We start from the raw sequence: 113,332 nt of genomic DNA, 5'->3' as shown, positions 1-113,332 counted from the left end.
GTTCGCGCAGCAGCCGGCGGTCGGCGAGGCGGTCGAGCGCGTCATGGCGATGCGAGCGGGCGAAATGCGCGGACATGGTCGAGGCCTCCCGGTGCGGTCTGATGCCGGGAGACTATCCATCGTGGGCAGACAGAGAGGCTGTTTGGACAGCTCTATGGAGAGAGGTTGTCTCTATTAGCCTGCGGGCGCAGACGATCTCTCTGGCTAACCAGCGGACTGCTGCTCCCAAACCGTGATAGTTGGCCGAAGCTTCCCCAACGTCGTCATCCACGGGCGGAGCAGGAGCGTAGCTCCGTCGCGGAGACCCGAGGATCCATGCCGGGACGCTGACGTAGAGTGCAGCGGAGCAGAATTCTGCACCGTTGTGGCGCTTTCGAGGTCGCGGCATGGATCCTGGGGTCTGCGCTGCGTCGCTTCGCTCCTTGCTCCGCCCCAGGATGACGAAGTGATGGACGTTTCAGCCATCTCCTGGATGCGCGGTGATAAGGGAGATCGAGCTCACTGCGACACCGGCAACAGGTCGGCTATGGGCAGCGCAATATCGTCCTTCACCGTCTTGATGACGATGTAGGTGAAGTAGCGGTCGATGCCGATCTCGCGCTCCAGCAGGCTATCGACCAGCCGCTGGTAGGCATCGATGTCGCGCGCCATCACCTTCAGCACATAGTCGACGCCGCCGCCCACCGACCAGCAGGCGACGATCTCAGGAATGTCGCGGATGACGCGCTCGAAGCGGTCGAAATCCGCCTGGCGATGGCTGGCCAGCGTCACCTCCATCAGCACGGTGGCGACCGGCGCCACGGCGCGCATGGCGATGCGGGCGTGATAGCCAGAGACGATGCCGGCCTTCTCCAGCTTGTGCAGCCGCATCCAGCAAGGCGTCGGCGACAGCCCAACTTGCTCGGCCAGCGCCAGCTTGGTGATGCGCCCGTCGCGCTGGATGGCGTCGAGGATTTTGAGGTCGATCGGGTCGAGTTTCGCAGCAGTCATCAGCGCCCACTTTTTCGTCCACAGTACCATGATGGCGCATTATTTCGATTGTCAATTGCACTGATTTCGATCTCTAATAAGTCATGACATTGTGGCAACCCGATCCCGCGCTCATAAGGCGGCCTGCCTATCAATCGCTGGCCGACCAGTTCGCGCGCGCCATCCATGACGGCCGCCTCGCCAATGGTGCGCGGCTGCCGACGCATCGCCGGCTGGCCGACGATCTCAAGCTGTCAGTGCAGACGGTCAGCCGCGCCTATGAGGAATTGATTCGGCGGGGCCTGATCTCCGGCGAGATCGGCCGTGGCAGCTTCGTCCAGACGCAGCGCCGCGAGCCGGAGCCGCCCTATCTGCCGGAGCGCCTCGGCGAGGTCATCGATCTCTCCATCCTGAAGCCGGTTTGCGAGCCGATGCATCTGGAGCGGCTGAAGCAGGCGTTGGGCTGGCTGGCCGAGAATCTTCCCTCGAGTTCGGCGCTATCCTTCCGGCCCAACATGGTGTTCCCGCGCCACCGGACGGTCGCTGTCGAATGGCTGAAACTGTGCGGACTCGACATCTCCGCGCAGAACATCAGCCTGACCAATGGCGCCACCGCCGGCATGACGGTGGCGCTGATGAGCGTGGCGCCGCCGGGCTCCACCGTCGCCACCGAGGCGATCGGCCACCACACGCTGGTGCCGCTGGCGCGCTATCTCGGCTTCAACCTCGAAGGCCTGCCGATCGACGATAACGGCGTAATCCCCGAGGCGCTGGACGAGGCCTGCCGGCTGTCCGACATCCGCGCGGTGTTCGTGCAGCCCTCGGTGATCAATCCGACGGCAACCCTGATGGATGCACGGCGGCGCGAAGAAATCGCGGCGGTTGCGCGCAAGCACGACATAGCCATCATCGAGAACGATGTGCTGGGCCCGCTGGTCGAGGACCGGCCGCCGCCGGTCGCCGCCTTCGCCCCGGAGCGCACGCTCTACGTCACCTCCTTCACCAAGATCACCGTGCCCGGCCTGCGCATCGGCTATCTCGCCGCGCCCGACCGCTATGTCGCCGCGGTCGCCAACCGGCACCTGGTTTCGAACTGGATGGCGACGCCGCTGGTGGCCGAGATCGCCACCAAATGGGTGATCGACGGCACGGCGATGGAACTCGTCCGCTGGCAGCGCACCGCACTGCGGCGGCGGCAGGACATCGCTGCCGAAGTGCTTGCCGGGATCGACTATCGCGCGTTGCGCGACGGGCTGCATATCTGGCTGCAACTGCCCAACGACCGCGCCGAGGAGGGCTTTGTCGCCCAGGCCCGGCTGCAGGGCGTCGCGATCGCGCCGGGCACCTCCTTCCGCATTTCGGACGCGCCATGGCATCCAGCGGTGCGCATCTCGCTGGGCTCGACCACCGAAGGGGAACTGCGCGCCGGCCTTGGCGTTGTCACCAAGCTCTTGCTTGGCGATCCAGAGCATTTGCTGCTTGCCATTTAGGAGTGCGCCCCTATTCGGGTGATGCCGGCCTGCAAAAGGCAGCCTCCTGCGCTTCCGGTACTCCGGTACGAAAAGTACGCTCCGTTCCGGTTCTCGGAGGCTCCCATTCTCGGCTCGGCCTGACCCGAATCCCGGCACACTCCTTGGCCCCGCTTGCTCAAGAATTGTGCGGAATGGGAAATATTGTCATGATATTATTTTCCCAATTGACATGATTTGGTGCGTTCCGCATCGTTAAGGGCACAGGCTTCTCCAGCACGGGGAAATTCATTTGTCCGCAACCGCCACTCCAATCATCAAGATCGACGGCATCTCGAAGAGCTTCGGCAGCTTCAAGGTGCTGGACGGCCTGTCGATGCAGGTCATGCCGCGCGAGAAGCTGGCGCTGATCGGCCCGTCCGGTTCGGGCAAGACGACGATCCTGCGCATCCTGATGACGCTGGAGCGCATCGATGGCGGCCACATCCAGATCGAGGGCGACCAACTCTACCACATCGAGCGCAATGGCCAGCTGCTGCCGGCCGACGAACGGCATCTGGCCAGGATGCGGCAGAAGATCGGCATGGTCTTCCAGCTGTTCAACCTGTTTCCGCACAAGAGCGTCATCGACAATGTGACGCTGGCGCCGATGCTGACCAAGGGCATGCCGCGCGCCGCCGCTGAGAAGCGGGCGATGGAACTGCTTGACATGGTCGGCATGGCCGACAAGGCCAAGGCGATGCCGGCGCAGCTGTCGGGCGGCCAGAAACAGCGTGTGGCGATCGCCAGGGCGCTCGCCTTGCAGCCGAAGATCATGCTGTTCGACGAGGTGACGTCGGCGCTCGATCCGGAACTGGTCGAGGAGGTGCTCAATGTTCTGTGGCGGCTCTGCGCCGAGACCGACATGACCATGCTGCTGGTCACGCACGAGATGGGGTTTGCCCATGACTTCGCCGACCGGGTGCTGTTCTTCGATCGTGGCAGGATCGTCGAGGAAGGCAAGCCCGACGAGATATTCCGCAATCCCAAGCAGGAGCGCACGCAAGGCTTCCTGAAGAAGATCATCGCGGCCGGACATCGGGTCTGACCGCCGTGGAAAAGGGTGGCGGAAGGCTGCCCTTTAACAACACCAGAATCAACAAAACCAAGACAAGAAACAAGGAGTTGGGAACAATGAAGAAACTTGGCATTCTGGCCGGCGTCGCCGGCCTGGCACTGACGGCGGTTCTGGCCGCCTCGATTCCGGGGTCGGCCGACGACGGCAAGCTCGATCAGTTGAAAGCACAGGGCTTCGCCCGCGTCGCCATCGCCAACGAGCCGCCCTATACGGCTGTCGCCGCCGACGGCAAGGTTTCGGGCGCCGCACCCGACGTGGCGCGCGAGATCTTCAAACGGCTTGGCGTTGCCGACATCGTCGCCTCGATCTCCGAATATGGCGCGATGATCCCCGGCCTGAAGGCCGGTCGTTTCGACGTCGTCACTGCCGGCCTGTTCATGAAGCCGGAGCGTTGCGCGGCGGTTGCCTATTCCGAGCCGGTGCTGTGCGACGCCGAGGCGATGCTGGTGAAGAAGGGTAATCCGAAAGGTTTCAAAAGCTACGAGGATGTCGCCAAGGACACGACAGCCACGATCGGCGCGCCGGGTGGTGGCACCGAGGAGAAGCTGGCCCTCAATGCCGGCGTGCCGCGCGAACGTGTCATCGTCGTGCCGGATGGCCAGAGCGGCCTGAAGATGGTGCAGGACGGCCGCATCGACGCCTATTCGCTGCCGGTCCTGTCGATCAACGATCTGATGAAGAAGGCCAATGATCCGACCCTCGAAGTCATCGCGCCGGTGCAGGGCGCGCCAGTCTATTGCGACGGCGCCGCCTTCAAGAAGGGCGACGAGGCGCTACGCGATGCCTTCGACGTCGAGCTGGCCAAGATGAAGAAGTCGGGCGAGTTCGCCAAGATCATCGAGCCCTATGGTTTCTCGGCGGCTGCCGCGATGTCGACGACACGCGACAAGCTCTGCTCGGCGAAGTAGGGCGCACTTTTTCCTTCTCCCCGTTCACGGGAGAAGGTGTCACGAAGTGACGGATGAGGGGCGACGCCATGCTCTGCTCAGTTTGCGCCGCCCCCTCATCTTTCAGAATCAAACGTTGGAACCTCGAACTTCATGACCCAGTGGTCCGGCTATCTCGGCCTGATATTCCAGGGAGCGCTTGTCACCATCGAGCTGACGCTGATGGGGTCGGTGCTTGCCCTGATCATGGCCTTTCTCGCCGGCATGGGGCGGCTGTCGCGCTTCTTTGCGCTGCGGGCGCTCGCCACCGCCTACATCGAATTCTTCCGCGGCACATCGATCTTCGTGCAGCTGTTCTTCGCCTATTTCGTGCTGCCGCTGATTGGCCTTGAGCTCACCCCGCTGCAGGCCGGCGTGCTGGCGCTGGGCTTGAATGTCGGCGCCTATGCCGCCGAGGTGGTGCGCGGCGCCGTGCAATCGATCGGCCGGGAGCAGCATGAGGCCTGCATCGCGCTCAATCTCGGCCGCTGGCAAGGCATGCGCCACGTCATCCTGCCGCAAGCATTTCTGGTGATGCTGCCGACCTTCGGCAACAACGCCATCGAACTGCTGAAAGCCACATCTGTCGTCTCGCTGATCTCGCTCGCCGACCTCACTTTCCAGGCCCAGGTGGTACGCGCCCAGACCGGCAACACCATGGTGCCGTTCACCACCATCCTGGTCATCTATTTCATCCTGGCGCTGCTCATCTCATGGGGTGTGCGCTCGCTGGAACGCCGTTTGGCGCGCGGCCTCGATGGGGTGCGCGTCTGATGGCCAATGCCCTTCTGATAAATTGGGTCTGCTGATGGAATGGGATTGGGATTTTGTCCGGCAGATCATGCCGACGCTGATCCAGGGGGTGAAGATCACTATCCTGGCGACGCTGCTCGGCTCGGTGCTGGCGGCGATTGTCGGGCTTGGCATTGCACTGGCGCGCCGCTCGCCCAACAAGGCCTTGTCGCGCACTGTCGGCTGGGCGGCCGAATTCATCCGCGGCACACCGCTTCTGGTGCAGCTCTATTTCATCTTCTACGTGCTGCCCGACATCGGCATTCTGCTGCCGCCGCTCGTCGCCGGTGTCATCGGGCTCGGTCTGCACTACGGCACCTACACGGCCGAGGTCTACCGCGCCGGCATCGACAATGTGCCGCGTGGCCAGTGGGAGGCCGCCAAGGCGTGCAATCTCAGCGCCACGCAGACCTGGACGCACATTATCATTCCGCAAGCCATCCCGCCGATGATCCCGGCACTGGCCAACTATTTCATCGCCATGTTCAAGGAGACGCCGCTGCTCTCGGCGATCACCGTGCTGGAGCTGATGAACCAGGCGAAGAGCGTCGCCAACACCTATTATCGTTACATCGAGCCGATCACGCTGGTCGGCGCATTCTTCCTCGCCATCAGTCTCTGTTCGGTCGTGCTGCTGCGCTGGCTGGAACGCCGCTACGGCAAGATCGAGAGGTAGTTCGTGAAACCCTTGCCCGACATCAAAGTCCACCCGAAACGGCCATCGCTTGATGATCGCCCGCTCGAGCGGCGCGTCGGCCTGATCATCCTTGCCACGGATCACACCAGCGAGCCGGATTTCCGCCGCATGGTGGCGAGCGAGCGCATCGGCGTCTATGTCGCGCGCATTCCCTATGCCAACCCGACGACGCCGGAAAATCTGCGCAAGATGCAGCCGGCGCTGACCGCGGGCGCGGCGCTGATCCTGCCCGACGAGCCACTCGATGCGATCTGCTACTCCTGCACCTCGGCCTCGGTGGTGATCGGCGATGCCGAGATCGAAGCGGCGATCCAGGCCGCCAAGCCCGGGGTTCCCGTCGTCACGCCGCCAATGGCCGGCGTGCGCGGATTGAAGGCGCTGGGGGCGAAAAAGATCAGCATCCTCACCCCCTATACGGTCGAAACCTCCAGGCCGATGGCAGCCTATTTCGCGGCGCGTGGTTTCGAGATCGCCAGCTTCACCTGTCTGAATTTCGAGGATGATCGCGAGATGGCGCGCATCGCGCCGGCGACGCTTGTCGATCTGGCGCGCGAGGCAACACACGCGCAGGCTGACGCATTGTTCGTGTCCTGCACGGCGCTGCGCGGTGCGCTTGCGGCCACCGGCATGGAAGAAGCGATCGGCCGCCCGGTGGTCACCAGCAACCAGGCCAGCGCCTGGAATTGTTTGCGGCTTTGCGGCGACGAGACGGCTCATCGCGAATTCGGGCGGCTGATGACGCTGCCGCTGGTTCAGTAAGACGATGTCCCACATTCACGAGCGACCCCCTCTGGCCTGCCGGCCAGCTCCCCCTCCAGGGGGAGAACAGCTGCGGCTCGACTTTCGCCAATCACTGACGTTGCAGGAGGTGCGCTGGCGCCGAAGCTGCCAATCTCCCCCTCGAGGGGGAGATGGCCGGCAGGCCAGAAGGGGTCGCCCGATGACGAGCGCCGTCGCCCTTCAGGACATCCGTATCGCTCGTGACCGTATCGCCAACAAGATCGAGCGGACCCCAACCGTATTGTCTCATAGCCTCTCGGAACGCGTTGGCGTCCCCGTCCATCTCAAGCTCGAACACCGCCAGACCACCGGCAGCTTCAAACTGCGTGGCGCCTCGAATGCCATCGCTTCGCTGAGCGCGAAAGAAAAGGCACGCGGCGTGGTCGCGGCGTCGACCGGCAATCATGGCCGGGCACTGGCGCATGCGTCAAAGCTCGAAGGCATGCGCGCGGTGATCTGCATGTCGCGTCTGGTGCCGAGCAACAAGCTCGACGAAATCCGCCGGCTCGGAGCCGAGGTTCGCATCGTCGGCAACAGCCAGGACGACGCGCAGCAGGAGGTCGGGCGGCTGGTGGCGCAGGAAGGGTTGGTGATGCTGCCGCCCTTCGACCATCCCGCCATCATCGCCGGGCAAGGCACGCTCGGGCTGGAGATGATCGAGCAGGTTCCCGACGCTGCTCTCGTCCTGGTGCAGCTTTCCGGTGGCGGCTTGGCCTCCGGCGTGGCGGCGGCCATCAAGGGCGTTAGCCCGGGGACAAAAATCATCGGCGTCTCGATGGCGCGTGGCGCGGCGATGAAGGCCAGCCTCGATGCCGGCCGGCCTGTCCTGGTGGAAGAACTGCCAACACTGGCGGATTCGCTCGGCGGCGGCATCGGCCTTGACAACAGGCTGACCTTCGCCATGTGCCGCGATCTGCTCGACGACGTCATTCTGCTGAGCGAGGACGAGATCGCCGCCGGCATCCGCCATGCCTATGTGCAGGAGCGCGAGATCGTCGAAGGCGCCGGCGCGGTCGGCATCGCCGCGCTGCTCGCCGGCAAGGTCAAGGCGAACGGGCCGGTGGTGGTTTTGCTCTCCGGCCGCAACATCGACATGAATACGCACCGCAAGATCGTTTGCGGCGAGGCGATCACGGAGCGCGCTGCATGAGCCGGATGACGATCCTCACCGAAGCTGAACTGCGCAAGATCGTGACACTCGATCTCGACGCCGTCGCCTGTGTCGAGAATGCTTTTCGCGCACTTGCCACTCTGCCGGTGGCGATGCCGCCAATCCTGCGGCTCGATATCCCGGAGCATCGCGGCGAAGTCGATGTGAAGTCCGCTTACGTACCCGGTATCGACGGCTTCGCCGTCAAGATCAGCTCCGGCTTCTTCGACAATCCAAAACTCGGCCTGCCGAGCGGTGGCGGCATGATGGTGCTGCTTTCGGCAAAGACCGGTGTGGTCGAGGCGCTGCTGCTCGACAATGGCTATCTGACCGATGTCCGCACTGCCGCGGCAGGTGCGGTCGCGGCAAAGCACTTGTCCCGCGAAGACTCCACCGTAGCAGCGATCTTCGGCGCCGGATTGCAGGCAGGCCTGCAATTGGAAGCACTGCGCCTTGTCAGGCCGATCGAGGAAGCACGCATCTGGGCGCGTGACGCCGCCAAGGCCGAAGCCACTGCTGCCCGCTTGCGCGAGAAGCTTGGCATCGTAGTGCGCGCCGAGCCCGACGCAGCGAATGCGGTTGCCGGCGCCGACATCATCGTCACCACGACGCCGTCGACCGGGCCGCTGATCAAGGCCGGCTTCGTTTCTGCCGGCCAGCACATCACTGCCATGGGCTCGGATGCCGAGCACAAGAACGAGATCGCGCCGGCGATCCTACGCATGGCCGATCTCTATGTCGCCGACAGCGCCCGCCAGACACGGCGTCTGGGCGAACTGCATCATGCCATCGCCGCAGGCGTGATGGCCGCAGATGCAGAGGTGACCGAACTCGGCCAGATCATCGCCGGCGCAAAACACGGCCGGCGCTCGGCCAGCGACATAACCATCGCCGACCTGACAGGCACCGGCGTGCAGGACACGGCGATCGCCACGCTCGCCCGTGACCGCGCGCGGTCGGCCAATGCAGGAACCATTTTCGAAAGCTGATGCTGGCCAAAGCGTGATCCGGAAAAGTGGGAACCGGTTTTCCGAAAAGATCACGCTCAAACAAGAAACAGACGACGAGCCGGATTCAACGAAGTTGAAACAGGCTCCAGGCCCAAAACGAGGACCAACAAAATGCAGCCAAATTTGAAATTCTCGCGCGGCGAATTTGCGGAACGCCTCGCCAAGACGCGGCAAGCCATGGCGGCGAAGGGCGTCGATCTCCTCATCGTCAGCGACCCCTCCAACATGGCTTGGCTGACCGGGTACGATGGCTGGTCGTTCTACGTGCATCAGGCGGTCATCGTGCCGCCTTCGGGCGAGCCGGTCTGGTACGGCCGTGGCCAGGACGCCAACGGCGCCAAGCGCACCGCCTATCTCGCGCATGACAACATCGTCGGCTACGCCGACCATTACGTGCAGTCGACCGAACGCCATCCAATGGACTTCTTGTCCAGCGTGCTGGCCGATCGCGGCTGGGGCAAGCTGACCATCGGCGTCGAGATGGACAGTTACTGGTTCTCCGCCGCTGCGTTCGCATCCCTGCAGAAGCATCTGCCCAATGCCCGCTTTGTCGATGCCACGGCGCTGGTCAACTGGCAGCGCGCGGTGAAGAGTGCGACCGAGATCGACTACATGCGCAAGGCCGCCCGCATCGTCGAAGCCATGCACCAGCGCATCGTCGACAAGATAGAAGTCGGCATGCGCAAATGCGATCTCGTCGCCGAAATCTACGATGCCGGCACGCGTGGTGTTGATGGCATTGGCGGCGACTACCCTGCGATCGTGCCGCTGCTGCCGTCGGGCGTCGACGCCTCGGCGCCGCATCTGACCTGGGACGACCAGCCGATGAAGCGGGGCGAGGGCACCTTCTTCGAGATCGCCGGCTGCTATAACAGGTACCATTGCCCGCTGTCGCGCACCGTCTTCCTCGGCAAGCCGACGCAGGAGTTCCTCGATGCCGAGAAGGCGACGCTGGAAGGCATGGAGGCTGGGCTTGCGGCGGCGAAACCCGGCAACGCCTGCGAGGACATCGCCAATGCCTTTTTCGCCGTCCTGAAGAAATACGGCATCGTCAAGGACAACCGCACCGGCTATTCGATCGGCCTGTCCTATCCGCCGGATTGGGGCGAGCGCACCATGAGCCTGCGCCCCGGCGACCGCACCGAACTCAAGCCGGGCATGACCTTCCACTTCATGACCGGCCTGTGGCTGGAGACGATGGGATTGGAAATCACCGAATCCATCCTGATCACCGAAACCGGTGTAGAGTGCCTGGCCAATGTGCCGCGCAAACTGGTGGTGAAGAATTGAGCCCGATGTCCAGCCTCCGCCCGTCGCCGATCGCGCCGACCGTCGATTTTGAGCGCGACGGCGTCCAGCATGGTTTCCTGCGCCTGCCCTACAGCCGCGACGATTCGGCCTGGGGCTCGGTGATGATCCCGATCTGCGTCATCCGCAACGGCAACGGGCCGACGGCTCTGCTCTCCGGCGGCAACCATGGCGACGAGTATGAGGGGCCGCTGGCGCTCTACGATCTCGCCCGCACGCTCGATCCGAAGGACGTCAGCGGCAGCGTGATCATCGTGCCGGCGATGAACTATCCGGCCTTCCGCGCCGGCACGCGCACGTCGCCGATCGACAAGGGCAACATGAACCGCAGCTTTCCCGGCCGGCCGGACGGAACGGTGACCGAGAAGATCGCCGACTATTTCCAGCGCGAATTGCTGCCCCGCGCCGACATCGTCTTCGACTTTCACTCCGGGGGAAAGACACTCGACTTCGTGCCCTTCTGCGCCGCCCACACTTTGCCCGACAAGGCACTGGAGCAGAAAGCTTTCGACGCGGTCGCGGCATTCTCCGCACCGTTCTCGATGCGCATGATCGAGATCGACTCGGTCGGCATGTACGACACGGCGGCCGAGGAGATGGGCAAGGTCTTCGTCAGCACCGAACTTGGCGGCGGCGGCACCTCGCGCGCACAAACCGTGCGCGTCGCGCGTCGCGGCATTCTCAATGTGCTGCGCCACGCCGGCATTGTCGCTGGTGCGGTCGAGAAGGGCAGAACCCAATGGCTCGACATGCCCTCGGGCGATTGCTTTTCCTTCGCCGAGGACGACGGGATGATCGAAACCATGGTCGATCTCGGTGAGCCCGTGGAGCAGGGCGCGGTGCTGGCCCGCATCCATTCCACCGGCCGCACCGGCATCGCCCCGCAGGAAATCCGGGCAAAAATGTCGGGCATGCTGGCGGCGCGCCATTTCCCCGGCTTGGTCAAGGCCGGCGATTGTGCCGCGGTGGTCGCCGTCGAAGTCGATTGAGGAAGCGGTTTCGGGTCGAGGCTAGTCTCGTACACGAGGATACTCATATCCAGTCCGGTGGTTTTCCACTACGCTGGCTCCGCGTGACAGTGGAGCATCGATTGCGCGGATTTGCGGAGAGCCTGATCGAGAGACCGCAGACGGTGGCGGAGCAGGTCGCCAACGTCCTGCGCGAGGCCATTGCCAGCGGCACCCTGAAGGCCGGCACCGCGCTCCGCCAGGACGAACTGGCCGAGCAGTTCGGCTTCAGCCGCATGCCGATCCGTGACGCGCTTCGCCAATTGGAAGCCGAGGGCATCGTTTCCATCCACCCAACCAAGGGCGCGCATGTCGCTCGGATGGACGGCGCCGAAATCAGCGAAATCTACGCCGTGCGCGAACTGCTCGAATGCGAAGCGCTACGGCTGTCCGTGACCACCCTGTCCGGCGGCAAGCTCGACGAGGCTGAACAGGCGCTCGACCAGATCGACGCCGAGCGCAATGTCGGCCGCTGGGGCGCGCTGAACCGCGCCTTTCACCTGTCGCTCTACGCTGCCTGCGGCAACCAGCGTCTGCTCAGTCTGATCGAGGCGCATCACAACGCCGCCGATCGGTATGTCCGCATCCTCTTGTCGAACCTCGACTATCGCACCCGCTCGCAAAGCGAGCATCGCGACCTGCTGGCCGCTTGCCGCCAGCGCGACGGCAAGAAGGCCGTGAGCGTTCTGCGGCAGCATCTTCGCGAGGGCAGCAAGACGCTCGTCGATGCGATAGAGGGCGGCGGCCTGTCGCGGAAGCCCTAAGCCTGGCCGAACGCGCGGTTGCGTACGCAGGTTCGCTGCCACATATTGCAACATCAATGCTCGACTCGAGGATCGCCATGTCTCCCGTCAGTCGCTTGCCGGCACGCGCGCTTGCACCGCGCCGCCACGACGAGATACTGAGGCGGCTGAGCGCCCAGGGTTCAGTCAGTGTCGCCGAGCTGGCCGAGTTCTTCGATATTTCGCGCGAAACCATCCGTCGCGACCTGAAGCTGCTTTCGGACCAGGGCAGGCTGGGCATCGTGCATGGCGGTGCCGCTCGCTTCGAACCGAGCGAACCGGCGATGAGCCTGCGCAGCCAGGAAAATGCCGGTGGCAAGGCGGCGATCGGCAAGGCGGCCGCCGGCCTAGTCAGGGATGGAATGGTGGTCTTTCTCGATTCCGGTACCACCACCTTGGCCGTCGCCCAGGCCATGGCCGGGCTGCGCGATCTCACCATCTGCACTGCCAGCCTGAAGATTGCGCTGCATCTTTGCCATGTCCCCGGCATGCGCGTGCACATGCTGGGCGGCGAAATCGATCCGAGCGAGGAGGCGGCTTCCGGCATCGACACGCTCGATGCCATGGACCGCTTTCGCGTCGACATCGCCTTTCTCGGTGGCGGCGCCCTGTCCCCCGACGGCGAGGTCACGGACTTCACCCGCGCCGGCGCCGAGCAGCGCGGCCGCATGATCGCGCTCGCGGGGAAGGCCTATTTCGTGCTCGACAGCAGCAAGTTCGGCAAGCTGACGCCGCTCAGGGTTCCGAATTTCGAACGCGCTGCCGGCGTGATCGTCGACGCCAGTCCCGAACCCGCCCTTGCCGAGGCGCTTTCGCAAAAGGGGCCTGAACTCATCGTTGCGAGTTTGATGTGATATTTTGTGACTTTTTGAGTTGATATTTGGTTTTTCTGTGCTAGTGTCCGCCATCCCTTTAAATGGCGGAACGCTCATGGCACATGAATTTCCCACCCAGGCTCGAATTGTCATTGTCGGCGGCGGCATCATCGGCTGCTCTGTCGCCTATCACCTGACCAAGCTAGGCTGGACCGATGTCGTCTTGCTCGAGCAGGGCCAGCTCAGTGGCGGCACCACCTGGCATGCCGCCGGTCTTGTCGGGCAGTTGCGCAGCCATTCCAATATGACCAGCCTGATCCGATATTCGACGCAGCTCTACGGTGAGTTGGAGGCCGAGACGGGGCTCGCCACCGGCTGGAAGAATTGCGGCTCGCTGTCGGTGGCGCGAACGGCCGATCGAATGACCGTGCTGAAGCGCACGGCCGCGTCGGCGCGCGCCCAAGGGGTGGAGATCGACGTGATTTCGGCGAAGGAAGCCGGCGATCTCTGGCCTGTCATGGCGACGGACGATCTGGTCGGCGCTGTCTGGTTGCCGGGCGACGGCAAGGCCAATCCAACCGACCTGACGCAATCGCTGGCGAAGGGCGCGCGCAATGGCGGTGCGAAAATTTTCGAGCGGGTCAAGGTCACCGGCATCAGCGTCAAGAATGGCGTCGCCTGCGGCGTCGAGACGGATCGTGGAAACATCGCCGTCGAGATCGTCGTCAACTGCGCCGGCCAATGGGCGCGCAAGGTTGGGCTGATGTGCGGCGTGTCGGTGCCGCTGCACTCGGCCGAACACATGTACATCGTCACCGGCAGGATCGAGGGCGTGCATCCGGACCTGCCCGTGATGCGCGACCCCGACGGCTTCATCTACTTCAAGGAAGAGGTCGGTGGCCTGGTCATGGGCGGCTTCGAGCCGCATGCCAAGCCATGGGGCATGAACGGCATTCCCGACAATTTCGAGTTCGCGCTGCTGCCGGACGATTGGGACCAGTTCGAGATCCTGATGGAAAACGCATTGATCCGTGTGCCGCAACTGGCCGAAGCCGAGGTCAAGAAATTCTACAACGGTCCCGAAAGCTTCACGCCGGACAATAATTTCATCCTCGGTGAGGCGCCGGAGCTCAAGAATTTCTATGTCGGCGCCGGCTTCAACTCGATGGGCATCGCCAGCGCCGGCGGCGCCGGCAGGGCGCTGGCCGAATGGATCGTCAACAGCGCGCCGACCATGGATCTGTGGCCAGTCGACATCAGGCGTTTCGCCTCGTTCAACAACAATCCGCGCTGGCTGCATGACCGGGTCAAGGAGACGCTCGGCCTGCACTACGCCATGCCGTGGCCGAACCGCGAACTGGATACTGCGCGGCCTTTCCGCCGCTCGCCGCTCTATGACCGGCTCTCGGCAAAAGGCGCCTGCTTCGGTTCCAAAATGGGCTGGGAGCGCGCCAACTGGTTCGCCGCACCGGGCGAGAAGGCCGAGAACGACTACGCCTTCGGCCGCCAGAACTGGCACGAGGCAGTCAGGCGCGAGATGAAGGCGACGCGTGAGGCGGTCGCCATCTTCGACCAGACCTCCTTCGCCAAACTGCTCGTCCAGGGCCGCGATGCCTGTGCGGTGCTCAACCGGATCTGCGCCGGCAATGTCGACGTGCCGGTCGGTACTTCGGTTTACACGGGCGTGCTCAACGCGCGCGGCGGCTATGAAAGCGATCTCACCGTGATGCGGCTCGGTGCCGAGAAATTCCTCATCGTCACCGGCTCAGCGCAAGCGGTTCACGATGCCGACTGGATCGTCAAGAATATTCCGTCCGATGCCCATGCGGTCCTGACCGACGTCACCTCTTCCTATGCGGTGCTGGCTGTGATGGGACCCCGCTCGCGCGATCTCCTGAGCAAACTGTCCTCGGCGGATCTCTCCAATGCCGGCTTCCCCTTCGCCACCATTCGCGAGATCGATATCGGCTACGCCACCGCCTATGCCAACCGCATGACCTATGTTGGCGAGCTCGGCTGGGAATTGATCGTGCCGACCGAATTCGCCGTCGGCGTCTACGAGGCGCTGCATGAGGCCGGCCGTGAATTCGGCTTGGCTGACGCCGGCTACTACGCACTCGACGCATTGCGCATCGAAAAGGGTTTTCGCGCCTGGGGCAGGGAATTGACGCCCGATATCGACCCCTGCCAGGCCGGGCTCGGCTTCGCGGTCGCAATGGACAAGCCGAGCGGTTTCATCGGCCGTGACGCACTCGTCGAGGCAAAGCCTTCGGCGGCACCGGCAAAGCGCGTGGTGCTGCTCACGCTCGACGATGCCGAGCCGATGCTGTGGGGCGGCGAACTGATCTTGCGCGACGGCAAACCGGTCGGCGAAGTCAGCTCGGCAGCTTTCGGCCACACGCTCGGCCGCTCGGTGGCGCTCGGGCTGATCGAGAATGAAGCCGGCGTCGACGCGGCGTTTCTCACCGGCGGCCGTTTCGAGATCGACCTTGCCGGCATACGCCATGCCGCGACAGCGCATCTGCGCAGTCCTTACGACCCAAAGTCCGAGCGGGTGAAGGCGGATGTGCTGGAGGTGAGAGCGGTGGCGGCTTAATCCACCGACATCGAACGCGCCATGTCGAGAAAGGCGCGCACGAGTTTGCCGCTGCTGCGTTCGCGCAAGCAGATCAGCGCTTCGTCCATCAGCGTCTCCGGAGCGTCGATGGTGATCGGCACCAGCCGCGAATCCTGGCCGAACTCGGCGGCCGAGACAAAGCCGATGCCGGCGCCCGAGGCGACGATCTCGCGGACCGCTTCGCGGCCTTCGGCTTCGATCACGGGCCTCAATTCGATCTTCGAAGCCGCAGCGAGGTCTTCGAGTTTCTGGCGCGTCTTCGAGCCGCGCTCGCGCATAACAAGCGATTCCTGCGAAAGCTGCTTGAGCGTCAGCGATTTCTTGCCCGCCAGGGGATGATCGATGGAGGCGAAAGCGATGATCGGCGTCGAGTTCAGTTTCAGCACCTCGAAATCGCGCCCCGTCGGTATTTCGCCCAGGACGCCGATGTCGGCATCGTAGCTGTAGAGGCTGCTGATCACCGTCTCGGTGTTGCCGGCGCGCACCGAAACCTGGACGCCGGGATAGCGGGCCCGAAAGCTGCCGAGGATGTGCAGCAGGTGATGCGCGGCATCGGCAACGATACGCAGCGTGCCTGAGCGCAGCGCGCGCGACTCCGTCAGCAGTTCGAGCGCCTGCTGTTCGGTGTCGAACATGCGGTGGGTTATCTCGAGCAGCTTCTGGCCCGAATGGGTCAGCGTGACCTGCTTCTTGTTGCGGTTGAACAGCAGCACATCATACTCTTCCTCGAGCTTGCGCACTTGGTCCGATATGGCCGGCTGGGTCAGGAACAGCGCTTCGGCCGCCCGTGAAAAACCGCCTGAGATGGCCACCTGATGAAAGGCCCGAAGCTGAACGTAGCGCATCGTCTGTGCCTCCGAGACGCTGAAATCGACCACAGTCTACCATAAGGCGTGCTAACTAAAAGATAGAAACGAACGATTTGACTTATGTTTAGCCGACCATCAACCTGAGCGTGGGTCGACGTCTCTGCCGGCCGTTGGAGGCGCCGCCATGCAATTTTCCATCATCCTGCTGCACCTGGCGGGTGCCGTCATGCTGCTGCTCTGGGCCGTGCGCATGGTGCGCACGGGTGTCGAGCGCGCCTGCGGCCCGGCATTGCGCGATGCGCTGAGACAAGCCCGGAGCGCTCGGGTTCGGTCGGCTTGCGTCGGCACGGTGCTTGCCGTGTTGCTGCAGAGTTCAACTGCCGTCGCCATCCTGGCGGCCGGCTTTGCCGCCAGCGGCATGGTTTCAGTGTCGGCCGGGCTGGCGATCCTGCTTGGCGCCGACCTTGGTTCTGCCTTGGTCGTACAGGTGCTGTCATTCGATCTCAGCTGGCTGGTGCCGGCGCTGATCCTGGTCGGCGGCGCGATGTTCCTGAAGTTCGAGGCGCGCGGCATCAAACAAGGTGGGCGCATCCTGATGGGCATCGCCTTCGTGCTGTTGTCGCTGCACATGATCGGTGAGGCGACCGCGCCGATGCGGCAGAGCAATTTGCTGCCCCTGGTGATTTCCTATCTGCGTGCTGACTATTTCACGGCGTTTGCTGCTGCCGCGCTGTTCACATGGCTGATCCACTCCAGCGTGGCGGCGATCCTGCTGTTCGTCACGCTTGCGGCGCAAGGCGTCCTGCCCGTCGAAGTCGGCCTGTTCTTCATCCTCGGCGCCAATGGCGGCGGTGCGCTGATCGCCGTGTGGCTGACGCGCGGCGAGGCCGTCGAGGCGCGCCGGGTTCCGCTTGGCAATCTGATCTTTCGTGGCACGGCTGCGCTCGGTGCCCTGTTCGCGCTTCAAGCTGTGGCGTTCCCCACAAATGTGTTCGGCGCAACCGAGGGCCGGCAACTGGTCAATCTGCACCTCGCCTTCAATCTGGTACTGGTCGTCTGCTGCCTGCCTTTCACCGGCATGATGGAAAGGCTGGTCACCTTGCTGATCGCCGACAAGCCGCCGGCAAAGGCGGAGGAGGGGACGGACCTCATGTCGCGTCGCAGCAGCGCACTTGATCGCACCGTCATGCGCACGCCTGGTCTTGCGCTGGCCAGTGCGACGCGCGAGTTGCTGCGCATGGGCGAGGTCGTCGAGGTGATGCTTCGCCCGGTGATGGATTTCTTCGACGCCGGCACCGCCGACCGAATCCGCCAGGCACAGAAGCTCGATGAAGAGGTCAACCGCGCCCATACCGACATCAAGCTCTACATCGCCGAGGTCAATCGCGGCAGCATGACCGCGACCGAGGCCCAGCGCGGCATCGAACTCACCGATTTCGCGATCAATCTCGAACGCGCCGGTGACATCGTCGCCAAGAACCTGCTCGTGCTTACCCAGGAATTGCGCGACAAGAACCTGCGCTTTTCACGCGATGGCTGGAGCGAACTGGCCGAGCTTCACAATCGTGTCATGGCTAACATGCAGCTTGCGCTCAACGTGCTGGTGTCAAGCGATCTCGAGTCGGCGCGGCAACTCGTCGTCGAGAAGGAGCGGATGCGCAAGCTGGAACGCATGAGCCATGACCGTCACCTCAAGCGCCTGCAATCGGGAATGCCGCAAAGCATCGACACCAGCGACATTCACCTGGAGGCGGTGCGGGCGCTGAAGGAAATCAACTCGCTGATGGCCTCGGTCGCCTATCCCTTGCTGACGCAGAGTGGTGATCTGCTCGAAAGCCGGCTGGCGAAGGGCGGCGGGGTCGCGGACGAAATGGCTTCCGCAGTGGCATGACAGGGCGGAACTGCTCGATGGAAGCCGGCAAACTCTACCATCGCCTAAATCGATACTTCGATACAAAATAACGATTTTACAAATATGTCGTTCAAGCCGAGACTAAGGCCATATCAAAAAGCAGCGATCTGTCGGAGGACACCATGCTCGCCGAGACCAAATTTGCCGCGGAGCCGCTGGCCAGTCCGGCACTGGGCGAGCCCTATCTCCTGACCCCGGGTCCGCTCACCACGGCCTATTCGGTCAAGCAGGCGATGCTGCGCGACTGGGGATCGTGGGACGGTGATTTTCGCGGCATGACTGCTGACATGCGCCGCCGCCTGCTGGCACTGACCGGCGACGCGAACGGTGAATTCGACTGCGTGCCGATGCAGGGCAGCGGCTCCTTCTGCGTCGAGGCGATGCTCGGCTCATTCGTCCCCAAGGACGGTAAGGTGCTGGTGCTGGCCAACGGCGCCTACGGCCTGCGCGCCGCGCAGACCATGCAATATCTTGGCCGCGCTTACACGCTGATCGACAAGGGCGACTATCTGCCGCCGCGCGGCGACGAGGTGGCGGCAGCCCTTGAGGCCGACCCCGCCATCACCCATGTCATCGCCATCCATTGCGAGACCAGCTCCGGCATTTTGAACCCGGTCGCCGAGATTGCCGAGGCGGTTCATGCCAAGGGCCGCAAGCTGCTGGTCGACTCCATGAGCGCCTTCGGCGCTGTCGCGCTCGACGTCAATGAAATCCGCTACGAGGCGATGGTCTCCTCCGCCAACAAATGCATCGAGGGCGTGCCGGGCTTCGGCTTCATCATCGCCCGCAAGAGCGAATTGGAGGCCGCCAAGGGACGCTGCCATTCGCTGTCGCTCGATGTCCATGCGCAATGGGCGCACATGAACAAGACCGGCCAGTGGCGCTACACGCCGCCGACGCATGTCGTCGCTGCCTTTCTCGAAGCGCTGCGCCAGCATGAGGCCGAGGGCGGCGTCACTGGGCGTGGCGCCCGCTACACCAGGAACCGCGACGTGATGGTGGCCGGTATGCGCGACCTCGGCTTCGAGACCTTGCTTGGAGATCGCTGGCTGTCGCCGATCATCGTCACCTTCTTCAACCCGGCCCACGCCAACTTCGCCTTCGACCGCTTCTACGAGCTGATGAAGGACAAGGGCTTCATCATCTATCCGGGCAAGCTGACCGCCGTGGATAGCTTCCGCGTCGGTTGCATCGGCCAGATGGACGAACATGTGATGCGCCGCGTCGTCGAGGCGGCGGCTTTCTCGCTTCATGAAATGGGCGTCGACACCGCCGCTCCACCCGCAGCCGCACTCGCCGAGCGCGCCAAACTCGCCGCCTGAAGCGGCCGATCTCGAGGATTTTTCGATGAACCAGATGTCTCCCATCAACGTCGCCGTCAACGGCCGCACCTACGCCTGGCCGCGTGTGCCGGCCATCGCCATCTGCCTTGACGGCTGCGAACCCGCTTACCTCGATGAAGCGATCAAGGCCGGGCTGATGCCGGCTTTGGTCAGGATCAAAGAGAAGGGCACGGTGCGCTTTGCCCACTCGGTCATCCCGAGCTTCACCAACCCCAACAATCTGTCGATCGCCACCGGCCGTCCGCCGTCCGTGCATGGCATTTGCGGCAACTATCTCTACGAGCGCGAGACCGGCAAGGAAGTGATGATGAACGACCCGCGCTTCCTGCGCGCGCCGACCGTCTTCCAGGCCTTCTACGATGCCGGCGCAAAGGTCGCGGTGGTCACCGCCAAGGACAAACTGCGTGCTTTGCTCGGCAAGGGTCTGGCCTTCGACGAAGGCCGTGCGCTGTGCTTCTCGGCCGAAAAGTCGGACACCACGACTGTCGCAGAACACGGCATCGACAATGCCTCCAAGCAATTCGGCCTGCCAGTGCCCGAGGTCTATTCGGCCGAGCTGTCGGAATTCGTCTTCGCTGCTGGCGTCCAGTTGCTGAAGGAGTTCCGCCCCGACATCATGTACCTGACGACGACAGACTATGTGCAGCACAAATACGCACCGGGCGTGCCGCAGGCCAACGCCTTCTACGAAATGTTCGACAAGTACCTGACCGAGCTCGATGCGCTGGGCGCGGCGATCGTCGTCACCGCCGACCACGGCATGAAGCCCAAGCACAAGGCAGACGGTTCGCCCGACGTCGTCTATGTCCAGGACCTGCTCGACGAGTGGCTGGGCAAGGACGCCGCCAGGGTCATCCTGCCGATCACCGACCCCTATGTCGTGCATCACGGCGCGCTCGGCTCGTTTGCCACCGCCTATCTTCCTGATGGCGCCGACCAGGCCGGCATCATGGCGCGGCTGGCGGAGATTGACGGCATCATGCTGGTCGTCGACAGCCCGACGGCTTGCGAGCGCTTCGAACTGCCGGCCGACCGCATCGGCGACATCGTGCTGATGTCGACCGAGAACAAGACGATCGGCACCAGCGAACACCGACATGATCTGGCAGCGCTCAACGAACCGCTGCGCTCGCATGGCGGGCTGACCGAGCAGGAGGTGCCGTTCATCGTCAACCGCGTGCTGCCGGACCTGCCGAATGAGCCGACGCTGCGCAATTTCGACGCCTTCTACTACGCGACGATGGCGGCGGCGCTGGCGTGATGTCGAGCGTGATTGTCGACCCCCACTCCGCCGAGCTTCGCTCGGCACCTCTCCCCCGATCGACGGGGAGAGGAAAGGCGCCAGGGCTAGCCACGGCTTAGCCTGGAAACGTGAGGGCGCCGACTTCGCCTGATTTCCTCTCCCCCGTCGATCGGGGGAGAGGTGGCCCGAAGGGCCGGAGTGGGGGTCGATCCCCGACCACGACGTACCCAAGAATCTGCTGGAGCAGAGCCGATGACCAAGCTTGACCCTGCCATCAAAGTTCGCCACGAGCCGATGCGTATCGCCGGCAAAAAGGTCGATGCCGATGATGTCGTCGAGGTACGCTACCCCTGGAACGACACCGTTATCGGCACCGTACCGGCCGGCCGCGCCGAGCATGCGCGAAAAGCCTTCGAAATCGCCGCTGGCTACAAGTCGAAGCTGACGCGCTACGAGCGCCAGCAGATCCTGTTTCGCACCGCCGAAGCGCTGGCGTCGCGCCGCGAAGAAATATCCGATCTCATCACGCTTGAGCTTGGCATCTCCAAGACGGATTCGCTGTACGAGGTCGGCCGGGCCTACGACGTGTTCACGCTGTCGGCGCAGATGTGCATCCAGGATGATGGCCAGATCTTCTCCTGCGACCTGACCCCGCACGGCAAGGCGCGCAAGATTTTTACCACGCGTGAGCCGCTGAAGGCGATCTCGGCGATCACGCCGTTCAATCATCCGCTCAACATGGTCTCGCACAAGGTGGCGCCGGCGATCGCCACCAACAATTGCGTGGTGGTCAAGCCGACCGAACTGACGCCGATGACGGCGCTGCTTTTGGCCGACATTCTCTACGAAGCCGGCCTGCCGCCGGAAATGCTGTCGGTGGTGACCGGCTGGCCGGCCGACATCGGCAACGAGATGATCACCAACGACAACATCGACCTGATCACCTTCACCGGCGGCGTGCCGGTCGGCAAGATGATCGCCCGCACCGCCGGCTACAAGCGGCAGGTGCTCGAACTCGGCGGCAACGACCCGCTGATCATCCTCAACGATTTGTCGGATGAGGATCTCGCTAAGGCGGCGGACCTGGCGGTGGCCGGAGCGACGAAAAACTCCGGCCAACGCTGCACCGCCGTCAAGCGCATCCTCGTCCAGGAAAGCGTCGCCGATCGTTTCGTGCCGCTGGTGCTGGAGCGGGCGAAGAAGGTCCACTTTGGCGACCCGATGGACCGCTCGACCGACCTCGGCACTGTCGTGCATGAGAAGGCAGCGGCGTTGTTCGAAGCGCGCGTTCACATGGCCGCTGAGCAAGGTGCCGACATCCTTTACAATCCCGGTCGCCAGGGCGCGCTGCTGCCGCCGATCGTCGTCGATCGCGTGCCGCACACATCCGAACTGGTGATGGAGGAAACGTTCGGGCCGATCATCCCGATCGTGCGCGCCCCGGACGATGACGAGGCGCTGATCGCGCTCTCCAACTCGACCGCCTTCGGCCTGTCGTCGGGCGTCTGCACCAACTCTTTTCCCCGCATGCAGAAATACATCGCCGGCCTGCAGGTCGGCACGGTCAACATCTGGGAAGTGCCGGGCTACCGCATCGAGATGTCTCCCTTCGGCGGCATCAAGGATTCGGGCAATGGCTACAAGGAAGGCGTCATCGAGGCGATGAAGAGCTACACCAATGTGAAGACCTTCTCGCTGCCCTGGTCGTGACCGGGCAGCCCGATTGGCAGTACACGAGGGGGCGTTCCACGCTCCCTCATTCGCGTTTTCGGAGAGGGTGATGGCCGCGATCAAAGAACTTGTGCACACCGAGGGCGATTCCAACACGACCGCGGCACGCGGCCGCTGGGATGCCGGCCAGGACGATCCCCGCATTCGCGGCCTGCTTGATCGCGACGCCTCAGCGTTCATGCACCAGAGCCTGTCCAGCCCCTGCCTGTCGACGATCGCCAGGGCGGAAGGCATATGGATCGAGGACACCGCCGGGCGCCGCTTGATGGATTTCCACGGCAACAGCGTGCATCACCTCGGCTACGGTCATCCGAGATTGGTGGCGGCGATCAAGAAGCAGCTTGATGACCTCTGCTTCGCGCCGCGCCGCTTCGCCTGCGAGCCTGCCGTCGAACTGGCGGAGAAGCTGGCGGCACTGGCACCCGGCAATCTCGGCAAGGTGCTGTTCACGACGGGCGGTTCGGACGCCGTTGAGGTGGCGCTGAAGATCGCGCGCGCCGCGACTGGCCGCTTCAAGACGGTGTCGTTCTGGGATGCGTTTCACGGCGCCGGCTTCGGTGCCGCAAGCGTTGGCGGCGAGGCGACCTTCCGCTCGCACATATCAGGCCCGATGATGACCGGCACCGAGCATGTCGCGCCGTGGGACGGCTATCGCTGTCCCTACGGCCACGAGTCCCTCGAAGCATCGGGTCTCGCCTGCGCCAACATGATCACCTACGTGCTGGGCCGCGAGCAGGATGTGGCGGCGGTCGTCGCCGAGCCGATGCGGGCGACACCCAACCCGCCACCGCCCGGCTTCTGGAAGCGGGTGCGCGAGGCCTGCGACCGACACGGCACGCTGCTGATCTTCGACGAGATCCCGACTGGCCTCGGCAAAACAGGAAAATTCTTCGCCCATGAGCATGATGGCGTGACGCCCGACATCGTCGTGCTCGGCAAGTCACTGGGCGGTGGCATCCTGCCGATCGCCGCCGTCATCGCCCGCCGTGACCTCGACGTCACCGGCGGCTTCGCCATCGGTCACTATACCCACGAAAAAAACCCGGTGACGACGCGCGCCGCCCTGACCACTATCGACATCATCTTGGAGGAAGGGCTGGTCGAACGGTCGGCCGAGCTTGGCCAACATATGCTGGGACGCATGCAGGACCTGATGAACCGCTCGCCCCATGTCGGCGACGTCAGGGGCAGGGGGCTGATGGTCGGCGTCGAACTGGTCGAGGACCGCGCCACCCGCCAGCCGGCGCGGGAGCTTGCCGAACGGGTTTTCTATACGTGCCTGGAGCAGGGCCTGAGTTTCAAGGTCAGCCAGGGCAATGTGCTGACGCTGTCGCCGCCGCTGGTCATTTCGAAGAGTGATCTCGACCGTGCCCTCGACATCGTCGAGGCCGCCGTGCTGGTGGCTTGATTGTGAAGGCTATCCGCACCGATCGGGAACTCGAATGTCCAGGCATTGATGCCGGCTTGCGGGCGCGGGGCGTCGAGCTGATGACGCTGCCTGACGGCATTGCCGAGGCCGATCTCGTTAGCGCTGTCGCTGACGCCGATCTTCTGCTGATGTGCTACACGCCGATCACGGCGCGGGTGATCGACGCAGCGCCGAAATTGAAGGGCATCGTCAAATACGGCGTCGGCATCGATGCCATCGACATCCCTACCGCGATACGGCACGGCATTCCTGTCGTCAATGTGCCGGAATATGCCGAGGAAACCGTCGCCGAAGGCGCCTTCGCCCTGATGATCGCGCTCGCCAAGCGGCTGCCGGCGATCACGGCGGCGGTATCGCGCGACGGTTGGGTCTGGCCCGAGCAGCGCTGGCTCGGGCGCGACATTTCCGGCGCCACGCTTGGCCTCGTTGGCTGCGGCAAGATCGGCCGCAGCATGGCGCGCATGGCTGGCCAGGGATTTCATGCCCGGGTCCTCGGCTTCGATCCCGGTGTCGATGCCGCGACCATGCATGCCGCCGGCATCGACAAGGTCGACGACCTGCAAGCCATGCTGCGCGCCTGCGATTTTGTCTCGATCCATTGTGTGTTGAACGACAAGACGCGCGGCCTGATCGGCAAGGCGGAACTCGCCTGCCTGAAGCCTTCCGCCATCATCGTCAACGTCTCGCGCGGTGCGCTCATCGATGAGGCGGCGCTTGTCGAAGCTGTTGTCGCCGGGCGCATCGGCGGTGCCGGGCTCGATGTCTATTCGGTCGAACCGTTGGCCAGATCAGGCCATCCGATGAGCGCCCTGTTCGATCGCGACAACGTGATCTTGTTTCCGCATCTCACTTTCTTCACGCATGGGGCAATGCGCCGCCTCGAGGACGACACGCTCGCGCGCTGTTTCGAGATCCTCGATGGCCGGCCGGTGACCATCCGCTCGCATGACCCGCGTTTGCTGGCGCAGACATCAGGCGTTCAGTTCAGCTGATAAGGCATATCTTTCAATGGGATAGATGCCTTTCGCGTGGCTGCGATCGCGTCCGCTATAGCGATGCGACAGTTCCATGACAAATATCAGTAGAAATTTGCCTGTCATAAAATAAATAGATTTTACTTATCGATCGCCGATCCCCAAAGTTGTCACAACGACGACATCCAATCGGCTCCACGTCCGCCAGAGACAAGAAGTCGATCGGTCCTAGTGCATCGCAGAATGTGCCATCAATCACAGGGGAACTGATCCATGAAATCGCGAAACGCAACCATCGCAATGGCCTTCGCCGCGTCGCTCTTGGCGTCGTCGGCTCTCGTCGCACCGGCATTCGCCGATGGCGTCGTCACCATCTACTCCGCCGACGGCCTGCATGACGGCAATGGCAGCTGGTACGAGACCGAATTCGCAGCCTTCACCAAGGCCACCGGCATCACCGTGCAATATATCGAGGCAGGCTCCGGCGGTGTCGTCGAGCGCGTTGCCAAGGAAAAGTCGAACCCGCAGGCAGATGTGCTGGTGACCTTGCCGCCCTTCGTCCAGCGCGCCGCCGCCGATGGCCTGCTGCAGGACTACAAGCCGGCAGGCGCCGACCAGATCGACGGCGGCACCGACAAGTACCGGCCTGTCGTCAACAACTATATGAACTTCATCTACAACAGCGCCGTGCTGTCGGAAGCGCCGAAGAGCTACAACGACCTGCTCGATCCCAAGTTCAAGGGCAAGATCCAGTATTCGACGCCCGGCCAGGCTGGCGACGGCACCGCTGTGATGCTGCAGGTCATCCATGCCTTCGGCGGCGAGGATGCCGGCTTTGAATTCATGAAGAAGCTGCAGGACAACAATGTCGGTCCGTCCGCTTCGACCGGCAAGCTGACCGCGCTGGTCAACAAGGGCGAACTGCATGTCGCCAATGGCGATCTGCAGATGAACATGTCGCAAATGGCCGACAACCCGAACATCAAGGTGTTCTGGCCTGCCGGTCCCGACGGCGTGCGCTCTACCTTCGCGCTGCCCTATGAAATCGGCCTGGTCACCGGTGCGCCGAATGGCGACAACGGCAAGAAGCTGATCGATTTCCTGCTCGCCAAGGAAGTCCAGTCGACCATAAGCTCGGTCGCGCTCGGCATGCCCGCCCGCAAGGACGTGAAGCCGGACGACGCCAACTTCGCCAAGGCGCAGGAAGCGATGAAGGGCGTCACCATCTGGTCGCCGAACTGGGACGAGGCGCTGAGCAAGCTTCCCGACTACGTCAAGAAGTGGAACGAGGCGACCGGAAGCTAACACCCGAGGGCAGAAATCCGGAGGACCAAGCCATGTCGGCCGTCGCCTTTACTGGTACCAGTGTCATGGACATCGACGCCGCGAAAATTCGCGGCGCCGGTTCCAATGTCCACTTCGACAAGGTCAGCGTCGCCTATGGCGCGCATGTCGTCCTGCATCCGCTGACCCTGGATATCGCGCCGGGTGAGATCCTGGCGATGATCGGCCCGTCCGGCTCCGGCAAGACCACCGCTCTGCGTGCGGTCGCCGGCTTCGTGCGGCCGGCGAGCGGCCGCATCCGCATCGGCGCCACCGATGTCACCGATCTGCCGCCTTATGAACGCGGTCTCGGCATGGTGGTGCAGAACTACGCGCTGTTTCCGCATATGCGGGTCGAGGACAATGTTGCCTTCGGCCTCAGGGCACAAGGCGCCGACAAGGCGCTGATCGGCGAAAGGGTGAAAGATGCGCTCGCCACTGTCGGCATGGCGACTTTCGCACGGCGTTATCCCCGCGAGCTTTCGGGCGGCCAGCAGCAGCGTGTCGCGATTGCCCGCGCGCTTGCCGTGCGGCCCCGCGTGCTCCTGCTCGACGAGCCGCTGTCGGCGCTCGACGCGCAGATCCGCCGCAACATGGTCGAGGAGATCGCCCGCCTGCACCGCAGCCTGCCGGGCCTCACCATCCTCTATGTCACCCACGACCAGACCGAAGCGCTAACGCTTGCCGACAAGATCGCCATCATGCGCGACGGCAGGGTCTGCTCACATGGGCCGACGACGGAACTCTACCGCCGCCCGCCAAACCGGTTTACCGCAGAATTCCTTGGCCGTGCCAACCTTCTGCCGGTGACCGTTGCCGAATCCGTTGGCTCGAAGGGCTTTGCCACGGCAAGGCATGGCGACGCTGTGCTCACAAGCGCCGGCCGTGACGAGAAGGCCGGCGACAAGAGCCTGCTCTGCATCAGGCCACAGCACCTGAGCCTGACGGCCGACAGCGAGCACACCAACCGCATCGTCGGCACGCTGAGGGAAGTCCACTGGCAGGGCGAACTCACCCATCTCGTGCTCGATGTCGACGGCACGCCGGTGCGCGTCTCGGCAACCAAACTGCCGATCGCCTTGCCCGAACCCGGCGCCAAGGTGCCGCTGTTCTTCGCACCCGCCGACACCTCGCTGCTTCCGGAAGACGCCGGTGTCTGACGCCATCGCACTTCGCGCGCCGGCGATCAGGAGAGAGCCCGGCAAGTTCTGGATCGTGCCGCCGGCGGCTCTGCTGGCGCTGCTGTTCTTCTATCCGCTGGCGCTGATTGCCCGGCAGGCCTTCCTAGACGACAGCGGTGTCGTCAATGCCGCCGAGATTTTTCGCGTGCTGCATTCGCGCTTCTTCCTCAACGCGCTGATCAACACCGTGACGATCTCGGTCACGGCGACGGCCGGATGCCTCATCGTCGGCCTCGTGCTGGCGCTGATCCTCGCCTTCGTGCCGTTTCCCGGCAGCGGTTTCATCGCTCGGTTGATCGACACCTTCATCGCGCTCCCGACCTTCCTGGTGACGCTGGCCTTCACCTTCCTCTACGGCTCCGCCGGCATGCTCAACACCGGGCTGATGGAGACCTTCTCGCTGCCACTGCCCCCTGTCGATTTCCTCTACTCGACCTGGGGCGTCGTGCTCGCCGAAGTCACCGTCTACACGCCCTTCATCCTGCGCCCGTTGCTCGCCGCCTTTTCACTCGTAGACCGTGGCCAGATCGAAGCCGCGAGCGTGCTGGGCGCGAGGCCCTTCCGCATCGTACGCCAGGTCATCCTGCCGGCCGCGATCCCCGCGCTCATCGCCGGCGGCAGCCTCTGCTTGCTGTTGACCGTCAATGAATTCGGCATCGTGCTGTTCATCGGCGCCAAGGGTGTCATCACGCTGCCGCTGCTGATCTATGGCAAGGCGATCCAGGAATCGGCCTATCAGGTCGCCTGCATCATCGCCGTGGTCAACATCGCGCTGTCGCTTGGCCTGTTCGGTCTCTACCGCTTCGCTGCCGGCCGGTTGGGAGTCTAGCCATGCTGGTCTGGTCGCGCCCTGGTCGCATCGTGTTGTGGGTGCTGTTCGCGCTGATCTTCGGCGTGCTCTTTTTGGCACCGCTGGCGGTCATTCTCCTGTCCAGTCTCGCCGACCAGTGGAACGGCGTGCTGCCCAATGGCCTGACGACGGAGCACTACACCGATGTCATCAGGGGCTCGGCGTGGAATTCGGTCAAGGCCAGCCTGATCACCGGCTTCCTGGCCAGCGCGCTGGCGTTGGTCAGCGGCACCTGGGCGGCACTGTCGCTGCGCCTGCAGGGGCCTTCCTTGAAGCGGCTGCTCGGCCTGCTGTTCTTCATTCCGAGCGCGGTGCCTTCGGTGTCCGTTGGCCTCGGCCTGCTGGTTGCGTTCAGCCATCCGCCGCTGTTGCTCAACGGTACCATCGCCATCGTCATGATCGCGCATTTCGTGCTGATCTCGGCTTTCACCTTCGGCAATGTCTCGGCCGGCCTGGCAAGGCTTTCGCCAGACTTCGAACAGGTCGCATCGAGCCTCGGCGCGCGGCCGGCCTACCGGCTCTGGCACGTCACGCTGCCGCTGCTGGCGCCCTATCTGGTCGCCGCCTTTGGCTTGAGCTTCGCGCTGTCGATGGGTGAGCTTGGCGCCACCGTCATGGTCTACCCGCCGGGCTGGGTGACGCTGCCGGTGTCGATCTTCAGCCTCACCGACCGTGGCGACATTTTTGCCGGTGCCGCGCTCACCATGATCCTGGTGGCGGCAACGCTGGTCCTGCTGCTCGGCTTGGAGCGCGTTGCGAAGCGCGCCACCGGCGCATAGCGCGGACTTCGTCAGGCCGGTTTGCGTTCGACGATATAGATGTGGTCGGCCGCCAGCACGACCTCGCCGCGCTGGTTGATCACTTCGCAGCGCTCGATTACCCGTCCGGAGCCCGGCCGCTTCGGGTCGTCCTCCTTGGCCGTGATGGTGGTGCGCGTGCGGATCGTGTCGCCGATGAACACCGGCTTGATGAAACGCAACCGGTCGTAGCCGTAGGAGAAGGCGACGGGGTTGACGATGCTTGCCGTCAGCCCGATGCCGACCGAGAACACCAGCGTGCCATGCGCGATGCGCTGGCCGAACGGCGTCGTCTTCATGTACTCGGCATCCATGTGATGCGGGAAGAAGTCGCCGGTGTGGCCGGCATGTACGATGAAGTCGGTCTCGGTGATGGTGCGACCGCTGGTCAGCCGCGACGAGCCGATTTCGTAGTCTTCGAAATAGGTGATCTGTTCCATCAGGGCCTTTCCGCGATCGGCGTCGCCGGCGCCGCGCTCGATTTATAGGCGGCTTCCACCAGCGCCATGGTGTTCCAGGCGTCCTCGACCGAACTGACCAACGCGTCGTCCTCGCCCGTGGCAAAACGCTGGACATTGGCCATGCGGCCGACAAAGGCGTCAGGGAACCATTCGCCGGCGAGTGGTACGGCGACCCAGTCCGTCCCGCCCTTGGGATAGATCTCCAGAATGTCCGGTTCACCCCGGGGATAGTCGAGGTTGAGGCCGAGCTTGAGGTGGGCGGCACCCTCGGTGCCGCAGATGCGAAATTCGCAGGCCTGATGCCGGCGGCCGAATTTGTGATCGTGGTTGATCGACAGCGCGCAGCGCACGGTGTCGCCATAGTCCAGAATGGCGCTGGTGCGCGTCTGCGCCACCTTGTGGTTGGGGTGACCGAGCGTCTTGGCGTGGACGCCCTTGGGGTCGCCCAGCAATTGCCTGATGAGGTCGAGATAATGGATCGAGTGCATGGCGATCTCGACGCGCGGCGCCTTGAGCAGAAATTCCCACAACTCCCATGGTGTCGCCAGCGCCAGCCAGGCATCGAAGTCGACGACCTCGCCCAGCCAACCCTTGCCGATGGCATCCTTGAGCGCCAGCATCATCGGTGCGAAGCGCAGCTGGAAGTTCACCGCCGCCTTGAGCTCCTTGGCGCGGCAGATTTCGAGGATTTCGGTCGCCTCGCCGAGATAGTTGCCCATCGGTTTCTGGATCAGTGCGACCGCCCCGTCGGGCAAAGCCTTCAGGATCTCGGCGTGCCGTCCCGGTGGCGTCGCCAGATCGCAGATCGCATCCTTGACATCAGCGGCTTCATCGACCGAGCGGAATGCCGTCACACCCCATTTTTCGGCCAGGGCCTGAGCCTTGGCCTGGTCCGGATCATAGAGGCCGGCAATTGGGAAGCCTGCTTTGCGATAGGCGGGAAAATGCGCGTCGCCGACGATCGATCCGGCGCCGAAAGTGACGATCGGTCGGGGCTTTGAGGGCTTTGGCCAGGACTGGGTGAGCGAGGCAGGGTCGAAACCGCCCTCAATCATGATGGAAGACCTCGTCCATGGAGGCCCACCACTCGCCCTCCTTGCGGGTTGCCAGCGGCTCCTGGCATGGCATGCAGACGGCCCACCATTCCTGCGTCCTGGGGTCGGCTGCCATCTTGGCCATGTCGGCTGCATAGTCGGTGCCGTGGTATTCGAAAGTGGAAAACAGCAGATTCTCCGGCCGCTTCAGATAGATCGAGTAGTTCCTGATGTTGCAGGCCGAGATCATGGTCAGCACGTCGGGCCAGACGGCGGCATGGAGGCGGACATACTCCTCGACCTTTTCCGGCTTCAGCCCCAACACCATCCCCATCCGCTGCATGTCCGTTCCCCTATTTCGTGATCGCCGTGGTGAATTCGGCGATGCTCATGGCCTTGACCGCGTCCCAGTCCCAGTCGATGCCGATGCCGGGCTCGTCGGGCGCCAGCGCATGGCCATCCTCGATGCGCATATGCTTGCCGGTCAACTCATCGAGTTGCGGAATGTACTCGACATATCGGCCGTTCTGAACAGCGCAGGTCAGGCTGACATGCAGTTCCATCAGGAAATGCGGACAGACCGGAATGTCGAAGGCCTCCGCCGCATGGGCGATCTTGAGCCAGGGCGTGATACCGCCGATACGGCCGACATCGACCTGCACGATCGAGCAGGCGCCTTTTTGCATGTATTCGCGAAAATGCCGGATGGAATAGAGCGACTCGCCGATGGCGATCGGCGTCGGTGTCGAGTTCGACAGCCTGATATGCCCGTCGATGTCGTCGGCCGGCAGCGGCTCCTCGATCCAGGCGAGGTCGAGTTCGCGCAGCCTGGCCGCGCGCCGGATCGCCTCGTCGACGGAAAAACCCTGGTTGGCGTCGGTCATGATCTCGTAGCCGTCGCCGACCGCCTTGCGCACGGCCGACAGCCGCGCGAGATCCTCCGACCCGTGCGGTCTGCCGATCTTAACCTTCGAGCCGCGAAATCCCTTGGCCTTGGCCGCCAGCGCATCGTCGACAAGTGCTGCCGTCTCGATATGCAGCCAGCCGCCCTCGGTGGTGTAGAGCGGGCAGCGGTCCTTGGCGCCGCCGGCCAGTTTCCACAGCGGCAGGTTATGCTTCTTCGCCCTGAGATCCCAAAGTGCCGTGTCGATCGCCGCGATGGCGATGGCGGTGATCGCGCCGATGGTGGTGGCGTGCGTCGCGAATTCGAGATCGTGCCAGATCGCCTCGATCATGTCGGGGTCGCGACCGATCAGGCGCGGCACCAGATGGTCTGACAAGAGCCGCATCACCGATGAGCCGCCGGTGCCGATCGTATAGCTGTAGCCGGTGCCGACCGCGCCGTCGGAATCGGTGATGGTGACGATCGGCGTTTCCTGGCTGACGAAACTCTGGATGGCGTCAGTGCGCTTGACCTTGGGCACAAGGTCCACCATCCGCAGTTCGACTTTCTCGATTCTGGCCATGTCCCTCAGCTCCGCAATGTCTTTCCGGTGTCGGTGGCAAACAGATGCGCCTGCGACATGTCGAGGCTCATGGCCACCCGCTCGCCCGGCCTAAGCGGCCTCGGGTTCAGCATGCGCGACACCCAGTCGGTGCCGTTGAACTCGACAAACACCAGCGTCTCGTTGCCGAGCGGTTCGGTGACCGTGACCGGCAGTTCGATCTGGTGGACGTCGGCCGCACCGCCCGAACTGATGCCATGGCCAGCCGGATAGATGTCGTCGGGACGCAGCCCGAACACGACCTTGTCGCCGGTCGCGACATTGGCCTTGAACTGGCCGGGCAGGGGCAGCTTCTCGCCGCTGGAAAAAACCATCTGGCCGTCATCGATCGTTGCCTCATGCAAATTCATCGGCGGCGAGCCGATGAAGCCGGCAACGAAGCGCGTCGCCGGCCGCCGGAACACCTCGTCGGGCGTGCCGACCTGTTCGATGTGGCCGTCGCGCATGATGACGATGCGGTCGGCCAGCGTCATCGCCTCGACCTGGTCGTGCGTGACGTAGATCACAGTCGACTGCACCTTGGCATGCAGCTTCTTGATCTCGGTGCGCATCTGCGTCCTGAGCTTGGCGTCGAGATTGGAAAGCGGCTCGTCGAAGAGGAACACATCGGGATCGCGCACGATGGCGCGGCCCATGGCGACACGCTGGCGCTGGCCGCCGGACAGTTGCGACGGACGGCGATCGAGCAGCGTATCGAGGCCGAGGATGGCCGAGGCTTCGGCAACGCGGCGCTCCATGTCTTCCTTGGCGGCACCGGCGATCTTCAGCGAGAAGCCGAGATTCTCCCGCACCGTCATGTGCGGATAGAGCGCGTAGGACTGGAACACCATCGAGATGTTGCGCGAGCGCGGCGGCAGATCGTTGACGACGCGTCCGCCGATTTCGATCGAGCCGGCGCTGATTTCTTCCAGTCCGGCGATCATGCGCAACGTCGTCGACTTGCCGCAGCCGGACGGGCCGACCAGCGCGATGAATTCACGGTCGGTGATATCGAGATCGATGCCATGCACGATCCCGATATTGCCGTAGCGCTTGGTCAGTTTTTTGAGGGAAACCGTTGCCATGGGATCAGCCTTTCACCGCGCCGGAGGTCAGGCCGCCGACAAGGTGTTTCTGGACGATGTAGGTGAGGGTGAGCGCCGGAATGATCATCACCACGGCGAGCGCGCACATGCCGCGCCAGTCGATGGTGAACTCGGCCGTATAGTCGAGCAGGCCGACCGGCAGCGTCTTGGCGCTGACCGAACGAGTCAATTGCGAAGCCAGCGCAAACTCGTTCCAGCAGGTCAGGAAGGCGAAGATAGCGGCCGAAGCGATGCCTGGGCCGGCGAGTGGAAACTCGACCTGCCAGAACGCCTGCCAGCGCGTGCAACCGTCGATCTGCGCTGCCTCCGCCAAATCCTTTGGCACCTGGCGGAAGAAGCCGTCGATCAGCCAGATCGTGAACGGCACGTTGAGCGCGACATAGGCGAGGATCAGCCCGAAATGCGTGTCGATGATGCCGAGCCGCACATAGAGGAAGAACAGCGGCAGCGACAGCGCGATGCCCGGCACCGTGCGTGTCAGCATCAGGCCGAGGAAGACGCTGGACTTACCGCGGAAACGATAACGCGCGAAGGCGTAGCCGCCGGCCATGCCGATGGCCACCGCAATGATCGTCGACGTCACCGAGATGATCAGCGAGTTGCGGAAATATTCGATGACCGGGATGCCGCCCTTGCCGATGCCGCTGAACATCGAAACATAAGCGTCGAACGAGAGCTCTTGCGGGATCCACACCGGCGGCTTGGCCATGATCTCGACGGTCGGCCGCAGCGACGAGATGACGATCCAGAGGCCGGGCAGGCAGATGGTCAGCATCGCCAGGAACAGGCCGATGCGGTACACGATGCCGAGCAGCCGGCGCTTCAGGCGGGCGGAAGAATTCTCGTCCATCACCACTCCGCACCGATCTGCGTGCGCGCCGCAGCGAGCTTGTTGAAAAAATAGACGGTGAAGGCGATCGACAGCAGGATCGAGAAATAGGCCATGGCGTTGGCCATGCCCATGCGCCCGTCGCTGTAGGCGGTGCGCGCCACCAGGGTCCACAACAGTTCGGTACGGCCCGCCGGTCCGCCATCGGTCATGATCTTGACGATGTCATAAGCGCGCGCAACGTCGAGCGAGCGGATGGTCATGGCGATGTAGGCAAAAGGCATCACAAACGGCCATGTCACATAGCGGAATGTCTGCCACGGCGTGCAGCCGTCGACGCGCGCAGCCTCGATAGGCTCCTTGGGCATGGCGAGCAGGCCGGCGAGGATCAGGATGGCGAAGATCGCCGTCGACGACCAGATCTCGGCGATCGAAATGGCGATGAAGGCGAGATGGCCTTCGATCAGCCATGGGATGGCGTCCTGCGTGATGCCGAGCGACTGCAGGGCGTTGTTCACCAGGCCGATATTGTCGTTGAACATGAACTTGAACTGGAAGCCGACGAGGATCGGCGAGAACATCATCGGAAACATCATCAGCGTGCGCAGGATCCGCTGGCCGTGCGTCGCCTTCTCGACCAGCATGGCGAGGCCGAGGCCAAGCAGCATTTCGAGATTTAGCGCGATCGTCAGCAGCAGCACCGTGCGGCCGAACGCCCACCAGAAATCGGTGTTGGCCAGGATCGACAGATAATTCCGGAAGCCGATGAAGACATAGAATGTCTCGGGCTTGGTCAGGCGGAAAGGCGTGAAGCTGGAATAGAGCGACAACAGCAGCGGCACGACGACGACCGCCGCCAGCACGATGAAGGCCGGAAGCAGCAACAGGAATGGCGCGGATGGCTTGAAGCCCTTCATCAGAATTCCTGCAATGTTGCATTGGACTGGCGTCGAAGCGGACGCGACGAAAGGGCCATGTATCGCCGAGCATACGCCAGGACGCGATCGCCTCCCCCATCACGATGGGGGAGGCAGCCTTGGGAGCACTGATTAGAGCTTGCCGGCGTCCTGGAGGATCTGCGTCGCCTTGGCGGCCGCTTCATCCAGAGCCTGCTTGGAGGTCTTGTCGCCCAGGATCGCCGCCTGCAGTTCGGGGTAGACGGCGTTCGAGATTTCGATCCATTCAGGCGTCTGCGGCACGGCGAAGGCGTGCTTGGCTTCTTCCTGGAAGGCGGAGAGAACCTCCTTCTTGTAAGGATCGTTTTCGGCCTGCTTCAGGTCCCAGTCCCAGACAGCGGTGCGGGTCGGCAGCGGGCCTGCGGCAGCCTCGAGCTTCTGGCTGTCCTCGTTGGTCAGCCACCAGACCAGGGAAGCCGCGGCCTCTTTGTTCGGGCAGTTCTCGGTCACCGAGAAACCATGGAAACCCGACCAGCCGGTGCGCTTACCGGAAGAACCCTTCGGCGCGACTTTCACGCCGACATTGCCCGCGACCTTCGACGACTTCGGATCGTTGAAGAAACCGGCCCAGCCAGGCCAGTCGAGGTTGATGGCGACGGTGCCCGAAGCAAAGCCCTGGCCGAGATCGTCCCAGAGGTAGTTGGTGGTTCCGGCCGGTACGGCCTTGGCCTTGTAGAGGTTGACGAACCAGTCGAGCGCCCGGATGCCGGCCTCGGAGTTGAAGACCGGCTTGCCGTCCTTGTCCAGATATTCGCCGCCCTCGGCGACCACCATCTCGTAGAAGCGGCCATTGATCGCCTCTTCCTTGCCGGCAAATTGCGTGCCGTAGAAATTGGGCGGGTTGGCGAAGAACTCGGCCTGGTCGGTGACTTCCTTCCAGGTGTCCGGCGGCACCAGGTCGTAGCCGTATTTCGCCTTGAACTTGGTCTTGTTGTCGGCGTTGTCGTAGAGGCTCTTCTGGTAGTAGAGCGCCGAAACGTCGAACTGCGCGCGCGGCAGCATTTCCAGCTTGCCGTCGATGGTCGCCGACTTGATCGTCGACGGCACGAAGGCATCGATCTCCGACTTGGGCAGCAATTTGCTGAGGTCGGTATAGAGGCCCGTATATTGCGGCGCGAAGGACGAGTGGTTCCAGCCGACGCACCAGTTGGTGCTGCCTGAGGCGATGTCGGACTTCAGCTCCTTGTCGATGTCGAAGCCGTTCTTCTTGGTCAGGATGTTGACCTTGGCGCCGGTCGCCTTCTCCCATTCGGGGATGCGCTCGTAGAGCTTTTCATATTGCTGGCCGCCGATCAGTTTCACGTCGACGGTCACGCCTTCGAACTTGCCGGGCAGGTCGCCGGCAAGGGCCGTGCCTGCACCGAATGCAAGCAACAATGCGCCGGCGGACACGCGGGAAAGCAGTCTGTTCATTGGTATCCTCCCTTGGTGCGCCTTGGCAGGCGACCGCAACTCGTCTGATGACAACAAGTGCTACATTCATATACAAACAAAACATTCATGGATACGTCAAGGCGAAATTTGTTTCCGCCGGCTGCGTTCCTGCGTATATGAAGGGAACAATTCACTGGAGAGATGACCCATGGACGACAGCGAAGACGAGCGCTACCGCGCGCCGGCGCTCGACAAGGGGCTCGACATCCTTGAGTTGCTGGCTGGCGTCGACGGTGGCCTGACCCAGGCCGAAATCGCCAAGAAGCTCGACCGCAGCCCCAACGAGTTCTACCGCATGCTCGACCGACTGGTGCGGCGCGGCTATGTCACGAGGCTCGACGGCGACCGTTATTCGCTGACGCTGAAACTGTTCGGCCTGGCGCAACTGCACGCTCCGGTGCGGCGGCTGGTCTCCTACGCCACGCCGCTGATGCGCGAGCTGGCCGAGACGTCGCAGCAGGCCAATCAACTCGTTGTTTTTGATCGTGGTTCCGCCGTCGTCATCGCCCAGCAGGAGGCCCCGGATTACTGGGGCATCTCAATCCGGGTCGGGTCCCACATCAGCCTGTTCGACACCGGTTCGGGCCATGTGCTGCTCGCCTTCCGCTCGCAGGAAGAGCGGCAGATGATGATTTCCGAATACGTCCGCAGCACCGACAAGACACCGCAATCGGCGGAGTTCTTCACCCGGCTCGACCAGATCCGCGACCGCGGCTACGAGATGATGGCCTCGATGCAGACGGCAGGCGTCTTCAATCTCTCGGCACCGGTGCGCAGTTCCGACGGCAGGGCGATCGCCGCGCTGTCGATTCCCTACATCACTGTCATCAACACGCCTGCGGCACCTGACATCACCCGGACCATCGAGCTCTTGCTTGCAACGTGTGAGAAGCTGTCGCACCTGGCAGGCTCGACTGTCGGCTCGTCGGCGTAAATTCTTATTTGAATGAAGAATTCCTCCGTGAGATGATTTGAACAACGCCGGAGGAGGAGCCTCGCCATGATCATCGACACCCATCTGCATCTCATCGATCGCTCGGCGCTGCGTTATCCCTGGCTTGCCGGCGTGCCGGCGCTCAACCGCGATTTCTCTTACGAGGAGTACGCCGCGCAGGCGCAGCGTGTCGGCGTCGAGCGCGTGCTGCATATGGAGGTCGATGTCGATCCGGCTGACATCGAAGCCGAGACCGCACGGGTCGAAGGTCTGTCGCGGCAGGCGGGCAGCATGCTCACCGGGGTAATCGCATCGTGCCGGCCGGAAGAGGCTGACTTTGCCACCTATCTCGAACGCCAGCAGACAAATCCTTTCGTCAAAGGGTTTCGCCGGGTTCTCCATGTCGTGCCCGACGATCTCTCGGAAGGCGCGCTGTTCCGGGAAAACATCAAGCGGCTTGGCGGCACCGGCCTGACTTTCGACCTCGTCGTGCTGCCGCACCAGATCCCCAAGGCGATTGCGCTGGCCGACTTGGCGCCGGATGTCCAGTTCGTCCTCGACCATTGCGGCGTCCCCGATATCAACGGCAACGCCGAGCATCCCTGGCGCGAGCATATGAGCGAGATCGCGAAGCGTCCGAATGTCATGGCCAAGATTTCCGGCGTCGTTGCCTATGCCGGTCCTGCCTGGACGGTGGAGACGCTGCGGCCCTATGTCGAGCACACCATCGCTGCGTTCGGCTGGGACCGTGTCGTCTGGGGCAGCGACTGGCCGGTCTGCACGCTCGGCGGTGGTCTCTCGACCTGGGTGGCGGCGACCCATGCGCTGGTTTCCGGTTGCAGCGCTTCCGAGCGCGACAGATTGTTGTCGGGCAATGCCCGCAAGCTGTGGCGGTTGAAGTAACCGCCGTCAGATCGTCGTCGAGACGTGCCGCTCGCGGCCGTAGAGCGAGACCAGCAGCACGATGATCAAGCCCAGTGCCGCCTGCACCGCTGAGGGCTGGAAGCCGAGGCCGATCAGCAGCGTGTTGATCTCGGTCAGCACCAGCACGCCGGCGATGGTGCCGAGATAGCTGCCGCGGCCACCGACCAAAGCCGCGCCGCCGACGACCACGGCTGCAATCGTCTGGAACAGATAGGGCTGGCCGACATCGCCATAGGCCGAGCCGGTGAAGCCAAGCAGCAGCACGCCCGCGACGGCAGCGAAGAAGGCGCTCGCGGCATAGGTGATGACCCACATGCGAACCGGGTCGATCAGCGCCAGCGGTGCTGCCCCTGGATTGCTGCCCAGCGCATAGAGCCGGCGGCCATAAGGCGTCCGCTCCAGCACCAGCACGACGAGTGCCGCCAGCACGACGAGGCTCGGCACCAACCACGGCACCGGCAGCGGTCCCGCCAATCCACCGATCGACACGAAGCTGGAAACCGCCTGCGGCGCGGAGCCTGAGGGGAAGCCTGCCGTCCACAACAGCACCAGCCCTTGCACGACCATGCCGATGCCGAGCGTGACGATCAGCGGCTGGATATCGAGGCTGCGCGCGATCAGCCCGTTCAGCCCGCCGATGATGATCGCCAACACCGCGACAAGGCCGCAGACCAGGACAAAATTCCAGCCATCGCCGTAGAGCTGCGCGGCCACGACATTGGCGAAGCCGATGACGAAGGGAATAGACAGGTCGATGCCGCCCATGATGACGACCAGCGTCTGTCCGATCGAGGCGACGGCCAGCAGCGAAGCAAGCACCAGCATGGCGCGTATCGCAAACGGCGCGGAGTAGCCGGGAATGAGGATCGTGCCGGCCAGATGCAGAAGGGCGGCGACGCAGAAAGCGCTGACGACGCGGGCATTGGTTGTCGCAAACAGGTTTCGCCCAGTCATGTCAGCGCCCCCTCGTGGCAAGACGTTCCTGCAGCGCGGTCAGCATCACCGCCAGCACCAATATGGCGCCATAGGCGATCTGCAGGACGAAGGTCGAGACGTTGAACGTCGTCAGCACGCTCTGCAGCAGGAAGATGTCGATGGCGCCGATGGCAGCACCGGCGACACCGCCACGCCCGCCGGCCAGGCTGACGCCGCCAAGCGCTACGGCGGCAATCGCGATCAGCGTGTAGGTTGGCCCGATATTGGGATCCGCCGAACCGATCAGCGCCGTCAGCATCAGCCCCGCGCATCCGCCAAGGATGCCGGTCATGACATAGGCGATGAAGCGTACGCGTGTGACATCGACGCCGGCGGTGTAGGCGGCGCGGTCGTCGCTGCCGACCGCCATCAACTGGTCATAATAGGGAAGGCGCTGCACCAGCCACCAGGCAAGGAACATCAACAGCAGCGGCAGCATCGACCAAGGACCAGCCAAGGCCTTGAGCCAGGCTGGCGCCGGGCCGATCGGCGCCGGCAGGATCGTCAGCGTGACGCCGGTGAGGATCAGATAGGTGCCGAGCGTGGCAACGATCGGCTGGATGCGCACGATCGTCGCCAGAAAGCCGTTCGCCGCGCCGACCAGCGCGCCGACGAGCAGGGCTGCAGGAACGAGCAGCAGCGGCGAGGAGATGCCGGCCCTGAGGAACAGCACCTGGATCACCATGGCGTTGACGAAGCCCATCAGCGGCCCGACCGAGATGTCGATGCAGCCACGGCCGGCGAGGATCACCGGCGTCGAGGCGATGGCAGCGCCGATCAAAGGCGCGGCCAGTCCGACCAGGGCCCCCCATGATCCCGGCTGGAATCGTCCCGGGCTGAGAATGAGATTGACCGCAAGCAGGACGACCAGCAGCACGACGGCGAAACCGACGCTTCGTCCAAGCGATAGGAGGCGCGTGAGAGGGCTCATGCCGCGCGTCCGAACATGGCAGAGATCACGCTGTCGGTGGTCATCGCTTCACCGGAGATTTCCGCAGCGACCTCGTTTTCCCGGAACACCAGCACGCGATGGCATAGCAGAAGAATCTCCTCGATCTCGCTGGACAGGATGACCAGCCCCATGCCGTCGGCGGCCAACCCGCGAAAGACGTCGTAGAGAACATGCCGCGTCGCCACGTCGACGCCGCGCGTCGGGTCGTTGAGCAGCAGGATGGCGGGCTCCAGCGCCAGTGCCCGCGCCAGCAAGACTTTCTGCTGATTGCCGCCGGACAAGGTGGTGATCGGCGCATCCGGCTGGGGCGCCACGATCGACAGTTTCTCGCGATAGATGTCGTAGCGGGCCTTGCGTGCCGCCGGGCTGATCAGGCCGAGACGGGTGTCGCGCGATAAGGTCGAAATGGCGAAATTGTCGAGCACCGACTGCGTCGGGAAAATGCCGTTCGCACGCCGGTCGCGCGGCAAATAGGCGATGCCGCTGGCGACGGCTTTGCGGAACCCGGTGATCTTGCGGGATGCGCCCGGCGTACCGAGCTCGATCGAGCCGCCAAGCGGCGGCGCCAGGCCGGCGAGCATCTTGAGGAACAGTTCCTGGCCGTGGCCATCAAGGCCGGCAAGGCCAACGATCTCGCCGGGAGCGATCGCTTGCGTGATTGCGCTGGCGCCGTGCGCGATGACGATATCGCGAATGGCGAGGCCGCGAAAATCGGGGGTGTTGTGATCAGCCATGCGCCAGCTCCGCTGCAGTGCGTGGCGCCATGGCCTTGAGAAGTTCCGCCGGTGTCGAGGCGCCGCGCTCCTCGGTGCGCAGCACGCTGCCGCCACGCAGGATCGAGATGCGATCCGACAGCGACATCACTTCGTCCATGCGATGCGTGATGAACAGGATGAGGCAACCTTCGCCGGCCAGCGCGCGCATCAGCGAAAAGACGGATTCGCGATCGGCGAAGTCGAGCGCAGCGGTGACCTCGTCGAGGATCAGGATTTTTGGGTTGCGCACGACCGCACGAGCGAGAACCACCAGTTGCTGCGCGGCCAGAGGCAACAGGCCGGCGGGCGTGTCGAGCGGAACGTTAGTCACGGCGAAGCGCTTCAGTGCGGCTGCCGCCCAGTCGCGGCGCTCGTTGCGCGGAACGGCACGCCGGAGCAGCCCATCGAGACCGAGCAGGATGTTGTCCGTCACGCTACGGTCCGGTGCGATCAGCACTTCCTGGAACACCGTGGCGAAACCTTGCGCCTGGAAAGTCGAAGGATTGGTCCCCGAAAACGGCTTGCCCTGCAGCAGGATCGCACCACTGTCCGGCTGGACGATGCCGGACAAGAGCTTGACCATCGTGCTCTTGCCCGAACCGTTTTCACCCAGGATGGTGTGGATGGTTCCGGCCCGGAACGCGATCGAAGCGTCCGCGAGCGCGACGGTCTCGCCATAGCGTTTGGATATGTTTCTGATTTCAAGCATGCCGTGTTTCGAAGCTGGCAAGCCGGCTCCGCGAAAGGAGCCGGCTTTCTGGGTCTGTCGATGGTGTCACTTCGCGCAGGCGTCTGGCACTTTGGAATAATCCCAGCCCTTGGTCGGCGCCGGGTTCGAGAAATAGGCGTCGAGCCATTCCTCCGGCATCGGATCTTTTGGTGGGATCGGGAAGATCGAGACGGCATCCGTCGTCATGCAGTCCTTGTACCATTGGCCGAGATCGGCACTGTGCACAGGCGGGATCGGGATCAGCAGCGTGTTCAGCTTCGGCTTCTGGCCGTCGAGCATGCGCTCGCCGACACGAAACAGCGTCTCGGCGGTCCAGTGCGGCAACACGGCATGGCCTTCGAAACGGTACTTGTCGGGGTTTGCCTTCCAATAGCCGAGCGCGTCGCCGGTGATCGAACCAGTGATCAGCGGCGCCGGACGGCCGGCTTCGGCGAAGGCTTCGGCAACGACGCGGCTTTCGCTGCCGGTCGTCCAAACCGCATCGATCGGCGCCGGATTGGTGGCGATCGCCTGCAGCACGACGGTCTTGGTGACGTTTGCCGTCCAGTTGCCGTTGACGTTGCGCGAGATCTTCAGCTTGGGATTCTCGGCCAACGCTTTGTCGGCACCCTGGCGTTCCTGCACCACGATCGGATGGCCGGCAATGCCTTCGACCAGCAGGATGCTGGCGCCGTCCGGCTGCGCCTTGCCGATTGCCGTCATCATGTCATAGCCCCAGCGCGCATAGTTGGAATCGACATTGATCGCGTTCGGGCTGGTCACCGAACCGGCGGCGGTGATGAACGGAATGCCGGCTTTGGCAGCGGCATCGATGGCATCGTCGAGCGCCGTCGCCGAGCCCGGGATCGAGGTGATGATCGAGCACTTCTTGTCGATGAAGGCGCGGATCTGGTTGATCTGCTGGCTGGCGTCGTTGTTGGAGTCGGAGACTTCGAAGCTGGACACCGTGCCGTCGGCGATCAGCCCGTCGACCAGACGCTTCAACTCCTTGGTGACCGTCACGCGCCAGGGGTTACCCTGGTAGGATTCCGAGTGGCACCATTTCCACGGCTTCGGAGGCGGGGTGAAATTGTCCCAGGCAGAAGGCAACACCTTCTGCGGCGCGCCGTCATACTGCGCCTTGAGTTCGGTCGGCAGTCCGCCGATGACGCCTTGCACGTCCTGGGCATAGGCAATTGTTGTGATGGATACAAAGGCGGTTGCGGCCAAAAGGCCGCGCATCACGTTTTTCATTGTCTCTCCTCCGTTCGGTTTCGTTCAGGCTCCTCCACCGGCAGCGCCGGACACCTGTGCAGGGGCACTCTCCCGGAACAGGCGATTGAGATCGGCAACGACCTGGGCGGCTCTGTGCCGGGAGGTCATGCCGGAAAGGATGCGCTCGGACGCCACCTGCTGGAACGCCATGTAGCCGTCATAGCGCGGCCGCACCCATGCGCCCTCCAGCGTCGTGCGCGTATCGCGATAGAAATTGCCGGTCGCGGCGTTGACCGTCTGATCCTCCCAGGCCGCCGCATGGCCAGGCTGTCCGCCGGCAGCGGCATAGGCGCCGCGCTGCACGTCGACGCTGGCGACCCAATAGGCAAAGTCGATCGCGGCATCTTTTGCCTGCGAAAAAGCCGACACCGCTATGCCTGTGCCGCCGAGCGCCGAGCCGATTGGGCCGCTGGAGCCGACGGCCGGGATGTCGGCGAAGGCCAGCCGGTGCGCGCGAAACCCTGATATCGCATAGGAGACGTAGCCATAGATCAGCGGTGCGCAGATAATCTTGGAATCAGCCGCCGCCATCCGTTCCGAAACGGCGATCGGATCCATCTCGAAACAGGCCGGCTCGACCAGGGCGGCGATCTCGCGCATCGCTTCGAAGACCTGGCTGCCGGTCTCGATATCGATGAGATCACGGGACGGATCGGTGGCGCAGGGATGACCAAGATTGCCGGCCAGCGTGTAGAACACCATCAGCACATGAGGCGGCCGCAGCGGCAGCAGCACGCGGCCTTGCCGGGCGAGATCGAGCACGTCGCTCCAGCGCGCCGGCGGCGCATCGAGCACGTCCGGCCGCCAGGCCTGGACCTGGCTGGCCGCATCGATCGGGAAGCCCCATTGCCGTCCCTGCCAGTTGTAGCTCGGATAGGACTGGCCGACACTGCCTGTGGCAAGTGCAGCGCGTTCCACCTCGCGGCCAGGGACATCCAGCGGCGCGAGGCAACGCTCCGCCGTGATCTGGCCGACATGCGGATGGTCGATGACGATGAGGTCATAGGCGCGCGCCAGCTCCTCGACCGGGAAGGACTCAAAATCCTGCAGCGATCGCTTGTCCCATTCGATGGCGACGCCGGTTTTTTGCTCCCACAGCGCCGAACAGGCGACCATCGGATCGTAGCCGCGCGGATGGCTCCAGGTCATGCCTTTGAGCGTGGTCACAGGCCGAACTCCGCGCGGATTGCGGCACTGTGCTCGCCGATGCGCGGTGCCGCGCGATCGACCTTGGCCCTGATGCCATCGACCCGAAGCGGCGAACTTGTGGTGAGGATCGAGACATCATCCTCGCGCGTCACCGTCTGCAGCATGTCGAGCGACTGAAAACCTTCGCTGGCCAGCATTTCCGGCCAGGTCAGCACCTTGGCGCACCAGATGTCGGCGGGCTCCAGTATGGCCAGCCACTCGTCGATGGTTTTGGTGGCGATCCTCTGCGCGATGATCGCCTTGATGTCGTCGCGCGCGGTGAACCAGGATGCCGGTTTGTCGCGATAGGGCGCCAGCTCGCTCAGCGACAGCAGGTCGGCGAGTTTCGGGATCGGTGTCATGGCAATGGCGAGATAGCCGTCCTTGGCCGGATAGACGCCATAGGGCGCCGACAGATAGGCATGCGCGCTGCGGAAATTGGAGCGCTTGGGCAAGCGGCGGCCATCATTGAGATGCGTCGTCAGCACCTCGAACTGGAAATCGACCAGCGCTTCCAGCAGGCTGGTCTCGATATGGCTGCCCTGACCGGTGATGCCGCGCCGGACGAGCGCCGCCAGGATGCCTTGCGCGCAGGCCGCGCCCGCCAGCATGTCGCCAATGGCAAGCCCGAACGGCACCGGCCCCTGGTCCTCATCGCCATTCAGCCACATCACGCCGGAGCGTGACTGCGCCAGCAGGTCCTGGCCGGGCCGTTTGACCCACGGGCCTTCTTCGCCATAACCGCTGATCGAGGCATAGACGAGCCGCGGGTTGATTTTGCGCACGGCCTCGTAGTCCAAGCCGAGCCGCTCGATGACGCCTGGGCGGAAATTCTGAATCAGCACGTCAGCCTTGACCAGCAAGCCGCGCAGCGCCTTGAGATCGGCCTCGTTCTTGAGGTCGATGGCAAAACTTTCCTTGGCGCGGTTGATGGCGTGGAAGATGGTGGAATCGCCGCCGATCTCCGTGTCGCTGAGATAGAGCCGACGCGACAGGTCGCCGCCATCCGGGCGCTCGATCTTGATGACACGGGCGCCGAGATCGAGCAGCCGGAGCGAGCAGTAAGGCCCGGACAGGAACTGGCTCATGTCGACGACGACAAGACCGGCAAGCGGCAATTCGGCTGGCGCCGGCATCTCTATTTCTCCGTCTTGCCGACGAAATCGGCCGGGTTGCGGTACTTCACCGTCTGCAGATGCTCGCAATAGAGGACGAGCTCGCCTTCGCCCTTGAACACTTCGTAGCTGGCGCGGATCAGCCCCATTTCCTTGTAGCGGGGCTTCTTGTCGAGGTTGGAGCGGATCGAATAGATCGTGTCGCCAATGAAGACAGGTTTTATGAAGCGGAGCTTGTCGTAGCCATAGGAAAAGGCGTTGACGCAGTTGGTGGCGACCAGCCCCAAACCCGCCGAAAAGACGAAAGCGCCGGCGATCAGCCGCTTGCCGAAAATGCCTTCGCTCTCGGCAAACATCTGGTCCTGCACGTAAGGGTGGATGTCGAGCACCAGCGTGTTGAACAGGTGGCTGTCGCCTTCCGCCATTGTGCGCCGCAACGAGCGGATTTTCTGGCCGACCGGCCAGTCCTCATAGAACCAGTTCTCGGCATTCCACACCGGCAGCGCGGCGTGATCGGCTGGCATGTTCTTGGGATACGTCGAAGCAATGCCGACAGTGGGGGCGAAGTCGTTCATGGCTGGCTCTGTCGCTCTCGCGGAAGGGTCCGGGCAGCCGTTAGAACGCGCGTCAAGGCGCCTGATTGCACGACGTCTCCTCCCGTCAATCTTCTTTTGTAAATAGTATTTTCACATATGGGGTTGCGTTGCAAGCGAGGACAGGCGAAATTTTGGCCAATCCGCAGCCCTTGGGCGCAGGCGGGCAGGGGAGGAAAAGATGAGCAGGGATAGTCTGGTGTTTGTCGGCAGCCTGAACCGGGAGGCGCCTTATTTTCAGGGCGCGCGCGGCGTTGGTCTCAGCATCTACAGCTTTGACGAGGAAACGCTGGAAACCCGAAAACTGGCCGAGACAAATGACGTCGACAACCCGACCTTCCTGTCGGTGACACCGGACGGTTCGCGCATCTATGCCAATTCGGAAGTCTTCACTTGGCGCGAGGGCACAGTCTCGGCCTACGGCTTCGATCGGGGCTCCGGCACGCTTACTTATTTGAACAAGCAGCCATCACTTGGCAGCATCACCGCCCACAACACCATCACCCGCGACGGCACGAAACTGCTGGTCGCCAATTACGGCATGGGCGAGGGCGGCCCGGACCGCGCCGTCGCGGTCTATGGCTTCGACAGGGATGGCGCCTTGACGGCGCCGCTGGCCAGTGTTTCGCACAAGGGCAGCGGCCCGAATGCGGCGCGGCAGGAACGCTCGCATGCGCACAGCGTCACCGAAACCATTGCCGGCGGAACGGCCATCGTCGCCGATCTCGGCATCGACCGGCTGGCGTCCTACCGTATCGAGCGGGATGGCAAACTGACGAAGCTTGCCGAGTCCGCACTGACGCCGGGCGCGGGTCCGCGCCATCTCGCGCTGCATCCGAACGGGCGCTTCGTCTTTGTCATGAACGAGCTGGATTCGACCGTCGTGTCATTGGCACTGGACGAGACCTCAGGCAAGCTGTCGATCATCGACGCCAAGCCGGCGGTGCCGGCCGAGGCGCGCGACAGCAATCATTGCGCCGACATCCAGATCTCGTCGGATGGCCGTTTCATCTACGGCTCCAACCGCGGCCATGACAGCGTCGTCATCATGACCGTCGACCAGCAGACCGGCTCGCTGGGCCTCGTTGGCTATGTCCCATGCGGCGGTGCGACGCCGCGCAATCTGGCGCTGACGCCGTCGGGCGGTCATCTGTTTTCCGCCAACCAGAATGCCGACCGCATCTCGATCTTCGCGCGCGAAGCCGACAACGGCATGCTAACGGACACCGGAAACACCATCGAGATCGGCACGCCGATGTGCGTCAGGATCGTGCGCTGAACGCCGGGGCTCAGGCCTGTTGTATGGCCGAGAGCCTCCAGTTGGAGCCGTTCTCACGCATGAATGTCCACAGCTCGGTCGTCTCCGTCGGGTGATCCTCGTCGCCTTCGACGACCTTGTTGGTGGCCCGTTCGCGCATCACGTCACGAGATTCGTAGCGCAATGCGGCCGTGGCGTAGTCGCGGTCATCCTCGCGCCAGCTTTCCGCGACGTCGGCCTGCAGCAAGCTGATATCGGACACCTCGTTCCTGAGACCCTTCTGGGCGTTGTCGGCCAGCTCTTCTGAGAGATAGGACACCATTTCGGGCGTCGTCGCGCGGCGGAGCGCGGCATGGTCTTCGCGCCCGAATGCTTCCTGGACATCGGTCAACAACTGCTGGAACGCATCGAGATCGGTCTGGGCCAACGTGATCTCCTCGGAACCGGTGGCCGGCGAGCCTCCGCCCGAACCGCCGCCAAAACCGGGAATTGCAAAGGAGCCAGCGGTCTGCTGCGGTGCCGCAGCGCGGTTCTCAAATATCGACGCCTGGGCATTGCCGGCACCAGCGAGCGCAGGCGCAGGGCCTCGCGCCGATTGCGAACGGAAGAAGCGGATGGCCAGCATGATCGCGCCACCGATGAGCAGGGCCTGAAGCAGGAAACCAAACATGCCGGCCAGGCCGCCAAAGCCTTGGCCCAGCAGCAGGCCGATCAGGCCACCGATCAGCAGGCCGCGCATCATCGTTCCACCAAAGCCGCTCATGAAGCCGGGCCTCTGCACCTGCGGCTGCCGGGCGGCAGAGTTCACGCCGGTGTTGGGCGTCATCGAACGCTCGACCGGAGCGGTTGGCGCCGGCGCGGTCCGGGTCGGCGGCGCCGACTGGAACGTGCGCGTGCCGCGACTGCCGAAGCTGCCGCCGCGCCGAGCCTCGGCATGATCGATCGCGACCATGGAGAACGCGAGAAACAGTCCTGCAAAGAGGGTGGCAAATCGGCTGGTGCGAGACATCATCGGAGATGAACCTTTATCGATGTGGTTTTAGAATTTTCAGCAAACGTCGACCCGCGACCGGGCGGCGTCATGCGGTCAATCGAACAATTCTTCGAAGAACGATTTCTTCCGCTTCGGATAGCGGTGGCCCTGCGAGTGGGAATAATCGTCATCGCGGCGCTGGCCGTGCTGCGGCTGAGAGAAGGCTGCTGGCTGCGGCTGCGGCGCGGGCGAAGCCTCCCTGCCGGAACGCTCGATGATCTTGTCGAGTTCGCCTCGATCAAGCCAGACGCCGCGGCACTGCGGACAGTAATCGATCTCGATACCCTGGCGTTCGCTCATTGTGAGCGCGACGCGGCAGGAGGGGCAAACCAGGCCAAGGAGGGAAGTCGTCATACGGGGCTCCAAACCGAAAGGAATGAGCCCGCTTGACCGAAAAGGATGGAAACGGGCCCGTTAAAGCGGTCCGACATCACAATCACAGAAGCGATCGTCAGAGGGGCCCGGCCCGCACCAGACAGTTAGGAATGCGGAGCCGCGCCTTCAAGAGCGATAGTGCCGGCAAGGATGATTTGTTCGCCGTTGCTCAGATCGTCACCACGATCTCAGATCGTCACCACGATCTTGCCGAACTGCTCGTTCGATTCGAGATAGCGGTGCGCCTCGACGATCTGGTCGAAGGCAAAACTCCGGTCGATGATTGGCCTCAACGTGCCCGTCTCCAGGCCTTCGAGGATGAACGCCTTGGCGGCCTCCAGCTTCGCCGGATCGCCGGTGATCTCGTGGACGAGGTAGCCACGCAGCGTCAGCGTCTTGCCCAACACAGCAGGCAAGGGGAACGGCGTCGGCTCGCTGCTGAGGCCGCCATATTCGATCAGAATGCCGCCTCGGGACATCGCGGCCGTCAGCGGCTCGAAGATCGGACCGCCGACGGCATCGAGCACGACTCGCGCACCTTGCGATCCGGCGATCTCGTTCAGCCGCGCCGCCAGATCCTCTTCGGCTGAGGCCACGACATGTGCCGCTCCGGCGTCGAGCAGGGCCTGCTTCTTCGCCGCTGTCCGCGTCACCGCGATCGCTGTCGCGCCGATGCTGTTGGCGATCTGGATCGCCGCAAGCCCGACGCTGCTTGAGGCCGCCGTGATGACGACGGCATCTCCACTTCTCAGTTTGGCGATGTCGATCAGCGCGCCGTAGGCGGTGAGATATTGCATCCAGATGGCTGCCGCCGTCTGCCAGTCGAGCGATGGCGGATGCTTGACGATGAGCCCGGCGGGATAGGTGACCAATTCGCCGTAAGCCGGCCAGCGAACCATAGGATGCGGCGGGATGATACTGACGGCATCGCCCGGTGCGAAATCCTTCACGCCGTCGCCCACCGCCTCGACAACGCCCGCCGCCTCCAGGCCAAGCCCGGAGGGCAGGGTGGGTATCTCGATATAGGTGCCGGCGCGCAGCAGCGCCTCGGCGCGATTGAGGCCGAGCGCCTTGACGCGGATCTGAACCTGGCCCGAACCCGGTGGGGGAAGGTCGGCATCCTCGATGCGCAGAACCTCGGGACCACCATGCTGGTGGAAGCGGACAATACGGGTCATTCGGGATACTCCAAATCATTTGAACCGAATGACCTATGCAGCCGAGGATATCAGGGATAAATGGCTGTTCAGATAAAGCAGTAGAAACCATGAGTTCCGAATATGGATCGGCTCGAGAGCATGGCGGTGTTCATCAGGGCGGTCGACCTGGGCTCGTTCGCCGCCGCGGCGGTCGGCTCGATCTCTCCGGACCGATGGTTGGAAAACATGTCCGCTTTCTCGAGGAGCGGCTCGGCGTGCGCCTCATCAACCGCACCACGCGCCGCCAGAGCCTGACCGATTTCCGCCGCGCCTATTATGAACGCTGCCGCGTCGTGCTGGCCGAGGCCGAAGCCGCCGATGCGCTCGCCGCCGACCAGTTTTCCGAACCGCGCGGCAAACTGCGCGTCACCATGCCGGCGCATTTTGGCCGCCACTGCGTCACCCCCGTGCTGCTGCAACTGGCGCGGCAAAATCCGATGCTGGAACTCGATTTGTCGCTCAGCGACCGCTTCGCCGATCTCGCCGAGGATGGCTTTGACCTCGCCATCCGGACCGGCGCTCTCATCGACAAGGCCGGCGTGATCGCGCGCCGCGTTGCGCGCCAGGACATGGTTGTCTGTGCCGCGCCCTCCTATCTCAGAATTCATGGCGAACCGCGGCGGATCGAAGACCTCGCCGATCACCAGTGCAATCGTCTATCGCCGGCTCGGTCAGGTGGTTCAGCCGTGGCTCTTCCCGCGCGAAGGACAACCCACACAGGAGATCATGCCCAGCGGCCGGCTGCGGCTCGACGATCTCGATGCCATCGCCGACGCGGCGGTCGACGGCATGGGGCTGGCGTGGCTGCCCTGGTGGCTGGTTCGCGAGCGCATTCGAGCCGGCGCGCTGGTGACGCTGTTGCCGGATCAGCCGCGCTATCCCTACGACTGCCACACCCTTTGGCTGCAAACGCCGCATCTGCCGCTCAAGGTGCGGCTTGCCGTCGATGCGCTGGCGGCCGCCTTGCCGAAATTGATGGCGTGATCACTGCACGCGCGGCGCCCACCAGCCAATGGTCCGGGCCGGCACAGCCTTTGCCTCGCCCAAGGCAGCGGATTGCAACACGCGCCTTTGACCCGCGGTCGAAGACAACCTCTTTGCGGCGTGGCCTTCCCTGCCATATGAAGGTGGCTGACGGAATGTGCGTATTGCAGGAGAGGCGGTTCATGACCAAAGGTTCGGATCTGTTCGTCGCGGCCCTCGAGAACGAAGGGGTCGAGCGGATTTTCGGCATTCCGGGCGAGGAAAATCTCGACATCGTCGAATCGATCCGCCGCTCGTCGATCCAGCTGATCTTGACCCGCCATGAACAGGCGGCGGCCTTCATGGCCGCCACCTATGGCCGGCTCACCGGCAAGGCAGGTGTGTGCATCACCACGCTTGGCCCCGGCGCGCTCAATCTGACGACCGGCTCGGCCTATGCGCTGCTCGGCGCGATGCCGATGATCATGATCACCGGTCAGAAAGGCATCCTGTCGTCGCGGCAGGCGCGCTTCCAGATCGTCGACATCGTCGCGGCGATGAAGCCACTGACCAAGCTGTCGCGCCAGATCGTCTCGCCGACGATGATCCCCTCGCTGGTGCGTGAAGCGTTTCGCGTCGCCCAGGAAGAGCGTCCCGGCCCCGTGCATCTGGAACTGCCGGAAGACATTGCTGCGGCGGAGTGCGAGCCGATCGCACTGGTGCCGACGCACCCGGTCGAACTGCCGCTGGCGAGCCCGGGCGCGCTCGATCGCGCCGCCCGTATGCTCATGGAAGCCAAACGTCCGCTGTTGATGTTCGGCGCGGCGGCGTCACGGCCGCGCGTGACCCCCGATGTCGCCCAGTTCGTGCTGCGCACGCAAATTCCCTATTTCACCACGCAGATGGGCAAGGGCACTGTGCCCGGCGGCACCGAGCTCTATATGGGAACGGCAGCCCTTTCGGAGCGCGACTATGTGCACGAGGCCATCGAGCAGGCCGACCTGATCATCACCATCGGTCACGACACAGTCGAGAAGCCGCCCTTCATCATGGGGGCGAGGGGGCCGAAGGTTATTCACGTCGGCTATCAAACGGCCGATGTCGAGCAGGTCTATTTCCCGCAAGCCGAAATCGTCGGCGACCTCGGCCCTTCGCTGGCGCTACTGGCCGACCGCATCGAGGGCAAGATTCCCAATGCGCAGGCCCTGCTGCCGCTCAGGGAAGGCATTTTGAGTCGGATCGCAGCGCGCGCCACCGAAGACCGTTTCACGCCGCAGCGCATCGTGCATGACGTGCGCGCCGTGATGCCGGCGGACGGCATCCTCGCCCTCGACAACGGCATGTACAAGATCTGGTTCGCGCGCAACTATCGCACGCGCATGGCAAACACACTGCTGCTCGACAATGCGCTGGCCACCATGGGCGCCGGCCTGCCATCGGCGATGATGGCGGCACTGCTCTATCCCCAGCGCCGTGTCATGGCCATTTGCGGCGATGGCGGCTTCATGATGAACAGCCAGGAACTGGAAACCGCCGTCAGGCTCAAGCTCAACCTCGTCGTCCTGCTGCTCGAAGACCACGCTTATGGCATGATCCGTTGGAAGCAGGCGGTCGATGAGTTCCCGGATTTCGGCATGACCTTCGGCAACCCCGACTTCGTCAAATACGCCGAAGCCTATGGCGCCAAGGGGACCAGGGTTGCAGAGATCGCCGACTTGCGTCCGGCGCTGGAACAGGCTTTTGCCGGTGGCGGCGTGCATCTCGTCGTCGTGCCCATCGACTATTCCGAAAACACCAGGGTGCTTGTCGACGAACTGCGCGAGCGATTGCCGGCGCCGCAGACGCCCTGACGGCAGCGGCAAAGCCGCCGTCAGGATCGCTTGGGTGTAAGACCCTATACCTTGCAGTAAGGCGTGACCGGCGCGATGGTGCCGAAATCCTTGACGATCTCATAGCCGATGCCGTCTGCCGCCGCCTTGCCGACATAGGAATGGCAGAGCGTGTGGTTGTTTGAGGCATCGACGCGGATCTTGCCTTGCGGCGCGTCGAACTCGATCGTCGGCAACGCCTTGAGCACATCGTCATCTTTCAGCGATCCGGCCTTCTCGGCGGCCAGCGCGTAGAGATGCAGGCCGTTATAGCCGGCCTCGCCGATGCCGTTGACCATCTTTTCCTGGCCGAATTTCTCGCGGAAGCTCGCGATGAACTTCTTGTTGACCGGATTGTCGAGCGCCATCCAATAAGGCTGCGGCGCGTAAGTGCCGGCGGCCACGCCGGGCGGCAGCGCGTCCTTGTTGAAGACCTCGTCAAGCGGCGCGATCAGCGGCTGCTTGATGTCGAAGCTGCGATACTGCTTGAGCTGGGTAACGGCGTCGTTGCCGACCACCATCGACCAGACGACATCGGGTTTCAGCGACTTGATCTTCTGGAAGGCCGGACCGAAATCCGTGGTGCCGAACGGATAGTAGTCGGCGCCGATGATCTTGCCGCCGGCCTTTTCGTAGGCGGCCGTGATCGCCTCGGTCATCTTCTGCGGCCAGGCATAATCCGAGGCCATGACATAGATCGTCTTGCCGAGATTTTCCGCCACCCACGGCATCATCGGGTCGACCTGCTGCATCGGGATAGGGCCGGTGGCGACGAAGTAGCGGTTGCATTCGCCGCCCTCGAAATTGGTCGGATAGAAGAACAGCTTCTTGGCCTTCGAGGTCACCGACAGCGTGGCGCTGCGCTCGGGCGAAATGATCGTGCCCATGACCACGTCGACCTTGTCTTCGTTGAGGAGTTTTCGCGCCTTGTCGATGGCGCCCTTGGTCGTGGTCTGGTTGTCCTCGATGAACAGCTCCACCTGGCGGCCGCCAATGCCGTTGGCGGCGTTGAGCTCGGCAGCGGCGAGCTTGTAGCAATTGAGCAGCGTCTCGCCGAGGATCGCCTGCAACCCGGTGATCGGGATCGACAAGCCGACCTTGACGGTATCGGCGGCGCGCAGGATCGACGGCGCGCCGACCATGGCGAAGGCGGCGGCAGCGCCGCCGGATTTGAGGATCGTTCTTCTGCTTATCATTGTTATGTTCCCTTCCAGTCCAGGCGCGCCCCATGCACGCCTTACAAAGCCAAGAGGTCCCAGGCGCGCTTCAGACGCGCTCTATAGGGCCAACAAATCCTTCAGCAGGCTCTCGTCGGCGAACGCCTCCGGCGTGCCTTCGTGCACGATCCTGCCCTTCTCCATCACCAGGCAGCGGTCCGCCGCCTTGAGAACGAGATCGAGATTCTGTTCGACCAGAACGATCGCGATGCCGCGCTCGCGGGCGATGCGCGGCACCAGCTCGGCGATCGACTGCACGATGTTCGGCTGGATGCCTTCCGAGGGCTCGTCGAGCAGCAGTACCGACGGCAAGCCGCAGAGCGCGCGACCGATAGCCAGCATCTGCTGCTGGCCGCCCGAAAGCGTGCCGGCGACTTGCGCTTCGCGTTCGCGCAGGATCGGGAAATAGCCGAAGATGTCAGCCGGAATGCCGCCGTCGCTGCGATCCCTTGCGGCACGGGTGCCGACTTCCAGGTTCTGCTTCACGGTGAGCTGGTTGAAGATGCCACGCCCCTGCGGCACGTGCGCGATGCCAGCTCGCGCCCGCCGGAAGGCCGGCGCATTGGTGAGGTCCTGATCGCCGAGAACGACCGCACCACCGCTCACCTTCAAGCCACCGGCGATGACGCGCAGCAGCGTCGTCTTGCCGGCGCCGTTGCGGCCGAGCAGGCCGACGACTTCACCCGGTGCCACGCTGAGGTCGATGCCGTTCAGCACCGGGAGCAGGCCGTAGCCGGCCGAGATCGCGAGTGTCCGCAGCATGGTCAGCGCCTCCCCAGATAGACATCGCGGACCATCTCGTCGGTCTCGATGTCATGGAAAGGACCACTGCGCAGCCGGCGCCCCTGATGCAGCACCAGCGTCTCGCAGTTCAGCGCCCGCACGAAACGGATGTCGTGTTCGACGGCGACGATCGAGAACTCGCCCTTGAGCTGCAGCAGCATCTCGGCGGTCGCCAGCGTCTCCTGCGGCGTCATGCCGGCGGTCGGCTCGTCGAGCAGCAGCAGCCGAGGTTCGATCGCCAGGGCCATGCCGATCTCCAGCCATTGCTTCTGGCCGTGCGCGAGTTCCCCGGCTAACGTCTCGGCACGATTGCCGAGCGCGACCAGTTCCAGCAACTCGCCGACAGGGCGCGCCGGCGAGGGCGCACCCCATCGTGCGACCTTCAGATTGTCCTCGACCGAGAGACTGGGGAAGACCGACGGAATCTGGAATTTGCGGGCAATGCCAAGCCGGGCGATGCGGTGCAGCGGCAGGCCGGCAATGTCATGGCCGAGGAAGCGCACGCTGCCGCTGGTCGGGCGCAGCGTGCCGGTTAATACGTTGAGGAAAGTGCTCTTGCCGGCGCCGTTCGGCCCAATGATGCAGCAGAGCTCCTTGTCGCGCACAGTCAGGTTCAAGCCTTCCAGCGCCTGCAGCCCGCCAAAGCGGATGCCGACATTCTCGGCCTGGAGCAGGACGTCGCTCATTGTGCGCGCCTCCTGCCTTTGAGCAGGCTCTTCAGCCGCGCGTAGATCGACAGAATGCCATCGGGCAGAACGAAGACGATGATGACGAAGACACAGCCGAGCAGCAGCGGCCACAGGCTCGGGTTGAAGCTGCTGATCGTCTGCTGCGCACGCTGGATGAAGATGGCGCCCAGCACCGGACCGAGCAGCGTGCCGCGCCCGCCGACCGCCACCCAGACGATGACCTCCGTCGACAGCAGCAGTCCGGAGAGGTCGGGCGCCACCAGCCCGGCCATGCAGACATAGAGCGCGCCAGCGAGCCCGGCGATCGCGGCGGACAGGATGAAGGTGACGAGCAGCCGCAGCGGCGCGTTGTGGCCGAGCGCGGCCGCCCGGACCTCATTGTCCTGGATGGCGGTCAGCACCGTGCCCCAGCGGCCACGGCTGATCGACCACAGCGCCAGCACGACCACCGCGACGATGGCCGCGACGAAGATGTAGGAGGGCAGATCCTGGCTGAGATCGACATGCGTGCCGCCGAGATCGAATTCGATCGGCGGGATGCCGATCAGGCCGCTGTCGCCGCCGGTGACCGAACTCCAGGAGACGGCGGCCTGCTGGCAGATGACGCCCGTGGCGAGCGTCACAATAGTGAAATAGCTGCCGCGGATGCCGCCGAAGAACAGGAAGTAACCGATGATGGCGGCGACGAAGGCAGCTCCTGCCACCGCGCCCATGATGCCGAGCAGACTGCCGAAGGGAATGGCATCGTTGAGCGTGACCAGCGCCATGATGTAGCCGCCAATGCCGAAGAAGGCGGCGTGGCCGAAACACAATATGCCGGTGCGGCCCCAGAAGAAGTCGAGGCTCGCCGCGAACAGGCCGAAGATCAGCGCGTCGCGGATCACCGTCAACTGGTAGCCGTCGGCGAGGAGCGGATAGAGCACCGCGAGCACCACGCAGACGGCGAAGATCAGCAGCCAGTTGCGGTCACGGGCGATCATCGCGACGCTCCGTTGAACAGGCCGTTGGGTCGCAGCCGCACGGCGACGATCGCCGCGAGCAGCACGATCGCCTGCGCCAGGGAAGGCGAGATCTGGTAGTTGAGCACGCTGGTCAGCCCGCCGACGAAGACACTACCGGCGACGAGACCGCCGATCGAGCCGACGCCACCGACGATGACGACGAAGAAGGCGTTGGCGAGGTAATTCACCCCCATCTGCGGCAGCACGATCGCCAGCGGCGCGACCAGCCCGCCGGCAAGCCCGGCGATGGCTGCGCCGAAGGTGAAGGCGATGGCGTAAGTGCGCCGCGTGTTGATCCCGACGCCTTCAGCCATTTCGCGGTTCTGGATGACGGTGCGGATATCGAGCCCGAACGACGTCCGGCTGATCAGCAGGATGACGCCGAGCAGGGTCAGCATGGCAATCGCGATCAGGATCAGCCGGTAGGCCGGATAGACGGTGAAGAACAGGTCGAGCGTGCCCTCGATCGGTGGCGTCACCGGCTTGGCGCCGAGCCCGAAGGTCAGCTCCAGCCCTTGCTGCAGGATCAGGCTGACGCCCCAGGTGGCAAGCACCGTCGAGACCGGCCGCGAATAGAGGTGGCGGATGACGGCGAATTCCAGGATGCAGCCGACCACCGCGCCGGCGATGGGTGCAGCGGCCAACCCCAGCCAGAACGAGCCTCCGATGCTCTGGACGAAATAGACCGCGAAGGCGCCGACGGTGACGAACTCGCCATGCGCCAGATTGGTCACGTTCATCAGGCCGAAGCTGATCGCCAGCCCGAGCCCGACCAGCATCAGGATACTGATCAGCGTCAGCGCATTGAGGAGCGTGGTGATCAGAAAATCCATCGCGTCAGGCAGCACTTGCGAGGCGTTGGCGTAGGCCGGCGAGCACGCCCTCGGCGGCGTCGATCACCGCTGCCTGATGCGGCTGCAAGTCCTGCCCGGCCCACTCGTCGATATGGTCCGACAGCGGGTCGACCACTTCGGTGCGATGGTTGGCCAGCGTCTCGATGACGGCATGGCCGCAGAACGGCACATAGCCCTCGGAGTAGCCGCCTTCATGGCTCATCATCAGGCGGCCGCTCGACGTCTCGGCAGCCAGCGCCACCATGCGCGCGGCAAGCCGCCGGAAGCATTCGCTGTTCAGCATCATGCGGCCGAGCGGGTCGAAGCCCGAGGCATCGAAACCGGAAGCGACAATGACGAGATCCGGCTTGAAGGCGCGCAACGCCGGGGCGACGACGCGGTCGAAGGTCGCTTCATAAGCGCCGGTGCCGCTGCCCGCCGGCAGCGGGATGTTGATGTTGTAGCCTTCGCCTTCGCCCTTGCCATTGTCAGCCAGCGCGCCGCGCCCGGTTGGATAGAGATTGTCCTGATGCAGGGAAATGGTCAGCACCGACGGGTCGGAATAAAACACCGTCTCGGTGCCGTTGCCGTGATGCACGTCCCAGTCGACGATCGCGGCGCGGCCGAGCAGGCCTTCATGCTGCAGCCGGCGCACGGCGACGCCGATGTTGGAGAACAGGCAGTTGCCCATCGCCTGGTCGGGCTCGGCATGATGCCCCGGCGGGCGGGCCAACGCATAGGCGTTGTCGACACGGCCGGTCAGCACCGCGCGCATCGCCGCATAGGTGGTGCCGGCGGACAACAGCGCGATGTCGAAACTGTTGAGCCCGATCGGCGCCTGCGGCCCGGCGAAACCGGAACCGCGTTCGCTGAGCATCCTGATATCGTCGACATGGCGCTGCGTGTGTACACGCAGCAGGTCCGCGACCGTCACCGGCTCGGCGACGATCGGCACCAGATGGCGAGCCAGGCCGCTGACCTGGATCAGATTGTTCAGCCGGCGCTTTGACCCCGGTGATTCCAGGTGCCGGCCCGGTTCCACGAAACGGCCGGGAGGCATCATGTCGGCGCTGGAGCCGGTGTCATGCCACATCAGCTGTTCGTGAAAAACGTAACCTGTCGCCATAAGCAGCGTCCTCTGCAATCCAGAGGAGGCTAGCAGGCTAACGATCCCATGGCCCGACCCGAAAGAGGGGGTTGTGCCAGATGCCTATGCCCCTCCTTTCGGAGGGGAACGGAGGTTCGCGGCGGCCTGCGCGGCGCGCACGGCCTGGACGCGGTTCGATACCGAGAGCTTGCCGAAAATGTTCTTCAAATGCCATTTCACCGTCGTTTCGCTGACCGACAGCGCCACCGCGATATCCCTGTTGGATAGGCCTTCCGACAGACAGCGCAGCAGTTCGGTCTCGCGCTGGGTCAACTGTTCCTTCTCGGCTGGTGCGGCGGGCTTGCGCGTCGCGACAGGCATGGTATGCGCGGCATCGATGATGCGCGTCGCATAGGCCGATAGGGTGGGGTCGATCTTTGCCTGCGCCGCGCGCAGCCGCATCAGCCCTTCGACAACAGGTCTGCCCTCGTCGACGAAGGAGCGGATGAAGCCGGAGGGCTGGGCAAGGCGCAGCGCTTCGAGAAGATGGCGATCGGCCTCGCGCTGGTCATGGCCGGCATTCTTTGCGCGCAGGATCAACGCCAGTATGTGGCGGCGCATGCGCCCGCTGCTCTTCGTTCGCTCCAGCAGCGTGTCGAAAAGCGAGGCGGCGGCGGCGTAGGATTTCTCCGCCGTCAACAGCCGGCCTTCGGCGAAGAACTCGAATTCGTTGGCGACAGTGGGGGCGGCTTCAGCGCTTTCGCGGCGATGCTCGCTCAGCAATGCGCGTGCCTCGGCGACGCGGTTCTGGTCGATGAGCAGCCGGATGCGATCATGCACCAGCACCGAAGCGAGGCGCCGGTAGACGGAGCCGCGCACACGCTGGTAGACGCGCTCCAGCATGTCGAGTGCGGCGTCGCCGCGACCGGTCAGCTGCAGCACGCGGGCATAGGTCGGCACGCTGGCCAGGGGATAGACGATGACCGCGGCGCCCTCGATCAGCGGCCCGAGATTCTCGACCAGCGTCAGCGCCTCGCCGGATGCGTTGGTTTCGTAGGCGAGTTCGGCCAGCAGCGTTCCGGCGAGTGCCTCGGCATAGGAATTCGCCCCGATCCGCGTCCTGGCCTCGATGATGGTGTTGCGCAGCAGCTTTTCGGCGGCGGGCAGGCGGCCGGCCGATCGCTCGATGACGGCCATGTAGCAATTGGCGATGGTGACGCCGAGCAGGCTGCCGCTTCGCTCATGCGCCTTGCGCGCCGCGTCCACCGCCGCCCAGGCGCCCTCGAGGTCGCCCAGCGCGTAGAGATTGTAACCGATGACATTGGCGGTCGCGCCTTCCATGAACCAGGCATCGGGCGCGATAACGCGCAGGGCAGACAGTGCGGTATCGCGCGCGTCCTCGAACTGCTCCAGCGTGCTGTGCACGGCGGCATCGAGGACAGCGATTTCGGCCTCGATCGTCGTGCCGGTCAGCGTGCCCGGATCCTTGCCGTCGGCCGGCCCGGCCTCGACCAGCTCGCGCGCATTGGCGAGCGTCTGCTGGGCGATCTCGGGCTGGCTTGAGTGCACCGCCAGCCACAGCACGACCAGTTGCAGCCGGATGCGCTGGTCGACCAGTTTCCGGGGCAGCAGTGCCAGCAACTGGCGCACATAAAGCAGCTGGCACTGGGCGATGAGTTCGAGCGCGTTGTTCTCGACGAACACCGCCGCGCGGGCCTGGTCGCCGGCGGCGAGCGCATGCCCGATCGCCTCGGTCAGCATCTTGCGTTCGCCGAACCATTCGGCTGCTGCCAGATGCAGCGGTGCGATCATCTCCGGTTCGCGCCGTTCCATTTCGCGGCTGAGGAAGTCGTGGAACAGATGATGATAGCGGAACCAGCGCCGCTCCTCGTCGAGCGGCACGAGGAACAGATTGCGGGTCTCGATCTCGGTGATATCAGCCTCTGCGTCCGCGGCGCGCATCACCGCCCGGCTCGCCTCGGCGCTGAAGCGCTCGAAGATCGAACTGTGGAGCAGGAATTTCGCCAGCGTCGGCGGCAGCCCCAGGAAGACTTCGCCCATCAGGAAGTCGGCGACGTTGCGGTTGGCGCCGGTGAAATTGCCGATGACGGTTTCCGGAGCATGCGCGGCACTGAGCGACAGCGACGCGAGTTGCAGGCCGGCGGCCCAGCCCTCGGTCCGCGAGCACAAGGTCTCCACCGTGCCGCTGCTGACGCTGAGGCCCAGCTTTTCATTGAAGAAGGCCTCTGCCTCGGAAGACGCAAAACGCAGATCGTCCGGACCGATCTCGAAAACGTCGCCCAGCACCCTGAGCTTGCCGAGCTGCAGGTCAGGCAGGTTGCGTGAACCGATGACGAAGGCGACGTTGGCCGGTGCTTGCCGGGTCAGGCGCTCCATGAAGCGCTTCACCGCAGGCGCTTCGATGGCGTGGTAGTCGTCGAAGAACAAAGTGATGTCGGCATCACGCGCCGCAAAACCCGCTACCAGTGCCGCGAGCACCACATCGAGCTGCGGGATCGGGCTCGACTGGAAGGCAAGGTCGAGCTCTGCCGGGTTCTGGACGAGATGGCGTAGCGCCCCCACCAGATGCGATAGGAAGGCGCCTTCGTCATTGTCCATCGCTTCGCAGGACAGCCATGCGGCCAACCGGCCGTGGCGCGCGACTTCCGCCGCCCACTGCGCCATCGTCGTCGACTTGCCGAAGCCGGCGGGTGCGGCGAACAAAACGATGCGCGTGTCGACATGCCGCTCCAGCCTCGACAGGATGCTCTCGCGCCGCACCCACCGGCGATGGTGCGGCGATGCCTGGCTGGCGGGTTGCGAAGACGGTTTCATCTTGCGCCGGGCACCCATTCCCTTTCGATCAGCGGGATCTGCGGGGCCGCATCGCGCGGCAGGGTTCCCTTGACCCGGGGGTCGTCGGTGATTTCGAAACCGGCCGCATAGGGTTCAAACCCGCAAGCCCGGTAGAAGCCGATGACGCTGTGATGATCGATACTGCTGGTGTGCAGCCAGATGCGGCGGGGGCCGAGGCGCCATGCCTGATCAAGCGCGCCGGCCATCAGCCGCTTGCCAAGGCCGCGGCCGGGCAAGGAGGGGAACAGGCCGAAATAGGTGATCTCGATCTCGTTGTCGTCGGCCACGCAGAATTCGACCATGCCGACATGGTCGCCGCTTTCATCATGGCCGTAATAGACATGCTGGCGCGCATCTGCGAAATGTGCGGCGACTTCAGCATCCGACATTTCGGCGGCGCGATCCCACAGCCAGGGAGCGCCGATGTCGAGGAAGATCGCGCGGTAGGCGGCACTGTCGGGCTTGGTGATCCGGGTCATTGCCAACGGCTGGGCGAGACCCGGCATCGGCGCGCGCGCTTCCATCCAGGTCACCGCATTGACGATCTTGCCGGCCGGCACGCGCCGATAACCGGACGAGAGATCGGTGATTTCATCCGGCAATGCGCCTTCGGTGACCAGCATCTGTCCTCGATCTCTGCCACGCAATTTCGCTGGCATGCGTTAAGCTGATGCCAACTCTGCGCCCGCCTGCCAAGAGGTTCCCGGGTTGGGCCATCGTTTTGGCCCGACCTGTCCCTTTGGCTTTCCCCAGAATGGCATATGAGATATGATACACCATTCACGGGAAAGCGGAATATCATGCCTCAGCGAATTGCCGACGAAGCCATTTTGCGCGCGGTCGATGACGGCTTCGCGCGGCAAGTCGCATTCCTGGCGGACCTCGTGCGCTTTCCTTCCCAACGCGGCGAGGAGCATGCCGCGCAATCCTTCATGGCGGCTGCCTATCAGGCCGATGGCTACGCGGTCGACATGTGGCGTGTCGATGTCGACGCGATCCGCGACCTGCCGGGTTTTTCACCGGTTGCGGTTTCCTATGATGACGCCTTCAACGTTGTTGCCACCCACACGCCGCGAAACGCCACTGGCCGATCGCTGATCCTCAACGGCCATATCGACGTGGTGCCGACGGGACCACTCGACCGCTGGGTCCGCGATCCCTACGATCCGGCGATCGAGGATGGCTGGATGCATGGCCGCGGCGCCGGCGACATGAAGGCCGGCCTGTCGGCCTGTCTCCACGCGCTGGCCGCCTTGCGCAGCCTCGGCTATCAGCCGGCCGCGAATGTTTACCTGCAGTCGGTGGTCGAGGAGGAATGCACCGGCAATGGCGCGCTCGCTTGCCTGCAGCGCGGCTACCGCGCCGATGCAGCCTTCATTCCCGAGCCACTTGAGCCGAGGCTGATGCGGGCGCAGGTTGGACCGATCTGGTTCAGGGTCGAGGTCGATGGCGATCCGCAGCATGCCTCCGGCGCTTTCTCGGCCGGCGCCAATGCCATCGAAAAGGCCTTTCTCATCATCCAGGCGCTGAAGCAGCTCGAAATCGTCTGGAATGCACGCAAGGTCGACGACAAGCATTTTTGCAATCACCCGCATCCGATCCGCTTCAACCTCGGCAAGATCGAAGGCGGCGAATGGACATCGAGCGTTCCGGCGCGCTGTGTTTTCGAGATGCGTGTCGCGACCTATCCCGGCCAGAAGCTCGAGGATGCGAGAGCCGAACTCGAAGCGTGCATCGCCGATGCGGCCCGTGCCGATCCGTTCCTGGCCAATCGTCCGCCAACGATGACCTATAACGGCTTCATGGCCGAGGGCTATGTCCTGGAAGGTGCCGACGAGATGGAAGCCGTGCTGCGGCGCAGCCATACCGCCGTGTGGGGCGAGCCGCTGACGGAACACGTCACCTCGGCGACCACGGATGCGCGCTTCTTTGGCCTCTATGCCGATACGCCGGCGATCGTCTACGGCCCGATCTGCCGTATGCCGCATGGCTATGACGAGGCCGTCGATCTGGATTCCGTGCGCAAGGTCACCCAGACCATCGCGCTGTTCATCGCTGACTGGTGCGGTCTCGAACCCATCGATCCCGAGGCTAGGCCATGAACGCCGTTCCCGATGCTTTCGGCGAAACGCTCGCAGAGGACGCATCGGATGTGTCGACAGCCGACGCGCTTGCCATATTGCGCCAGTATTACGGGTTGACCGGCACAGCGCGTCCGCTGCCGGGCGAACGCGACCACAATTTCCACATCCAGACCGACGGCGAGGGCGAGTTCGTCCTCAAGGTCTCCCACCCGGCGGAAGAGGCCGGCTTCACCGATTTCCAGAACAAGGCGCTCGACCATATCCTTGCGGTCGATCCGACCTTGCCGGTCCCCTCGGTGCGCAAAAGCCTTGAAGGCGATGCACAGTTCACGGTCAGCCTCAGTGGATCGGCGCCGCGCATCATCCGGTTAGTCACCTATCTGCCCGGCCAGTTGCTGTCGCGCTCGCCAACGTCAGCCGCACAGGATCGCAATCTCGGCATCTTCCTCGCCCGGCTTGGCCGGGCTTTGCGCGGCTTCTTCCATCCGGCCGCCGGCAGCGACCTGCTCTGGGATATCCGCAAGGTCGCCAAGACACGGCCGATGCTGGCGCATATCGCCGATGGCGGCCACCGGGCCATGGTCGAACGTGTCATGGACGCCTTTGAGGAGCAAGCGGCGCCGGTCATCCCGACCCTGCGTGCCCAGATCGTCCACAACGACATGAATTCCTACAATGTGGTGATGGACGCATCGCGGCCGGAGGTCGTGACCGGCATTCTCGATTTCGGCGACATGATCCATTCGCCGCTGATCTGCGACATCGCCATCGGCGCCGTCTACCGCTGGCCGGCGCAAGGTCATCCGCTGGCATCGGCCGCACGCTTCGTCGCCGGCTATCAATCGGTACAGCCGTTGGAGGCCGAAGAGATTGGCATCCTTTTCGATCTGATCCGCGCCCGCCTTGCGCTCATCGCCAACATCGCCAGCTGGCAGGCGGAACGGTTCCCGGCCAAGCGCGACTATGTGCTGCGCCTCATCACCGAGGTCTGGGCCTCGCTCGAACGACTGGAGGGGCTCTCGTCAGATGAGGCCCGTCGCTATTTCCTCGACCATTCCAATCCGGAGTAGATGCTCGTGTCCCAGTCCTCGCCATATCCTGCAAATGCCGCCTCGACGGCATCCGAGCAAGCCCTGCTTGAGCGCCGCGCCAGACTGCTCGGGCCGACCTACCGCGCCTTCTACCGCAACCCGATCCATCTGGTGCGTGGCAGCGGTGTGTGGCTCTACGACGCGCAGGGCCGCAAATTCCTCGACGCCTACAACAATGTCGCCTCGGTCGGGCACTGCCATCCGCGTGTCGTCGAGGCATTGTCGGGGCAGGCCGCGACGCTCAACACGCACACGCGCTACTTGAGCGAGATCATCCTCGACTACGCGGAAAAACTGCTCGGCACCGTTCCGACCCATCTCGGCCACGCCATGTTCACCTGCACCGGCAGTGAGGCCAACGACCTCGCCATCCGCATCGCCCAGAATGCCAGCGGTGGCACCGGGGTGATCATCACCGACTTCGCCTATCACGGCGCCACGATCGCCACCGCTCAGCTGTCACCGGCGGCGGTCGGGGCAAAGGGCGTGCCCGCACACCACCGGACCGTGGCAGCGCCGGACACATTCCGCGACCATGGCCGCGCCGCGCATGTTTTTGCCAGGAATGTCGTCGCCGCCCTCGACGATATGCGTGCGCAAAACATCCGCCCGGCGGCGCTGCTGCTCGACTCGGCCTTTTCCAGCGACGGCATTTTCTTCCCCGACGCGGCGGTCATGCGCGAGGCGGCCGATCACGTCAGGAAGGCCGGCGGCATCGTCATTGCCGACGAGGTCCAGTCCGGCTTCGGCCGCCTGGGTCAGGGCATGTGGGGTTTTGCCAATTATGGCATCGAGCCGGATATCATCACGATGGGCAAGCCGATAGGCGATGGCCACCCGATGGCAGCCGTGATCGTTCGGCCGCAGCTCGTTGCCTCCTTCGGTTCTAACACCGGCTACTTCAACACCTTCGGCGGCAATCCGGTCGCGGCCGCCGTCGGCATCGCGGTGCTCGAGGTGATTGAAGGCGAGGGGCTGATTGAGAACGCCCGCAATGTCGGCGCCTATACGGCTGACCTGCTACGCGCGCTGCAGAGCCGGCATGGCAAGGTTGCCGATGTCAGGCACAACGGCCTCTATTTCGGCGTCGAATTGACGGCGGATGGCGACGAAGCCTTGGCCGCTACCAAGACATCGGCGGTCGTCGAAGCCATGCGCGAAGACGGCGTGCTGATCTCGTCCTGCGGTCCGCGCGGCAATGTGCTGAAGATCAGGCCGCCGCTGCCCTTCGCCAGGGACAATGCCGAGCAACTGGCCGAGACGCTCGATCGCGCTCTGTCGAACTGGTGATCGGGTCTGATCGCGCATGCTGAAGCTCGAACATCAAACCCTCAACGATCGCGCCTATGGCGCGCTCAAGCAGGAATTGATTTCAGGCGGCTTCAGCCCGGGCCAGACGCTGGTCATCCGCAAGCTCGCCGAGACCTTCGGCATCTCGACCACGCCGATCCGCGAGGCGCTGCAAAGGCTGGTCGCCGAGCGGCTGCTCGAAATGCAGAACAACCGCTCGATCATTGTGCCGCTGCTGTCGGCCCCTGCCTTCGAGGAACTGACCCATATCCGCATCGCCGTCGAAGGGCTGGCGGGTGAGATGGCGGCGTCGCGGATGAGCGAAAGCGGACTGGTCGACATACAGGCCACACTGGCCGGCATGCAGCGCGCCATCGAGGCCGGCGATGCCAAGGCCTATCTCTCACTGAACGAGGCCTTTCATTTCGCCATCTACCAGCATGCCGGCGCGCCGATCCTGTTGAACATGATCCGCGACCTCTGGGGCCGCGTTGGCCCCTATCTCAAGCTGCTGATGCAGGCCGATCGCTACATTCCACAGTCGAACGACGCGCATCGCAGGATTGTTGCCGCATTGGAGCAGCGCAATGGTCCCGCCGTCCGGGTCTCCCTCGAACAGGACATCGCCGTGGCAGCCGCGGTTCTCTCCGAAAATCTTCGCATGACGGCCTGATCGGACAGCAGGCCGGGTCGGCCTATCTCGCCTCGTCCAGCCGGTCGCGCAACATGCTCCAGCCGAGCAGCATGTTGGGCGCGTGCCGCAACAGGGCATGGAAGGGGATCGGTGCCGGCAGCGCAAAGGGCAGCGGCAAGTCACGCGCCTCGGTTCCGGCGGCCCAGTCGGCCAGCACCTTGCCCATCGCCGTCGTCATGGCGATGCCGCGCCCGTTGCAGGCGCGGCCAGCGATGAGTCCCGGTCCGAGGTCCAGGAGGTGCGGCAGGAAATCCGGTTCGACCGCAGCCATTCCCGACCAGCCATAGGCAAGCGGCGGCAGGTCAGGCAAATCGAGATGCCGAGCAAGCCGCCGCCAGATTGTGTGCGGCACGCGTGTGTCGGCGCCGGCACTCAGAATATGCATGCCGCCGCTGATCAGCCGGTTGTCGGGATCGAAGCGGAAGGTGAAGAGATTGCGCCTGGTGTCACCGGCGCCTTGCCCGCCGGGAAGCAGCCGTGTGCGCACTTCGCGCGGCAGCGGCTCGGTCGCGATCTGAAAAACCTTGAGCGGAATATAGGTTCGCTGCAGCAGCGGATTGAGCGACGCGCCATAGGCGTTGGTGGCGATCAGCACCTTGCCGGCACGCACCGAGCCCGATGGTGTTTTCAGCGTCCAGCCATCGGTCATGCGATCGACCGAAGTGACCGGCGTACGCTCGAATATCTTCGCGCCGGCCCTCTCCGCCGCATCGGCCAGTCCGTTCGCGTAGGCGACCGGATTGAGCACGCCGCCCGAACGATCCATCCAGCCGCCGGCATAGCCGCGAACGCCCGTCAGCGCTTCGACGTCTTGCCGATCCAGCGTGACAGCCGACCGGCCGCGCCGCGCCCATTGCCCGGCTCGCGATTTGACCTTCTCGAAGGCAGCGGGCGAATGCGCCGGCTGGATCCATCCGTTCTGCACGGCGTCGCAGTCGATGCTGTGCTGTTTGATAAGGCCGAAGACCAGCTCGGCGCTGCCGGCGGCAAAGTCGATCAGCCTCTCGCCGCGCTCGGGGCCGAGATGCGCAAGGATGTTGTCCGGGTCCATCTTGGCAAAGTTGGGCACGACGAAGCCGGCATTCCTGCCGGTCGCGCCCCAGGCGATGATTTCCGCTTCGAGAACGACGACGGACAGCCCTTTCCCGGCGGCGTGCAGCGCGGTCGACAGGCCGGCAAAGCCGCCGCCGACAATGGCAAGGTCGACATTGATCTCGTCGTCCAGCGCAGGCCGGTCGCGGCGGTTGCGGCTGACGGCGTGCCAGAGTGAAGCGCCATGCGCTTCCTGCCGGATCGCAGCGGTCATGAGCCGGAGCTGCTCTTGGCTGTGGTCACCTTCGCCCGCTTGCCCAGACGTGGCCGCCGCAGCCTGTCGCCGAACAATCCGTTCGGCCGGATCAGCAGAATGACGCAGAGCATGACGCCGATGGCGACGATCTGCAGCGAGGCCGCGCGTGCCTGTTGTTCGGGTGCAAAAAGCACGCTGGTCAGCGTGCCTGACCCGGCCCATATCCCCCAGACCAGAATGCTGCCGATGACGGCGCCGAGATTGCTGCCGAGCCGCCGACGATCAGCATCACCCAGACCTGGAAGGTCAGGATCGGCAGATAATTGTCGGGCGCGATGAAGCCGGTGAAATGCGCCTGCAACGCGCCGGCCAGCGCCATGATGGCGCCGCCGACGGCAAAGGCCTGGACGCGGTAGAAGCGGGCACTCTTGCCGAGCGAGATGGCTGCCCGCTCATCCTCGCGCAACGCCTTCAGCACGCGTCCCCACGGGCTGCGGGACAGATGTTCCAAAGCGAGATAGGCAATCAGCGTCACCGCCGCGACCACGGCAAGGTTCGACAGGTTGAACAGCAGCGGCGTCTCGGCAAGGCTGCCGAACGGGCGCGGGATGAAGCCGATGCCGAACGGGCCGCCGGTCAGCTTCTGCGCGTTGAGCGCGACGAGTTGCACGACGACGGCGACACCGAAGGTGGTGATCGCCAGATAGTCGGACCTCAGCCGCAGCGTCGCCATGCCGGTCAGCGCTGCGGCGATGCCGCCGACGATCATGGCGCCGAGCCAGCCGACCAGGATCGGCAGGCCGAAGCCGCCCAGCCGTGCGGCATCGTCCGGTGTCGTCAGCAGCGCCGACGTATAGGCGCCGATGGCGACGAAGCCGGCGAGGCCGACATTGAATAGGCCGGTCAGGCCCCACTGCAGATTGAGCCCCAGCGTGACCAAGGAAAAGATCAGCGCGGTGGTCAGGAAAAAGGCGCCGTAGCCGAGCAGGTCCATCAGCGTTCCCTCACTCCAAACAGGCCGACCGGCCGCACGAACAGCACCGCCATCAGGATGATGAAGGAGACGGCGGCGCGCCATTCGGCGCCGATCAGCTGCACCGCGCCGGCTTCGGCGAGCCCGATGATCAGGCCGCCGAGCACCGCGCCTGGAATGCTGCCAATGCCACCCAGGATGGCTGCGGCAAACATCGGCAGCAGCATGTCGAAGCCCATGAACGGACGGATCTGCACCAGAATGCCGATCATCACGCCGGCGACGCAGGCGAGCGCCCCGCCGATGATCCAGGTGACGCGCACCACGGAGGCGACGTCGATGCCGACGATGCGGGCAAGTGCTGCGTTCTGGCTCAGCGCTTGCATCGAGCGCCCGGTCTGCGTGCGAGTCATCAAAAGATGCACGCCGAGCACCAGCACGGCGGTCAGCAGCAGAAGCGCAATCTGGTCCGGCGTGATGCGGATGCCGAAGCCGACCGGCATGGCGATCTGGATCGCCCGGCTGAAATAGGTCGGCCGCGAGCTGAAGGTGAATTCGAGCAGGCTGCGCAGCGCCATCGAGGCACCAAAACTCGCCATCACGACGATGATGGCTTGCCCCTGCGAGCGCAGCCGCGAAAACAGCACTCTGTCGAGCAGCAGCGCCAGCAAAGCGGTGAAGGCCATGCCGACGAGCAGCGCGACAAGCAGCGGCCAGCCGAAGGACAGCGGCGCGATCGGTGCCACCTTGCCGAAAGTCGCACCAATGGCGCTGACCACGGCCAGCGTCGCATAGGTGCCCCAGGCCATGAAGTCGCCATGGGCAAAATTCGAGAATCGCAGGATCGAATAGGTCAGCGTCACGCCGATGGCGCCAAGGCCGATCATCGAGCCGGTCAGCAGTCCATCGACGACAAATTGCAGGCTCATGCCGCGCCTCCCTTGCCGGCGTGAGAAGGGCGTTGGCCGAGATAGAGTTCGGCGACAACCGGATCGTTCCACAGCTCCGAGGCAATGCCCTCGTGCCGGTCCTTGCCCTCGACCAGCACATAGGCGCGGTCGCCGATGGCAAGGGCCGCCTTGGCATTCTGCTCGACCAGCAGGATGGTTACGCCGGATTTGCGGATGCCGGCTAGCATCTCGAACACCATCGAGACGAATTTCGGCGACAGGCCGGCCGACGGTTCGTCGAGCACCAGCACCTTGGGGTGGACGATCAGGGCGCGGGCGACGGCGAGCATCTGCCGCTGTCCGCCCGACAGATTGCCGGCGGCGGTGCGGCGCTGGCGGACGAGGTCGGGGAAGGCCGCATACATTTCCTCGATGCGGGCAGGGATGTCGCGCCGTTCGAGAATGCCACAGGCAACTCTGAGATTGTCCTCGACCGACATCAGCGGAAAGATGTTTTCCGTCTGCGGCACGAAGGCCAGACCAAGCCGCACCATGGTGTGGGCGGGCGCGGCCGTGATGTCCTTACCATCCAGAAACACCGTGCCGCCGGTGATCGGGACGAGACCGGCGATCGCCTTGATGAAGCTCGACTTGCCGGCGCCGTTGGGTCCGAGCACGACGACGATCTCGCCCTTGCTGACGGTGATCGAGGCGCCGCGCACGATCGGCACGCCGGGCTCGTAGCCGGCCTGGAGGTCGCGCACGTCGAGGACGATCTCGCTCATGCCGTGCCCCCGAGATAGGCCTCGATGACACGCGGGTCGCGGGCGACCTCTTCCGCCGTGCCTTCGCTGAGCAACTGGCCACTCGCCATGACCAGAACGCGGTGGCAGAGCCGTGTCACCATGTCGATATTGTGCTCGATCAAAAGGAAGGTGATGCCGCGCGCGTTGATGTCGCGGATGCGGTCGATGATGACTTCGAGCAGCGTTGCGTTGACGCCAGCCGCCGGTTCGTCGAGCAGGATGATCGCCGGGTCGGCCATCATCACGCGGGCAAGTTCGAGCAGTTTTCGCTGGCCGCCGGACAGCACGCGCGCCGGCTCATGCGCGAGATGGGTGAGGGTGACGAGTTCCAACAGGTCGAGGGCCTTCGCCCTGGCCGCTTTTTCCTGCGCCGCCACTCGCCACGGCGTGACGAAATTGGCGAGCAATTTCTCGCCGGCCTGGCCCTGTGCCGCCAGCATGATGTTTTCGATCAGCGTCAGATTGGGCAGCGGGCGCGGGATCTGAAAGGTGCGGCCAAGGCCACGGCCGATGCGCAGATGCGCGGCTTCGCCCGAAACGCGCGTGCCGTTGAGCAGGATATCGCCGCTGGTTGGCAGGATGCTGCCGGCAAGCAGGTCGAACATCGTCGTTTTGCCGGCGCCGTTCGGTCCGATCAGGCCGAGGATCTCTCCGGCCCTGACATCAAACGAGACATCGTTGACGGCGACAAGGCCGCCGAACCGCCTGACGACATTTCTTGCCGTCAGAACCGGTGCCCGGGTCTCCTGCCCTTGGCGCTCCGCTGCCTCGCTCATCAAACCCTCTGGCCGAAGACGATCGTTGTCGCCTCCTGATTTTTGATTTGTGATCACACTTGCTTTGATCACGCTATTCGGCTTTAATTTCATCCGCAAGCCGAAAACGGGGCAAAAGCCGGGTAATGCAGAAGGCTGCCGTCGAAAAGAACAACGAAACGATCGCGGCCCAGCTTACGCCGGTCGGCCGTGAGACCGTGCAGGATCGCGTCTATTCCGAGCTGCGCCGGGCCTTGATCGGCGGCCTGTTCGAGCCGAACCAGGTTCTGACCATCCGTGGCCTGGCCGATGCGCTGGTTACGTCGACCATGCCGGTGCGCGAAGCACTCGGCCGGCTGATTACGGAAAAAGCGCTGGAAGCGCTGCCCAACCGCTCGGTGCGCGTACCGCCGATCACGCTGGAGCGTATCGACGACCTCCTGCGTGCCCGCTCACTCATCGAAGGCGAAGCGATAGCGCTTGCCGCCACGCGCATGAGCCCGCGCCAGATCGCTTCCATCGAAGCCATGCTCGGCGAGTGGGACGAGATGCGGGCACTGAAGCACAAGAAGGATATCGACCGCGAAGCAACGCTCAACCAGAGCTTCCATTTCGAGATCTACCGCTGCTGCGGCTCGGCCGTGCTGATCCCGATGATCGAAAGCCTGTGGCTGCAATCGGGCCCTTGCATACGCGTCGCCATCTACGCCTTTTCCGAAGCCGGCGAGGTCGACACCGCGCACTATCACCGCGGCATCGTCGCGGCTCTCGCCAAACAGGATGCGCAAGCGGCGCGCGAAGCACTGGTGGCCGATATCAGCCGGCCTTTTGCCTTCCTGCGCGACAAGCTTCAATCCGCAGGGAAAGACCAGACATGACGAAGCCAGCCATAAGCATCACCGAGTCGCGCTCGAAGCTTTCCGTGACGGCGCTGTTGCTGCCCGAAAAGGCGCCGGAAAACGCTGCCTTTCTCCAGGCGTATCTCGCAACGCCACGTGTCGTTCCCGGCATCCATGCGATGTGGACGGGACCCGAGATTTCCTGCCCGGTTCCGTCAGCCGATCTCGAGGGTCAGGCCTATGCCAGACCATTGCCGCCGGAGAACGCAACGCTGACGCCGCAGCCGGGAGACATCGTGCTGTCTTACGTGCCGCCGCGCATGTGGGGCGGCAATCCCAATGCGATCTTCGATATCGGCCTCTACTACGGGCAAGGGGCGCGGCTTTTGTTCCCGATCGGCTGGCTCGCCGGCAGTGTTGTGGCGCAGGTGCGCGCCGACCAGCGCGATCAGTTCGCCGCTGCCTGCGGCGTCATCCGCCGCAACGGCGCCTGCGACATAACCTTCAGCCTGGTGGAGGCCTGACATGGCGGACGACAGTTTCGAGCTCTTCGATCTTCGCGTCGAGGCGGTCATCCCCGAGGGCAAGCCGATCTATTGCGGCGCCAAATCAGGCGACTATTTCGAACTCAAGGGCGAGATGCTGTCGATGCCGGCAGGGCAGAGTTTTTCGATCTATTCGCTTGCCTCCGTATTGCCGTTTCTCGCGGCAAAGCAGCGCCCGACCGACCGGAATGACTGGATGACCTCGGACGCCGAGATCGCCTGTCCCGATCCCAATTGCGCAAGCCGGCTGCGGATCGTCAGGCTGGCCAAGCGACGGTTCAGCCACGCCGAAACCACGGCCGTGCCGCTGCCGAAGGAGAACGACCAGACATGACCGCCAAGACCTTCGAACTCGGGCCAGGCTACACCATCTCGCGCGTCATCCGCGGCGGCTGGCAGCTCGCCGGCGGGCATGGCGCCATTGATCGCAACCAAGCGGTGACCGACCTGATCGCCACCTTCGATGCCGGCATCTGGACCTATGATTGCGCCGATATCTATACCGGCGTCGAGGAGCTGATCGGTGCCGCGCGCCTCAGGCTGGCCAGCGAACGCGGCCTCGATGTCGCTGCAAAAATGAAGGTGCACACCAAGCTGGTGCCCGACCTCGAACGGCTCGCCGGCATCAGCCGCGATTATATCAGAGGCATCGTCGACCAGTCGCTGCGCAGGCTGAAGACAGAGCGCCTCGATCTCGTGCAGTTCCATTGGTGGGACTATGATCAGCCTCGCTATGTCGAGGCGATGGGTTGGCTCAACGAACTTCGGTTGGAAGGCAAGGTGCGCAATCTCGGTACCACCAATTTCGACACGCCGCGGCTCGCCGAAATCCTCGCCGCCGGCATCCCGCTGGTCAGCCAGCAACTGCAATACTCCGTGCTCGACCAGCGGCCGGGCAACAGCCTCGCCGCACTTGCTGAGAAAAACGGCGTCAGCTTCCTCTGCTATGGTTCCGTCGCCGGCGGCTTCCTCAGCGACAAATGGCTTGGGGTCACCGAGCCCGCCACGCCGCTCGAAAACCGCTCGCTGGTCAAATACAAGCTGATCATCGACGATTTTGGCGGCTGGGACCTGTTCCAGCAACTGCTCGGGGCATTGAAGGCGGTCGGCGACCGCCATGGTGTCGACATCGCCACCATCGCCAGTGCCTGGGTGCTGGAACAGCGCCAAGTGGCGGCCGTCATCGTCGGTGCCCGCAACCAGGCGCACGCGCTGGCCAATGCGAAAATCATGGACGTCGCGCTCGACGCCGACGACCGCGCGAAGATCGCGGCCGTGATTTCGCAAAGCCAGGGTCCATTGGGCGACGTCTACACGCTGGAGCGCGACCGCCATGGCCGCCACGGCTCGATCATGCATTACAATCTGAACGCAGGCCGCACATGAGCGCCGTCAACGATACCCTGTTTTCCAAGGCCAGCGCCGAGGTCATCGACCTGCACCGCTTCTTCGTCGACTGGTTCGTCGCCGCGCGCGCCGACACGGTGGATTTCAGCCGCTTCGAACGCGCCATGGGTGATGGCCTCAGCATGGTCGCGCCGGACGGCAAGGTGCTCGATCGCGCTGCGGTCGTCGACCATGTCCGGACAAGCCGCGCCACGTGTGACGACGGCTTTGCCATCTCGATCGAAGACATCCGGCCGGGCTGGCAAAGCGCCGATACGATCGTTGTCTTCTACGTCGAGGCGCAGTTGCGCGGCGGCAAGCGCAGCCGCCGCCAGTCGAGCGCCGTCTTCACCACCAGTTCATCGGCGCCCAACGGCGTCGAATGGCGACATCTGCATGAAACCTGGCTGCAGGTGCCGGAACGCTGAACAGGCTCCAGAGATCAAATTAGAGTCGAGTAACGAAAGGGGAACAACAATGACAAAGACGATACTCCAACTCACCACGGCACTTGCCCTCGTGACGATGGCCGGAGCGGCGCAGGCCGCCGATTGCAAGATCACCGTCGGCCTCGTCATGGAACTGACCGGCCCGGCCGGTGAATACGGTCAGGCCGGCGCCAAGTCGGTCGAAATGGCTTTTCGCGATATCAACGCAGCCGGTGGCGTGCGCGGCTGTGATCTCGCCACCGACACGCGCGACAGCCAGAGCCAGGGCAACATCGCGGTCGACGCCGCGACCCAGCTGGTTCAAGTCAAGAAAGTGCCGGTCATCATCGGCGGCATCATCTCCTCGGTGTCGATCCCGATCCTGACCTCGGTCACCGCCCCGGCCAAGATCGTCCAGGTCTCGCCGGCTTCTTCGTCGCCGACGCTGACGGCGCTCGGCCGCGACGGCAAGACCAACGGCATCTTCTTCCGCACCATCACCTCCGATGCGCTGCAGGGCGTCGCCGCCGCCAAATACGCCATCGACAAGGGCTTCAAGAAATTGTCGATCATCCACGTCAACAACGATTTCGGCGTCAACATGGTGGCCGAATTCTCGCGCGCCTACAAAGCGCTCGGCGGCACCATCGTCTCCGACACCCCCTACAACGAGAAGCAGTCGAGCTATGCCTCGGAAGTCACGGCGGCGATGGCCGGCGAACCGGACGGGCTCTATCTGGTCAGCACGCCGGTCGATGGCGCGACCGTTGCCCGCACCTGGATTTCGCAAGGCGGCGTGCAGAAGTTCCTGCTCAATGACGGCATGAACAGCCCTGATTTCATCGAATCCGTCGGTGCCGATTATCTCAAGGAAGCCTATGGCACCTCGTCGGGCACCAGCCCGACAGCCTCCACCGACTATTTCATGAAGAACTACAAGGAATTCTCCGGCATCGAACCGTCCAATCCTGCGGCCGACCGTTCCTATGATGCCGGCGCCATCGTCGGGCTTGCCATCGCCATCGCCGGCTCCGAGGATCCGGCCAAGATCAAGGATGCCATGTACAAGGCGGTCGATCCCACCGGCACGCCGATCTTTGCCGGCAAGGACGAGTTCGCCAAGGCGCTCGGCCTGATCAAGGACGGCAAGCCGATCCGCTACGAAGGCGTCATCGGCCCGGTCGCCTTTGACAAATATGGCGACATCACCGGCCCGTTCCGGCTGTGGAAGATTGTCGACGGCAAGGTGACGACGGATGGTGAAATGACCACCGACGACGTCAACGCGCTGCAGGCCAAGCTTCAGTAAGGCCGCGCAATTCTTCCGGCATCAATCGCGTCACATCGCGATTGATGCCGGCATCGCTTAGGGCAGGCCGATATCGCTTGCACGGCAGGCGATCCCGAATAGGATCGGCCGGCTGCAATTGAGGGATGGCGAGCGTGTCGGACGGAAATACTCATCGGGCCATCCGGTCGGCGGATGCCGACGATGCGCTTCGCCACACAGGCGCCTGAGCCCGATGTCGCCTGAAACGCAACGGCTTCTGTCCGCTCTTGGCGATAGGCTGGGCGCCGGCGGCGTGCTTGCCGGCTCTGATGTCGACCAGCGCTATCGCGACGATCCCGACGGCAAGCTTGGCGTGCTGCCCGAAGTGGTGCTGCGTCCGCGCGATACCGTTGGTGTCGCGGCGGCACTTGCAGGGTGCAACGCTCTCGGCCAGCCGGTTGTGGTCCAGGGTGGACGCACCGGGCTGGCGGGCGGCACACGCGTGCAGCCGGGCGAAATCGTGCTGTCGCTGGAGCGCATGACCGGCCTGGCCGCACCGGACAGCCAAGCCGCCAATATCGTCGCCGAAGCCGGTGCGACGCTGCAGGCGGTGCAGGAGGCAGCCGATGGCGCCGGGCTGATGTTCGGTGTCGATATCGGCGCGCGCGGTTCGGCCACGGTCGGCGGCAACATCGCCACCAATGCCGGCGGCATCCGCGTGCTGCGCTACGGCATGTACCGCGCGCAGGTGCTGGGGCTGGAGGCCGTGCTGGCCGATGGCAGCGTGCTGTCGTCGCTGAAAGGCCTGCCCAAGGACAATTCCGGCTACGACCTCAGCCAACTCTTCATCGGCGCGGAAGGGACGCTCGGCGTCGTCACCCGCGCCGCGCTCCGGCTGCATCCGAAGCCGGCCTCCGAGGTGAATGCCTTCTGTGCGCTTGCTTCGCTCGATGCGGCCATCGCCTTGCTCGGGCTGCTGCGGCAAAAGCTTGGCCCGTTGCTGTCTGCCTATGAGGTGAATTTCGCACCGCTCTATGACGTCATGGTTGCCAGCATGGCCATGCCGGCGCCGTTGCCTGCGGGCTCACCCGTCTATGTGCTGGCCGAGATCCAGGGCAGCGAGCCCGAACGTGACGGCGAGCGCTTCGCCGAAGTCCTGATGCAAGCGGTCGAGGACGGCCTGGTCGACGATGTCGTCGTCTCGCAGTCGCCGCGCGAATTCCGGGCGCTGTGGGACGTGCGGGAGGACGCCAACCGCATCCTGTTTTCGATAAAGGGCCTGATCGGCGTCGACATCAGCATTCCCTTGGCGCGCATGGGGACATTCCTGCAGGAAGCGGACGCCGCCATCCGTGCCGTCGATCCCGCCGCCGACATCTACGTCTTCGGCCATCTCGGCGACGGCAATCTGCATTATCAGGTGCTGACGGCGGATCCGGCGGCGGCCTACGGCATCGTCTATCGCGGCGTGGCCGCGGCGGGAGGCGGCGTTTCGGCCGAACATGGCATCGGCCTCGACAAGAAGCAGTGGCTGCATCTCGTGCGCAGCGACGCCGAAATCGCCGCGATGCGGCGGCTGAAGACGGCGCTCGACCCGAAGAACATCCTCAATCCGGGGCGCGTCTTCGACCTTGATCCTGTTCGGTAACTCAGCTCCGTTCCATCGCCATCTGCCTGGGGATCAGGAAACGGGCGGCGAGCACGCAAAGCAGTACGGTGAACATCAGGATCAGCGCCACCAGTGCGTTGATGTCGGGTGAGAAGCCAAGCCGCATCATCGCCCATAGCCTGACCGGCAGCGTGCTTTGCGTGCCGGTGACCAGGATGGTGATCATCGTCTCGTCGAACGACAACGCGAAGGCCAGGATGGCGCCGCCCACCATGGCACTCGACAGGTTCGGCAGGATGATGCGCCAGAAGGTCTGCCAGCCGGTGGCGCCGAGATCGTAGGAGGCTTCGACCAGCGTACGGCTCATCGACTGCAGCCGCATCAGCACGGTGCGGTAGACGATCGCCAGCACGAAAACGGTGTGGCCGATGACGACCGTCAGGAGCGAGCGTTCGAGGTGGATCTCGCGGAAGAAGATCAGCAGCGCCAGGCCGCTGATGATCGGCGGCATCAGGAACGGCAGGAAGATGATGAACTGCAGGAAAGAACGTCCGGAACGGCGGCTGTGATAGTAGAGCGCCAGCAGCGTTCCGCTGACCACCGAGAGCACCACGGTGCAGACGCCTACGATCAGCGTCGTGCGCAAGGCAGCCAGGATGTCGTGGTTTTCGGCCAGCGCGACATAGGTCGAAAGCGTCGGTGACGACCAGTCGACATTGCCATGCGAAATGGTGAAGAACGACGACACGATCGGCACGAACAGCGGGCTGTAGAGCAGCACCGCAACCAGTGTCGTGATCGCGGCCAGGAAGACGGTGGAGGGCCGGGGGAGGGCGTTCATACCGACGTCCCCCGATTACGTCCGAACCGTTCGCCGACGAGTATGGCGCAGATCACCACGATCGCCAGCGCCACCGAGAGTGCGGCGCCGAACGGCCAGTTATAGGCCGTGCCGAACTGGCTGTAGAGGATGCGGCCGAAGGTGAAGCCGCTGATCCCGCCGACCATCTGCGGCGTCAGGAAATCGCCGATCGCCAGGACGAAGACGAAGCTTGCCGCCGAGGCGACGCCGGGCAGGCTGAGCGGCAAGGTGATGCGCAGGAATGTCTGCCAGCCGCTGGCGCCGAGGTCATCTGAAGCGCGCAGCAAGGTCTGTGGGATGCGCTCCAGCGACAGGAAGATCGGCAAGATGGCGAAGGGGATCAAAAGCAGGCTCAGCGTCAACAGGATGGCGTTCATGTTGAACACGAAAAGCGTCGACGGCTGATCCAGGATGCCGACCGCCACCAGCGCCTTGTTGAGGAAGCCGTTGAGGCCGAGGATGCTGCGGATCGCATAGATCTTGATGACGTAGCTCATCAGCAGCGGCACCAGAAGCAGCATCAGCAAGGCATAGCGCCAGCGCCCCTTGAGCGTCGTCAGGAAATAGGCGGCGGGATAGGCGAGCAGGATGCAGATGACGGCCACCGACACGCACAGAACGATGGTGTTCCAGAACACCGGGAGGAAGATCGGATCGGTGAAGAACCTGATATAGTTGCCCAGCGACAGTCCGTAGACGATCGTGCCCTGGTCGACGCTGAAGAAGCTGTAGCCGAGGAAGATCGCCAGCGGCACCAGGACAAAGACCACCGGCAAGGCGAAAGCCAGCACCGTCACCAGCAGCGACAATCGCCTTTCCGCGGGATGTGTCGAGCCGGCGCTCATGCCAGCACCAGATGGCCTTCATGCGGCGCAAACGAAAGCGAGACCGTCTCGCCTGATTTGAGCGCGCTGCCGTCGATCCGGCTCGGCATGCGCAGCCGCAGCCGTTGCGCGGCATTGCCGCCAGCCGTGATTGTGGCGACGGTGGACGAACCGGCAAAGCCCAGATCGGCGATGGTGCCGGAAAAGCGGTTGCCGCTGTCGGCTGCATCCGAAAGACGCAAGGCCTCGGGACGGAACGCCGCGAAGGCGCTGGCGCCATCGACCGCAGCCTTCAGATGCGGCTGGCCGCTGATCGAACAGACCAGGCGCCCAAGTGCGGTCTCGATCGATCGCTGCTCGCCCTGGACGGGGCCGAGCTTTCCGGCCACCAGATTGTTCTCGCCGAAGAAGCGCGCCACGAACTCGCAATTCGGCTTGTAGTAGAGGTCGTGGGGCGTGCCGAGCTGGCGGATATGGCCGGCCTGCATGACACAGATCCGGTCGGCCATGCCGATCGCTTCTTCCTGGTCGTGGGTGACGAACAGGAAGGTGGTCTTGATCTCGCGCTGGATGGATTTCAGGAACTCCTGCATCTGTCGGCGCAGCTCCAGATCGAGTGCCGCGAGCGGCTCGTCGAGCAGGATCAGGCGCGGCTGGCAGATCAGCGCCCGGGCGAGCGCGACGCGTTGGCGTTGGCCGCCGGAAAGCTGCGCCGGAAAACGATCGGCGAAGCGCCCGAGCTGTACCAGCTCCAGCGCCTCCGCGACACGGCGTGCGATCTCCTTGCGCTGGATATGGCGCACCGAAAGCCCATAGCCGACATTGCCGGAAACGGTCATATGCGGGAACAGCGCATAGTCCTGGAACACGGTGTTGAACGGCCGCTTGTTGATCGGCATGCGGCTGATGTCCTGGCCGTCGAGGCGGATCTCGCCCGCGGTCAGCGGTTCCAGCCCGCCGATCAGCCGCAGCACCGTGGTCTTGCCCGAGCCCGACGGTCCAAGCACGGTCAGGAACTCACCGTCCTTGATCGACAGGTCGATGTCGTGCAGCACGGGAACCGTGCCGTAGGATTTCGAGACGGACCGCAGCGTCAGCAGGTCGGCGTTCTGGTTCATAAGCTATTCTCGCATACGCTGCGGCGGTCCGGAACGTCCGGACCGCCGGGTCCTTCGAAGTCAGGGTGCGGAAAAGATCAGGGCGTCGCCTTGATCTCATTCCACAGATCCGAACGCTTGAGCGGATCCTCGACATTGTTGAGCCAGACCAGCTTGTCATTGCCGCCGGCGCTGCTCGACTCGACCACGGTGTTGCCGAAGCCGGTACGCTCGGAAAGCTCGCCGCTGACCTTCTTCGTCAGCATGAAGTCGATCCATTTCTCGGCCGCCGCGTTGTCGCGGACGCCCTTGGAGATGACCCAATTGTCGAGCCAGGCCAGCGCACCTTCGCTTGGATTGACGTAGGCGACATGGGCACCGATCTTCTGCAGCGCCTTGACCTGCTGCTGGCCATAATTGGCCCAGATCAGGGCGACGTCATTGTTCTGGTAGATCTGCTGCGCCTCGTCGGCGGTGGTGTAGAAGCTCAGCACGTTGCGCTTGAGCTCGACCAGCTTGGCCTTCACCGCCGCCATCTGCTCCGCGTCGAGGTTGAACGGATCCTTGTAGCCGAGCGTCAGTGCGGTGAACGAGAAATTGTGCTCGCCATTGTCGTAGGCCAGGATCTTACCCTTGTAGGCCGGATCCCAAAGCACCGACATCGATGTCGGCGCCGGCTTGACCTTGTCGGTGTCGTAGATCAGGCCGATGGAGTCGAAGCAGAATGGAATGCCGTAGACCTTGCCGTCCTTGGTGTCGCCGCTGACCTGTGACAGATCGCGGAAGCGCGGCAGCACCTCTTTCTGGTTGGGCAGCTTGGTGATGTCGATCGGCGACACCAGATCGGCCTTGATGTAGCGCTGCAGCTGGGCGGTGTTGACGGCGAAGACGTCGAAGTCCTGCCCTTCGCTGCCCTTGATCTTGGCCCAGATCTCATCATCGCTGCCGATGAAGACGACATCGACGCCGATGCCGGTGGCGGCGGTGAAATCCTTCACCCAGTCCGGGTCGGCATAGCCGTCCCAGGCCAGCACGCGAAGGTTCGCGGCCAGCGCCGCCGATGTCATCAGGCCGATGCCGAGTCCGATGGTCGCCAGTCTTAGAAACGCTTTCTTCAGTCCCATTTTCAATCTCCCATTGTCGTTCTGGTGGACCGTAATTTTCGGGCCTGCGCCGTCACAGCGGGGTGACGGTGACCAGTCCCTCGTCCGGCACCGAGACCATCCGGTTGCGCAATGGCTTGCCGAATGTCTGTGCCTGGATTTCATATTCGTCGCCGGAAGCCGTCTTGACGCCGGAGGCGTAGCTCATCACCGCCGCGCCGAAGAAATAGGCATGCAAATCGCCCGCCCTGCGGTGCATCGGGTAGCGGAAATGAAAATGTTCGAGATTGGCGATCGAGTGCGACATGTGCGTCTCGCCCGACAGGAACTCCTGCTCCCAGATAACAGTACCGTCGCGCAGGATGCGGGAATGGCCGCGCACTTCCTCGGGCAGGTCGCCGACCAAAAGCTCCGGCCCGATCGAGCAGGAGCGAAGCTTGGAATGGGCGAGATAGAGATAGTTTTCGCCTTCCGTCACATGGTCGGAATATTCGTTGCCGAGCGCGTATCCGATGCGGTAAGGGCGGCCATCCGGCCCATTGAGGTAAAGCCCGACGATCTCGGCTTCCTCGGCGCCGGCACGTGCGAAGGCCGGCATGGGCAGATCGGCACCAGGCGGCACGACGCAGGTGCCGACGCCCTTGAAGAACCATTCCGGCTGGATTCCGATCTTGCCGACGCCGGGCTTGCCGCCTTCCAGGCCCATCTTGAAGATCTTCAGCGAATCCGATTCTTCGGCGTCCTCGCCATGTGTCAGCAAGTGCATCTGGTTGCGCGCAGAGGCACTTCCGGTGTGCGTGAGGCCGGTGCCGGTAACCAGGAAACGCGCCGGCTCGGGGTGATCGACAGGAGCCAGCACGCGGCCATCGCGCAACAGCTCGTCATAATCGACCGCTGCCGTGCCCGTCCGCTTCTCGACCAGCGAGGCGATGGATGCACCCTCGGCGATTGCCGCTTCGGCAAGCTCCAGCACGCTGCCGGTCTTGTCGAGCGGATGCAGATGATTGCCGTCATCGGAGACACGGCCAACCCGCCTGCTGCCATCGACCATCGTGTACTGAACAAGACGCATGAAACTAACCTTCTTCCCTTGTGGCACGGTGCGGGTCACACCCAGCCCGCATCGACGATGAACTGCTGGCTTGTGCACATCAGGCTGTCGTCGGCGGCGAGGAACAGCGCCATGCGCGCGATATCGGAGGGCTGCAGCCGGTCGGGTAGGCACTGCCTTTCCGCGATCTGGCGCTCGCCGGCCGGGTTCAGCCACAGGCGCATCTGGCGCTCGGTCATCACCCAGCCAGGCACCATGCAGTTGACGCGGATGCGCTCGGGGCCGAGTTCGCGGGCCAGTGCCCGCGTCATGCCGTAGACCGCGGCTTTCGCGGTGACATAGGCCGGGCAATCGGGATCGCCGACCATCCAGGTGATGGAGCCGAAATTGATGATCGAGCCGCCGCCCTGCGCGCTCATCTGCGGGCGCACCGCCTGGGCGGCAAAGAACTGGTGGCGCAGATTGACCGCCATGCGGTCGTCCCAGTAGGCGACCGTCACGTCCTTGGTCTGATGACGGTCGTCATTGCCGGCATTGTTGCACAGAACCTGGATCGGCCCGTTGTGCAGCATGGCCTGGGCAGTTGCTGCCTGCAGCGCCTCGACATCGCGCAGGTCGCAGGGAATGAACAGCGGCGCGGAATGTCCTTCGGCCGTGATCGCATCGACCAGGCGCTTTGAAGGTTCCTCAGTCAGATCGACGAAGGCGACGCGGCTGCCTTGCGCGCAGAAATGTCGCACCAGGCTTTCGCCGATGCCGCTGCCGCCGCCGGTGATGAACACACTGCGGCCCTTGAGGCTCGGGTAGGTCGCGTAGCTGCCGATCTGATCCGTCATCGCGCGCCTCTCTAGTGGGAGTGCCGGGGGATGCCGGCATCGCGCCGGCCGACGAGAAAGTCGAAATCGCAGCCCTTGTCGGCTTGCAGCACGCGCTCGACATAGAGGCTCTGGTAGCCGCCCTCGGGTGGCGCCGGCGGCTTCCAGTCGCGGCGGCGGATCGCCAGTTCCTCGTCTGACACCAGCAACTCGAGCCGGCGGCCGGCGACATCGAGCTCGATGAGATCGCCGTCGCGCACCAGCGCCAGTGCGCCACCTGCCGCGGCCTCAGGCGCCACATGCAGCACGACGGTGCCGTAGGCGGTGCCGCTCATGCGCGCGTCCGAAATGCGCACCATATCGGACACGCCCTGTTTGAGCAGCTTGGCCGGCAGCGGCATGTTGCCGACCTCGGCCATCCCTGGATAGCCGCGCGGTCCGCAATTCTTCAGCACCATCACCGAGGCGGCGTCGATATCGAGCTCCGGATCGTCGATGCGGGCGTAGTAGTGCTCGATGTTTTCGAACACGATAGCCTTGCCGCGATGCTGCATCAATTCGGGCGTTGCCGCCGACGGCTTGATAACCGCCCCGTTGGGCGCCAGATTGCCGCGCAGGATCGAGATGCCGCCTTGCTCGGTCAGCGGCGCGCTCAGCGGCCGGATGACCTCGCTGTTGTAGTTGGGTGCCCCGTCGATCAGTTCCCCGATGGTCTTGTCGCTGACGGTCATGACGTCGCGATGAAGAAGCCCCACTTCATCAAGCGACGCCATGACCGCAGCTAGCCCCCCGGCATAGTAGAAATCTTCCATCAGGAACCGGCCCGACGGCATCAGGTCGACAATGGTCGGCACGTCGCGGCCAAGCCGGTCCCAGTCCTCGAGGCTGAGATCGACGCCGACCCGGTTGGCGATGGCGATCAGATGCAGCACCGCGTTGGTCGAGCCGCCGATCGCGCCATTGACGCGAATGGCGTTCTCGAACGCTTGCCTGGTCAGGATCTGCGCGATCGTCACGTCGCGGCGGACGAGCTCGACGATCTGGCGCCCGGCCATCTGGGCGAGCACGCCACGGCGCGAATCCACCGCCGGGATCGCGGCATTGTCGGGCATGCCGATGCCGAGCGCTTCCACCATGCTGGCCATGGTCGAAGCCGTCCCCATCGTCATGCAGCTGCCCGCCGACCGGCTCTGGCCTTGCTCTGCGGCGAGGAAGTCGGCGACCGGCATACGGCCGGCCTTCACCTCTTCGGCGAATTTCCAGACATGGGTGCCCGAGCCGATATCCTGCCCGCGGAACTTGCCGTTGAGCATCGGTCCGCCGGAGACGGTGATGGTCGGCAGATTGCACGAGGCAGCCCCCATCAGCAGCGCCGGTGTGGTCTTGTCGCAGCCGACCAGCAGGATGACGCCGTCGATCGGATTGCCGCGGATCGATTCCTCGACATCCATGCTGACCAAATTGCGAAACAGCATGGCCGTCGGGCGCATGTTGCTTTCGCCCAGCGACATCACCGGGAACTCCAGCGGCAGGCCGCCGGCCTCGTAGACGCCGCGCTTGACGTGGTCGGCCAGCGCCCGCAGATGCGCATTGCACGGCGTCAGTTCCGACCAGGTGTTGCAGATGCCGATCACCGGACGGCCGTCGAAAGCATCGGCAGGGATGCCCTGGTTCTTCATCCAACTGCGGTGCATGAAGGCGTTCTTGCCCTCACCGCCGAACCAGGCCTCGGAGCGCAGTTTGCGTCTGGTCTCGGTCACGATGTCTGTTCCCGATCTTGGCGGCGCTTGTTGCGGTTCTCGACGCTGCGGCGCACGTCGTCCTCGGCGTTGTCGATGAGCACCAGCAACGCCCCTTGCGCACCGGCGGCGTCGCCGGCGGCGATCTTCTCGGCCACCTCGCGATGCAGCGGCAAGGAGTGGCGCTGCCCTTCCGGATTGTCGTTGGAGAGGCGAAAACTCATCACCAGCGCGGTTTCGACCAGCGCGGCCAGAGAACCGATCAGCTCGTTGCCGGTCATGCGCAGGATGGTCTGGTGGAACACCAAATCGGGCTTGGCGAAGCGGTCGCCGTCATCGCTCAGCGCTTCCATTTCGGCGAGTGCGGCGTGGATCTCGGCGATCTGCGCCGGGGTGGCGCGCTGGGCGGCAAGTGCTGCCGACATCGGCTCGATGGCGCGCCGCAATTCGAACAGTGCGCGGACATCGTCGGCGCTGACACCGCCGGCGTAGCGCCAGGACAGCACGTCTGGATCGAGGAAGTTCCAGTCGGCGCGTGGGCGCACCCGTGTGCCGGTCTTCGGCCGCGATTCGACCAGCCCCTTGCCCGCCAGCACCTTGATCGCCTCGCGCAGCACCGTGCGGCTGACCCCCAGCATCTCGCTGGAATCGTCGGCGTTGGGCAGGGCTTCTCCGGGCAGGAAATCGCCTTGCACGATGCGCAAACCGATCTGCTCGACGACGGTCGCGTGCAGCGCGGTAGAGCCGCTGGAAACCGCCACGGCAACCCGTGACGTGCGCGCCGTGCTGAAAGATTTCTTATTCTTCATACTATTCATATGATATGTCTTATAGCCGTGGCGATTGGAGTCAAGGGACGGGGGAGTGTCGATGACAAAGAATTCCGCTGCCGTTGCCGCGCAGCACACGCAGCTGATTTCGATCAGCGACGGCATCGCGACGGTCGAGCTTGCTCCGGCCGCCGGTGGCGCTGTCGCGTCGTATCGCTGGTGGCACAATGGCTCGGCGGCGGATTGGCTACGGCCGGCCGATCCGGCGGCGATCGGCCGTCGCGATGCCAGCGCCATGGCCTGCGTCCCACTTGTTCCCTATTCCAATCGCATAAAGGGCGGCTGCTTCGAATTCGCCGGTCACACCATCCAGTTACCGACGACTGCCGCTGATCCCCATCATGAGCATGGTCACGGCTGGCGTCGGCCTTGGACGGTCGTCAGGCATGAAGCCAGCACGATCGTCCTGCGCCATCGCCACGCCGCCGATTCCTGGCCATGGAGCTATGAAGCCGAGCAAGAGATATCGCTGGCCAATGGCAGGCTTTGCATGACCATTACAGTTCGCAACCTGTCGGGCGCTCCGATGCCAGTTGGCTTCGGCCTCCATCCCTATTTTCCGTCTACGCCGTGGACGCATGTCCAGGCGCCGGTGTCCGGCATGTGGGAGACGGATACGGAGGTTCTGCCCATCCAGCATGTCCTGCCGCCGGTAGGAGCCGATCCATCCATCGGCTTTGACGTATCGGAGGTGGATTTCGACACGGTTTTCACCGGATGGGCGCGCCGCGCCCGGATCTCCTGGCCGGAGCAGGGGCGGCAGCTGGACATCGAGGCCGAGGCGCCGCTCGATTTCCTCGTCCTCTACACGCCGCCGGGTCAGCCTTTCTTTTGCGCCGAGCCGGTCAGCAACATCACCGATGCCTTCAACCGGGTGGACGGTGAGGAGACCGGCTGCATCGTGCTGGCGCCCGGGCAGATGCGATCCGCCAGTGTCCGCTTCACGCCGTCAATGGCTGTTTGACCTTCGTTATCGGGTACCGAAGCGGGGCCAGGTCAGAACGGGTAGTGCTGGCCCGGATCCTCGATCGTCACCCAGCGCAGATCGGTGAATTCGGCGATCGAGGCCTTGCCGCCGAAGCGGCCGTAGCCGGAGCCCTTGACGCCGCCGAACGGCATCTGCGCTTCGTCGCCGACGGTCGGACCGTTGATATGGCAGATGCCGGCCTCGATGCGTGCGGCTACAGCCATGGCGCGCTTGATGTCGCGGCTGAACACGGCTGACGACAGGCCGTACTCGGTGTCGTTGGCAACACGTATGGCCTCCTCCTCGCCCTTCACCCGGATCACCGGCTTGACCGGCCCGAAGGATTCTTCCGCATAGACGCGCATGGCCGGCGTGACATGGTCGAGCAGCGTTGCCTCCACCACGGTGCCGGTGCGCTTGCCGCCGGCCACCAACTTGGCGCCCTTGCCGACGGCGTCGGCGACGAGCTCTTCCATCTTGTCGGCCGCCTGGCTGCTGATCAGCGAGCCCAGCACGACATGGCCGCGCGGATCGCCGGCCGGGAGCTGCGACGCGCGGGCTGCCAGCTTGGAAACGAACTCGTCGGCGACCTTGTCATCGACAATCAGGCGCTCGGTCGACATGCAGATCTGGCCCTGATGCATGAAGGCGCCGAAGGTCGCTGCGTTGACTGCGGCGTCGATGTCCGCATCGTCCAGCACCAGCAGCGGTGCCTTGCCGCCGAGTTCGAGCAGCGCCGGCTTCAAGTGCCGGCCAGCGAGTTCGGCGATGATCTTGCCGACCTTGGTCGAGCCGGTGAAGTTGACGCGCTTGACCAAGGGATGCGCGACCAGCGTCTCGACGATTGCTGCGGCGTCCTTGGGGTCATTGGTGACGACATTGATGACGCCCTTGGGCAGGCCGGCCTCGACCAGCACCTGGCCGATCAGCCGGTGTGTGCCCGGGCACATTTCCGAGGCCTTCAGCACCACCGTGTTGCCGCAGGCGATCGGCATGGCGATGGCGCGGGTGCCGAGGATGACCGGCGCGTTCCACGGTGCGATGCCGAGGCATACGCCAGCCGGCTGCCGGATCGCCATGGCCAGCGTGCCCGGCTTGTCGGAGGGGATGATCTCACCCGAAATCTGCGTCGTCATCGCGGCTGCCTCGCGCAGCATGTTGGCGGCCAGCATGACGTTGAATCCGGCCCAGGGACCGGTGGCGCCGGTCTCTTCCATCATCAGCTTGGTGAATTCGCCGACCTTGGAGGCCATCACGTCAGCTGCCTTGCTCAGCAAGGCGCGGCGCTCGCCCGGCCCGGTCTTCGACCAGGTCGTAAAGGCAGCGGCAGCGGCTTCGACGGCGGCATTGGCATCGGCCACGCTGGCCGCCGCGGCGCGCGTTGCCAGTTTGCCGGTGAACGGGTCCATGCGCTCATAGGAGGCCGAACCGGACGCATCCCTTTCGTCGCCGTCGATCAGAAGTCCGATATCCATGATTGTCTCCCTCGCTCCGTAAGGAGCGTGCTCATTGAATTAGAAGCCGAACATCTCGGCATTGATCGATGCTTCGAGGCCACCGTCAACCGGCACATTGGCGCCGTTGACCCAGCGCGCGCCGTCCGAACACAGAAACAGCACCACCGGTGCGATGTCGCCCGACGTGCCGGCGCGCCCGACCCTGGCAATGTCGCTGTCGACGCGGGCATCGCCAAGCACGGTGCGGAACTGTTTCAGGATCGGTGTCTCGACTGGACCGGGGCTCACCGCATTGACGCGGATGCCACGGCGTTTGAACAGATCCTGATGCGCCGCTCTGAAGGTCCATAGCAGCAGCAGTTCCTTGGAAACGGGATAACCTTCCTCGTTCCTTACCGCGTGCGTGCAGACTAAGTCGGTGACATCGGGAAAGCCCTCGATGCCGGCCATGGAAGCGGCGCGATTGAGATTGGCGCGCCAGCCATAGCCGGCGATCGAGGCGACGTTGACGATGGCGCCACCCTCGCGAAGCTTTGGCGCGAGGCCTTCGGAGAGCGCCCTGAGGCCGAAGAAATTGACAGCCAGCGTCGACGCCGCGCCGGTGTTGCCGGAAAGGCCGGCGACGTTGCAGAGCGCATCGAGACGCAGCGGCAGACGCGCGATGAGGTCGTCGACGCCGGCCTTGGATGAGATGTCGGCCTTGACGAAGCTGCCGACCACTGCCGCCGGCTCGCGCACATCGACACCGATCACATCGGCGCCGAACTGGCCGGCGAGTTCCGCCGTACGCGCGCCGATGCCGGAGGCGACACCGGTGATGAGGATGGTCTTGCCGAAAAGCATGGTCATGCCTTCTCCCGAGATGTCGTGGATTGTTGTGGCGAGGGCGTCGCTTCGCCGTCGGCAGATGCCGGAAGCCTGACGCGGTAGCCGACCGGCAACAGGCGCAGGCCAAAGCGCTCCTCGATCGTCCCCCACAGGCCGCGCGGCAGGAAAAGCGAGAACAGCACGGCGGTGGCGCCGAGGCCGACCAGGTACCAGACGCCGGTGCCGCCGAACCAGGTCTCGATGAGGAAGAACACCAGCGCGCCCAAAATGGCGCCCTCGAACGTGCCGATGCCGCCGACCAGCACCATGAAGATCATGTAGGCGGTCCACTGCACGTTGAAATAGGTCTTCGGCTGGAAGGTGATGGAGGTTGCCAGCCACAGCGCGCCGGCAATGCCGATGCCGAAGGCGGCAAGCACGAACAGCAGTCGCTTGGTGCCGGTGACGCGCACGCCGACGGAGGCAGCAGCATCCTCATTGTCGCGGATCGCGCGGATCGCGGCACCTGTGCTGCCGCGCAGCAGGCCAAACAGGATCGCGAGCAGCGCGGTCATCGAGGCCAGCGCTAGCCAGTAGATGACAGCCCGCCTGGTGCCGGCGTCATAGACATTGAGCGAGATCAGCGACGTGCCGGTTTCGCCCTGCACCAGCCGGTCGAGATTGACCAGCAGATGTGTCAGCGCCGCGATCACCCACATGCCGATGGCGAACTCGCCGTTCCGCAGCCGCAGCATGAACAGCGACAGCGGCCAGGAGATCGCGCCGACAATGATCGCCGAAACGAATAGCGAGGCGAAAGGATTGAGGCCGGCATCGGCGAGCCGGATGGCGAAATACGCGCCCAGTCCGAAGAACACTTGCTGCCCGACCGAGACCAGGCCGCCGAAGCCGGCCAGCGCATTCCACATCGCCGCCAGGATCACATAGATGAACAGCGCCGTCATCCGGTCGACCGCGCCGGCCGACAGGAACTGCGGTGCGATCGCGAGCAGCGCGATGATGACGACGACAGCCACTGCTGCAATCCGCGACGTCGCCGTACCGCGCTCGATGACCGGCGAGGACGAAACGGCGCTCATGACGCGCTCCGGGACGGCAGGCGCAACAGGCCGCGCAGGCCAAGGCCTGATGTCGACAGCCGCACGAACAGCACGACGAGGAACACGGCATGGCCGCCGATCAGAAAGCCCTGCGGATGCACTTGCGCGCCGAGTGTCTGGGCGAGCGCCAGCACGATGCCGCCGATCAGCGTTCCCCACAGTGAACCGGCGCCGCCGATCACCGCCGCCTCGAAGGCAAACAGCAATTGCGGCGCGCCTGCATAGGGATCGAAGGTAGCGCGCATGCCGAGGAAGGCGCCGGCAAGGCCGACCGTGACCATGGCGATGGCCGCGGCAATGGCGTTGGCGCGGCGCGCATCGACCCCGACCAGTCCGGCTGTATCGGGGTCTTCCGAAGTGGCGCGGATCGAGCGGCCAAGCCTGGTGCGGGTGAGGAAAAGCTGCAGCCCGCCGAGCAGGATCACGGCGGTGGCGAACATGATGACGGCGAGCTTGCCGACATAGATGCTGCCCGGCCATTCCCAGGAATCATAGGACAGGCTGCCGATATAGGGCGCCAGCGAACGCGTGTCGGCGCCGAACTGCTCGAACAGCATGTTGTCGATGACGATGGCCAGCCCAAACGTGGTCAGGATCGGCAGCAGCGCCCCGCCGCGCGCGCTGCGTTCGAGCAGGAAGCGCTGCAACGCCCAACCAATCGCCGCCATCAAAGGCAGCACGATGAGCAGGCCGAGAAATGGCGAGATATGGAACCGCGAGGCGAGCCACCACAGCGCGTAGGCAGCGAACACGGCAAGGCTGCCATGGGCGAGGTTGATGATCCGCATCACCGAAAACATGAAGGACAGGCCGCAGGCGATCAGCGCATAGTAGCCGCCAAGCAGGATGCCCTGGATGATCTGGTTGCTCATGCCGGAACGCTCCCGGTGCCTTTCCGGTGCAGGCCGAAATAGGCTTTTGTCACATCGTCGCGCGAAACCTGCTTGCTCGGCCCTTCCAGGGCGACGCGCCCTTCGAGCATGCAGATAACCCTGTTGGATACCGAAAGCGCGCGGTTGAGGTCCTGTTCGACGAGGATGATCGTCGTGCCGGAAGCGATCAGTCCCTGAAGGGCTGCATAGACGCGATCGACGATCAGCGGCGACAGACCAAGCGAAACCTCGTCGAGCAGCAGCACGTCGGGATTGCTCATCAGCGCCCGGCCGATCGCGGTTGCCTGCTGCTCGCCGCCCGACAGGTGACCTGTCTTTGCGTGCCGACGCGGCTTCAGATTGGGGAACATCTCGAGCACTCTGTCGACGCTCCAGTCGCCCGGCCGGCCGGCGGTCTTGCCGAGCAGAAGGTTCTCTTCGACCGTCATCTGCACGAACAGTTTTCGGCCCTCCGGCACCAGCGCGATGCCCATGCCGACGCGTCTATGCGACGGCACATCGTTGAGGTCGGCGCCGTCCAGCAGCACGCGGCCGGCCGCCGGCTGGTGCGCGCCGGCGATTGCCCTGAGCAGCGTCGTCTTGCCGGCGCCGTTGGCGCCGACCAGCGCCAGTGTCTCGCCGCGCTCGACAGAGAAGCTCACGCCGCGCACCGCCTGCAGCAGGCCGTGCCGGACAACCAGGTTCTCGACCGACAGCAGGCTCATTTCGGGCCTCCGCCGAGATAAGCGCGCACGACCTCGGGATCGGCCATGACGGCCTGCGGCTCGCCATCGGCGATGATTTTTCCCGCATCCATGCAGATCAGCCGTTCGGCCACCTGCAGCAGGATGTGGACGATGTGCTCGATCCAGACGACGCCGATCTTGCGCCGGCGCAATTCCTTGATCGTGTCGACAAGTTCGCTGGCTTCGCCGTCGGTCAGCCCGCCGCCGATCTCGTCCAGCAGCAGTAGCGTCGGTCGCGCGGCAAGTGCCCGTGCCAGTTCCAGCCGCTTGCGGTCGAGCAGGCCGAGCGTCTCGGCGCGCCGGTTGGCAACGCCCAGCATGCCGCACAGTTTCAGCGAACCAAGCGCCTCCTCATAGGCCTCGTCGCGGCCAAGGCCGGCACCATGCGAGGCGGCGACGAAGACATTCTCGAAAGTGGTCATGCCGCTGAATGGTTTGGGCACCTGATGCGTGCGCACCAGGCCGAGCCGGCAGCGCTGCGTCGCCGGCAAGGCCGTCACGTCACCACCCTTGAAGCTGACCGTGCCCGAGCTTGGCGGAAAGGCGCCCGAAAGCACGCTGAGCAGAGTGGTCTTGCCGGCGCCGTTCGGGCCGACAATGCCGACCGCTTCGTCGGCCGCCATGGCGAAATCGACCGCATCCAGCACCACAAGCGCGCCGAAGCGCTTGTGGATGCCGGCAGCGGCGAGAACAGCCTGTTGTTGCGGATGGGTCACCAGACGGTCCTCGTCAGCGGTCCATCAGCCGTTGTAAGGCAGAAGCTTGGCTTCGACGGGCACCTTCGGGTCGGTGGCGTTCTCGGTCACCACATAGTCGAGCGGGAATTTGCTGCCTTCCTTGGCGGCCACCCACTGCGTGCCGATGATCGGACCTGGCGACACATTGGCCACCGGGCCGTTGGTGAAATCGACCTTGCCGATCATGGTCTCGGTCTTCAGCGTGCTTAGCGCCTTGGCCACGGCCGCCTTGTCCTTGGCGTCGGTGCTGGCCTTCAGCGCTTCGAAGCCGGCGTCGAGAAGCGACATCGAGGCGCCGAGCTGCTGCGTCCACTGCTTGCCGCTCGCCGCCTCATAGCCGTCGGCCAGCTCCGTGCCCGAAACGCCGGTCAGCGGCGACTTGTAGGGGAAGGCCTTGTGCCAGTAGGCGGCGCTCGAAATCTTTATGCCGAGATCGCCGAGCGCCTCGATGTCGGACGGGAACAGCCCGGTCTTGGCGACCTGGCAGATCTTGATCTGCTTGATCAGCCCCTGCTGCGCCGCCTGGCGCCAGAACGCGGCAAAGTCAGGCGGGATCGGGAAGGAGTTGAAGATCTCGACACCCTCCTGCTTGAACAGCGCGATCTGCGAGGAATAGTCGGTGGTGCCGGTCTCGTAGGCACCCGGATCGACAATCGTAAAACCCTGCTTGGCCAGCAGCGGCGCCAGATTGGCACGGATGGCGTTGCCATCGGCGTCGTTGGGATACATGACGCCGACCTTCTTGTTGGTCTCGATCAGGTTCCATTGCGAGATGTAGGTCTTGAAGAATTCGCCGACGCCGAAGCCGAAATGATAGGTCCATTTGAACGGCGAGGGCGCGCCCGGCTTGGCGCCACGGCCGAAATACCAGGCTTCCCAGGGCATCACCGTCGACAGGCACGGCACGCCGGCGGCCTCGCAGGCGTCGGCCACCGGATTGATCACCTCCGGCGTCGAGACCGCCAGCATCAGGTCGATGGCCTGGTTGTTGATCAGGTCCTTGGCGAGTTGGCCCGCGCGGGAGGGATCCGATTGCGTATCCTGGTCGAGGATTTCCACACTGTATTTCTTGCCGCCGATCTCAAGACCGCCGGCCAGCGCCTTGCGCGCCAGATCCAGCACGTAGCCGTCGGTCTGGCCGAAACCGGCCAGCGGCCCGGTGCGCGGACTGACGAAGCCGACCTTGAGCGTGTCGCCGGCTTGCGCGAAGGCCTTGCGGCCGCCAAGCGCGAGCGCCGCGCCGCCGGCAATCGAGGTGGCGATGAACTGGCGCCGCGAAATACCGCGAATACTGGATTTGCTGCCGATAGAATAGGTCATGCGTTCCTCCCTCTGTGGCTCCTCCATTGGCACAGTGCACCAGCGTTTTGGTTCGGTAAAATGATATTTTGCGGTGTTTCATTAACCCCAGGGTTATGAGATTCGCGATCAGGGACCGAGCCGGTTTGAATGGCCTAACACTCATTTGCCCGGTCTGGCCGCCTCGCGAATGGTTTGCAGCAGGATGGTGAAAGCGGGCGAGGGGGCGGTGTCCGTGCGCATCGTCAGGCCGACCGGTCCCTTGGTTTCGTCGGTGTCGACCGGCAAGGCGACGAAAGTGCCGCTGGCGATTTCGTTGGCGACGACGCCGGCCGAAATGATCCACACCGCATTGCTCTGCCGCATGAAGGAGCGGCCAAACGAATCCGAGACGGTTTCGATCTCGGTGGCCGGCGCGGTCATGCCGTTGGTGATGAACAGGCGGTCGACAAAGGGACGGATCACGGACTCCCGGGTCGGCATCAGCACCGGGAATTCGTCAAGCCTGGCGAAGATGTCCGCCTCCGGCTCCAGCAGCGGATGTCCGGCCCGCACCACGAACAGCACCTGTTCGGAATAGAGGTGCTCGAAGAAGAATCCGGTCATGTTTTCGGGCGCCGCCAGCCGTCCGACGACGAGATCGAGTGCTCCGGTGCGCAACTGCTCGAGCAGCACGGCATTCTCGCCGGTGACGATCTTGATCGCGGCGCCGGTGTTTTCCCCGAGGAACAGGCTCATGGCCTTCGGCATGACCTTTGCCGACACTGTCGGCAGCGCTCCGATGCGGATCGGATGGCGATTGATGGCGCCGTCCTGGCGAACGGAATCGACGCCGCGCTTCAAAGCCGTAATCGCCGAGCCGGCATGGCCAAGAAAGATCTCGCCAAGCCTTGTGACGCGGATGCCTCGCCCGTCACGCTCGACAACGGCGACACCGAGCGCCTCTTCCAGTTCACGCAGGGTCTTGGTCACCGCCGGCGCGCTGACATGCAGGAAGTCGGCAGCGCGAGCCACGCTTCCCTGCCGCGCGACCTCCAGGAATGCCTGCAGGTGACGGAAGCGGATGCGGCTCTCGGACATGGATCTGATAACCCCTGAGTTAATGAAACGGCGCAAAATATCATTTTACCGAACCAAATGCCTTGTGCAATGTGGGGGCGGAGGATCGAAATCGTGCCATTCGTCACCATCGGCGGCATCACGCTGCATCACCGCCACGTCAAGGCGACCGGCAATGCGCGCACGGTCATATTCATCAATTCGCTTGGCACCGATTTCCGCATCTGGGACGAGATCGTCTCGGCGCTTGATGGCGAGATGCCCTTGCTGGTCTACGACAAGCGCGGCCATGGGCTGTCCGATATCGGCGACATCAGGTCGATCGACGATCATGTCGACGATCTCTCGACGCTCATCGATCATTTCGGGCTGGAGAGGGTGGTGCTGTGCGGCCTGTCGGTCGGCGGCATGATCGCGCAAGGGCTCTATGCCAGGCGGCCGGAGATCGTCGAGGCGATGATCCTGTGCGACACGGCTCACAAGATCGGCACCAACGAGAGCTGGAACACCCGCATCGCAACGGTCAAAAGCAAGGGCATCCAGGCCATTGCCGATGGCGTGCTCAAAGTGTGGTTCACCCCCGCCTTCCACACCGCACGGGTGGCCGAACTGGACGGCTATTGGAACATGATGACCCGGCAGGCTGTCGCCGGTTACATCGGGACGTGTGCAGCGGTTCGCGACGCGGATTTCACCGACGCAGCACGCCGCATCGCCGTACCGACGCTTTGCATCGCCGGCGACCAGGACGGCTCGACCCCGCCCGCTCTTGTCCGCTCGCTGGCCGATCTGATCCCCGGCGCGCGTTTCGAGATCATCCGCGACGCCGGGCATATTCCTTGCGTCGAACAGCCTGAAGCGCTCACCACCCTGATCCGCGATTTTGTCGCATCGCTTGCCTCTGGAGCACAAACCCATGGATGAAGTCCCCGGCAACGCTGCCAGATATCGCACCGGCCTCGGCGTGCGGCGCGCGGTGCTCGGCGACCGCCATGTCGACCGGGCCGAGGTCACCGCCACCGATTTCGACCAGCCTTTCCAGGAGCTGATCACCGAGGCCGCCTGGGGAACGGTGTGGGCGCGGCCGGGTCTCAGCAAGCGCGAGCGCTCGATCGTCACGCTGGCGCTGCTGGCCGCACTCGGCCATGATGAGGAGGTCGCCCTGCATGTGCGCGCCACCGCCAACACCGGTGCGACGCGTGAGGATATCTGCGAGGCGTTCCTGCATGTCGCCATCTATGCCGGCGTGCCGGCCGCCAACCGTGCCTTCAGAATAGCCAAGGACGTGTTTTCGGAAATGGACGGAGCCGACAATGCCAGCTGAGTCCGGCTCGAACCGGAGGCCCGAGACCAGCGCCTTCTTCCAGCGCGACCGGACATGGCATCCGCCGGCACTGACGCCGGGCTACAAGAGTTCGGTGCTGCGCTCGCCGCAGAAGGCGCTTTTGTCCTTCGACAACACGCTGTCGGAAATAGCCGGACCGGTTTTCGGCCACGCCATGCTTGGCGAACTCGACGCCGATCTCATCCACAATTTCGCCAGGCCAGGCGAGAGCGCCATCGGCGAGCGCATCATCGTCCACGGGCGGGTGCTCGATGAGCGCGGCGTTGGTGTTCCCGGCGTGCTCATCGAATTCTGGCAGGCCAATGCCGGCGGCCGCTACCGCCACAAGAAGGACGGCTATCTGGCCCCGCTCGACCCGAATTTCGGCGGCTGCGGCCGCACCATCACCGATGAGCACGGCTTCTATGCCTTCCGCACCGTCAAGCCCGGCCCCTATCCCTGGCCGAACGGGCCCAATGACTGGCGCCCGGCGCATATCCATTTCTCGGTTTTCGGTCATGGCTTTGCTCAGCGGTTGATCACGCAGATGTATTTCGAAGGCGATCCGCTGATCTGGAAGTGCCCGATCGTTCGCGGCATCGCCGACAAGGCGGCCATCGAGGCGCTGACGGCCAGCCTCGACACGCAGGCGACGATCCCGATGGACGCGCTCGCCTACAAGTTCGACATCGTGCTGCGCGGGCGTCGTTCGTCGCTGTTCGAAAACCGGCTGGAGGGCAATTGATGGCCCAGTCGCTCGACCGGCTGAAGGAGAGCCCCTCGCAGACTGCGGGACCTTATGTCCATATCGGGCTGACGCCGAATTTCTGCGGCATCGGCGGCGTTTATGCGAGTGATCTCGGCACGACCATGGTCAACGACAAGACCAAAGGCGAGCGCATCGGCCTGCGTATCCGGGTGCTCGACGGCACCGGCACGCCGCTCAAGGATGCGCTGATCGAGATCTGGCAGGGTGATGCGGACGGGCTCTACAATTCGCCGGCCGAATTGCGCGGCACCGCCGATCCGAACTTTTTCGGCTGGGGCCGTTGCCCGACAGACATGGAAACAGGCGTCTGCTCCTTCGAGACGATCAAGCCGGGCCGCGTGCCGTTCAGAGATGGCAGCCTGATGGCGCCGCACATCACGCTCTGGATCGTCGCGCGCGGCATCAATCTCGGCCTGCACACGCGACTCTATTTTTCCGATGAGGAAAAGGCCAATTCGCAAGATCCGATCCTGGCGCGCATCGAGCACCACATCCGCGTGCCGACGCTGATCGCCGAGCGCCAGGGCGACACTTACGTCTTCGACGTCCATCTCCAGGGGGAGAAGGAAACGGTCTTCTTCGACAGCTGATGGTCAGGAGGAGCAGGACATGACCGTATCGCCCTTCGACCATCCGTTACTTTCCGCCCTTCTTGGCGACGAGGAAGCATCAAGGCATTTTTCCGTCGACGCGGAAATAGAGGCGATGCTGGCCTTCGAACACGCGTTGGCCGAAGCGGAGGCGGAAAACGGCATCATCACCAGGGATGCGTCGACAGCGATCGTGTCGGCACTGGCTTCGTTCCGGCCAGACACCGCCCTGCTCAGGGCTGGCGTCGCCAGGGACGGCGTCATGGTGCCGGAACTGGTGCGCCAGATCAGGGCTGCCGTGGGCGAACCGCATGGCCAGCAAGTGCATTTCGGCGCGACCAGCCAGGATGTCATCGATACCGGCCTGATACTCCGGCTGAAATCCGTCGTCGAGCATCTCGGCCTGTTGCTGACCGAGATCATCATACGCCTCGCCTCGCTCGAAGAGCGCTTCGGGGGAGGGCGCTGACCGGCATGACGCGCATGCAACCAGCAATTCCGATCAAGGTGGCGGATCGTGTGACGGCGTGGCGGGCACCGCTACAGCGACATCAGGAAAGACTGTCGGAACAATCGCGGCGCCTGCTCGTGGTGCAGTTCGGCGGTGCTGCCGGCACGCTGGAAAAGCTTGGTGGCAAGGGGCCGGCGGTGCGTGCCGCACTTGCCGAAAAACTCGGCCTAGGCGATGCGCCGCAATGGCAAAGCCAGCGCGACGCGCTCGCCGACTTCGCCGGCTGGCTGTCGCTGCTGACCGGCAGCCTCGGCAAATTCGGCCAGGACATTGCGCTGATGGCGATGGCTGGAACCGACATCGCGCTTTCCGGCGGTGGCGGCTCGTCAGCCATGCCGCACAAGCACAACCCGGTGAAGGCCGAAGCGCTGGTGGCGCTTGCCCGCTTCAACGCCACGCAGCTTTCCGGCATGCACCAGGCGCTGGTGCATGAGCAGGAGCGGTCTGGCGCGGCGTGGACACTGGAATGGCTGCTGCTGCCGCAGATGGTCGTCGCCGCCGCCGCATCGCTGCGCCTCGCCGCCGAACTGGCCGCGCAGGTCGAAAGCCTCGGCCACTGATGCGCACCCAGGTCGCCATTATCGGGTCCGGACCGTCCGGCCTGCTGCTCGGGCAGCTTCTGGCCGGCATCGGTGTTGAGACAATCATTCTGGAACGCTCGAGCCGCGATCACGTGCTTGGCCGCGTGCGGGCAGGGGTGCTCGAACAGGGCACGGTCGAATTGCTGGAAGAAGCTGGTGCTGCCGCAAGGCTGCATGCCGAAGGGCTGCCGCATTCCGGCATTTCGCTCGCCTTCGACGGGCGCCTGCACCGCATCGATCTCGCGGCGCTAACCGGCGGCAAGCATGTCACCGTCTACGGCCAGACCGAAGTGACGCATGATTTGATGGACAAGCGCGAGGCGGCAGGGCTCGTCACCGTCTACGAGGCCGTTAATGTCGCGCTGCACGATTTCGACGGCGGCACACCTTTCGTCACCTACGACAAGGACGGCATCAGCCTTCGTATCGATTGCGACTTCATTGCCGGCTGCGACGGCTATCACGGCGTCAGCCGCAGGTCGGTACCTGAGGGCTCACTGAAAACCTTCGAGCGGCAGTATCCGTTCGGCTGGCTCGGCGTGCTGGCCGAGGTGCCGCCGGCCGATCACGAACTGGTCTACGCCAATCATGAGCGGGGCTTTGCGCTGTGCTCGATGCGCTCGACGCATCGCAGCCGCTACTATGTGCAATGCCCGCAGGACGATCGTGTCGAGGCGTGGTCGGACGACCGCTTCTGGGATGAGTTGCGCCGCCGCTTGCCGGAACAGACGGCGGCAAGCGTCACCACCGGGCCGTCCTTCGAGAAGTCGATCGCGCCTTTGCGCTCCTTCGTTGCCGAGCCGATGCGCTTCGGCCGGCTGTTCCTGGTCGGCGACGCCGCCCACATCGTGCCGCCGACCGGCGCCAAGGGCCTCAACCTGGCCGCCAGCGACGTGCGCTATCTCTTTGCCGGTTTTCGCGATTACTACCGCGACAAGTCCACCGTTGGCATCGACACCTATTCAGCCAAGGCGCTGGCGCGGGTGTGGAAGGCAGTCCGTTTTTCCTGGTGGATGACGACCATGCTGCACCGCTTTCCCGACACCGGCGACTTCGGCCAGCGCATCCAGGAAGCCGAACTCGACTATCTCGTGCATTCGCAGGCCGCATCGACCGCGCTCGCCGAGAACTATGTTGGGTTGCCTTACTGACCGGCGGCAAGCAATCCGGCGGCTACCGTCCCAGCAGATTGCGCTCGACGGTTCTCAGATGCGCCAGCATGGCCTGGCTGGCGCTTTCGGGATCGCGCCGCAGCAGCGCGTCGAGGACGGTCTGGTGTTCGCTGCAATAGATGCCGCGGCGCTCCTCGGAAAAGGAGCGCTTCTTCATTTCGAACCATGGCGCCTGATTTCGCAGGATGCGCATCAGATTGTGGATCTCCTTGAGGAAGTCGTTGCGTGAACAGGCGAAGATGCGGTGGTGGAACTCCGCGTCCCAATGCTCGAAGGTCGGCATGTCCTGAGACTCCGAAGCGATCTTGTGCGCCTCGCGCACGGCGTTGAGCTCCATGGCGCTGGCATTGGTGGCGGCGAAGGCCGCCGCCGCCGGCTCCAGCAACTGCCTGATCTCCATCATGTCGGCCGGGCTGGTGCCTTCCATCCGGCCGACAACCGCCGCCATCGAAGCGGGGTTGGTGGTGGTCAGGAACGTGCCGCGTCCGACATGCCGCACGACGGTGCCGTCATCCTCGAGGAAGGAGACGGCGCGCCGCACCGTGTTGCGCGCCACGCCGAATTCGCTCGCCAGGTCGCGCTCCGGCGGCATGCGGCCATTCTCGATCCATTCGCCTGATGAAATGCGTTTCTTCAGCGCGGTGGCGATATCGTTGGCGACGAGCTTTGGCATGTCTGGCAACTTTTATCTGATCCGATACTGAACCATTGATAGCAGCTTCAGCTACCCTCGTCCACCGCATGGCGTTCTTCGACATCCTATGAAGCGGCAGGGATGGCGATCGAATCCTTTTTGGTATGACCAGCCTAGATTCCTCTTGCGGGCTAAACCAATCGGCGATAGCGTGTAACAAAAGAGCGAATAATTGGCTCAATATTGGTTCAGGGAGGAACTGGATGCGGGTCGCGACTTTTTCGATCGCCGGTGAGCGTCGCGTGGGTCTCGTCGACCTCGATGCCCAGGCTATCGCCCCTTTCGATTTTACCGTCGACCAGGCCAGATCAGGCATTCTGGCATTGATCGAGCGCAACGGCGCCGGTCTGCCGCGCACGCTGTCGCCGATCCCGCTGGCGCAGGTCGAGATCGAAGCGCCGATCCCGCAGCCGCGCCGCAACATCTTTTGCGTCGGCAAGAACTATCACGAGCATGCGCATGAGTTTGCCCGCAGCGGTTTCGATTCCAGCGCCGGTGCCGGGGCCATCCCAAAACATCCGATCATCTTTTCCAAAGTGCCTGAATCGGTCGTCGCCAACCACGCCAGCGTGCTGATCGACCCCTCCGTCTCGACGGCGATAGACTACGAGGCGGAACTGGCGGTGATCATCGGCAAGGGCGGGCGCGGCATTTCGAAGGAGAATGCGCTCGACCACGTCTGGGGCTACACCATCGTCAACGATGTCACGGCGCGCGACCTGCAGGGAAAATACAGCCAGTGGCTGATCGGCAAATCGCAGGACACGTTCTGCCCGATGGGGCCGTGGGCGGTGACCCGGGACGAACTCGATCTGGCGACTGCCGGCATCCGCTGTTTCGTCAACGAGGATCTGCGCCAGAATTCGCAGATATCGCTGCTCATCTTCGACATCCCGACCATCATCGCCACGCTGTCGCAAGGCATCACACTGAAGCCCGGCGACATCATCGCCACCGGCACGCCGGTCGGCGTCGGCATCGGTTTTGACCCGCCGAAATACCTCAAGGCCGGCGACGTCGTGCGCATAGAGATCGACGGCATCGGCACGCTGGAAAACCGCTTCGCGGAGCATGCGCAATGACCACGGTGACGGTTGGCCAGGTCGTTGCGGAAGTCGTCGGCGAAGGCACGGCCGTGGTGATGATCCACGGTCTCGGCGGCACATCCAATATGTTCCAGCCGCAGATGGCGGCGCTGTCCGGCTATCGCATCATCCGGCTCGATTTGCCGGGCTCCGGCCGTTCGCCACGCCCGATCGAACCGCTGACCATCGAGGGGATAAGCGAGGCGGTGATCCACGCCATGGACGGCATGGGGGTCATATCAGCACATTTCGTCGGTCATTCGATGGGCACCATCGTCTGCCAGCAGATCGCCGCGACGCAGCCATCGTTGGTTAAATCGCTGATCCTGTTTGGTGCGCTGGCGGAACCGGCCGAAGCAACCAGGCAAGGCCTCGCCAATCGGGCACGGCTGGCGCGCTCGGGCGGCATTGCCGACATCGCCGACCAGATCGTGGCCAATGCGATCTCGGCGCATACGAGGGAAACCTCGCCTGCCGCCGTCGCCTTCGTGCGGGAATCGATCACCGGGCAGGATCCGGAATCCTATGCCCGCACCTGCGAGGCGCTGGCCAAGGCGACCGCTGTCGATGCGCGCCGGATCTTGGCGCCGACGCTATTGGTCACGGGCGATGCCGACACGGTCAATCCGGCTGGTGTCGGGCAGGCGCTGGCCGACAAGATCAAGGGAGCCATATTCTCGTCGCTGGATCGGTGCGGGCACTGGGCCACGGTGGAAAGCCCGCGTGAAAGCAGCCAGAAGCTCGCCGATTTTTTGAGACGGGTTGATAGGTGAGGATTTCAGATCGGGCGTAGAACTATGCGCTCGGCAAGTTGGGAGGCTTGTGATGGCAGACGACAGTTGGAACGGCAACGGTTCGGGCAGCACGCTGTTCACCAATGTGCGCGTGCTCGACGCCACGGGTGAATATCCCTACACCGGCGAGGTGCTGGTGCAGGGCAACCGCATCAAGCAGATCACCAAGGGCTCGTCGCGCTTTGGCTCGTCCTCGTCGACCTCCTACAGCGGTGGTGCAACCGTCATCGACGGCATGGGCGCGACGCTGATGCCCGGCATGATCGATGCGCATCTGCATCTGTCCTGGAACAACGCCCCCGGCATCGATCCCATCCAGATGATGGAAGTCGAGGAGCATATGCTGGTCACCATGGAGATGGCCAAGCTGGTGCTCGACGCCGGCTTCACCGCCGGCCGGGGTGCCGCTGCCGCCAAGCCGCGTCTCGATGTCGTCGCGAAAAAATTCATCAACCAGGGGCGCTTTCCCGGACCGCGCTATCTCGCGGCGGGTCCAGAAATCACCACGGTCGGCGGCCTCGGCGATTCCTCGCCGTCGCACATACCGCATGAAGGTCTCAATCTCGGCATCGTCGTTTCCGGTCCTGAGGAAATCCGCCGCACCGTGCGCCAGCTGATCAAATACGGCGTCGATTCGATAAAACTCAATTTGTCGGGCGAGAGCATCACCGGGATGGGCGCCGAAGAGACGCCGATGTCGGAAGAGGAGGTCGCCATGGCCGCCTCCGAGGCGCGCTGCCGCAACAAGGTGCTCTCGGCGCATGCGCGCTCGTCCGGCTCGGTCAAGCAATGCGTGCGGCACGGTATCCAGAACATCTACCATGCCTCCTTCGCCGACGAGGAAGCGCTCGACATGCTCGAGGCGGTCAAGGACAAGCATTTCGTCGCGCCCGGCATCGCCTGGCTGATCAACACCGCCCGTCACGCCGAGCAATGGGGCATCAAGCCGGGCTCGCCGCTGTCGCTCGAATATGAGCGCGAGCTCGAAATGTGCATCGACACGATGAAGAAGATGCACCGGCGCGGCATCCGCGTCCTGATCGGCGGCGACTACGGCTTTGCCTGGACGCCGCAAGGCACCAACGCCAAGGACATCCAGACCTTCGTCGAGATGCTCGGCTTCTCGCCGATGGAGGCGATCCAGGCCGGCACGAAGTATGGCGGCCAGATCATGAACATGGGCGACGAGCTCGGCATGATCAAGGAAGGTTACCTCGCCGACATGCTGCTGATCGACGGCGACCCGATCGCCGACGTGCGCATCCTGCAGGACAAGAACCGCATCCTTGCCATCATGAAGGACGGCAAATTCCACAAGGCGCCGCGCATGAATGAGCAGCGCCGGCGGCTGACGGCATGAGCCTGCTCGACCAGCCATCTCAGTCGCTCACAAGCGGCGGCATGACACGCCGGCAGGCCTGGGGCCTCGTCGGCCTGCTTGCCGCCGCCGTCATCGCGTGGCTGGTCTTTGCGGTATGGCCGGATTGGCTGAATGCGATCCTGATCTCGAAAAAGGCCTTCGTCAGCGCCATCCTCAACGGCATCACCCTGGCCGGCCTCTATTTCCTGGTCGCCAGCGGCTTCACGCTGATCTTCGGCCTGATGCGCAACGTCAATCTGGCGCACGGCTCGCTCTATCTGCTCGGCGCCTATATCGGCTATGAGGTCACCAACCGCACCGGCTACTGGCTGCTCGGTGTCGCAGCCGGTTTCGCTGCGCTCGCCATCGTCGGCGTCGTCATGCAGGTTTTCGTTTTCCGCCGCCTCGAAGGCGATGATTTGCGCCAGACCCTGGTTTCGATCGGCATCTCGATCGTCGCCGCCGATTTGATGCTGGCGGTGTGGGCCGGCGGCACCTATCAGATCACCACGCCGGAATGGCTTGACGGTGCCTTGACGCTGCCGATCATCACTGCGGTGCGCTCCAACGGCGCCTCGGTCTTCCTCACCTATCCGCTCTACCGCGTCGTCGTGCTGGCGGCGGCGATCGTCATCGGCGTCGGCCTCTGGCTGATGCTGCACAAAACCCGCGTCGGCATGATGATCCGCGCCGGTGTCGACGATCGCGCCATGCTGCAGGCGTCCGGCGTCAATGTGCATGCGGTGTTCGCCATCGTCTTTGCGGTTGGCGCCGGCCTTGCCGGCTTTGCCGGCGTCGTCGGTGGTTCAGCACTTTCGGTCGCGCCTGGCGAGGATGTCCGCTATCTCCTGGCCTCGCTGGTCGTCGTCATCGTCGGCGGCATGGGTTCGATCACGGGTGCTGCGATCGGCGCGCTGCTGATCGGCCTCGCCGAGCAGATCGGCCTCGTCTACTTCCCGACCTACGGCATCGTGCTGACCTTCGTCATCATGGTGGTGACGCTGGCGGTGCGGCCGCAAGGCATCATGGGGAAGGCAAGATGAGCCTGGCCATCGCCACCACCAGCGCAAATCAGCAGAACTGGCTGGAGAAGCTTGGCGCCGGCCACATCATCCTTGGTGTCGCGCTGGTGCTCTATCCCCTGGTGGCCTCGGATTTCTTCCTGACCCAGATCGGCGGCTATTCCTTGATCTTCGGTATGCTCGGCCTGTCGCTGATGCTGCTCGCCGGCTATGGCGGCATGGTCAGCCTGGCGCAGATCACCGTCGCCGGCATCGCAGCCTACGCCATCGCCATCCTCGGCAACAACAATTCCAACATCCTCGGCTTCGGCTGGCCGTGGTGGCTGGCGGTGCCGTTCGCGCTTGTTGCGGCTGCCCTGGCATCAGCGCTGATCGGCTGGATCTCGGTGCGCACCGAGGGGATCTACACCATCATGATCACGCTGGCGATCGCCACCGCGACCTACTATTTCGCACAGCAGAACTACGCCATCTTCAACGGCCATTCCGGCTATGCCGGCATCCGCGCGCCTGTCTTCTGGGGTCTCAACTGGCGTGATCCCAGACCTTTCTACTATCTCTGCCTGGGCCTGGCCGTGCTGTCCTATGCCGCCGTGCTCTATGGCTCGCGCTCGACCTTCGGCATGACCTTGCAGGCGATCCGAGACAATCCGCGCCGGATGCGTGCGCTGGGCTATCACGTCACCGCACACAAAGTCTTCGCCTGGCTGCTGGCCGGCGTCATTGCCGGCTTGGCGGGCGTGCTGCTGGTCTGGTTCAACGGCCGCGTCTCGCCCGGCACCATCGGCGTCGATGCCGCGATCGACGTGCTGATCATTGCCGTCATCGGCGGCCTTCGCCATCCGATCGGGCCATTTCTCGGCGCGGTCGTCGTTATCCTGATGCAGACCTTCGCCATCGACATCGTCGGCGCCGAGCGGTTCAACACGCTGATCGGCATGGTGTTCCTGGTGATCGTCTTCGTCTCACCGGATGGAATTCTTGGGTTGTGGGGGAGGATCAAGCCACATCTTGTCCAGGAGTCCTTGCGTCCCGGACCGTAGCAACCGGGATGGAATGAACCACTGCAAAATGAAATCAACGGGAGGAAAATCATGAGGATGCATAGACGTACTTTACTGGCGCTTGCGGTGTTCACCGGACTGACGGCCCCTTCGATGGCGCTGGCTGCCGACGACACCATCAAGATCGGCCTGCTCGCCACTTTCGAAGGACCGTTCACGGTGCTGGGCGAAGACGGCGAGCGCGGCGCCATGACCGCGGTTGCCGAGATGAACGGCGCCGTCGCCGGCAAGAAGATCGAGATCGTCAAGGGTTCGTCCGACGCCTCGCCCGACAGTGCGGTGCGCGCGGCGCGCAAGCTGGTCGAGCAGGACGGTGTCAAGGTGCTGGTCGGCCCGCTCTCGGGCGACGAAGGCCTCGCCGTCAAGGACTATGCCAAGACACAGCCGAACGTGACCTTCATCAACGGCACCTCGGCCGCGCAGGACACCACGCTGCGCGATCCGGCGGAAAACTTCTTCCGCTTCTCGACCGATGGCGCGCAGTGGATGGCCGGTCTCGGCACTTATGCCTTCAAGGACAAGGGCTACAAGAAGGTCGCCACCGTCGCCGAGGATTATTCCTTCCCCTACACGCAGGTGTTCGGCTTCATGGCCGAGTTCTGCAAGGCCGGCGGCCATGTGCCGTCGAAATCCTGGGTGCCGATAGGTAACAAGGACTTTTCCTCGGTCATCGCCGCGATCCCTGAAGACGTCGATGCGATTTATGTCGCGCTCGGCGGCGCCGATGCCGTCAACTTCCTGACCCAGTACCAGCAGGGCGGCGGCACCGCGCCGCTGATCGGCGGCTCGATCACCGTCGACCAGACCGTGCTGACCTCGAAAGGCAAGTTGAAGGATGTGCTGAAGGGCACGCCGTCGGCCGGCCCGACCGCCGACACCAATGACGCGCCGGCCTGGAAAGCCTTCGTCGAAGCCTACAAGAAGCAGCCGGGCGCGTTTCCGTCCCCCTCGCTCTTCGCCCATGGCTACTATGTCGACATGAAGGCGACGCTGCTTGGTCTCGACCAGGTCGGCGGCGATGTCTCCGACGGCGGCAAGAAGCTGCGCGAGGCGCTGTCGAAGCTGTCCTTCGATACACCGACCGGCAAGGTGTCGCTCGACAAGAACCGCAACGCCATCGCCGACATCTTCCTGACCGAGGTCACGGAAGGCGCCGATGGCAATCTCCTGAACAAGCTGGTCAAGGTCGTGCCGCAGGTCAACCAGACGCTCGGCATTCCCGAAGACGAGTTCATGAAGCTCGGCGCGGTCAACCGCGACAATCCGAGTTGCCCGTAAACCTGATTTCGAGTGCAGCCGCCAGTGACCGAAAGCTTCGCAGCAAACCGTCTCCAGAGCACCGGCGCCTATGCGCTGGAGCTCGATGGCGTGGCGCGGCATTTCGGAGCGCTGGTGGCGCTCTCGGGCATCACCATGAGGATCGCGGCCGGCGAACGGCGCGCGGTCCTCGGTTCCAACGGCGCCGGCAAGACCACATTGTTCAACGCCGTGACCGGCGACTTCCTGCCGACGGCGGGGCGCATCCGTTTCTTTGGCGAGGATATCACCGACCTGCCGCCGCATGAACGCATCCGGCGCGGCCTGCGCCGCACCTATCAGATTTCGCAATTGTTCAAGGGCCTGTCGGTCCTCGATTCCATCTTTCTCGCTTGCCGTGGCGTCTCGCGCCGGCGGTTTTCGCTGCTGCGTCCGGCGGCCACCGACGTCAACATGGTGCAGGCGGAATCGATCCTCAATGCCGTGCATCTCGAAGCCCTTCGCGACACGCTGGTGGCGACGCTGAGCCACGGCCAGCAGCGCCAGCTGGAGATTGCGCTGGCATTGGCCGGCGCACCGCGCTTCATCCTGTTCGACGAGCCGGCGGCCGGCCTGTCGCCGACAGAGCGCCGCGACCTCGTCGCCATCCTCAACGCGCTGCCCAAGCACATCGGCTACATCATCATCGAGCACGATCTCGATGTCGCGCTGCGCGTCTCAGAATATGTCTCGATGATGCACAATGGCCGCCTGTTCAAGGAAGGCACGCCGCAGGAGATCGAAGCCGATCCCGAGGTCCAGGAGATCTATCTCGGGGGCAAGCATGGCTGAGCGTCCCTCCCACCAAACGACCGGGAAGATCGCCAAGGCAATGCTGCGGATCGACGACCTTCAGGTCTTCTATGGTGAAAGCCATGCGCTGCAGGGCGTCTCGCTGACACTGGAAGGCGGCGTGCTGTCGGTGGTCGGCCGCAACGGCATGGGCAAGTCGACGCTCTGCAACACCATTGTCGGCCTGAAGCGGGCGAAGTCCGGCTCGATCCGCGTCGATGGCCGCGAGATCACGGCGCTCGAGCCGCACGAAATCCATCGCCTCGGCGTCGGCTATGTGCCGCAAGGCCGCCGCGTCTGGCCAAGCCTGACGGTCGACGAGCATCTGCGCCTTGCCGCCGGCAACAGGCGCGACGCCAGCTGGACGGTCGAGCGCGTCTACCAGACCTTTCCGCGCCTCGCCGAACGCCGTGGCAATGGCGGCTCGCAACTGTCGGGCGGCGAACAGCAGATGCTGGCGATCTCGCGCGCGCTGCTCAGCGATCCGAAGTTGTTGGTCATGGACGAGCCGACCGAAGGCCTGGCGCCGGTCATCGTCGACCAGGTCGAGAAGATGCTGGTCGACCTCGCCGCCGAAGGCGATATGGCGGTGCTGGTCATCGAGCAGAATATCGGCGTGGCGACCGCGGTGTCGAACCAGGTCGCCATCATGGTCAACGGCCGCATCAACCGGCTGATGGACGCCAAGGCGCTCGCCGCCGACCGCGAATTGCAGCAGCGGCTGCTCGGCGTCGGACGCCATGCCGAGGAAGCCCCGGTCACACCGGCGGAAGTGGCGCAGGCCAGGGAACAGCTGGCGGAAGTCTATCGCGTCGACCGAACCGCCAACGGCTCTATCGAGGCGGCGCCACAGAATGGCGTCTATCGTCCGGTCATCGAACTGCCCAACCGCTGGAATGTGCCGGTCACCGAACTGCGCCAGGCGGCTGTCGACAAGACTGCGCCGCAGGACGACCTGAAGAAAATCTTCGCCATTCCCTTCGCCGAACGCATCGGCAGGACCGTGCTGGTGGTCGGCACCTTCGACACCAAGGGCAAGGAATTGCGCTTCGTCGCCGACCGGCTGAAGTCGCTCGGCCTGCCCGTGCGCACCGTCGACCTGTCGACATCGGGAAAACCGACCAGCGCCGATGTGCCCGCCATGCAGGTGGCCGGAATGCACCCGCGTGGATCCTCCGCCGTCTTCACCAATGATCGTGGCGGCTCGGTCAGCGCGATGGCCGACGCCTTCGCGCGCTGGATCGAGCGCGAGCCGCGCATCGGCGGCGTCATCTCGGCCGGCGGTTCCGGCGGCACCACGCTAGCGACGGCAGGCATGCGGGCGCTGCCGGTCGGCATTCCCAAGCTGATGGTCTCGACCGTGGCTGCCGGCGATGTCGCCCAATATGTCGGTGGCGCCGACATCATGATGTTCCATTCGGTCGCCGATGTGCAGGGGTTGAACTCGATCACCGAACAGGTGCTGTCCAACGCAGCGCACGCCATGGCCGGCATGGTCGCGCAACTGCCCAATGCCGAGGCCTGGGAAGCAAAACGCAAGCTGGCGCGGCCGGCCGTCGGCATCACCATGTTCGGCGTCACCACGCCTCTAGTGCAAGCGGTCACCAAACAGCTTGAAGCCGACTACGACTGTCTCGTCTTCCATGCCACCGGCATTGGCGGGCGGGCGATGGAAAACCTCGGCGACTCCCACCTGCTGTCCGCCTTCCTCGATCTCACCACCACGGAAGTCGCCGACATGATCGTCGGCGGCGTCTTCCCGGCGACGGAGGATCGTTTCGGCGCGGCGATCCGCACCGGACTGCCCTATGTCGGCTCGACTGGGGCGCTCGACATGGTCAATTTCGGCCCGCGCGACAGCGTTCCGGAGAAATTCCGCAGCCGCAAATTCGTCATCCACAATCCCAACGTGACGCTGATGCGCACGACACGCGATGAGAACCGCGCTTTCGGCGAATGGATCGGCGCGCGGCTCAACGCCATGAACGGCCCGGTGCGCTTCCTGCTGCCCGAAGGTGGCGTCTCGATGCTCGATGCACCCGGCCAGCCCTTCCATGATCCGGAAGCCGACAACGCTCTGTTCGAGGCGATCGAGAAGGCGGTTCGCCGCACACCTTTGCGCCATGTCGAGCGGGTGCGGGCCAACATCAACGACGCGCCTTTCGTCGACGCGGCGATCGCTGCATTTCACGCGATCACGCCTAAGCTGAAGAGGCGGGCATGAAGCATTGGACTTCACCACCCTGCGGGTGGATGTTTGAAATCGGTCGCCTCGCGCCGACCGTATTGTCTTGGGGAGGATAGATCATGGACGCGCAAACCTTTGGCGCTTTCCTGTTGTGGCTGATCATTGCCGCGGTCGTCGTGGTGATCGCCGTCTACATCTTGCGCTGGCTGTATCGCCGCTCGACCAAGGAGACGGCGTTCGTGCGCACCGGCTTTATGGGCGAGAAGGTGGTGGTCAATGGCGGCGCCTTCGTCATTCCGGTGCTGCACGAAATCACCCCGGTCAACATGAACGTGCTGCGCATCGAGGTGCGCCGTGAAGACGGGCATGCGCTGATCACCCGCAACCGCATGCGTGTCGACCTGATCGCCGAATTCTTCGTGCGCGTCGGCGCCAGTCGCGAACTGGTCGCGGCCGCCGCGCAGACGCTCGGCCGCCGCACGCTGCAGCCGGACAGCCTGCGCGAATTGCTCGAAGGCAAGTTCGCCGGCGCCTTGCGCACCGTTGCCGCCCAGATGACGCTGGAAGAAATGCACGAGTTGCGTGGCGACTACGCCGCCAAGGTGCGCAGGCTGGCCGAGGAGTCGCTTGCCGCCAACGGCCTGGAACTCGAGAGCGTCGCCATCGTCGATCTCGACCAGACCAGCCTCGAATATTTCGACCCGTCCAACGCCTTCGACGCCGAAGGCCTGACCCAGCTTACCGAGTCGATCGAGACCCGGCGCCGCATGCGCAACGAGATCGAGCAGCGCACGCTGGTCGACATCCGCAACCAGAACCTCGACACCCAGCGCAAGGTGCTGGAGATCGATCGCGACAGCGAATATGCCCGCCTCGAGCAGGAGCGGGAGGTCGAGATCCGCCGCGCCGCGCAACGATCCGAATTGGCCATCGACCGGGCGCTGCGCGACCAGGAGTCCGAGCAGGCACAGCTTTCGTCGCGCGAAGCGGTCGAGAAGTCGCGGCTCAACCAGGAGCGCAACATCACCGAGGAACGCATCAAGAGCGAGGAAGATACGCAGCGCCGCGAGATCGCGCGCCGCCGCTCGCTCGACGAGACCGAGATGAAGATGCGCGAACTGACCGAGCGCGAGCAGATCGCGCTCGAACTGTCGCTGGAGAAGGCGCGCATCGAGCGCGAAGGCACGCAGAGCCAGCTCGAGATCGAGCGTAAGAAGCTGCTCGAGGTCGCCGAACTGGAACGCCAGATCGCGCTCGCCGAGAAGGCGCTGGAGGTAACGAAGGCCGAGGCGGAAAAGCGCCGCGCCGAGATCGTCGAGAACCAGGCCACCGAGACGGCGCGGATCGCGCAGGACCGTGCCATCGACGAGGTGAGGATCGCAAGGGAGCGTCATCTCGAGGCGCTGCAGATCGCCAAGCGCCAGGCCTTCGAGGAGGCCGAGATTTCGGCCGGCGAAGAGGTCGAGCGCGCCCGCATCACCACCGAGCGCGGCATCGAGGAAGCGCGGCTGATCAAGGACCGCGACATCAGGCAGATGGGCGTGGAGCGCGACCAGAAGATCGAGATCGCCGAGATCCAGAAGGCGATCGACATCGCCAAGAAGACGCAGGAGCGTTCCTCCGCCATCGCCGCTTCCGAAGCCGTGCGCGCCAAGGCCGTCCAGGCCGAGGAGCAGGCCTTCACCGCCCGCGAGCGGGAGATCGCCGAGCGCCGCAAGCTGACCGACCTGATCGGTGCACAGCGCGAGGCCGAGCGCGAAGCACTGCGCATCACATCCGCAGCCGACGCCGAGATGAAGGCGGCGAAGAGCCTGGCGGAGGCGCAGAAGATCGCCGCCGTCGCCTCGGCCGAGTCGGAGAAGATCCACGCCCTTGCCGCCGCCCAGCGCTACGAGGTCGACGCCGCCGGCCATCGCCAGCTCAACGAGGCCGAGAACATCCTTTCCGAGGGTGCGCGGGCAGGGCGCCTGCGTGGCAAGCTGCTCGACCACATGGAAGGCATCATCCGCGAAAGCGTCAAGCCGATGGAGAAGATCGACGGCATCAAGATCCTGCATGTCGACGGCCTCAATGGCGGCACCGGCGGCAATCGCAACGTCACCGACGAGGTGATCGACTCGGCACTGCGCTACCGCGTGCAGGCGCCGATGATCGACAATCTGATGAAGGAGATCGGCATCGAAGGCGGCTCGCTCGGCCGCATGACCGACGTGCTGCGCGACGCCAAGGACATTTCCAGCCTGACCCGCGACAAGAAGGGTAAAGGCAAACCCGCCAAGGACGACGATGACGACCGCGATCACTGACGGGATGATCGTGCGGTGGCAAATATCGGCGGCTATTTGAAATGACCAAGGTCTATGTCTCCTCGGTCATTCCCGCACCCGCAGCGGAAGTGTGGAAGCTTGTGCGCAACTTCAACGCATTGCCAAGCTGGGCGCCGTTCGTCGCCGAGAGCCGCATCGAGCAGAATGCGCAGGCAGACCAGATCGGTTGTATCAGAAGTTTCACGCTGAAGGACGGCGGGCGCATTCGCGAAAGGCTGCTGGCGCTGTCCGATTACGATCTGTCCTGCAGCTATGCGATCCTCGAAAGCCCGATGGCGGTTGAGAACTATGTCGCCACCCTGTCGCTGACGCCGATCACCGATGGCAACCTCACCTTGGCCGAATGGCAAGCGGAGTTCGACTGCGCGCCGGATCGCGAGGCCGCCCTGATGCATCAGATCGGCCATGGCGTGTTCCAGACCGCCTTGACTGCGCTGAAACAGCGGTTCGGGCGCTGACGCCGGCCGATGATCAAGGTTTGCCAGAGCACGATCATCGAGGCACCGATCGACGAGGTCTGGGCGATCCTGCGTGATTTCAATGGCCATGACCGCTGGTATCCGGCGATCTCCTTCAGCGAGATCGAGGGCGGCGAGCCGGTCGATGCGGTAGGCTCCGTGCGCCACTTCAGGCTGAACGATGGCGGCGAATTGCGCGAGCAATTGCTGGCGCTGTCCGACAAGGACCGGCGGCTGAGCTATTGCCTGCTCGAAGCGCCGCTGCCGCTGATGGGCTATGTCGCTTCGCTGCGGCTGAAGCCGGTGACCGACGGCAATGCCACTTTCTGGGAATGGCGCTCCGAGTTCAACCCGCCGGCGCATCGCCGCGACGAGCTGGTCAGGTTGGTCACCGAAGGCATCTATCAGGCCGGTTTCGCGGCGGTGCGCAATCTTCTGCGGCGCAGGAGCGTGGGCTCTTCAGTCGAGACGCGACCGCCCCAGGCGATTGTCGCGCCTGCGGTGTCCATGGACATGCCGCGTGCGGCGTCAATGGTTGCGCCTGGCCAGGCCGCAACGACCCGTGCGATCGTCGTCGAGCGCTATGGCGGACCGGAGGAGTTGCGGCTCAGGGAAATCGGGCTGCCGCCGCCCGCGCCGAACGAGGTGCGGATCCGCCACACGGTGATCGGCGTCAATTTCATCGACGTCTACTGCCGCACCGGGTTTTTCGACCTGCTCAAGCCGCCTGGCGTGCCGGGCATGGAAGCGGCCGGGATCGTCGAGGCGGTCGGACCGGCGGTGTCTGGCTTTTCGATTGGCGACCGTGTTGCCTATGCCTGTCCGCCGGTCGGCGCCTACAGTGAACGGCGCAACATGGCGCCCGAACTGCTGGTTCACCTCTCGGACGACATCGCCGATGAGATTGCTGCCGCCGGCCTGCTCAAGGGCGTCAGCGCGAGTTTCCTGCTGCATGATGTCCATGCCGTGAAGCCGGGCGATATCGTCCTCATCCATGCCGCGGCCGGCGGCATCGGCCAACTGCTGGTGCAGTGGGCACGTCATCTCGGCGCGA

Annotated in this window: 106 protein-coding genes and 3 pseudogenes (2 of these 109 only partly in view); 57 read left to right on the top strand and 52 right to left on the bottom strand. The window is 64.1% G+C overall.

The features are described from left to right. On the bottom strand, positions 1–76 hold the start of the coding sequence (locus AC56QX_RS31135; RefSeq protein WP_497112388.1) for an NAD-dependent succinate-semialdehyde dehydrogenase. Its footprint begins 1,418 nt before the window's first position; the window shows 76 of its 1,494 coding nt (coding positions 1–76); it begins with the start codon at positions 74–76; its stop codon lies off the left edge, out of view. Positions 77–498: 422 nt separating this feature from the next. Next, positions 499–990: an Lrp/AsnC family transcriptional regulator gene (locus tag AC56QX_RS31130; protein WP_497112387.1), complete on the bottom strand. Its 492-nt coding sequence runs from the start codon at positions 988–990 to the stop codon at positions 499–501. An 83-nt stretch (positions 991–1,073) separates the two neighbouring features. On the opposite strand from AC56QX_RS31130, the gene ehuR reads away from it, so the two are divergent. The 13 genes from ehuR (at position 1,074) to AC56QX_RS31065 (ending at position 15,418) form a co-directional block, all read left to right on the top strand. Beyond that, positions 1,074–2,459, top strand: a complete 1,386-nt coding sequence (gene ehuR, locus AC56QX_RS31125) for a MocR-like ectoine utilization transcription factor EhuR (RefSeq protein ID WP_497112386.1) — start codon at positions 1,074–1,076, stop codon at positions 2,457–2,459. A gap of 271 nt (positions 2,460–2,730) precedes the next feature. After that, a complete protein-coding gene (gene ehuA / locus AC56QX_RS31120; protein ID WP_497112385.1) occupies positions 2,731–3,525 on the top strand; it encodes an ectoine/hydroxyectoine ABC transporter ATP-binding protein EhuA in 795 nt (264 codons plus the stop codon). A gap of 86 nt (positions 3,526–3,611) precedes the next feature. Then, positions 3,612–4,463 (top strand): ectoine/hydroxyectoine ABC transporter substrate-binding protein EhuB, encoded by an 852-nt coding sequence (ehuB, locus tag AC56QX_RS31115; protein WP_497112384.1) that lies wholly within the window; start codon positions 3,612–3,614, stop codon positions 4,461–4,463. Positions 4,464–4,595: 132 nt separating this feature from the next. Further along, positions 4,596–5,255 carry an ectoine/hydroxyectoine ABC transporter permease subunit EhuC gene (gene ehuC, locus AC56QX_RS31110; protein WP_497112383.1) on the top strand — a complete coding sequence of 220 codons (660 nt, stop codon included), beginning with the start codon at positions 4,596–4,598 and terminating at the stop codon, positions 5,253–5,255. A gap of 34 nt (positions 5,256–5,289) precedes the next feature. Further along, positions 5,290–5,949, top strand: a complete 660-nt coding sequence (gene ehuD, locus AC56QX_RS31105) for an ectoine/hydroxyectoine ABC transporter permease subunit EhuD (RefSeq protein WP_497112382.1) — start codon at positions 5,290–5,292, stop codon at positions 5,947–5,949. Between the two features lie 3 nt (positions 5,950–5,952). Next, positions 5,953–6,729, top strand: a complete 777-nt coding sequence (gene eutA, locus AC56QX_RS31100) for an ectoine utilization protein EutA (RefSeq protein ID WP_497112381.1) — start codon at positions 5,953–5,955, stop codon at positions 6,727–6,729. Positions 6,730–6,910: 181 nt separating this feature from the next. After that, positions 6,911–7,900 (top strand): hydroxyectoine utilization dehydratase EutB, encoded by a 990-nt coding sequence (gene eutB / locus AC56QX_RS31095; protein ID WP_497112380.1) that lies wholly within the window; start codon positions 6,911–6,913, stop codon positions 7,898–7,900. Beyond that, complete coding sequence (locus AC56QX_RS31090) at positions 7,897–8,889, top strand: cyclodeaminase (RefSeq protein ID WP_497112379.1); 993 nt, start codon at positions 7,897–7,899, stop codon at positions 8,887–8,889. Before eutB ends, AC56QX_RS31090 begins: the two co-directional genes overlap by 4 nt. 132 nt (positions 8,890–9,021) lie before the next feature. After that, positions 9,022–10,200 carry an ectoine hydrolase DoeA gene (gene doeA, locus AC56QX_RS31085; protein WP_497112378.1) on the top strand — a complete coding sequence of 393 codons (1,179 nt, stop codon included), beginning with the start codon at positions 9,022–9,024 and terminating at the stop codon, positions 10,198–10,200. Between the two features lie 5 nt (positions 10,201–10,205). Beyond that, positions 10,206–11,207, top strand: a complete 1,002-nt coding sequence (gene doeB / locus AC56QX_RS31080) for a N(2)-acetyl-L-2,4-diaminobutanoate deacetylase DoeB (protein ID WP_497112377.1) — start codon at positions 10,206–10,208, stop codon at positions 11,205–11,207. 101 nt (positions 11,208–11,308) lie between these two features. Beyond that, positions 11,309–11,989, top strand: coding sequence for a GntR family transcriptional regulator (locus AC56QX_RS31075; protein WP_497112376.1), 681 nt, complete (start codon positions 11,309–11,311; stop codon positions 11,987–11,989). A gap of 77 nt (positions 11,990–12,066) precedes the next feature. Further along, complete coding sequence (locus AC56QX_RS31070) at positions 12,067–12,861, top strand: DeoR/GlpR family DNA-binding transcription regulator (RefSeq protein ID WP_497112375.1); 795 nt, start codon at positions 12,067–12,069, stop codon at positions 12,859–12,861. 76 nt (positions 12,862–12,937) lie between these two features. Further along, positions 12,938–15,418, top strand: coding sequence for a GcvT family protein (locus AC56QX_RS31065; RefSeq protein WP_497112374.1), 2,481 nt, complete (start codon positions 12,938–12,940; stop codon positions 15,416–15,418). Here the strand turns inward: AC56QX_RS31065 and AC56QX_RS31060 are convergent. After that, positions 15,415–16,284, bottom strand: coding sequence for a LysR substrate-binding domain-containing protein (locus AC56QX_RS31060; protein WP_497112373.1), 870 nt, complete (start codon positions 16,282–16,284; stop codon positions 15,415–15,417). The two genes, AC56QX_RS31065 and AC56QX_RS31060, sit on opposite strands and share 4 nt — an antisense overlap. A 148-nt stretch (positions 16,285–16,432) precedes the next feature. On the opposite strand from AC56QX_RS31060, the gene AC56QX_RS31055 reads away from it, so the two are divergent. The 10 genes from AC56QX_RS31055 (at position 16,433) to AC56QX_RS31010 (ending at position 29,013) form a co-directional block, all read left to right on the top strand. Beyond that, positions 16,433–18,139: a Na/Pi cotransporter family protein gene (locus AC56QX_RS31055; RefSeq protein ID WP_497112372.1), complete on the top strand. Its 1,707-nt coding sequence runs from the start codon at positions 16,433–16,435 to the stop codon at positions 18,137–18,139. A gap of 143 nt (positions 18,140–18,282) precedes the next feature. After that, a complete protein-coding gene (locus AC56QX_RS31050; protein WP_497112371.1) occupies positions 18,283–19,482 on the top strand; it encodes a 2-aminoethylphosphonate--pyruvate transaminase in 1,200 nt (399 codons plus the stop codon). Between the two features lie 25 nt (positions 19,483–19,507). Then, positions 19,508–20,764: a phosphonoacetate hydrolase gene (gene phnA, locus AC56QX_RS31045; protein ID WP_497112370.1), complete on the top strand. Its 1,257-nt coding sequence runs from the start codon at positions 19,508–19,510 to the stop codon at positions 20,762–20,764. A 234-nt stretch (positions 20,765–20,998) separates the two neighbouring features. Continuing rightward, positions 20,999–22,456: a phosphonoacetaldehyde dehydrogenase gene (phnY, locus tag AC56QX_RS31040; protein WP_497112369.1), complete on the top strand. Its 1,458-nt coding sequence runs from the start codon at positions 20,999–21,001 to the stop codon at positions 22,454–22,456. A 70-nt stretch (positions 22,457–22,526) separates the two neighbouring features. Beyond that, complete coding sequence (gene pbfA, locus AC56QX_RS31035; RefSeq protein WP_497112368.1) at positions 22,527–23,885, top strand: (R)-1-hydroxy-2-aminoethylphosphonate ammonia-lyase; 1,359 nt, start codon at positions 22,527–22,529, stop codon at positions 23,883–23,885. 2 nt (positions 23,886–23,887) lie between these two features. Next, positions 23,888–24,898, top strand: coding sequence for a 2-hydroxyacid dehydrogenase (locus AC56QX_RS31030; protein ID WP_497112367.1), 1,011 nt, complete (start codon positions 23,888–23,890; stop codon positions 24,896–24,898). 255 nt (positions 24,899–25,153) lie between these two features. Beyond that, on the top strand, positions 25,154–26,185 hold the full coding sequence (locus AC56QX_RS31025) for a 2-aminoethylphosphonate ABC transporter substrate-binding protein (protein ID WP_497112366.1): 1,032 nt from the start codon (positions 25,154–25,156) through the stop codon (positions 26,183–26,185). A gap of 32 nt (positions 26,186–26,217) precedes the next feature. After that, complete coding sequence (locus tag AC56QX_RS31020; protein ID WP_497112365.1) at positions 26,218–27,363, top strand: ABC transporter ATP-binding protein; 1,146 nt, start codon at positions 26,218–26,220, stop codon at positions 27,361–27,363. Beyond that, on the top strand, positions 27,356–28,213 hold the full coding sequence (locus AC56QX_RS31015; RefSeq protein ID WP_497112364.1) for a 2-aminoethylphosphonate ABC transporter permease subunit: 858 nt from the start codon (positions 27,356–27,358) through the stop codon (positions 28,211–28,213). The genes AC56QX_RS31020 and AC56QX_RS31015 overlap by 8 nt, the downstream gene beginning before the upstream one ends. 2 nt (positions 28,214–28,215) lie before the next feature. Beyond that, positions 28,216–29,013 carry an ABC transporter permease subunit gene (locus tag AC56QX_RS31010; RefSeq protein ID WP_497112363.1) on the top strand — a complete coding sequence of 266 codons (798 nt, stop codon included), beginning with the start codon at positions 28,216–28,218 and terminating at the stop codon, positions 29,011–29,013. 11 nt (positions 29,014–29,024) lie between these two features. On the opposite strand, the gene AC56QX_RS31005 is transcribed toward AC56QX_RS31010, so the two are convergent. The 8 genes from AC56QX_RS31005 to AC56QX_RS30970 all read right to left on the bottom strand — a co-directional run bounded on the left by AC56QX_RS31005 (position 29,025) and on the right by AC56QX_RS30970 (position 36,314). Continuing rightward, positions 29,025–29,474, bottom strand: a complete 450-nt coding sequence (locus tag AC56QX_RS31005; RefSeq protein WP_027041152.1) for a MaoC/PaaZ C-terminal domain-containing protein — start codon at positions 29,472–29,474, stop codon at positions 29,025–29,027. Continuing rightward, a complete protein-coding gene (locus AC56QX_RS31000) occupies positions 29,471–30,544 on the bottom strand; it encodes a Gfo/Idh/MocA family protein (protein ID WP_497117979.1) in 1,074 nt (357 codons plus the stop codon). Before AC56QX_RS31000 ends, AC56QX_RS31005 begins: the two co-directional genes overlap by 4 nt. Further along, complete coding sequence (locus tag AC56QX_RS30995; RefSeq protein ID WP_497112362.1) at positions 30,540–30,869, bottom strand: L-rhamnose mutarotase; 330 nt, start codon at positions 30,867–30,869, stop codon at positions 30,540–30,542. Before AC56QX_RS30995 ends, AC56QX_RS31000 begins: the two co-directional genes overlap by 5 nt. 10 nt (positions 30,870–30,879) lie before the next feature. After that, positions 30,880–31,992, bottom strand: a complete 1,113-nt coding sequence (locus AC56QX_RS30990; RefSeq protein WP_497112361.1) for a mandelate racemase/muconate lactonizing enzyme family protein — start codon at positions 31,990–31,992, stop codon at positions 30,880–30,882. A gap of 5 nt (positions 31,993–31,997) precedes the next feature. Then, positions 31,998–33,095 (bottom strand): sn-glycerol-3-phosphate ABC transporter ATP-binding protein UgpC, encoded by a 1,098-nt coding sequence (locus AC56QX_RS30985; RefSeq protein ID WP_027041156.1) that lies wholly within the window; start codon positions 33,093–33,095, stop codon positions 31,998–32,000. A 4-nt stretch (positions 33,096–33,099) separates the two neighbouring features. Continuing rightward, entirely contained in the window at positions 33,100–33,966 is an 867-nt protein-coding gene (locus tag AC56QX_RS30980; protein WP_497112360.1) for a carbohydrate ABC transporter permease, read from the bottom strand. Then, entirely contained in the window at positions 33,966–34,862 is an 897-nt protein-coding gene (locus AC56QX_RS30975; RefSeq protein ID WP_497112359.1) for a carbohydrate ABC transporter permease, read from the bottom strand. Before AC56QX_RS30975 ends, AC56QX_RS30980 begins: the two co-directional genes overlap by 1 nt. A 132-nt stretch (positions 34,863–34,994) precedes the next feature. Beyond that, a complete protein-coding gene (locus AC56QX_RS30970) occupies positions 34,995–36,314 on the bottom strand; it encodes an ABC transporter substrate-binding protein (protein ID WP_497112358.1) in 1,320 nt (439 codons plus the stop codon). Between the two features lie 169 nt (positions 36,315–36,483). Here AC56QX_RS30970 and AC56QX_RS30965 point away from each other — a divergent pair, with 169 nt between their 5' ends. Continuing rightward, positions 36,484–37,269, top strand: coding sequence for an IclR family transcriptional regulator (locus AC56QX_RS30965; RefSeq protein ID WP_464611775.1), 786 nt, complete (start codon positions 36,484–36,486; stop codon positions 37,267–37,269). 66 nt (positions 37,270–37,335) lie between these two features. Then, entirely contained in the window at positions 37,336–38,172 is an 837-nt protein-coding gene (locus AC56QX_RS30960; RefSeq protein ID WP_497112357.1) for an amidohydrolase family protein, read from the top strand. Between the two features lie 6 nt (positions 38,173–38,178). Here AC56QX_RS30960 and AC56QX_RS30955 read toward each other — a convergent pair whose 3' ends face one another. The 8 genes from AC56QX_RS30955 to AC56QX_RS30920 form a co-directional block, all read right to left on the bottom strand. Further along, positions 38,179–39,147 (bottom strand): ABC transporter permease, encoded by a 969-nt coding sequence (locus tag AC56QX_RS30955; protein WP_497112356.1) that lies wholly within the window; start codon positions 39,145–39,147, stop codon positions 38,179–38,181. Between the two features lies 1 nt (position 39,148). After that, positions 39,149–40,099, bottom strand: a complete 951-nt coding sequence (locus tag AC56QX_RS30950) for an ABC transporter permease (RefSeq protein ID WP_497112355.1) — start codon at positions 40,097–40,099, stop codon at positions 39,149–39,151. Beyond that, positions 40,096–40,854, bottom strand: a complete 759-nt coding sequence (locus tag AC56QX_RS30945; RefSeq protein WP_497112354.1) for an ATP-binding cassette domain-containing protein — start codon at positions 40,852–40,854, stop codon at positions 40,096–40,098. The genes AC56QX_RS30950 and AC56QX_RS30945 overlap by 4 nt, the downstream gene beginning before the upstream one ends. Next, positions 40,847–41,584, bottom strand: coding sequence for an ATP-binding cassette domain-containing protein (locus AC56QX_RS30940; protein ID WP_497112353.1), 738 nt, complete (start codon positions 41,582–41,584; stop codon positions 40,847–40,849). The genes AC56QX_RS30945 and AC56QX_RS30940 overlap by 8 nt, the downstream gene beginning before the upstream one ends. A gap of 66 nt (positions 41,585–41,650) precedes the next feature. Next, on the bottom strand, positions 41,651–42,838 hold the full coding sequence (locus tag AC56QX_RS30935; RefSeq protein WP_497112352.1) for an ABC transporter substrate-binding protein: 1,188 nt from the start codon (positions 42,836–42,838) through the stop codon (positions 41,651–41,653). A 24-nt stretch (positions 42,839–42,862) separates the two neighbouring features. Next, the gene (locus tag AC56QX_RS30930) at positions 42,863–44,008 is read right to left on the bottom strand and encodes an extracellular solute-binding protein (protein WP_497117978.1); all 1,146 of its coding nucleotides are present in this window, start codon (positions 44,006–44,008) and stop codon (positions 42,863–42,865) included. A 14-nt stretch (positions 44,009–44,022) separates the two neighbouring features. Next, positions 44,023–45,183 (bottom strand): CaiB/BaiF CoA transferase family protein, encoded by a 1,161-nt coding sequence (locus AC56QX_RS30925; RefSeq protein WP_497112351.1) that lies wholly within the window; start codon positions 45,181–45,183, stop codon positions 44,023–44,025. 2 nt (positions 45,184–45,185) lie between these two features. Continuing rightward, a complete protein-coding gene (locus tag AC56QX_RS30920) occupies positions 45,186–45,737 on the bottom strand; it encodes a MaoC family dehydratase (protein ID WP_497112350.1) in 552 nt (183 codons plus the stop codon). 199 nt (positions 45,738–45,936) lie between these two features. On the opposite strand from AC56QX_RS30920, the gene AC56QX_RS30915 reads away from it, so the two are divergent. Further along, positions 45,937–47,034, top strand: a complete 1,098-nt coding sequence (locus AC56QX_RS30915) for a lactonase family protein (RefSeq protein WP_497112349.1) — start codon at positions 45,937–45,939, stop codon at positions 47,032–47,034. A 10-nt stretch (positions 47,035–47,044) separates the two neighbouring features. Here the strand turns inward: AC56QX_RS30915 and AC56QX_RS30910 are convergent, their stop codons facing one another. The 3 genes from AC56QX_RS30910 to AC56QX_RS30900 form a co-directional block, all read right to left on the bottom strand. Further along, complete coding sequence (locus AC56QX_RS30910; protein ID WP_497112347.1) at positions 47,045–48,025, bottom strand: Tim44 domain-containing protein; 981 nt, start codon at positions 48,023–48,025, stop codon at positions 47,045–47,047. 75 nt (positions 48,026–48,100) lie between these two features. Further along, the gene (locus AC56QX_RS30905; protein ID WP_497112346.1) at positions 48,101–48,400 is read right to left on the bottom strand and encodes a TFIIB-type zinc ribbon-containing protein; all 300 of its coding nucleotides are present in this window, start codon (positions 48,398–48,400) and stop codon (positions 48,101–48,103) included. Between the two features lie 209 nt (positions 48,401–48,609). Further along, the gene (locus AC56QX_RS30900) at positions 48,610–49,599 is read right to left on the bottom strand and encodes a zinc-dependent alcohol dehydrogenase family protein (protein ID WP_497112345.1); all 990 of its coding nucleotides are present in this window, start codon (positions 49,597–49,599) and stop codon (positions 48,610–48,612) included. Positions 49,600–49,701: 102 nt separating this feature from the next. Between AC56QX_RS30900 and AC56QX_RS30895 the strand changes: the two are divergent. Both AC56QX_RS30895 and AC56QX_RS30890 read left to right on the top strand, forming a co-directional pair. Further along, positions 49,702–50,604, top strand: a pseudogene (locus tag AC56QX_RS30895) (LysR family transcriptional regulator). 182 nt (positions 50,605–50,786) lie between these two features. After that, positions 50,787–52,433 carry an acetolactate synthase large subunit gene (locus AC56QX_RS30890; RefSeq protein ID WP_497112344.1) on the top strand — a complete coding sequence of 549 codons (1,647 nt, stop codon included), beginning with the start codon at positions 50,787–50,789 and terminating at the stop codon, positions 52,431–52,433. A 44-nt stretch (positions 52,434–52,477) separates the two neighbouring features. Here AC56QX_RS30890 and AC56QX_RS30885 read toward each other — a convergent pair whose 3' ends face one another. The 8 genes from AC56QX_RS30885 to AC56QX_RS30850 all read right to left on the bottom strand — a co-directional run bounded on the left by AC56QX_RS30885 (position 52,478) and on the right by AC56QX_RS30850 (position 61,540). Further along, positions 52,478–53,647 carry a substrate-binding protein gene (locus tag AC56QX_RS30885; RefSeq protein ID WP_497112343.1) on the bottom strand — a complete coding sequence of 390 codons (1,170 nt, stop codon included), beginning with the start codon at positions 53,645–53,647 and terminating at the stop codon, positions 52,478–52,480. An 81-nt stretch (positions 53,648–53,728) separates the two neighbouring features. Further along, complete coding sequence (locus AC56QX_RS30880; RefSeq protein WP_497112342.1) at positions 53,729–54,430, bottom strand: ABC transporter ATP-binding protein; 702 nt, start codon at positions 54,428–54,430, stop codon at positions 53,729–53,731. Positions 54,431–54,432: 2 nt separating this feature from the next. After that, entirely contained in the window at positions 54,433–55,137 is a 705-nt protein-coding gene (locus AC56QX_RS30875) for an ATP-binding cassette domain-containing protein (RefSeq protein ID WP_497112340.1), read from the bottom strand. Next, entirely contained in the window at positions 55,134–56,120 is a 987-nt protein-coding gene (locus AC56QX_RS30870; RefSeq protein WP_497112338.1) for a branched-chain amino acid ABC transporter permease, read from the bottom strand. Before AC56QX_RS30870 ends, AC56QX_RS30875 begins: the two co-directional genes overlap by 4 nt. Further along, positions 56,117–56,974 carry an urea ABC transporter permease subunit UrtB gene (urtB, locus tag AC56QX_RS30865; protein ID WP_497112337.1) on the bottom strand — a complete coding sequence of 286 codons (858 nt, stop codon included), beginning with the start codon at positions 56,972–56,974 and terminating at the stop codon, positions 56,117–56,119. Before urtB ends, AC56QX_RS30870 begins: the two co-directional genes overlap by 4 nt. A gap of 4 nt (positions 56,975–56,978) precedes the next feature. Continuing rightward, positions 56,979–58,100 (bottom strand): class II histone deacetylase, encoded by a 1,122-nt coding sequence (locus AC56QX_RS30860; RefSeq protein WP_497112336.1) that lies wholly within the window; start codon positions 58,098–58,100, stop codon positions 56,979–56,981. 84 nt (positions 58,101–58,184) lie between these two features. Beyond that, positions 58,185–60,896 carry a winged helix-turn-helix domain-containing protein gene (locus AC56QX_RS30855; RefSeq protein ID WP_497112335.1) on the bottom strand — a complete coding sequence of 904 codons (2,712 nt, stop codon included), beginning with the start codon at positions 60,894–60,896 and terminating at the stop codon, positions 58,185–58,187. Further along, a complete protein-coding gene (locus AC56QX_RS30850; protein WP_497112334.1) occupies positions 60,893–61,540 on the bottom strand; it encodes a GNAT family N-acetyltransferase in 648 nt (215 codons plus the stop codon). Before AC56QX_RS30850 ends, AC56QX_RS30855 begins: the two co-directional genes overlap by 4 nt. Before the next feature lie 177 nt (positions 61,541–61,717). Here AC56QX_RS30850 and AC56QX_RS30845 point away from each other — a divergent pair, with 177 nt between their 5' ends. The 4 genes from AC56QX_RS30845 to AC56QX_RS30830 are packed head-to-tail and all read left to right on the top strand — an operon-like array spanning position 61,718 to position 66,055. Beyond that, a complete protein-coding gene (locus tag AC56QX_RS30845; protein WP_497112333.1) occupies positions 61,718–63,019 on the top strand; it encodes an ArgE/DapE family deacylase in 1,302 nt (433 codons plus the stop codon). Then, the gene (locus AC56QX_RS30840; RefSeq protein ID WP_497112332.1) at positions 63,016–64,071 is read left to right on the top strand and encodes a phosphotransferase; all 1,056 of its coding nucleotides are present in this window, start codon (positions 63,016–63,018) and stop codon (positions 64,069–64,071) included. The genes AC56QX_RS30845 and AC56QX_RS30840 overlap by 4 nt, the downstream gene beginning before the upstream one ends. After that, the gene (locus tag AC56QX_RS30835) at positions 64,072–65,382 is read left to right on the top strand and encodes an aspartate aminotransferase family protein (protein ID WP_497112331.1); all 1,311 of its coding nucleotides are present in this window, start codon (positions 64,072–64,074) and stop codon (positions 65,380–65,382) included. A 16-nt stretch (positions 65,383–65,398) separates the two neighbouring features. Continuing rightward, positions 65,399–66,055 carry a GntR family transcriptional regulator gene (locus tag AC56QX_RS30830; protein ID WP_497112330.1) on the top strand — a complete coding sequence of 219 codons (657 nt, stop codon included), beginning with the start codon at positions 65,399–65,401 and terminating at the stop codon, positions 66,053–66,055. Positions 66,056–66,077: 22 nt separating this feature from the next. On the opposite strand, the gene AC56QX_RS30825 is transcribed toward AC56QX_RS30830, so the two are convergent. The 5 genes and pseudogenes from AC56QX_RS30825 to AC56QX_RS30805 form a co-directional block, all read right to left on the bottom strand. Continuing rightward, positions 66,078–67,382, bottom strand: a complete 1,305-nt coding sequence (locus AC56QX_RS30825) for an NAD(P)/FAD-dependent oxidoreductase (RefSeq protein WP_497112329.1) — start codon at positions 67,380–67,382, stop codon at positions 66,078–66,080. Further along, a pseudogene (locus AC56QX_RS30820) lies at positions 67,379–68,358 on the bottom strand (branched-chain amino acid ABC transporter permease). Before AC56QX_RS30820 ends, AC56QX_RS30825 begins: the two are co-directional and overlap by 4 nt. Next, positions 68,358–69,266, bottom strand: coding sequence for a branched-chain amino acid ABC transporter permease (locus AC56QX_RS30815; protein WP_497112328.1), 909 nt, complete (start codon positions 69,264–69,266; stop codon positions 68,358–68,360). The pseudogene AC56QX_RS30820 and the gene AC56QX_RS30815 overlap by 1 nt, the downstream one beginning before the upstream one ends. Then, positions 69,263–70,012 carry a branched-chain amino acid ABC transporter ATP-binding protein gene (locus AC56QX_RS30810; RefSeq protein ID WP_497112327.1) on the bottom strand — a complete coding sequence of 250 codons (750 nt, stop codon included), beginning with the start codon at positions 70,010–70,012 and terminating at the stop codon, positions 69,263–69,265. The genes AC56QX_RS30815 and AC56QX_RS30810 overlap by 4 nt, the downstream gene beginning before the upstream one ends. Next, positions 70,009–70,809: an ABC transporter ATP-binding protein gene (locus tag AC56QX_RS30805; protein ID WP_497112326.1), complete on the bottom strand. Its 801-nt coding sequence runs from the start codon at positions 70,807–70,809 to the stop codon at positions 70,009–70,011. The genes AC56QX_RS30810 and AC56QX_RS30805 overlap by 4 nt, the downstream gene beginning before the upstream one ends. 125 nt (positions 70,810–70,934) lie before the next feature. Here AC56QX_RS30805 and AC56QX_RS30800 point away from each other — a divergent pair, with 125 nt between their 5' ends. The 7 genes from AC56QX_RS30800 (at position 70,935) to AC56QX_RS30770 (ending at position 76,904) form a co-directional block, all read left to right on the top strand. Beyond that, positions 70,935–71,666, top strand: coding sequence for a GntR family transcriptional regulator (locus AC56QX_RS30800; RefSeq protein WP_497112325.1), 732 nt, complete (start codon positions 70,935–70,937; stop codon positions 71,664–71,666). Further along, a complete protein-coding gene (locus AC56QX_RS30795; protein WP_497112324.1) occupies positions 71,663–72,151 on the top strand; it encodes a DUF3830 family protein in 489 nt (162 codons plus the stop codon). Before AC56QX_RS30800 ends, AC56QX_RS30795 begins: the two co-directional genes overlap by 4 nt. 1 nt (position 72,152) lies before the next feature. Next, on the top strand, positions 72,153–72,506 hold the full coding sequence (locus tag AC56QX_RS30790) for a TIGR04076 family protein (RefSeq protein WP_475435440.1): 354 nt from the start codon (positions 72,153–72,155) through the stop codon (positions 72,504–72,506). After that, a complete protein-coding gene (locus tag AC56QX_RS30785; RefSeq protein WP_497112323.1) occupies positions 72,503–73,558 on the top strand; it encodes an aldo/keto reductase in 1,056 nt (351 codons plus the stop codon). Before AC56QX_RS30790 ends, AC56QX_RS30785 begins: the two co-directional genes overlap by 4 nt. Further along, the gene (locus tag AC56QX_RS30780; protein WP_497112322.1) at positions 73,555–73,986 is read left to right on the top strand and encodes a hypothetical protein; all 432 of its coding nucleotides are present in this window, start codon (positions 73,555–73,557) and stop codon (positions 73,984–73,986) included. The genes AC56QX_RS30785 and AC56QX_RS30780 overlap by 4 nt, the downstream gene beginning before the upstream one ends. Before the next feature lie 49 nt (positions 73,987–74,035). Beyond that, on the top strand, positions 74,036–75,295 hold the full coding sequence (locus tag AC56QX_RS30775) for an ABC transporter substrate-binding protein (protein WP_497112320.1): 1,260 nt from the start codon (positions 74,036–74,038) through the stop codon (positions 75,293–75,295). A gap of 214 nt (positions 75,296–75,509) precedes the next feature. Beyond that, positions 75,510–76,904: an FAD-binding oxidoreductase gene (locus AC56QX_RS30770; protein WP_497112319.1), complete on the top strand. Its 1,395-nt coding sequence runs from the start codon at positions 75,510–75,512 to the stop codon at positions 76,902–76,904. A gap of 1 nt (position 76,905) precedes the next feature. Here AC56QX_RS30770 and AC56QX_RS30765 read toward each other — a convergent pair whose 3' ends face one another. The 8 genes from AC56QX_RS30765 to AC56QX_RS30730 all read right to left on the bottom strand — a co-directional run bounded on the left by AC56QX_RS30765 (position 76,906) and on the right by AC56QX_RS30730 (position 85,165). Continuing rightward, positions 76,906–77,706 (bottom strand): ABC transporter permease, encoded by an 801-nt coding sequence (locus tag AC56QX_RS30765; RefSeq protein WP_497112318.1) that lies wholly within the window; start codon positions 77,704–77,706, stop codon positions 76,906–76,908. Continuing rightward, the gene (locus AC56QX_RS30760) at positions 77,703–78,536 is read right to left on the bottom strand and encodes an ABC transporter permease (protein WP_497112317.1); all 834 of its coding nucleotides are present in this window, start codon (positions 78,534–78,536) and stop codon (positions 77,703–77,705) included. The genes AC56QX_RS30765 and AC56QX_RS30760 overlap by 4 nt, the downstream gene beginning before the upstream one ends. Before the next feature lie 32 nt (positions 78,537–78,568). Beyond that, positions 78,569–79,669 carry an ABC transporter ATP-binding protein gene (locus AC56QX_RS30755; RefSeq protein ID WP_497112316.1) on the bottom strand — a complete coding sequence of 367 codons (1,101 nt, stop codon included), beginning with the start codon at positions 79,667–79,669 and terminating at the stop codon, positions 78,569–78,571. Between the two features lie 77 nt (positions 79,670–79,746). Continuing rightward, positions 79,747–80,772 carry an ABC transporter substrate-binding protein gene (locus AC56QX_RS30750; protein ID WP_477220977.1) on the bottom strand — a complete coding sequence of 342 codons (1,026 nt, stop codon included), beginning with the start codon at positions 80,770–80,772 and terminating at the stop codon, positions 79,747–79,749. Between the two features lie 52 nt (positions 80,773–80,824). After that, the gene (gene araD1 / locus AC56QX_RS30745; RefSeq protein ID WP_497112315.1) at positions 80,825–81,823 is read right to left on the bottom strand and encodes an AraD1 family protein; all 999 of its coding nucleotides are present in this window, start codon (positions 81,821–81,823) and stop codon (positions 80,825–80,827) included. 35 nt (positions 81,824–81,858) lie between these two features. Further along, positions 81,859–82,638 carry an SDR family NAD(P)-dependent oxidoreductase gene (locus tag AC56QX_RS30740; protein ID WP_497112314.1) on the bottom strand — a complete coding sequence of 260 codons (780 nt, stop codon included), beginning with the start codon at positions 82,636–82,638 and terminating at the stop codon, positions 81,859–81,861. A gap of 11 nt (positions 82,639–82,649) precedes the next feature. Continuing rightward, positions 82,650–84,377: an IlvD/Edd family dehydratase gene (locus AC56QX_RS30735; protein ID WP_497112313.1), complete on the bottom strand. Its 1,728-nt coding sequence runs from the start codon at positions 84,375–84,377 to the stop codon at positions 82,650–82,652. Next, positions 84,374–85,165 (bottom strand): FadR/GntR family transcriptional regulator, encoded by a 792-nt coding sequence (locus AC56QX_RS30730; protein ID WP_497112312.1) that lies wholly within the window; start codon positions 85,163–85,165, stop codon positions 84,374–84,376. Before AC56QX_RS30730 ends, AC56QX_RS30735 begins: the two co-directional genes overlap by 4 nt. A 61-nt stretch (positions 85,166–85,226) precedes the next feature. On the opposite strand from AC56QX_RS30730, the gene AC56QX_RS30725 reads away from it, so the two are divergent. After that, on the top strand, positions 85,227–86,150 hold the full coding sequence (locus tag AC56QX_RS30725; RefSeq protein ID WP_497112311.1) for an aldose 1-epimerase: 924 nt from the start codon (positions 85,227–85,229) through the stop codon (positions 86,148–86,150). A gap of 32 nt (positions 86,151–86,182) precedes the next feature. Here AC56QX_RS30725 and AC56QX_RS30720 read toward each other — a convergent pair whose 3' ends face one another. The 8 genes from AC56QX_RS30720 to pcaQ all read right to left on the bottom strand — a co-directional run bounded on the left by AC56QX_RS30720 (position 86,183) and on the right by pcaQ (position 94,272). Continuing rightward, positions 86,183–87,628, bottom strand: coding sequence for an aldehyde dehydrogenase (locus AC56QX_RS30720; RefSeq protein ID WP_497112310.1), 1,446 nt, complete (start codon positions 87,626–87,628; stop codon positions 86,183–86,185). 39 nt (positions 87,629–87,667) lie between these two features. Further along, the gene (locus tag AC56QX_RS30715) at positions 87,668–88,453 is read right to left on the bottom strand and encodes a coniferyl-alcohol dehydrogenase (RefSeq protein ID WP_497117977.1); all 786 of its coding nucleotides are present in this window, start codon (positions 88,451–88,453) and stop codon (positions 87,668–87,670) included. Between the two features lie 2 nt (positions 88,454–88,455). Continuing rightward, a complete protein-coding gene (locus AC56QX_RS30710) occupies positions 88,456–89,517 on the bottom strand; it encodes a branched-chain amino acid ABC transporter permease (protein ID WP_497112309.1) in 1,062 nt (353 codons plus the stop codon). After that, positions 89,514–90,410, bottom strand: a complete 897-nt coding sequence (locus AC56QX_RS30705) for a branched-chain amino acid ABC transporter permease (protein WP_497112308.1) — start codon at positions 90,408–90,410, stop codon at positions 89,514–89,516. The genes AC56QX_RS30710 and AC56QX_RS30705 overlap by 4 nt, the downstream gene beginning before the upstream one ends. Continuing rightward, positions 90,407–91,135 carry an ABC transporter ATP-binding protein gene (locus AC56QX_RS30700; RefSeq protein WP_497112306.1) on the bottom strand — a complete coding sequence of 243 codons (729 nt, stop codon included), beginning with the start codon at positions 91,133–91,135 and terminating at the stop codon, positions 90,407–90,409. Before AC56QX_RS30700 ends, AC56QX_RS30705 begins: the two co-directional genes overlap by 4 nt. Next, positions 91,132–91,779, bottom strand: a complete 648-nt coding sequence (locus AC56QX_RS30695) for an ABC transporter ATP-binding protein (RefSeq protein WP_497117976.1) — start codon at positions 91,777–91,779, stop codon at positions 91,132–91,134. The genes AC56QX_RS30700 and AC56QX_RS30695 overlap by 4 nt, the downstream gene beginning before the upstream one ends. Before the next feature lie 117 nt (positions 91,780–91,896). Continuing rightward, complete coding sequence (locus AC56QX_RS30690) at positions 91,897–93,213, bottom strand: ABC transporter substrate-binding protein (RefSeq protein WP_497112304.1); 1,317 nt, start codon at positions 93,211–93,213, stop codon at positions 91,897–91,899. 141 nt (positions 93,214–93,354) lie between these two features. Beyond that, positions 93,355–94,272, bottom strand: coding sequence for a pca operon transcription factor PcaQ (pcaQ, locus tag AC56QX_RS30685; RefSeq protein ID WP_497112302.1), 918 nt, complete (start codon positions 94,270–94,272; stop codon positions 93,355–93,357). 93 nt (positions 94,273–94,365) lie between these two features. On the opposite strand from pcaQ, the gene pcaD reads away from it, so the two are divergent. From pcaD to pobA, 6 genes and pseudogenes are all read left to right on the top strand, one after another. After that, the gene (gene pcaD / locus AC56QX_RS30680; protein WP_497112301.1) at positions 94,366–95,175 is read left to right on the top strand and encodes a 3-oxoadipate enol-lactonase; all 810 of its coding nucleotides are present in this window, start codon (positions 94,366–94,368) and stop codon (positions 95,173–95,175) included. Beyond that, positions 95,168–95,575, top strand: coding sequence for a 4-carboxymuconolactone decarboxylase (gene pcaC, locus AC56QX_RS30675; RefSeq protein WP_497112299.1), 408 nt, complete (start codon positions 95,168–95,170; stop codon positions 95,573–95,575). The genes pcaD and pcaC overlap by 8 nt, the downstream gene beginning before the upstream one ends. Next, a complete protein-coding gene (pcaH, locus tag AC56QX_RS30670; RefSeq protein ID WP_497112298.1) occupies positions 95,565–96,320 on the top strand; it encodes a protocatechuate 3,4-dioxygenase subunit beta in 756 nt (251 codons plus the stop codon). Before pcaC ends, pcaH begins: the two co-directional genes overlap by 11 nt. Then, positions 96,320–96,934 carry a protocatechuate 3,4-dioxygenase subunit alpha gene (gene pcaG / locus AC56QX_RS30665; RefSeq protein ID WP_497112297.1) on the top strand — a complete coding sequence of 205 codons (615 nt, stop codon included), beginning with the start codon at positions 96,320–96,322 and terminating at the stop codon, positions 96,932–96,934. Before pcaH ends, pcaG begins: the two co-directional genes overlap by 1 nt. 19 nt (positions 96,935–96,953) lie before the next feature. After that, positions 96,954–98,005 (top strand): annotated as a pseudogene (locus AC56QX_RS30660) (3-carboxy-cis,cis-muconate cycloisomerase). After that, a complete protein-coding gene (gene pobA / locus AC56QX_RS30655) occupies positions 98,005–99,177 on the top strand; it encodes a 4-hydroxybenzoate 3-monooxygenase (RefSeq protein ID WP_497112296.1) in 1,173 nt (390 codons plus the stop codon). Before AC56QX_RS30660 ends, pobA begins: the two are co-directional and overlap by 1 nt. Before the next feature lie 22 nt (positions 99,178–99,199). Here the strand turns inward: pobA and AC56QX_RS30650 are convergent, their stop codons facing one another. Continuing rightward, entirely contained in the window at positions 99,200–99,871 is a 672-nt protein-coding gene (locus AC56QX_RS30650; RefSeq protein ID WP_287387672.1) for a FadR/GntR family transcriptional regulator, read from the bottom strand. Between the two features lie 224 nt (positions 99,872–100,095). Here AC56QX_RS30650 and AC56QX_RS30645 point away from each other — a divergent pair, with 224 nt between their 5' ends. From AC56QX_RS30645 to AC56QX_RS30595, 11 genes are all read left to right on the top strand, one after another. Beyond that, entirely contained in the window at positions 100,096–100,974 is an 879-nt protein-coding gene (locus AC56QX_RS30645; protein ID WP_497112295.1) for a fumarylacetoacetate hydrolase family protein, read from the top strand. Then, on the top strand, positions 100,971–101,750 hold the full coding sequence (locus tag AC56QX_RS30640; RefSeq protein ID WP_497112294.1) for an alpha/beta fold hydrolase: 780 nt from the start codon (positions 100,971–100,973) through the stop codon (positions 101,748–101,750). Before AC56QX_RS30645 ends, AC56QX_RS30640 begins: the two co-directional genes overlap by 4 nt. A 52-nt stretch (positions 101,751–101,802) precedes the next feature. Further along, a complete protein-coding gene (locus AC56QX_RS30635; RefSeq protein ID WP_497112293.1) occupies positions 101,803–103,131 on the top strand; it encodes a metal-dependent hydrolase family protein in 1,329 nt (442 codons plus the stop codon). Continuing rightward, positions 103,128–104,174 carry a branched-chain amino acid ABC transporter permease gene (locus AC56QX_RS30630; RefSeq protein WP_497112292.1) on the top strand — a complete coding sequence of 349 codons (1,047 nt, stop codon included), beginning with the start codon at positions 103,128–103,130 and terminating at the stop codon, positions 104,172–104,174. Before AC56QX_RS30635 ends, AC56QX_RS30630 begins: the two co-directional genes overlap by 4 nt. Further along, positions 104,171–105,196 carry a branched-chain amino acid ABC transporter permease gene (locus AC56QX_RS30625; protein WP_497112291.1) on the top strand — a complete coding sequence of 342 codons (1,026 nt, stop codon included), beginning with the start codon at positions 104,171–104,173 and terminating at the stop codon, positions 105,194–105,196. The genes AC56QX_RS30630 and AC56QX_RS30625 overlap by 4 nt, the downstream gene beginning before the upstream one ends. Before the next feature lie 51 nt (positions 105,197–105,247). Further along, on the top strand, positions 105,248–106,495 hold the full coding sequence (locus AC56QX_RS30620) for an ABC transporter substrate-binding protein (RefSeq protein ID WP_497112290.1): 1,248 nt from the start codon (positions 105,248–105,250) through the stop codon (positions 106,493–106,495). Between the two features lie 24 nt (positions 106,496–106,519). Next, positions 106,520–107,305: an ABC transporter ATP-binding protein gene (locus tag AC56QX_RS30615; protein WP_497112289.1), complete on the top strand. Its 786-nt coding sequence runs from the start codon at positions 106,520–106,522 to the stop codon at positions 107,303–107,305. Continuing rightward, the gene (locus tag AC56QX_RS30610) at positions 107,298–109,529 is read left to right on the top strand and encodes an ABC transporter permease (RefSeq protein ID WP_497112288.1); all 2,232 of its coding nucleotides are present in this window, start codon (positions 107,298–107,300) and stop codon (positions 109,527–109,529) included. Before AC56QX_RS30615 ends, AC56QX_RS30610 begins: the two co-directional genes overlap by 8 nt. Before the next feature lie 83 nt (positions 109,530–109,612). After that, a complete protein-coding gene (locus AC56QX_RS30605; protein ID WP_497112287.1) occupies positions 109,613–111,799 on the top strand; it encodes a flotillin domain-containing protein in 2,187 nt (728 codons plus the stop codon). Positions 111,800–111,840: 41 nt separating this feature from the next. After that, entirely contained in the window at positions 111,841–112,278 is a 438-nt protein-coding gene (locus AC56QX_RS30600) for an SRPBCC family protein (protein WP_497112286.1), read from the top strand. Positions 112,279–112,287: 9 nt separating this feature from the next. Next, a protein-coding gene (locus AC56QX_RS30595) for a zinc-binding dehydrogenase (protein WP_497112285.1) crosses the window boundary here: on the top strand, positions 112,288–113,332 show its 5' portion. Its footprint extends 482 nt past the window's final position; the window shows 1,045 of its 1,527 coding nt (coding positions 1–1,045); it begins with the start codon at positions 112,288–112,290; its stop codon lies off the right edge, out of view.

This window comes from Mesorhizobium sp. RCAM 06353, from assembly GCF_059683585.1.
The sequence above is the reverse complement of the archived record's forward strand: the minus strand, read 5'-3'. Positions and strand labels throughout refer to the sequence as shown.

What these genes read in the sequence shown, in the direction of transcription:
- AC56QX_RS30880 (WP_497112342.1), bottom strand. Translation starts at nt 54,430, where the DNA reads ATGCTGCGGACACTCGCGATCTCGGCCGGCTACGGCCTGCTCCCGGTG.
- AC56QX_RS31065 (WP_497112374.1), top strand. Translation starts at nt 12,938, where the DNA reads ATGGCACATGAATTTCCCACCCAGGCTCGAATTGTCATTGTCGGCGGC.
- AC56QX_RS30875 (WP_497112340.1), bottom strand. Translation starts at nt 55,137, where the DNA reads ATGAGCGACGTCCTGCTCCAGGCCGAGAATGTCGGCATCCGCTTTGGC.
- AC56QX_RS30840 (WP_497112332.1), top strand. Translation starts at nt 63,016, where the DNA reads ATGAACGCCGTTCCCGATGCTTTCGGCGAAACGCTCGCAGAGGACGCA.
- AC56QX_RS30800 (WP_497112325.1), top strand. Translation starts at nt 70,935, where the DNA reads ATGCAGAAGGCTGCCGTCGAAAAGAACAACGAAACGATCGCGGCCCAG.
- AC56QX_RS30945 (WP_497112354.1), bottom strand. Translation starts at nt 40,854, where the DNA reads ATGGCTGATCACAACACCCCCGATTTTCGCGGCCTCGCCATTCGCGAT.
- doeB (WP_497112377.1), top strand. Translation starts at nt 10,206, where the DNA reads ATGTCCAGCCTCCGCCCGTCGCCGATCGCGCCGACCGTCGATTTTGAG.
- AC56QX_RS30920 (WP_497112350.1), bottom strand. Translation starts at nt 45,737, where the DNA reads ATGAACGACTTCGCCCCCACTGTCGGCATTGCTTCGACGTATCCCAAG.
- AC56QX_RS30610 (WP_497112288.1), top strand. Translation starts at nt 107,298, where the DNA reads ATGGCTGAGCGTCCCTCCCACCAAACGACCGGGAAGATCGCCAAGGCA.
- AC56QX_RS30965 (WP_464611775.1), top strand. Translation starts at nt 36,484, where the DNA reads ATGGACGACAGCGAAGACGAGCGCTACCGCGCGCCGGCGCTCGACAAG.
- AC56QX_RS31050 (WP_497112371.1), top strand. Translation starts at nt 18,283, where the DNA reads ATGCTCGCCGAGACCAAATTTGCCGCGGAGCCGCTGGCCAGTCCGGCA.
- phnA (WP_497112370.1), top strand. Translation starts at nt 19,508, where the DNA reads ATGAACCAGATGTCTCCCATCAACGTCGCCGTCAACGGCCGCACCTAC.
- AC56QX_RS30915 (WP_497112349.1), top strand. Translation starts at nt 45,937, where the DNA reads ATGAGCAGGGATAGTCTGGTGTTTGTCGGCAGCCTGAACCGGGAGGCG.
- AC56QX_RS30975 (WP_497112359.1), bottom strand. Translation starts at nt 34,862, where the DNA reads ATGAAGGGCTTCAAGCCATCCGCGCCATTCCTGTTGCTGCTTCCGGCC.
- AC56QX_RS31130 (WP_497112387.1), bottom strand. Translation starts at nt 990, where the DNA reads ATGACTGCTGCGAAACTCGACCCGATCGACCTCAAAATCCTCGACGCC.
- AC56QX_RS31055 (WP_497112372.1), top strand. Translation starts at nt 16,433, where the DNA reads ATGCAATTTTCCATCATCCTGCTGCACCTGGCGGGTGCCGTCATGCTG.
- AC56QX_RS30825 (WP_497112329.1), bottom strand. Translation starts at nt 67,382, where the DNA reads ATGACCGCTGCGATCCGGCAGGAAGCGCATGGCGCTTCACTCTGGCAC.
- AC56QX_RS30940 (WP_497112353.1), bottom strand. Translation starts at nt 41,584, where the DNA reads ATGCTTGAAATCAGAAACATATCCAAACGCTATGGCGAGACCGTCGCG.
- AC56QX_RS30635 (WP_497112293.1), top strand. Translation starts at nt 101,803, where the DNA reads ATGGCAGACGACAGTTGGAACGGCAACGGTTCGGGCAGCACGCTGTTC.
- ehuB (WP_497112384.1), top strand. Translation starts at nt 3,612, where the DNA reads ATGAAGAAACTTGGCATTCTGGCCGGCGTCGCCGGCCTGGCACTGACG.
- AC56QX_RS30905 (WP_497112346.1), bottom strand. Translation starts at nt 48,400, where the DNA reads ATGACGACTTCCCTCCTTGGCCTGGTTTGCCCCTCCTGCCGCGTCGCG.
- AC56QX_RS30950 (WP_497112355.1), bottom strand. Translation starts at nt 40,099, where the DNA reads ATGAGCCCTCTCACGCGCCTCCTATCGCTTGGACGAAGCGTCGGTTTC.
- AC56QX_RS30885 (WP_497112343.1), bottom strand. Translation starts at nt 53,647, where the DNA reads ATGATAAGCAGAAGAACGATCCTCAAATCCGGCGGCGCTGCCGCCGCC.
- pcaH (WP_497112298.1), top strand. Translation starts at nt 95,565, where the DNA reads ATGCCAGCTGAGTCCGGCTCGAACCGGAGGCCCGAGACCAGCGCCTTC.
- AC56QX_RS30860 (WP_497112336.1), bottom strand. Translation starts at nt 58,100, where the DNA reads ATGGCGACAGGTTACGTTTTTCACGAACAGCTGATGTGGCATGACACC.
- AC56QX_RS30755 (WP_497112316.1), bottom strand. Translation starts at nt 79,669, where the DNA reads ATGAACCAGAACGCCGACCTGCTGACGCTGCGGTCCGTCTCGAAATCC.
- AC56QX_RS30985 (WP_027041156.1), bottom strand. Translation starts at nt 33,095, where the DNA reads ATGGCAACGGTTTCCCTCAAAAAACTGACCAAGCGCTACGGCAATATC.
- ehuR (WP_497112386.1), top strand. Translation starts at nt 1,074, where the DNA reads ATGACATTGTGGCAACCCGATCCCGCGCTCATAAGGCGGCCTGCCTAT.
- AC56QX_RS31010 (WP_497112363.1), top strand. Translation starts at nt 28,216, where the DNA reads ATGCTGGTCTGGTCGCGCCCTGGTCGCATCGTGTTGTGGGTGCTGTTC.
- ehuD (WP_497112382.1), top strand. Translation starts at nt 5,290, where the DNA reads ATGGAATGGGATTGGGATTTTGTCCGGCAGATCATGCCGACGCTGATC.
- AC56QX_RS30955 (WP_497112356.1), bottom strand. Translation starts at nt 39,147, where the DNA reads ATGACTGGGCGAAACCTGTTTGCGACAACCAATGCCCGCGTCGTCAGC.
- AC56QX_RS30620 (WP_497112290.1), top strand. Translation starts at nt 105,248, where the DNA reads ATGAGGATGCATAGACGTACTTTACTGGCGCTTGCGGTGTTCACCGGA.
- AC56QX_RS30630 (WP_497112292.1), top strand. Translation starts at nt 103,128, where the DNA reads ATGAGCCTGCTCGACCAGCCATCTCAGTCGCTCACAAGCGGCGGCATG.
- AC56QX_RS30645 (WP_497112295.1), top strand. Translation starts at nt 100,096, where the DNA reads ATGCGGGTCGCGACTTTTTCGATCGCCGGTGAGCGTCGCGTGGGTCTC.
- AC56QX_RS30780 (WP_497112322.1), top strand. Translation starts at nt 73,555, where the DNA reads ATGAGCGCCGTCAACGATACCCTGTTTTCCAAGGCCAGCGCCGAGGTC.
- AC56QX_RS30870 (WP_497112338.1), bottom strand. Translation starts at nt 56,120, where the DNA reads ATGATCGCCCGTGACCGCAACTGGCTGCTGATCTTCGCCGTCTGCGTG.
- AC56QX_RS30970 (WP_497112358.1), bottom strand. Translation starts at nt 36,314, where the DNA reads ATGAACAGACTGCTTTCCCGCGTGTCCGCCGGCGCATTGTTGCTTGCA.
- AC56QX_RS30830 (WP_497112330.1), top strand. Translation starts at nt 65,399, where the DNA reads ATGCTGAAGCTCGAACATCAAACCCTCAACGATCGCGCCTATGGCGCG.
- AC56QX_RS31070 (WP_497112375.1), top strand. Translation starts at nt 12,067, where the DNA reads ATGTCTCCCGTCAGTCGCTTGCCGGCACGCGCGCTTGCACCGCGCCGC.
- pcaG (WP_497112297.1), top strand. Translation starts at nt 96,320, where the DNA reads ATGGCCCAGTCGCTCGACCGGCTGAAGGAGAGCCCCTCGCAGACTGCG.
- AC56QX_RS30690 (WP_497112304.1), bottom strand. Translation starts at nt 93,213, where the DNA reads ATGACCTATTCTATCGGCAGCAAATCCAGTATTCGCGGTATTTCGCGG.
- AC56QX_RS30650 (WP_287387672.1), bottom strand. Translation starts at nt 99,871, where the DNA reads ATGCCAAAGCTCGTCGCCAACGATATCGCCACCGCGCTGAAGAAACGC.
- AC56QX_RS31090 (WP_497112379.1), top strand. Translation starts at nt 7,897, where the DNA reads ATGAGCCGGATGACGATCCTCACCGAAGCTGAACTGCGCAAGATCGTG.
- AC56QX_RS30855 (WP_497112335.1), bottom strand. Translation starts at nt 60,896, where the DNA reads ATGAAACCGTCTTCGCAACCCGCCAGCCAGGCATCGCCGCACCATCGC.
- AC56QX_RS30625 (WP_497112291.1), top strand. Translation starts at nt 104,171, where the DNA reads ATGAGCCTGGCCATCGCCACCACCAGCGCAAATCAGCAGAACTGGCTG.
- ehuC (WP_497112383.1), top strand. Translation starts at nt 4,596, where the DNA reads ATGACCCAGTGGTCCGGCTATCTCGGCCTGATATTCCAGGGAGCGCTT.
- AC56QX_RS30850 (WP_497112334.1), bottom strand. Translation starts at nt 61,540, where the DNA reads ATGCTGGTCACCGAAGGCGCATTGCCGGATGAAATCACCGATCTCTCG.
- AC56QX_RS30785 (WP_497112323.1), top strand. Translation starts at nt 72,503, where the DNA reads ATGACCGCCAAGACCTTCGAACTCGGGCCAGGCTACACCATCTCGCGC.
- AC56QX_RS31025 (WP_497112366.1), top strand. Translation starts at nt 25,154, where the DNA reads ATGAAATCGCGAAACGCAACCATCGCAATGGCCTTCGCCGCGTCGCTC.
- AC56QX_RS30930 (WP_497117978.1), bottom strand. Translation starts at nt 44,008, where the DNA reads ATGACCTGGAGCCATCCGCGCGGCTACGATCCGATGGTCGCCTGTTCG.
- AC56QX_RS30900 (WP_497112345.1), bottom strand. Translation starts at nt 49,599, where the DNA reads ATGACCCGTATTGTCCGCTTCCACCAGCATGGTGGTCCCGAGGTTCTG.
- pcaC (WP_497112299.1), top strand. Translation starts at nt 95,168, where the DNA reads ATGGATGAAGTCCCCGGCAACGCTGCCAGATATCGCACCGGCCTCGGC.
- araD1 (WP_497112315.1), bottom strand. Translation starts at nt 81,823, where the DNA reads ATGCGTCTTGTTCAGTACACGATGGTCGATGGCAGCAGGCGGGTTGGC.
- AC56QX_RS31060 (WP_497112373.1), bottom strand. Translation starts at nt 16,284, where the DNA reads ATGCGCTACGTTCAGCTTCGGGCCTTTCATCAGGTGGCCATCTCAGGC.
- AC56QX_RS30640 (WP_497112294.1), top strand. Translation starts at nt 100,971, where the DNA reads ATGACCACGGTGACGGTTGGCCAGGTCGTTGCGGAAGTCGTCGGCGAA.
- AC56QX_RS30750 (WP_477220977.1), bottom strand. Translation starts at nt 80,772, where the DNA reads ATGGGACTGAAGAAAGCGTTTCTAAGACTGGCGACCATCGGACTCGGC.
- AC56QX_RS30710 (WP_497112309.1), bottom strand. Translation starts at nt 89,517, where the DNA reads ATGAGCGCCGTTTCGTCCTCGCCGGTCATCGAGCGCGGTACGGCGACG.
- AC56QX_RS30720 (WP_497112310.1), bottom strand. Translation starts at nt 87,628, where the DNA reads ATGGATATCGGACTTCTGATCGACGGCGACGAAAGGGATGCGTCCGGT.
- AC56QX_RS30700 (WP_497112306.1), bottom strand. Translation starts at nt 91,135, where the DNA reads ATGAGCCTGCTGTCGGTCGAGAACCTGGTTGTCCGGCACGGCCTGCTG.
- AC56QX_RS30705 (WP_497112308.1), bottom strand. Translation starts at nt 90,410, where the DNA reads ATGAGCAACCAGATCATCCAGGGCATCCTGCTTGGCGGCTACTATGCG.
- AC56QX_RS30715 (WP_497117977.1), bottom strand. Translation starts at nt 88,453, where the DNA reads ATGCTTTTCGGCAAGACCATCCTCATCACCGGTGTCGCCTCCGGCATC.
- AC56QX_RS30805 (WP_497112326.1), bottom strand. Translation starts at nt 70,809, where the DNA reads ATGAGCGAGGCAGCGGAGCGCCAAGGGCAGGAGACCCGGGCACCGGTT.
- AC56QX_RS30925 (WP_497112351.1), bottom strand. Translation starts at nt 45,183, where the DNA reads ATGCCGGCGCCAGCCGAATTGCCGCTTGCCGGTCTTGTCGTCGTCGAC.
- doeA (WP_497112378.1), top strand. Translation starts at nt 9,022, where the DNA reads ATGCAGCCAAATTTGAAATTCTCGCGCGGCGAATTTGCGGAACGCCTC.
- AC56QX_RS30910 (WP_497112347.1), bottom strand. Translation starts at nt 48,025, where the DNA reads ATGATGTCTCGCACCAGCCGATTTGCCACCCTCTTTGCAGGACTGTTT.
- pcaQ (WP_497112302.1), bottom strand. Translation starts at nt 94,272, where the DNA reads ATGTCCGAGAGCCGCATCCGCTTCCGTCACCTGCAGGCATTCCTGGAG.
- AC56QX_RS30775 (WP_497112320.1), top strand. Translation starts at nt 74,036, where the DNA reads ATGACAAAGACGATACTCCAACTCACCACGGCACTTGCCCTCGTGACG.
- AC56QX_RS30960 (WP_497112357.1), top strand. Translation starts at nt 37,336, where the DNA reads ATGATCATCGACACCCATCTGCATCTCATCGATCGCTCGGCGCTGCGT.
- AC56QX_RS30835 (WP_497112331.1), top strand. Translation starts at nt 64,072, where the DNA reads ATGCTCGTGTCCCAGTCCTCGCCATATCCTGCAAATGCCGCCTCGACG.
- AC56QX_RS30770 (WP_497112319.1), top strand. Translation starts at nt 75,510, where the DNA reads ATGTCGCCTGAAACGCAACGGCTTCTGTCCGCTCTTGGCGATAGGCTG.
- AC56QX_RS30695 (WP_497117976.1), bottom strand. Translation starts at nt 91,779, where the DNA reads ATGGCGGCCGACGAAGCGGTCGGCATTGTCGGCCCGAACGGCGCCGGC.
- pobA (WP_497112296.1), top strand. Translation starts at nt 98,005, where the DNA reads ATGCGCACCCAGGTCGCCATTATCGGGTCCGGACCGTCCGGCCTGCTG.
- AC56QX_RS30765 (WP_497112318.1), bottom strand. Translation starts at nt 77,706, where the DNA reads ATGAACGCCCTCCCCCGGCCCTCCACCGTCTTCCTGGCCGCGATCACG.
- AC56QX_RS30995 (WP_497112362.1), bottom strand. Translation starts at nt 30,869, where the DNA reads ATGCAGCGGATGGGGATGGTGTTGGGGCTGAAGCCGGAAAAGGTCGAG.
- AC56QX_RS30935 (WP_497112352.1), bottom strand. Translation starts at nt 42,838, where the DNA reads ATGAAAAACGTGATGCGCGGCCTTTTGGCCGCAACCGCCTTTGTATCC.
- urtB (WP_497112337.1), bottom strand. Translation starts at nt 56,974, where the DNA reads ATGGATTTTCTGATCACCACGCTCCTCAATGCGCTGACGCTGATCAGT.
- AC56QX_RS30740 (WP_497112314.1), bottom strand. Translation starts at nt 82,638, where the DNA reads ATGACGGATCAGATCGGCAGCTACGCGACCTACCCGAGCCTCAAGGGC.
- AC56QX_RS30795 (WP_497112324.1), top strand. Translation starts at nt 71,663, where the DNA reads ATGACGAAGCCAGCCATAAGCATCACCGAGTCGCGCTCGAAGCTTTCC.
- AC56QX_RS30990 (WP_497112361.1), bottom strand. Translation starts at nt 31,992, where the DNA reads ATGGCCAGAATCGAGAAAGTCGAACTGCGGATGGTGGACCTTGTGCCC.
- AC56QX_RS30810 (WP_497112327.1), bottom strand. Translation starts at nt 70,012, where the DNA reads ATGAGCGAGATCGTCCTCGACGTGCGCGACCTCCAGGCCGGCTACGAG.
- AC56QX_RS30600 (WP_497112286.1), top strand. Translation starts at nt 111,841, where the DNA reads ATGACCAAGGTCTATGTCTCCTCGGTCATTCCCGCACCCGCAGCGGAA.
- eutB (WP_497112380.1), top strand. Translation starts at nt 6,911, where the DNA reads ATGACGAGCGCCGTCGCCCTTCAGGACATCCGTATCGCTCGTGACCGT.
- AC56QX_RS30815 (WP_497112328.1), bottom strand. Translation starts at nt 69,266, where the DNA reads ATGAGCCTGCAATTTGTCGTCGATGGACTGCTGACCGGCTCGATGATC.
- AC56QX_RS30790 (WP_475435440.1), top strand. Translation starts at nt 72,153, where the DNA reads ATGGCGGACGACAGTTTCGAGCTCTTCGATCTTCGCGTCGAGGCGGTC.
- phnY (WP_497112369.1), top strand. Translation starts at nt 20,999, where the DNA reads ATGACCAAGCTTGACCCTGCCATCAAAGTTCGCCACGAGCCGATGCGT.
- AC56QX_RS31020 (WP_497112365.1), top strand. Translation starts at nt 26,218, where the DNA reads ATGTCGGCCGTCGCCTTTACTGGTACCAGTGTCATGGACATCGACGCC.
- AC56QX_RS30890 (WP_497112344.1), top strand. Translation starts at nt 50,787, where the DNA reads ATGACCAAAGGTTCGGATCTGTTCGTCGCGGCCCTCGAGAACGAAGGG.
- AC56QX_RS30980 (WP_497112360.1), bottom strand. Translation starts at nt 33,966, where the DNA reads ATGGACGAGAATTCTTCCGCCCGCCTGAAGCGCCGGCTGCTCGGCATC.
- AC56QX_RS30730 (WP_497112312.1), bottom strand. Translation starts at nt 85,165, where the DNA reads ATGAAGAATAAGAAATCTTTCAGCACGGCGCGCACGTCACGGGTTGCC.
- AC56QX_RS30725 (WP_497112311.1), top strand. Translation starts at nt 85,227, where the DNA reads ATGACAAAGAATTCCGCTGCCGTTGCCGCGCAGCACACGCAGCTGATT.
- AC56QX_RS30845 (WP_497112333.1), top strand. Translation starts at nt 61,718, where the DNA reads ATGCCTCAGCGAATTGCCGACGAAGCCATTTTGCGCGCGGTCGATGAC.
- AC56QX_RS30605 (WP_497112287.1), top strand. Translation starts at nt 109,613, where the DNA reads ATGGACGCGCAAACCTTTGGCGCTTTCCTGTTGTGGCTGATCATTGCC.
- pbfA (WP_497112368.1), top strand. Translation starts at nt 22,527, where the DNA reads ATGGCCGCGATCAAAGAACTTGTGCACACCGAGGGCGATTCCAACACG.